This is a genomic window from Xylanibacter ruminicola Ga6B6 (genome assembly GCF_000687715.1).
Lineage (GTDB): Bacteria > Bacteroidota > Bacteroidia > Bacteroidales > Bacteroidaceae > Prevotella > Prevotella ruminicola_B.
In genome coordinates this window covers 1-115,343 of sequence record NZ_JHXD01000005.1, presented here as the reverse complement: position 1 = coordinate 115,343, position 115,343 = coordinate 1, and the positions used below count along the sequence as shown (strand labels likewise).

Here is a 115,343-nt window from a genome sequence, read left to right as displayed (position 1 = left end):
TGAACGACAGTGCTGCCGTTACCATGGGTACAGGTGTTTACACTACCAGTATCAAGCTTTCAAGCCAACAAGCCAAACAGCACTGGCAAATAGATTTAGGCGATGTACGCGAGAGTGCCCGTGTGTATATCAACAATCAGTTTATAGGTTGTGCCTGGGCCGTACCGTTTATTCTTGATTGCGGCAACACCCTGCACAAGGGCAAGAATGAGATACGTATCGAGGTCACTAACCTGCCGGCCAACCGCATTGCCGAGCTTGACAGAAAAGGCGTACAGTGGCGCAAATTCAACGAGATTAACGTGGTGGATATCAACTATAAGAACACCACCTACGCCGATTGGAAGCCCGTTCCAAGTGGACTGAATACAACCGTTAAACTGGTTCGTTAAGTCGCACATTACTTATAAAATAATGTACGTAAACGTTTCGTATTCGAAAACGTTTACGTGCTTTTTTACGCACTTTTTTACCATCGAATAGCCGATTTTTAATTTTTTTATACTATATTTGCACCAATTTAAGGACTAATCTCTGAGAAGTAATTGACTTACTATTATAATTAATAACTTAAACATCAAAGTATGAATCAAGCAATGAGAAGATTGTGCAAACTGTGTCTCTTAGCAGCATTCTTTGTACTGGCTCCCCCTGAGGTGCTGGCTCAAACGATTGCGAAAGGACAGGTGTTTGACTCAACTAACGAGCCCGTTATTGGCGCTACAGTTGTAGAAAAAGGTAGTCCTAAAAACGCTACGATTACCGACTACGACGGTAACTTTAACCTCACGCTGCAGAACAGTAAGCAGGTTGTAATTACCTACATCGGTATGAAATCCAAGACCGTTACCATCAGCGGTGCCCCCGTTAAGGTAACCATGGAAGACGACAACACCACCCTGAACGATGTGGTAGTAATTGGTTACGGTTCGGTTAAGAAGAAAGATCTTACCGGATCGGTAGCAACCGTTAACAGCGAAACCTTGCAGGCTGTACCTGTAGCCAATGCCTCAGAGGCCCTCACCGGTAAGATGGTGGGTGTACAGGTAACTACCACCGAAGGTTCGCCCGATGCCGAAGTAAAGATTCGTGTCCGTGGTGGTGGATCTATCACCCAAAGCAATGATCCCCTTTACATCGTAGATGGATTCCCCGTTGAGACCATCAGCGACATCCCCGCCAACGATATCGAGGACATCACCGTACTGAAGGATGCATCATCTACCGCCATCTATGGTAGCCGTGGTGCTAACGGTGTTATCCTGGTAACCACCAAGAGCGGTAAGGAGGGTAAGACCAAGGTGAGCTACAATGCTTACTACAGCTGGAAGAAGATTGCCAAGAAACAGGATGTGCTGAGCGCACGCGACTATGCTACCTGGCAGTACGAGCTGGCCTTGCTGAAGAATAATAACGATCCTGAGAAGATCTCGTCGTACACCGATTATTTCGGCAACTATCAGGATCTGGATATGTACGACAATATTACCACCAACGATTGGCAGGATCTGGTTTACGGCCGTACCGGTCACACCTTTAATCACAACATCAACATCAATGGCGGTACCGAGAATATCAAGTATGCATTCAGCTATGCCCACATGAATGATAAGGCCATCCAGATTGGTTCAAGCTTCAAGCGCGATAACTTCAGTCTGAAGTTGAACACCAAGCCCACCAAGACCACAACACTCGATTTCCAGGCACGTTATGCCGATACCGATATCCGTGGTGGTGGTGCTCAGGATGCTACCGGTGTGTACGACTCTGACCACCGTCTGCGCTATGCTGTTATCTACAGCCCATTCCCCATCAAGAACCTCGATCCATCAGCAGGTTCAGCCGATGATGACTTAGGTAACCTCTACAATCCTATCCAGGCTCAGTGGGACAACGACCAGAAGAAGGAGCGCAAGAACCTGAACATTGCAGGTGCTTTTGGATGGGAGATTTACAAAGACCTGAAGCTGCGTACCGAGTTTGGTTACGACGATTACAACAACTACGACCAGCGTTACTGGGGTCTTACCACCTATTATATTAAGAACGTACCAGCAGTTGACAACCAGAACATGCCAGCCATCCGCCTGACATCAACTAACCGTCACCGCTTCCGCAATACCAACACCATCAACTACGACTTCAAGAAGTTGATTAAGAACGAAGATCACAAGTTGAACCTGATGGTAGGTCATGAGTACGTAATTACCAAGCAGCGCATTAATACCGACGAAGTACACGGTTTCCCCACCGACTTTGATGCCGAGACCGCTTGGAAGCTCACCTCACAGGGTGTGCCCTACTCTATCGACGATGCTTACAGTGCTGATGATAAGCTGCTCTCTTTCTTCGGTCGTTTGAACTACAACCTGAAGGACCGCTACCTGCTCAGCGCTACATTCCGTGCCGATGCCAGCTCTAAGTTTGCTAAGGGCAACCGTTGGGGTTACTTCCCCTCTGCCGCTCTGGCATGGCGTATCTCTTCTGAGCCATTCATGGCCAGCACAGCTTCTTGGCTCGACGATTTGAAACTGCGTGTAAGCTACGGTACTGCTGGTAACAACAATATTCCTGTTGGTCAGCTTGTACAGACTTATAGCGCCAGCTCTACCGCTTGGGTAAACGGTATCTCTTCATACTGGGCACCATCAAAGACGATGGCTAACCCCGACCTGAAGTGGGAGACCACCATCACCCGTAACGTAGGTTTGGACTTCACCCTGTTCGGTGGCAAACTGAATGGTACCATCGAGGCCTATCTGAACACCACCAAGGACCTGCTTATCCAGTTCCCTGTAGGCGGTACAGGATACGACAACCAGTATCGTAACATGGGTAAGACCGAGAATAAGGGTCTTGAGTTCAGCTTTACCTGGCATGCCGTTAACCAGAAGAACTGGGGTATCGACATCAGCGGTAACATCGGCTTCAACAAGAATAAGGTTAAGAGCCTTGGTGTGATGGATGACTTTGGTTGGAACACCAACTGGGCTTCTACCGAGATTGGAAACGACTACTGGATTTCTGTAGGCGATCCTCTTGGTCAGGTTATCGGATTCCGTCTGGATGGCGCTGGCCGTTACGAGGTAAGCGACTTCGTTGGCTACGATGCTAAGCAGGGTTGGATTCTGAAGGATGGTGTAGCCGATGCTACTGCCGTAGTAGGTACTATCCGCCCAGGTTCGCTCAAGCTCAAGGATCTGGATGGTGATGGATTCGTAACTTACGAAAACGATGTTGAGGTTCTGGGCGATGTTAACCCAACAGCCTTCGGTGGATTCACCCTGAGCGGTCACGCTTACGGCTTTGATCTGAGCGCCGCCTTCAACTACAGCATTGGCAACAAGGTTTACAATGCTAATAAGATTGAGTACACCTCAACCTCAAAGTACCAGTATCGCAGTATGAGCACCGAGATGGCTGCTGGCAAGCGCTGGACCAACCTCGATCCTGAGACCGGTCTGCTCAGCAACGACCCAACCCGTCTGGCCGAGCTGAACGCCAACACCACTATGTGGAGCCCTTACATGAGCCGTATGGTACTTACCGACTGGGCTCTTGAGGATGCTTCATTCCTGCGTCTCAACACCCTGTCACTGGGTTACACTATTCCTGCTGCCCTCACCAAGCGTGCTGGCATTCAGAGCCTGCGCTTCTACGTAACAGCTTACAATGTATTCACCATCACTGGTTACAGCGGTTTCGATCCTGAGAGTGACTGCTATCGCCGTACAGCGCTTACACCAAGTGTTGACCACTCTGGTTATCCACGTAGCCGCCAGTTCGTTGTAGGACTCAATTTGAATTTCTAAAATGAAGGAGGACATGAACATGAAGAATAATATCAAATTAGCTATACTGTCAATGTCGCTGATGGGTCTGGCCTCGTGCGACATGGATGCCCCCAGCATCTCAACCCTCGACGAATCATCGGTATTCGCCACCTACTCGCTGGCCGAATCAGAGGTGATGTCGATCCACGTATCATTTGGCGAGACCAACTCATACCGTGGCCGTTTCCTGCCCTACTATGGTGTTAACACCGATGTAGAATGGGGTAACGCACCATCGTATGCCGACCGCGTAAGCGATAAGCAGAGTCTGTGGAACTATAGCACTCAGGCTGCTAACGGACAGATGAACACCGCCAACAATGCCTACGCAAAGTTCTACGAGGGTATCGAGCGTGCCAATCTGGCCATCAAGGGTATCCGCCAATATGGTAACATCGAGAACAACGCCGATATGCGCCACCTGTTAGGCGAGGCCCTCACCCTGCGTGCCGTTATCTATAACGACCTGCTGAAGGCTTGGGGCGACGTGCCTGCACGTTTCGAGCCTAACAACTCAGATAATATGTACCTGCCCCGTACCAACCGCGATGTGATTTACAAGCAGTTGCTGGCCGATCTGTTAGAGGCTGAGGACTATTGCTACTGGGCTAAGGAGAATGCTATCACCAAGACTACCGAGCGTGTAAACAAGGACTTTGTTAAGGCCCTGCGTGCCCGTCTGGCTCTCTATGCAGGTGGTTACGGTCTGCGTGGCGATGGCTATCGCCTGTCGAAGGATCCCGAATTGGCTCCTGAGAAGATGTACCAGATTGCCAAGCAGGAGTGCGAAGAGGTGATTGCCCATGGCAGCAGCAAACTGGGTTCGTTTAAAGAGAACTTCGTTAAGCTCTGTCAGGATAATGTAACAGCTGGTGGCGAAAGCCTTTGGGAGATTCCATTCTCTGCCGGTCGTGGCCGTGTGCTCTACACATGGGGTTTGAAGCATAACGCTAAGGACCAGTACACCCAGCAGTCGCAGGGTGGTATCAACCGCGCAGTTTCTACTCTGTACTACGATTATGATCCCGAGGATATCCGTCGCGACATCACCGTGGTACCTTACGAGTGGAGTAAGGACCTGAAGGATGGCAATGCGCACGTTGTGCTGAGCGGCTTGAACAAGATGTGCTTTGGTAAGCTGCGCTACGAGTGGATGAACCGTATTGTTACCAGTACCAACGATGATGGTGTAAACTGGCAGTACATGCGCTTGGCTGATGTTTACCTGATGGCTGCCGAGGCCGAGAACGAACTGGGTAACACCGCCGCTGCATGGAGCTATATGAAGCCTGTTCTGGACCGTGTACTCCCCGCTGCTAAGGTATCTGCCCTGCAGACCAAGTACACCGCCTCTCAGCAGGCATTCCGCGAGGGTATCTACGATCAGCGTGCACTCGAGTTTGCTGGCGAGGCTCTGCGTAAGGCCGACCTGGTTCGCTGGGGTATCATCGACCAGAAGATGGCCGAGGCCAAGGCTAAGCTCCAGGCTCTGCAGACACGTACTGGCGACTATGCAGGACTGCCCGACAAGGTTTATCTGAAGACTGTTGAGAACGAGAGCGAGATTGAAATCTACGGTCTGAACAAGGGCGAGAACGATGCCACTGTTATCAACGGTTTCGAAGGCGATTGGGAGAGCAAGAACTGGTTCGGCAGTGCCGACAAGCCAAGCCTTACCGACGATATCATCGACGGTCTCTACGTGGCTACTCCAAGTCTTAACTGCCTGTGGCCTATCTGGCAGAACTTCATAGACTCAAGCAACAACATGCTGAACAACGATGGTAACTACGGTCAGTTGTCTGATTGAAAATTGAACATTGAAAATTGAAGATTTTTTATGAAAAAAATATATTTAAAATCTATCGTATTTGGTCTGGCTACTGTGGCTTTAGCTTCATGTAGCGACGTTGCCGACGAGATTACGAGCATTGTGTATAACCGTAATTTCTCGCCCACCAGCGTAGAGGCCAAGGTGCGCAACCGCACCAATATCGAACTGAGCTGGAACCTTGGCGATGGCGTAACCAACTATAATGTTGAGGTTTATGCCAACGACAGCTTGACCTTTGCCGGTTCGCCCGTTCAGAGTTTCTCTGTAACACCCGATCAGGTGCCCGTGCTTATCACAGGTCTGGATGGCGAAACCCAGTACTCATTCCGTGTTCAGGCCACCGATGGCGATGCCACACGCGACTCAAAGTGGAGCGGTGTGTATGCCAAGACCGAGGCCGAGCAGCTGTTCAAGAACGTGAAGGAAGAGGATATCAAGGCTAAGGAAGTGACTCTGCGCTGGACAGCCGGCGAAGAGGCTGCCACCATCACCCTGACTCCCGGCAACATTGTTTATAACATTACAGCCGATGATATCAAGGCAGGTGCAGCTACCATCACCGGACTGACTCCTGAAACCGAATACACCGCTGTAATGGCACGTGCAAACGGTAAAACCCGTGGTAAGATTAGCTTCACCACAGGCGTATATCTCGAGGAGACCGACATCCTGGTTAAGGCAGGTTCGGATATCGCACAGGCCATCACCGACGCTCCTGAAGGCTATCGCCTCATTGTGGAGCCTGGCACATACGGTATCGCTACCGACGAGGCTGCATTTGGCGGTTCAGTAACGGTTAGCAAGAATCTCACCATCAAGGGTCTGCGCCAGAACGATCATCCTGTTATCCAAGGCCGTTTCAAGGTAGAAGCTTCGCTCACTATCGATCAGGTAACACTCGATGGTAAGGGCACCGATGGCGGTCAGGCATTCGATTTCACAGCTGCCAACACCATCGACCACTTCACTGTTAACAATAGCGAGGTTACCAACTACACCAAGGGATTCTACTATGTGAATAAGGCTGCTAAGATTAACAGCTTGGTTATTAACAACTGTCTCATCAGCAACATCGAGTGTGATGGTGGTGATATGTTCGACTGCCGTGCAGGTGCTATCCTGATGCTCAACATCACCAACAACACTATTTGGAACTCTTGTAAGGGTCGTGACCTGGTACGCTACGACGACAAGTCAGGCAACTTTGCCGGTGTAGCTCCTGTCATCACCATCGATCACAACACCATCGTAGGTGCTTGTAACGATGCAGGAAAGCGCATCCTCTATGTTCGCTTCAAGGGCAACAGTATCACATTCACCAACAACATCGTAACCGCCTCTGCCGGTAACTTCTCTAACCAGAAGAATACCGCCGAGCCTACATTCGAGAACAACTTCTACTCAGGAGCTGATGGTTACGTAACCGAAGGTGCCAACGCCAATGCCCTCTTCGTAGATAAGAGCGGAACCATTGCCGATCCTCAGTTCAAGGACGCCGCTAATGGCAACTTCACTGTAGGCAACGATGCCGTGAAGGATAACAAGGCTGGTGACCCACGCTGGTTCTAATCCACAAGTGATTACATAAAAAAAAGAGAGCTGTGCATGATGCACAGCTCTTTCTTTGTTTAGAACGTAAGACGTACAAATACGGGATAATGATCAGAAGGAAGGCGCTTTTGATGCTTCTGGAAATTAATCTCCTGAGGAGCATCGGCGCCTTTTACTGTATCTGTTTGTTGGGGTGCTTCCGACCAGTAGGTATTGGTTAACACGCCGTAACGCTGTACGGTAAAGGCAGGCGATACAAACACGTGATCAATACGACTGGCGGTCTTCAATTCCGGATCCCAACTGTTAAAGGTACCATTCTCAGCAAAGCGGAACTGAGCCTTCTCAAAACTGTCGTCCAATATGCCCGACTGTGTGAAGATACCATAAATCTCATTAGTCTGATCAACATTGAAATCACCTGTCAGCACCACGGGTTTGCCCTTAGCAATCTCTTTGATACGCTGCACCACCAGTTTGGCACCCTCGCGACGCGCTACCGTACCCACATGGTCCATGTGCAGATTAAAGTAATAGAACTTCAAACTGGTTCCCTTGAGCTTAAAATAGCCCCACGAGCAGATACGCACACAAGCTGCATCCCAACCTAAACCAGGCTTCTCGGGTGTTTCCGACAACCAGAAGTCGCCATGATCCAACAATTTGATTTTGTTACGGTCGTAAAAGATGTTTGAATGCTCACCGGCATGCTTGCCATCGTCGCGTCCTAAACCGATACAGTCGTAATCGGCCAGCTGCTTCAATAAGTCCTGACGCTGCGACTCCAAGACCTCCTGAGCACCGAAGATATCCGGATGCTCAAACAGTATCTGACCGCACAATACCGGCATGCGCTGCTGCCAGGCATTACCTGCTTTGGCATCGCTGTCATTCTGGTAACGAATGTTGTAACTGCCCACGTAAAGCTCCTGGGCCTGTGTAGTAATGCTGGCTGCCATCATCATGGCAACCAGCACAATTTTGCTAAATACTTTCATTAGTAGTGGTTATTATTCTGTTAATGTCTGTTTGATTCTACTTCTGCACGTTTAGCTCTGTAATAACGGTCCACGAAATCAATCTGCTCACGGTTGGGCACATTGATCAGCGATGCACCATTACTGAACTGCATAGTGGTTGGCTTGCTCTCGTCGAAGGTTGGCCAGTAAGGCAGCCCCTTGCCGTTAGGATTACCCGTCTTAGCAAAGTTCACCCAGTACTGCTGAATGATTTCGGCCACGGCACTCTCAGCAGGATATTTTTCGCCTTGCAACAGGAAGTGACCGTTCAGGTACATGATATCATCGGCATGAGCCACACCCTTACGACGTGGATCCTGCGAGAAGCTCATAGTTGAAGGCTGAGCCAGATAAGCCGCATAAGCCGCGCTCTTACCCGTTTTGGCCTGCAGACTTACCCATGCGTACGATGGCCATGCAAAGCCCATATCACGGAAGGCATCGCCAAAGCCGTGCCAAGCCTCGTCGTTGGTAGCACCAGGATAGAATTTCAATGCCTCGTCGGCCCAAGCACCAAAAATGCTCTTCAGTGTTTTCTGATAGTCCTCGGCAGTAATGTTACCTGGAGCAAACAGTGCACCCTCATCGCTGTTGGTCATCACGATTACAGGCACATCGTTATACTCGCCTCGCTCATACATACGATACTGGTCGTCGCAAATCACGTAGCTGTCAACACAAGGCCAGAAACCGGCAAAGCCCACGTTGCCATCGCACAGTGCCATGGCATCCATGGCGCGCAGCTGCTTCAGGTTCTTTTTCTTCAGATGCTTCATGAAGGCCACACCCTGCTGCTCGGCCCCCTTCTGCGAGGCATCAAGGCCTAACGAACGTGGCGCATCGCTCCAGGGCGCAAACGAACCACCGCTATGACTGATGCAACGGTGGAACAAGCCACGTGCCAAAGGCGATGCACACAGCATACTGCAACTGATGGCACCGGCACTCTCGCCAAAGATGGTTACCTGGTTAGGATCGCCACCAAACTGGGCAATGTTGCGCTGTACCCATTGCAGGGCATAAATCTGGTCTAACAGTCCGTAGTTGCCCGAATGGCCGTCTTTGCTTTCCTTAGTCAGTTCGGGATGGGCCATAAAGCCTAAGGCACCTGTACGGTACTCGATGCTCACGATCACTACACCACGCAGTGCCAGGTGCTTCCACAGGTCGCCACCATACCACTCGGTCTGGAAACTGCCACCGTGAATCCATACCATCACAGGCAGTTTGTCGTTTACGGTCTTAGCTGGTGTGGCAATACCCAGATACAGGCAGTCTTCGCTCATCATATCGGCCGTACGACCAGGACGTGTGGGCTGTGGAGGCATTTTTCCAAACTCATCGCACACGCGTACACCCTCCCAGGCCTTGGCAGGCTGTGGAGCGCGCCAACGCAGATTACCAACAGGAGGTGCTGCGTATGGGATGGCCTTATACACGGCCAGACCATCGTCCAGTACACCTTGTACATCACCAGTCTCTACATGTGTAGTCAGGAGCGCTTGCGCCTGCACAGCAGTGCTGGCTGCCATCGCAATGACAACCAGCAACAGTTTTCTAAGTAACACTTTCATCACTTGTTTAATTATTATTTTTTAGTTGTTGTACATTCATTTACCAGATACACAATACTCATATAAGGTATGCCTGTGTTCGATTCGAGACCGATCTCACAGGTACGACTGTTAGAGTAGCCCACCTCGATATGGTTAGCCTCAATCTGTGGGCGCAGCTTGCGCAATCCGTACTTATTCAGCTCTGGGAAGGTAAAGCCTCTGTCGCCAGCAAAGCCGCAACAGCCCACACCCTCGGGTAGGAACACGTTGTTTGAGCACAGCTTAGCCAAAGCTATCATATCCTTATCTACACCCATCTGTCGGGTAGAACACGTCAGGTGCAGTGCTATATGACGGTCGATAGGATGGAAATCCAATCGTGGTACCAGGAACTTCATAATAAACTCAGCAGGCTCGTAGAGGTGCATCTTATGCATCACCTTCTTCATACGGTGCAGACACGGACTCTGGGCGCACAGCACAGGATACTTACCCTCCTCGCTGGCTTTCCACAAAGCTGCCTCCAGTTCGGCACTCTTACGGTCGGCAATATCCAGCATACCCTTCGATTCCCATATCTGTCCGCAGCACATACGCTCCATACCCTCTGGGAAAATCACCTCGTAGCCGGCCTTAGCCATCAGCTGTATCACCTCATCCACCAGGTCGTGAATCTTGCCGCCATGCCTTGACTGTCCCATCGTCTGGTTAATACAGCTGGGGAAGTAAACCACCTTGAGGTCGGAATGCTGTTCCTCATGCTTAGGAACGCTTCTCTCGATGATAAACTGCGTCAGGTCGCTCTTCTTAGGCTGACGATGCTTCTTAGGCATAGCGGTAGTCCATAGTGGCAAACCCATCTTGTTCATCGTACGACATACGGTAGTCATCAGTGTCGGGCCGAGTGTGACGTGAGCAGCATGTGCCACATCAAGTACCACGCGCAGTCCGCTCTTAATGCCCGCCATATGCTTGGCTGCATAATCGCCTACCCAGTAGCCTAATGGACGTGTGTTCATATCCAACTGACGAATCAGGTGTGTCAGCTCACCCGTGTTAATCTTCATGGGGCATGAGGTTGAACACAAGCCATCGGTAGCACAGGTCTGATCACCGTAATACTTATATTGTCTCTGCAAGCGCTCCAAACGCTCGTCGTCCTCACCGGTCTTAGTCAGATGACGAATCTCGCGCTGTACGGCGATACGCATACGAGAGGACAGTGTAAGTCCGCACGACATACAGTTAACCTCGCAGAATCCGCACTCTATACACTTGTTGGCACGCTTGGCCTGTTCAATGGTTTCCTTGGCTGTACTCAGCTTGGGATCCATCAGATAGTGGCCACCATCAGGCACGCTCTTGAAGTCGTAATCCAATTCTGGCAGCGGCTTCAGACACTTGATAAAGCAGTCGGGATCGTCATTGAATATCACACCCTGATTCAACAGTCCGTTCGGGTCAAAGATTGCCTTCAGTTCCTTCATCACCTCGTAAGCCTTCTCGCCCCACTCGTACTTCACAAACGGTGCCATATTACGTCCTGTGCCGTGCTCGGCCTTCAAGCTGCCGTCGTATCCCTCAACCACCAGCTTGGCCACATCGCGCATCATCTCGGCATAACGGGCCACCTCATGCTCATCGGCAAAGCTCTGATTCAGAATAAAGTGGTAGTTACCCTCAAAGGCGTGACCATAGATACAAGCATCGTCGTAGCCATGATCGGCTATCAGTTTCTGTAACTTCACCGTAGCCTCAGGTAGACTCTCAATGGGGAATGCCACATCCTCAATCAGGCACGAGGTGCCTACCGGACGTGTACCGCCTACCGATGGGAATATACCGCTTCGGATGGCCCAGTACTTGCCATACACAGCAGGATCCTCGGTAAACTCAGCAGGAATATAGAGTTTGAATGCACCTAAGCACTCCTTAATCTTCTCAATCTTCATCAGCAGCTGATCGTGGGTAATACCCTTGGTCTCGGTCAGTATAGCCGTCAAGTTATGGTAATCGCCAGGCTGCACGCCCTCAATCTTACCGGCATCCACATCCTGCTTATACTGCAGATAAACGGGATCATCAACCGACGAGAGCGACTTATAGTCGAGCATCTCGGCACTCTTCACCATCAGGTTCTCGGCGCTCATCTCCAGGTCTTCGTCGCCAGCCTTCAGCTTCTTCATAGCCACCACAGCCTCGCAACTCTCCTTCATGGTCATAAAGTAAACCATGGCCGATGCCTTGAACGGATAGTCCTTCAGTGTTTTCATCGTTACCTCCGACAGGAAGGCCAGTGTGCCCTCGCTACCCACGATAGAGTGCGCAATGATATCAAACGGATCATCGTAAGCCACCAGTGGGCGCAGATTCAAACCCGTTACGTTCTTAATGCTGTATTTCTTGGTAATACGATCGGTCAATTCCTGATCGGCACGCACCTTGTCGCGCAGCGCCTCTATCTTAGAGATAAACGCAGGATGCTGTTTCTTGAAAGCTTCGCGACTCACTGGGTCGCCAGTATCCAGCACCGTACCATCAGTCAGGATGATACGAGCCGACAGCAGCATACGGTCGCTATTGGCATGCACGCCGCAGTTCATACCCGAGGCATTGTTTACCACGATACCACCTACCATGGCAGCACCGATAGATGCCGGATCGGGGGGGAACACACGTCCGTATGGCTTCAGTATCTGATTAACCCTCGCCCCCACTATACCAGGTTGCAGCTTGATGCTCTCGGCTGTATCCGAAAGCATATACTTCTCCCAATGCTTGCCAGCCACAATGAGCACGCTGTCGGTACAGCTCTGTCCCGAGAGCGATGTGCCAGCAGCACGGAAGGTAAAGGGCAGTTTATACTTATCGCACAACTGTACAATCTTTGATATCTCTTCCTCACCATCACTACGAAGCACTACCTTCGGAATCTGGCGATAAAAACTGGCGTCGGTACCCCAACCTAAGGTACGTAGCTCGTCGGTGTAAATGCGCTCGGCAGGCATGAATCGCCGAAGTTCTGATAAGAATTCGTTTAGCATAGGGCTCTTGGGTTTAGTTATACTCGATTTTTGTGAGCAAATATACAAAATTTTTCGATATCATCACACTTTTTCAATGTTTTTTTGACTCTTTTGATTTTTTCACAAAAAAAATCGTGGTACGTATCAAAAGTTTTCGTATATTTGTCGGCAGAACTTATATAAATATTCACTAACACTAAAATCCTATGTCAGCATTAGTATCCGCTATCCCTATTCTGTTACTCATTGTTTTAATGATGGGTTTCAAGGTATCTGGCTACAAGAGCGCTATCGTTACGCTGATTGTAACCGTTGTATTGGCACTGTTCGCAGCACCTGCCTTAGGCATTGTGCCCGAGAAGTATGCACAGGCAAGCATTGTTGGCATCACGCTATGGTCGGTAGTCGAGGGACTGCTCAAGGCCTGCTTCCCTATAATACTTATTATTATATGTGCGATTTTTAGTTATAACATCCTTTGCGAAACCAAGGAGATTGAGACGATTAAAACGCAGTTTATCCAGATGACCTCGGATAAAGGTCTGCTGGTACTGCTGCTTACATGGGGTCTTGGTGGTGTGCTCGAAGGTATGGCAGGCTTTGGTACGGCTGTGGCCATCCCGGCAGCCATCCTTATCGGCTTAGGTTTCAAACCTATGTTCTCGGCTGTTATCTGCTTGATAGCCAACACCGTAGCTGTAGGATTTGGTGCAGTAGGATTGCCCGCCACCACACTGGCCAACCAGGTTGCTGCCAGCGGTACCGCTACGCCTGAGGAGCTTTGCGAGGTTGCCACATTTATTATCCTGCAACTGTCGCTGATGTTCTACATCACCCCGTTCCTCATCCTGATGCTTACCGATAAGACCAAGATTCTCAAGAACATCAGCATTGCCCTGTTTGTAGGCACTTGCTCTATTCTCGTGCAGTTCTGCTGTGCCCACTTCATCGGCCCTGAGACACCTGCCATCCTTGGTTCGGTAGCCGCCATCGCCGCCATGCTTCTCTACAACAAGCTGTTTATCCACGACGAGAATCCTAACGACGAGGTAAAGGTAGAGAAGAAGAACTTCGGTCTTATTAAAACGCTCAAGGCCTGGAGTGTTTACGGATTGATAATCTTCTTCATCCTGATTAGCAGTAAGATTGTGCCTCCTGTTAACGAACTGTTGGGTAGCACACTGGTTACCAAGTTCGAACTGCCTGTCATCGGCAACACCTTCAAGTTTGGCTGGCTTTCTAATGCCGGACTGATGATTTTCCTTGGTGCCGTGATTGGTGGTCTGATTCAGGGCATGAGCATCGGCGCACTGCTGAAGCTGCTGGCCAAGACCACACTGAACCTGCAGAAGACGGTGGTTACCATCTGCTGTCTGGTAGCTATGGCTATGCTCATGAACAATGTTGGTATGACTAACGATATCGCTAAGGGTCTGGTAATGCTTACCGGCGTGGCCTTCCCATTCTTTGCACCACTCATCGGTTCTATCGGTACGTTTGTTACAGGTAGTGCCACCAACGCCAACATTCTGTTTGGTAAGCTACAGGCAACTGCCGCCAGCGACTTAGGCTTGGTTAACCAGGGCACCTTCTTTGGTGTGAGTGGTAGCGAGACCAACTGGCTTGCTGCAGCCAACTGTGCCGGTTCAGAAGGCGGTAAGCTGCTGTCGCCACAAAGTATCGCCATCGCAACCGCAGCATGTGATATGGAGGGGCAGGATGGCGATATTATGCGTAAGACCATGCCGTTCGCTATCTTCTGGATACTGATGAACGGTCTGATGGTATTCTTAGGCTTGCACGTTATTTAGCAGGCTGCAGGTACCAGCGTACCGTCCAGCTTAGATCAGCACCGGGAGCCAGGGTTGTGTAAGCACCTTGGCTCTCGAGTTCTATATAGGTCTTGCCACGGTTCACGTACACCTGAATCTCGGCCTCGCCAGGAGCAGGCTCATCAGCCTTCAGGTCGGCAAACTTCTTGGTCAGAACCAGACCGTTGTTCTCGTAGCTCAGCCAGCCTTTACCATCGGCATTAACCTTACGGTTCTGCTGGGCCTCGTCGGCAGCATAGCAAGCCACACCGTCTTTCTGTTCAAAGTTCATCAAGCCAGCAGGCCAGATGCTCTCCACAGGGGCATCAAACTTAATCACACCGGCATTAGGCACACGGGTAATCTCCCAGGGAGCCACTTTTCTTTCCTCGCCACTCTCGTTAATAATGCTGTAGGTAATCACAATGGCGCCATCCTTCTTATCGGTACTGAAGTCCTTGCGCACACGGTATTTCAACTTCTCCGATACCGGACTGGTCATCACCAGATGCCCATCCTTCTCTACCACCTCGTACACGCCTTTGTCGAGTTCGAATACGGGAGGCCAGTTCCACTCCTTCTGCGGACTTGTCCAGAAGGTACTACCGAAGCTTTCGGGCCACCTGAGCTGCGAAATAACTTCCTGATCCTGATACTTGAGCGACGTGATTTTAGCGCCCTTTTCGGGGGTGATGGTCATGGTTACGTCACCAATCTTCACCTCTTTGGTCTGAGCCATAGCTGCCGATGACATGAGCAGGGCTACGGCCGAAAGCATTACAATTCGTTTCATACTTATAGTTGATAATGATTTTTTTGATGTTAGACGTACGCCAAGGGCAAAAGTTAAGCCCCATTATAGTTCGTTAACGTTAGTTCTGCCGATAACCGCCCGAAAAAGCGTAACTTTGCACCCGATAAGCAGAAAGACTGGAAGATAAGATGGAGAGACTTTGGAATAGGAACTACTGCAAGGTGATGGCAGCCAACTTTACGTTGTTTTTCGCCTTTTACGTGCTTACACCGCTGTTGCCGCTCTACCTGAGCGAGCACTTCGGGGCCACAAAGGACGTGATAGGACTGGTGCTCTCGGGCTATACCATCACCGCTCTGCTGGTACGCCCGTTTAGCGGCTATGTAGTCGATTCGTTCCCGCGCAAAACGGTGCTCATGCTGTCGTTTGGCGTGTTCGCTATCTTCTTTGCCGGCTATCTGGCCGCCTCTACCCTGCTGCTGTTCACCATTATGCGCACACTGCATGGAGGTCCCTTCGGCGCCCTTACCGTAGCCAATTCTACCGTGGCCATCGATGTATTGCCCAGCAGCCGTCGTACCGAGGGTATCGGCTATTACGGCTTGAGTAACAATCTAGCTATGGCCATCGCGCCCACCATCGGCATTTTCATCTACCAGCTTACCAACAGCTTCGAGTTCCTGTTCTGGTTAGCCCTCATCGTGGCCACCACAGGCTGGCTGATTGATAGTACTGTAAAGCTTAAGCCTAGAGATTCTAGCCAGGCTAGAAGCTCTAGGCTCTCGCTCGACCGCTTCTTCCTTACACGTGGCTGGTTGTTGGGCCTGAATATGGTAGCTTTTGGCTTCAGCTTTGGTGTGCTTAGCAACTACCTGGCCATTTATGGTAAGGAGGTAATGGGCATTACCGGCGGCACAGGCACCTATTTTATGCTATGCTCGGTGGGTCTTATCCTTAGTCGCCTACAGGGCAGCAAAGCCCTCCGCGACGGTCGTGTAACCCATAATGCCGCCACCGGTATGGTCATCTCGTTAGTGGGCTACACTATATTTATATTCATGCCCACACTCTTTGTCAGCAATCATACTGCCATCATGATCGGTTATTATGGTTCCGCATTGTTGATTGGCTTGGGCAACGGTCATATGTGGCCTGCATTCCAGAATATGACCATCAATGTGGCCACCAACAAACAGCGTGGCACTGCCAACAGCACCATCCTTATCTCGTGGGATATCGGTATGGGATTAGGTATTCTGGCTGGTGGTATCGTAGCCGAGCTCATTAGCTATAGCGCAGCCTTCTGGACGGTAGTACTCGTTAACGGTACGGGTGTAGCCACGTATTTCCTGGCTACGCGCGCCTTCTTCCTGCGCCGTAACCTCAATCCTACCGTACGATAAAATCAATGATTAGCGTACCAGCCCCTTCTTCATGTCGCGCATCTTGCAAGGTATCCAAACCGTAACATGGGTACCCTTGCCTTTCTCCGACTTCAGATCGATGGTGCCATGCAGACTCTCAACAATCGACTTGCAGATAGATAAGCCCAGACCCGAACGCTGATTAAACAGTGCCAGCGAATCGCTACCCTGAATGAGTGTTGAGAAGTTCGACTGGAAGTCCTGAGGCTCACCGTCGCCTGTATCAATCACTTCTATCTTCAAGCCATTATCGGCATAATCATAATCGATGGTAATGGTACCCTCCTGGGTGTGCGTAAGCGCATTGTGCAACAGGTGTGTCATCAGCTGATACATCAGGTTGGTATCTACCATGCCCTTGGCGTGTGGCGACAATGGCGAACGTACAACTACTTGTACATTGGCACCTGCGTCGCGCTGAGCCTCACGGCGATACGACGCCATCAGCTCGGCCAGATTCACCTCTATCATGGTAAAAGTGGCCATATTACTATCAAAGCTCGACAGTTCGAGTAGCTGCGATATAAAATACAGCAACTGCTTACCATTCTGGTTAATGGTTGTCATCGCAGCATTCAGCTTCTTGGAATCAGATTCTTCAGTATCCAGCAGCTTCTGACTATCCGTAATAATAGCATTCAAAGGCGTACGCAAGGCATGACTCACATTAGCCATAAACACCGTTTTAATACGCTCGCTACGCTGTGCACGACCTATTTCATTTCTTAGGCGCACCTGATAATAATGCTGCACCAAAAAAAGACAGATTGCAAACAAAACCAGAACCAGAATAAAAATAATCGATTGCCAACTCATAATGCTGTATTTTAGGTTTTCGACTGCAAAGATAAGAAATAATCCGAAAAAAAAGAAGTAGTTAACATTTGTTAACCGCTTCTCCGATGTTTTATTATGCAATGTCTATCTGTCGCGATAGCTTTACCTTCTCTTCTACTATCTTAGGCAGCTCTACGGTAAGTACACCGTTCTCTACGCGTGCCTTGATATCCTCCTTCTTCACGTCGTCGGGCAGTATCAGTGTCTGCTCAAACTTCGAGTACGAGAACTCACGGCGCAGATAGCGCATGTTCTTATCCTCATCCTTGTGCTCCTGTTTCTGTTCCATCTTAATAATCAGGTTGCCCTCATCATTAATATGAACATTAAAATCCTCCTTCTTCATGCCCGGTGCTGCAAGCTCTACGGTGTAGGCCTTGTCGCTTTCTTTTACATTGATAGCTGGTGCTGTGCAATTTGCTTTCGGCATATACTCGGTGTCGAACAAATCTGCAAATACACTTGGAATCCAACTGTTAGTTCTCATTACTGGCATCATAATTTTTACCTCCTAATTCTATTTTTTTAAATTGTTAAACCATGTTGTTGAGCGCCTAGTGGCGTTCACAAGCCATGATTGCAAAACAGATACCAGAGGCAAATTATGCGTCAGATTGACAGAATCTCCTGACAGACTGTCAGTGCAGAAGCTACAGTAGGTACTTCCGAAATCACCACCGAGTGCTTGCCCTTACCCTCGCGGAAGTTGCACTTACGGGGATAGCGCGACACGTACTGCAGTATCTTACCAAAGGCCTCGCTCTGGAAGTAAGGACTATCGTCGCGACTCACAAAGTAGAAGAACATCTTCTGCTGCTTCAGCATGATTTTCTCGATACCCAGCTGCTTACCGGCCACACGTAGCGGTACCACCAGAATCAGCTCCTCGCTCACTGCAGGTATGGCACCAAAACGGTCAACCAAACGCTTGCGATAGGCATCCAGCTGCAACTCCAACTGGGTACTGTTGGCCAGGTTGTCAAGCTCACGATACAGCAGCATACGCTCTGAATCGCTCGGCACATACTGATCGGGGAAGTACATCTCGATATCGCTATCCAGCGCACAGTCATCCACCCAGGAGATATTACTAGTCTCACTAGCCAGGCTAGCCGGGCTAGTTTTTCCAGCGGCAGAGTCTGCCGCTGAAGCGGCCGATTCGGCCGAAGCTAGGAATTCGGGCTCTTCGTTTTTAAGCTCACTCATTGCTTGGCTCAATATCTTCTGGTACGTCTCGTAGCCCAAGTCGGCAATAAAGCCGCTCTGCTCCGAACCCAACAGGTTTCCGGCACCACGGATATCCAGATCCTGCATGGCGATATTAATACCCGAACCTAAGTCGGAGAAGTTCTCTAGGGCCTCCAATCGTCTGCGACTCTCCGGGTTCAATGCCGAGAGTGGTGGTGCCAGCAGATAGCAGAAGGCCTTGCGGTTGCCACGTCCCACACGTCCGCGCATCTGGTGCAGATCGCTCAGTCCGAAGTTATGGGCACCATTTATAATGATGGTATTGGCATTAGGTATGTCGATACCGTTCTCAACGATGGTGGTCGAGAGCAGTATGTCGTAATCGTAGTTCGAGAAGTCGAGGATAATCTTTTCCAATTCCTCTGGCTTCATCTGTCCGTGTCCGATACATATTCTCGCATCGGGCACGTACTTCTGTATAATCTCGGCAATATGCTGCAAATCGGATATGCGATTATTTACAAAGTACACCTGTCCGTTGCGGCTCATCTCGTAGTTCACTGCTTCGGCAATAATCTCCGGACTAAAGGTATGAATCTCGGTCTGTATCGGATAGCGGTTAGGTGGTGGCGTTTGTATCACACTCAGATCGCGTGCGCCCACCAGCGAGAACTGCAGCGTACGTGGTATAGGTGTGGCACTCATCGTGAGCGTATCTACCGATGTCTTCATCTGGCGCAGCTTTTCCTTGGTTGATACACCGAACTTCTGCTCCTCGTCGATAATCAGCAGTCCCAAGTCCTTAAACTTCACGCTCTTGCTGATCAGTCGGTGCGTGCCGATGATGATATCTATCTTACCCTCGGCCAGATCTTTCTGTATGCGATTGGTATCCTTAGTGGTACGCGCACGTGTCAGGTAATCCACCGTTACAGGCATGTCCTTCAGGCGGTTGCTGAACGTACGGAAGTGCTGATAAGCCAGCACCGTAGTAGGCACCAGCACAGCCACCTGCTTACCATCCACAGCGGCCTTAAAGGCTGCACGTACAGCCACCTCGGTCTTACCAAAGCCCACATCGCCGCACACCAGACGGTCCATGGGTCGTGCCTTCTCCATATCGGCCTTCACATCCTGCGTAGCCTTCAGCTGGTCGGGTGTATCCTCATACAGGAACGATGCCTCCAGCTCGTGCTGCATATACGAGTCGCGACTAAAGGCAAAGCCCTTTTCCTTCCTACGCTTGGCATACAGTTTTATCAGGTCGCGTGCTATCTCCTTAATGTGCTGCTTGGTGCGCTCCTTCAGGCGCTCCCACTGTCCCGTACCCAAAGTCGAGAGTCGTGGTGCCTCGCCATTATCCTGCGACTTGTATTTGGCCACCTTATACAGCGAGTGGATGCTCACGTAGATGGCATCGCCATGCTGATAGGTGAGCTTGATCATCTCCTGATAGCCATCGCCCTGCGGCATGCGTACCAGTCCGCCGAATCGTCCCACACCATGATCCACGTGTACCACGTAGTCGCCAATCTCAAACTGCTGTATCTCCTTCAGCGTCAGCGCCATCTTTCCGCTACGGGCCTTGTCGCTCTTCAGGTTGTACTTGTGGAAACGGTCAAATATCTGGTGGTCGGTAAAGAAGCACACCTTCAGGTCGTCGTCAATAAAACCCTCGTGCAGTGTCTTATCAACCGGTGTAAAACGTATCTGTGCATGCTCACCCTCGTTTTCGGCGCGCTGTGCAAAAATATCCTTCAAGCGCTCGTTCTGCTTGGCACTGTCGGCCAGTATATACACCTGGTAGCCCTTGTGCAGATAGTTGTCGAAAGCCTGAAACAGCATCTCGAAGTTCTTGTGGAACAGAGGCTGAATGGTGATGTTGAATCGGATGATGCTGCAGTCGGATATCGAGGCACGATGACCGAACTCTATCCTGCGGAAGCCCTCAGCCTGATGCATAAACTGTGGACCAGTTACCAGCGGCATATCCTCCTGGAAAGCGGCGTCGATAGCATCGCGCACATACAGATAGTCCTTGGTGGCAATGATGGTATCCTCGGGCAACAACGACAGGAACGGCTCCTGAGCAGCCTCGTCGGCCTCCAGTTCGGGCACTATCTCTACCCTGTCACGGGCATCAAGCGAGAGCTGATCCTCCACCTTGAAAGTACGAACGCTCTCTACATCGTCGCCAAAAAAGTCGATACGGTACGGGTACTCACAGCTGTAGCTGTACACGTCGAGGATAGAGCCACGCAACGCAAACTGTCCGGGCTCGTACACGTAATCCACTTCCTTAAAGCCCAGCTCGCGCAACTGTTTGGTAATATCGCCTACGGGCACCTCCTGCCCTTTCTCAATCACCACCGTACGGTCGTTCAGCGTTTGCTTAGGTACCACCATTTCGGCCAGCGCCTCAGGGTAAGTCACGATGAACACAGATTTATCGATCTGTGTCATCACCTCGGTACGAAGGATCTGTGAGGCCGAATCTAGCTGTCCGTACTTGATGGCACGACGGTAGCTGCTTGGGAAGAATAGCACCCTTCGGGTACCCAACAGCTGTGTCAGGTCGTGATAAAAGTAGCCCGCCTCCTCGGCATCCTGCAGTATAAACAGGATGGGCGACTTGCACTTAGCAGCCAGACTACCAAACAACATGGGTGCACTCGAGGCCAACAGCCCCTCTAGGAAAATACGTCGTGTTGTCGCATTTTCTATCTCATGAGCCAGCGCCGCCACCTGTGGCAACTTGGCATATACCTTTTCTAGTTCTTCTATCTTCATCGCGATTCGGTTGCAAAGTTACAAAAAATGAGCGAAATGCAAAAGGAAAGCTAACAAAAAAACACGGATTTTTCACATCCCTACTGCGTTAATTACTACTTAGGGCAGGCGTTTCCTGCTTGCAGTCATCATCTCTGATTGACACTGCAAAGATACTGCTTTTTCACCTAAATCCAAGGATTTATTCCTTTGGCAGTTAGCCAAAATGAGAGTCGTGCCGCTGGGGCATGGCTCTCTGTTGTTATAAAAAGTAGCTTTTCATGCATCGAAAAGCTACTTTTTGATAAGTGAGAGGTAAACTCCCGTTTGGCGAAAAGCTACTTTTCATTGGGCGAAAAGCTACTTTTCGTTGTGATGGTGCATCGGCGGGGAGCGGCTGACCATGCGAAGCATAGCGGCGGCCCGCGCGCAGGGTTTCAAACTCGGAGTGCGTGCCTTTACGGCGCACGCACTTTTCTTTTTTTTCTTTTTCTATATCTATTTCTATATCTTCGCCTGCGTACATATCTTTACGCGCATGTGAGTGTGGCGATTTAGTTTCGGTTTTGTTGCGACTTTCTTCCGATTTTGTTGTGGTTTTAAATCGATTTCCACTTATCTCAAACAGACCGAAATCCTCGATAATATGGCGAACAATTTTACGGGTAGTTTTGGCTTGGGCAGCAAAGGCCATCACCTTCGTTGACCGAGCCTACATTTACGACAATTCTGTAGACAACCAACTGCCTAAACTGCTTTATCGCACCACTGACGGACAGCCCTTTAAACGCTACACCGATGATATTCCCCTCTGGGCACAAACCATTATAGATTAAGCACTACCCTCTGCAAAACAAAATTATAACAATTGTTAAATATTGGCGGGGGGATACAAGATTTGGGGGCTTTTCTGATTATATAGGCAGAACTATAAATTCAGAAAGGCAATGAAAAGAGTAATTAAAAACATGATGAGACTAATGGTGGCATGTGTTTTTGCTGCCTGCAGTAGTAGCAACGATGAACTGATGCCTGGCGCACCTTTTATTTACGAAGAAAACCCCACAACGCTCGAAGGAACCTGGCATCTTGTTAAGGCCAACTACGGATGGGGAGGTATTAAGGAATATCCAGAAGGCGACATCGAAGTAGTATTCAACCCAAGCACTATGCTGGTAATAAACCATTCTGATTCGCAAGAGGAATCCCCTTTTATTGACGGTACGTACACTTATCAGATTCTTGAAGCCAAACATGACGGTGGAAGCAAACGACTGGCATTCAATGGTAAAGAGGATGGGCCCGCTTTTGGTCTTCACGATGGTATGCTGATTATAGATTATGGCATGGCCGCTGATGGGCCAGGATATTACTTCAAAAAGGTAATACCAACCTTTTCTACATTTGACAATTAAACAAAACAATAATAACCATACAAAAAACGGAGCAACCCTACCGAGAGAGGTGCTCCGCTATATTTTGTAAATATGTAATTACCACTTAGTGGTGAATAAGCGTGGGGTGATATTGAGTGATATCCAGGCCCAGTCCTGCCAAGCCTTGTGACTGCCGCCTTTTACTACGTTCATTGATTCTGTACCCTTAACAAACGAGTAACCTGCCTGCAGAGTAACATCCTTCATCAATTTGGTGGTAAGCTGCAGATCTAACTCGTGACCTAAACCACGTTTATCGAGACAATCAGATGCTGTTGCGAAATAGTGATAGTTCAGCATCATGCTGGTTTTGGTCGAAGCCTTGTAATCGACACCAGCCTGCAGATCACCCAGGCCAGTTTGAATACCACCAACAAATCCGTTGGCATAGAAATAGTCCATCAAACCATAGAAGAGGTGGTGTGAACCATAAAGAGGATTAAAGGCACGTGTACGGTCGCTGTGCTCCTTATTCAGCGTAACGTTGCCATACATATCTTTTGAACCGCTGATATAGCTCTCGCCCTCCAGGTAGTCCATACCTACTGACAACTTCCACTGTGAATCAATCTGATAAGCAGCCTTGAAACTTGCCATGCAGCTCGACACCTTCAGATCGTCGGCACTACGGCCCGTCTGATAGTAGAATGCGCCATGCAGATGCCATGCACCAGGCATGTAGTTGATATCAGAACCCAGGGTCTGCATATACTTTGTCTGGCCATGTCCTGGCTCACCCTGCTCGTAACCGGTGTTAAGTACCAGTAGCGATACGCCTAACGACTCTTTCTCAAAATCGTGATGGAACCATGCACCCTGCATAGCCTTATATGGCATATTGCCATGATAGTAATTACCACTGTTAGTATTGTTACGGTTAACAGCAGCAAACAGGTGCAGCTTGTTGTTATCCTTTTCGTAACCTACCTTCAAGGCATCATGCCAGTTGCCGTTTACATCCCAGTCGGAACTACCAAGAATACGCTCGTCGTCGTAAGCCAACTGCTGACGTCCGATCTTTACAAACCACTCCTTGGTAGGCATCAACTTAGCCCATGCCTCGTTCATAGTCATCCTTCCGTTGGCTGTGTTCATGCCGTCCTGTCCCCAGAGTCCGGTGTGCTGTGCCGACAGCTTCAGCTCCAACATACCACGTTCGTAATCCATCGACATGCGTGCACGCTCATTAATAAAAGTAGCAGGCAGCTGCGACTGATAGCGCGGATAACCCGCACCATTATTATACTCACCACGTGTACGTAACTGAGCATCAATTGTAAACTGGTTCTCATCCTGAGCCCATGCTGCTATCGCCAGTAATGACAGGCTCATTGCTAATAAATGTTTTTTCATACTACAATCTTTTACCTTATTTGCAAAACGAAATGCAAAAGTACTCAAATATTGCGAAACAAACAACTATTTAGATAAAAAAGCTGCGATTAATTTTGTATTTCGCTCGCTTATTCGTATATTTGCACCCGATTTAAATGAGAATATATGAAGCAAAGCGATAGTATAGTAATCATACCAACCTATAATGAGAAGGAGAATATCGAGAAGATTATTCGCGCGATATTCGGGTTGGAGAAGAGTTTCCATATACTGGTGATCGACGATGGATCGCCCGACGGTACAGCTGCCATTGTGCGTAGCTTGATGGCCAATGAGTTTGGCGGACAGCTGCACCTGATGGAGCGTAGCGGCAAACTGGGACTGGGCACGGCTTACATTGCCGGCTTTAAGTGGGCACTGGAGCGCGACTACGAATACATATTTGAGATGGACGCCGACTTTAGTCACGACCCCAACGACCTGCCACGCCTGTATGCAGCCTGCAAAGACGAGGGCTACGATGTAGCTATCGGCAGTCGCTACGTGAGCGGTGTGAACGTGGTTAACTGGCCTATCGGACGTGTGCTGATGAGCTACTTTGCATCGAAATACGTGCGCTTGGTAACGGGCTTTAACGTACACGACACCACAGCAGGATTTAAGTGCTACAAGCGCCGCGTGCTGCAGACCATCGAGCTGGATAAGATTCGCTTCAAGGGCTATGCCTTCCAGATAGAAATGAAGTACACTGCCTACAAGATTGGCTTTAAGATCAAGGAGGTAAGCGTGATATTCGTGAACCGACAGGAGGGTGTGAGCAAGATGAGCGGAGGCATATTCGGCGAGGCATTCTTTGGCGTGATGAAACTGCGCTGGGATGGCTGGACGAGACGATATCCTAAAATTGAGAATTGAAAATTGAAAATTCTTGCTTAGGCAAGCGTACTAAAGAAACGATTAGACAATTATGCTTAAGATACTATATAGAATCTACCAGTTTATTGTTTGTCTGCCGGGAATAGTGCTGATGACGATGATTACAGCACTCGAGGTGGGCATTGGTACCACCATAGGCAATGGCCACTTCTGGGGCTACATGCCTGGTCATATGTGGGGAAAAATCATCCTCAAGATGTTTCTGATACCGGTAAAGGTGGAGGGGCGCGAACATCTGGAAAAGAACCAGAGCTACGTGTTTGTGGCCAACCATCAGGGTTCGTTCGACATATTCCTGATTTACGGACATCTGAACCGCAACTTTAAGTGGATGATGAAACAGGCGCTGCGCAAGGTGCCATTCTTAGGCTATGCGTGCGAAAAAAGTCACCAGATATTTGTGGATAAGCGCGGCCCCAGCAAGATACGTAAGACCTACGACGATGCGCGCGAGATACTGAAGGAGGGTTACAGCGTAACGGTATTCCCAGAAGGTGCACGCTCGTTTACAGGCCACATGGGCGTATTCAGAAAGGGCGCCTTTGCACTGGCCGACGAACTGCAGTTGCCGGTAGTACCACTCACCATCAACGGATCGTTCGACATCCTGCCACGCATGAAGGGCTTTAACTTTGTGAACTGGCACCCGATGACACTGACCATACACGAACCTATCTACCCCGTAGGACAGGGTCCTGAGAACGTAGAGGCTACGCTGCGACAGGCGTACGACTCGGTGATGTCGGCACTCGACCCTAAATATCAGGGCTTTGTAGAGAATCCCGATCAATGATTATCATCCGATTTATCATCATCACGGTGCTATTTGTGATAGCACTTACTGCCGTTACCATCTGGGCCTATAAGCACCGACAGAAGCTGGTAATGGCCGGTGCAGCCGTGGTGTGGTATATAGCACTGTACGGCACGTTTATCGGCTTCCAGAAGCTGGAAGTGAACCATCAGACATATACATCGGCCGAACTGCCGAAGGCTTTCGACGGCTACAAGATAGTACTCTTTTCGGATGCGCACGTAGGCAGCTACACGGGGCGCAACGAGTGGCTGTTGCAAAGGGCGATTGACTCGATCAACGCACAGAAGCCCGACATGATTGTGTTTACTGGCGACCTGCAGAACATGGATCCGCAGGAGATAGCCGAACACCTGAGCACACTGAGCCAGCTGAAGGCTAACGACGGCGTGTACAGCGTGCTGGGCAATCACGACTACGATAAGTACTTGCTACAAAAGGATGGGCTAGACACGCAGCCTTGCCGAGAAACCATCGCTCTGGAGAAGCGCATGGGCTGGCACGTGCTGCAAAACGAGCACAGCTTCATCGTACGTGGCAACGACACGCTGACGATTGCGGGCATGGACAATGATGGCGACGGCAAGCGATTTCCACAGCGAGGCGACGTTAAAAAGGCGCTGCAAGGGGCTACACCATTTGTAATCATGCTGGAGCACGACCCGAGTGGATGGCGACGCAAGATACTGCCTGATGGACGCGCACAGCTGACCCTGAGCGGACATACGCACAACATGCAGTTTGCACTGTTTGGTTGGGCGCCGATGAAGTTGACGGGCAAAGAGATAAACGGCTGGTACGAGGAAGGTCGTCAATCGCTGTTTGTAACGGCAGGCTTAGGGGGATTGATTCCATTCCGCTTTGGTGCCACAGGAGAGATTGTGGTGCTTACATTACACATTTAGCCATTTACGGAGGACTTCGGCAGGGACGGCGCGGCGGCGGGCGTAATCCTGCAACTGATCTTCGCCGATTTTACCAATGGCAAAATAACGGGCTTTTGGATTGGATATCATCATGCCACTCACACTGGCATGGGGCTTCATGGCACCGCTCTCGGTTAAGCGGATGCCTATCTGTTTCATATCCAATATCTCATCCAATAGGAAATTCAAACTGGTATCGGGCAACGAAGGATAGCCCACAGCGGGACGAATGCCCTGAAACTTCTCGACGAGCATATCCTCTATACTCAGGTTCTCATCCTTGACATAGCCCCAATACTCCTTACGTACCTGTTCGTGCAGGCGCTCAGCAGCGGCCTCGGCCAAACGGTCGGCTAGCAGCTGGGTGAGCATCTTCTGATACACATCGCCATCAAAATCGGTCTCTAAGCCAATATCAACGGTGGTGGCGAACAAGCCAAGTTTGGATGCCTTGGGCGAAATAAAATCGGCTAAGCACATGAAGGGGGGATTGCCTTGCTGCTGGCGCAGACAGGGGATAGTAGCTACACGCACGGGGTGCTTAACGCCACAATCGGGGCACAGCTGGGTGCGGTAAATCTCAATATCATCATCCTGACTACGGGCATCGAACAGCTCGAACACGGCATGCACCTGATACTGGGCATCAAGCTCCTGCAGCTTGGCAAGGGCTTCGGCGTGCATACGCTGCTTCTCGGCCTCTTCCTTTACCTGCCAGGCAAAGTAGTAGTACACCCAGTTGATATAGGGCACCAGCTCGGATATGCGGTAGGTTATCTTCATCTAAATTGTACGGGTTGACCGATATAGTTGGTATCCACAACGCCATCCTTATAAACGGTGTGACCATTGCAAAGGGTTTGTTCCACACGCCACAGGAAGGTGTGGTTCTCCATCGGGCTCCAACCACACTTGCTCTGAATCACATCCTTGGTTAAGGTCCATGCGGCATTAGGACGCACAATCACGATGTCGGCCTGATAACCCTCACGCAGATAGCCACGGTTACGCACACCGAACAAATCGGCTGGGCGATGGCACATCAGCTCAACCAAACGCTCGATGGTGAGCACACCCTTATCAACCAGCTCTAACATGGTTACCAACGAGAACTGCAGCATAGGCATGCCACTGGCAGCCTTACAGCAACCGCCCTCTTTCTGTTCTAACAGGTGGGGAGCATGGTCGGTACCAATCACAGCGATACGTCCATCGGCCGCAGCCTGACGCAGTGCATCGCGATCGGCTGCCGACTTGATAGCTGGGTTGCACTTGATTCGGGTGCCTAAAGCGTTGTAATCGCGATCGCAGAAGTAGAGGTGCGAGGGCGTAACTTCGGCAGTTACGCCATCAGTCAACAGCTCTAACTCCTTAGCCGTAGTGAGGTGGGCAATGTGGAGCTGGGCATGGTGCTTCAGGGCCAGCTCTACAGCCAGTTTGGTGCTCTGATAGCAGGCCTCAACGCTACGAATCTCGGGGTGATGGGTTACCTTAGGGTCGTCGCCATACAGGCGCTTAGCCTCGGCCATATTGCGGTTAATAATGTCGGTATCCTCACAATGCACCATGATAGGCATCTGGGCGGTAGAGAAGATCTTTTCCAACGCCTCACGACGATCTACGAGCATGTTACCCGTTGAACTGCCCATGAAGAGTTTGATGCCGGGAATACGATGCACATCGAGCTGCGAAAACAGATCGACATTATTGTTGGAGGCACCGAAAAAGAAACTATAGTTGACGTGACTTTTCTGAGCTGCCAGCTTAAACTTCTCGTCGAGGGCCTCGAGCGTGGTAGTCTGCGGTACACAGTTAGGCATGTCGAAATAGGTGGTAACACCACCTGCAGCGGCTGCCCTACTCTCGCTATCGATATCGGCCTTGGCGGTTAAGCCTGGCTCACGAAAGTGCACATGATCATCAATCAGACCGGGAAGTACGAAACATCCCGAAGCATCAATCACTTCGTCGAATGATGCGTTCGGGACGGTGTTTCCTTCTACAATCTTAGTTATCTTAGAATCTTCGACGATGACAGAACCGTCGAATTTGTTGGCGTCGTTAACGAGCGTTCCGTGTAGAATCAGGCGTTTCATTGTTTACTTGAGCTTGAGCTGGAGTGGGTTGTACATCTTCAACAAGTCCGTTCTGACGAGCCTGAATCTCGTTGGCTACCTGGTAGTACTGCTTCACGTAAGGATCGGCCTTGAACTTCTTGGTAGCCTTGCTCATAATATCCTCGATCTGGGGAGTAAGGATAGGATACTGGTAGTTACCAGTAATCATCATAAACACACCAGGACCCAGTACATTATCAAAGTTATCGACAATGAAGTTGGTGACGAGTGAATCCTCCTGCATGGCGATACGATTGGCCTCGGCAGAGAGCTGACGGTTGATGACGTTCTCGTCGATACCCTCGAGCAGCATCTGACTCTGCTTGTGCGAGAGCTCGTTGAGCTCGTTGCCCAGCTGATCGTGACGCTTCATAAACTCGTAGAGCTTCTCGTTGAGTGGCGAACCACTAACGCTACGATTGGTATTATCGATATGTATCTCGATATCGCCCTGCTCAATCACAACAGGCATCATGAGTGGCTCATCGTCCATATACAGACTGGCCATCTTGATGGTGTCGAGCAAGCCGGCGAATTTAAATTTTCCATGTACCACATCGCACGAGTCGAGATTCTTCAACTCGTCGTTGACCATTGTTTTGAGGTAAAGCTTACTTCCATCGAGTGCCGACACAGAGGTAGAGCCCTGAATGTTGTATGATTCAGCACACGATGCGAAAGTTACTGCTGTTAGTAATGCGTAGAATATCTTGTTCATAACATATTGTTTTCGGCCGCGAAATTACAACTATATATTGAGGTATGAAAATAATTTTGCGCATTTTAAAACAAATGCGCAATCTTTTAATTATTTTTTTGCCTCTTTTTCGAGTTCACTACCAATTCGGTGCATAGAATAAAGCTGCAACAGAGCGGCAATCAGGAGCACTATTACCCATTTGTTATACACATATTCTATATAGGTAATATAGCTCAAACCTAAAAAATTGCCTTTGCTGGCAAACATCAGCAGGGCTGCCACCAGGAACAACACATCGCTGAGCAGCATCATGCGGCGCAGGCGACGGATGGTGAAGTTCTGGCCCTCGTAACGCTGCTGCATCTGCATAGAGCTGAAGCACAGAGCGCCGATGGCAAAAATATAAGGGGCACTGCCCCACCCTAATAATGTAGTACCAGCTCCAACAGCCATTAATATACCGCCAAACAGAAAGATGGCGGTTTGCAGTTTATTCAACTCTCTCATTAGTCTCTAACGGTTTTACATCGCGATCATCATCGCTCAATACAAATATATCTTCATCGTCGGCCTTCATAAAGTAGCGTTCGCGCGCTATCTTCTCGATGGCCTTGGGATTACGGTCTAACTCCTTGATCTGAGCCTGATCGCGGTTGAAATCAGCTTCGAACTGTTCCTTCTCCTCTGTGAGCTCGGCAATACGCTGACGGTTCTTGAAATGGCTCCACAAACTGTTGTCGTCGAGGAATCCTACCAGCAGCACACCTACAATACAAACCACGGCATACTTAAAGTAAACCGATCGCCACACCAGCAGTGCGTAAGCCTTAATACTCAACAAAACTTTCATAAGCTCATCAATTTGCCTGCAAAGTTACAAAAAAACTCTTAATTCTTAATTCTTAATTCTAAATAATTTTGTATCTTTGCACAAAAATTTATCATAAGCAATATGGAATATATCGTTTCGGCCAGAAAATACCGTCCGCTGAGCTTTGACACAGTGGTAGGTCAGGCGGCCCTCACTACTACACTGAAGAACGCAGTGAAGAGTGGGAAGCTGGCCCATGCCTATCTGTTCTGCGGACCGCGTGGTGTGGGTAAAACCACCTGCGCACGTATCTTTGCCAAGGCCATTAACTGCCAGCACCCTACGGCAGAGGGCGAGGCTTGTAATGAGTGTGAATCGTGCCAGAGCTTTAACGAGCAGCGATCGCTGAACATCTTTGAGCTCGACGCCGCATCGAACAACTCGGTTGAGCACATCAAGACCTTGATGGAGCAGACACGCATTCCACCGCAGTTGGGCAGATATAAGGTGTTTATCATCGACGAGGTGCACATGCTCTCAACAGCAGCCTTCAACGCCTTTCTGAAGACACTGGAGGAGCCACCCGCACATGTAATCTTTATTCTGGCCACCACCGAGAAGCATAAGATTCTGCCTACCATCCTGAGCCGTTGCCAGATATACGACTTTGAGCGTATGACCATACGCAACACCATCGACCACCTGAAGCATGTGGCCGAACAGGAAGGCATTACCTACGAGGAGCAGGCACTGGCAGTCATAGCCGAAAAGGCTGATGGCGGTATGCGCGACGCCCTCTCGATCTTCGACCAGGCAGCATCGTTCTGTCAGGGTAACATCACCTACGAAAAGGTGATTGAGGACCTGAACGTGCTGGACAGCGAGAACTACTTTAAGATTATCGACCTGGCCATAGACAATAAGGTGAGCGACATTATGGTGCTGCTGAACGGCGTGATAAACAAAGGCTTTGATGGCGGACTGCTGATTCAGGGTCTGGCTAAGCATGTGCGTAACGTGCTGATGGCACGCGACCCACAGACACTGCCACTGCTGGAGGTGAGCGACCAGATGCGCGCACGCTACGAGGAGCAGGCCAAGAAATGCCAGATAACATTCCTGTACGACGCGCTGAAGCTGATGAACCAGTGCGATATCAACTACCGCCAGTCGAGCAACAAGCGCCTGCTGGTAGAGCTCACACTGATTGAGATAGCCCAGATAACACAGCCAGCGGAGGATGGCGCGAGTGCGGGGCGCAAGCCCCGACGACTGAAATCCCTGTTTAAGAACATGATTCAGCAACAGAAGCCCAAGAACGCAGCCCCACAGGTAGCTGCGGCTAAAGTTGCTGTATCGGCTGCTGCAACCGTTACTGCAGGAGCAACTGGCGAACCCCAGACGGCTGGCACCACTGCCAGCGAAGCAAGCACTACTAGTAATGCCAAGCCCAAGCTATCGCTGGGCGGCATCGGATTTTCGTGGAAAAAACTGCGCCAGCAGGACAATGGTCCGCAGAAGGGCGGCATGCAGATCATCCCAGGATCGATTAACATGCCTACCGGACAGGATACCATCACCGATGCCCAGTTTACACAAACCGATCTGGAATTCCAGTGGATGGCCATGTGTAACCGTATGCCACAGAAGCTGAGCGGTATTGCTACCCGTATGAAGAACATGAACCCTGAGATAACAGAGTTCCCTACAGTTGAGGTGGTGGTGGACAACGAGCTCATCAAGCAAGAGATTGAGGATATCCAGAAGAGCATTGCCAAAACACTGCAGGTATATCTGCACAATAACCAGATACAGATAACTGTTCGTGTAGCCGAACAAACGGAACACGTGAAGATACTATCGCGACGCGAACAGTTTGAGCAGATGGCAGAAAAAAATGCTGCCGTAGCAAAGCTACAGCAGGCATTTGATTTAGAATTGGCTTGAGTTTTTCAACTCAAGCCTTTTTCTTTTCTATTACTCACCAAGAAGTTTCTTAAGCAGTGTCATGCACTCATCGCGATTTACGGGCTTTGAGAGGAAGCCGCAGCAGCCAGCCTTTTCGGCAGCTGTACGGTCGCTATCAAAAGCATTGGCAGTAAGTGCTACAACAGGCAGATCGGGATGCTTCTCCTTAATCAGGCGGGTGGCCTGCAATCCGTCCATGACAGGCATCTTAATGTCCATCAGTACCAGATCGTAGGCATTGGCATCTACCATCTCAACTGCAATCTGACCGTTCTTGGCACGCTCAAACTCAAAATCCTTCTTCAGCAGATACGTCATCAATACGTAATTGCTGTCATTGTCTTCAGCTACTAAAATCTTTTTCATGTGTCAAAAAGTTATTTGTTAGTGAGTTTATCTTTCCACATCTTACTCATATCCTCGAGTGTCTTACCCTTGGTCTCAGGCACAAGGCGCCATACAAACAGGGCTGCCACTACGCAGATAATACCATAGAGTCCGTAAGTGAACCAGTGACCAAAGTCGTCGCCCTCACTCAGGTGCATGTTGAACATGGGCACGAACGATGAGCTGACGATGAAGTTTGAAATCCACTGGAATGCCACAGCGATAGCTACAGCACCACCACGAATGGTGTTGGGGAAAATCTCGGCAATAAGCACCCAGGTGATGGGGCCCCACGAGAACATGAACGAAGCCGAATAAACCAACAGCGAAGCAGCTGTAAGCATCTCGAGTCCGGCATGTCCGAAGGTAACTGCCACACCAAAGGCACCAAGTGCCATACCCAACGAACCGCTAATCAACAAAGGCTTACGTCCCCACTTCTCGACGGTGAACACAGCCACCAGCGTGAACGTAATATTAATAATACCCATAAATACAGTAAGAATCATGGGGTTATCCATTCCCATATCGCCAAAGATACGTGGTGCATAGTAAAGCACAGCATTGATACCTACAGCCTGCTGGAATACAGAGAGCATGATACCCACAAAGATACAGAGCGCACCATAGGTGAGCAGCTTCTCGGTCTTAACAACCATGGTATCCTTGATATCCTGCAGAATCTGCTGAGCCTTAGCTGTACCGTTGATCTTAGCCAGAATACCCTCGGCCTTCTTATCCTCGCCAATAGAAACAAGGTAACGCGGAGTTTCGGGTACAAAGCAGATGAGCAGTGCAAACAAGCCTGCAGGTACAGCCTCGCTACCAAACATATAACGCCAACCGGTAGTAACAGTCCACTGTGCAGCAGGCGTAATCTCGGCAATCTGCTTACCGATATCCTCAACCAGTGGCTGCAGGTGGTCGCCCAGGATAAAGAAGTTAACGAAGTAAACTACCAGCTGACCGAAGATAATGGCGAACTGGTTCCAGCTTACAAGCATACCACGGATATTTGAAGGAGCAACCTCGCCAATGTACATAGGACAGATGGCCGAAGCCAGGCCTACACCGATACCACCGATAACACGGTAGAAATTGAACATCAGAGCCAGTGTGTAAGTGGGCTGTCCGTACTCGAAGAACAGGAACTCAGGGTCCATTGAACCGAGTGCTGAGATAAAGAACAGCAAGCCTGCAACGATAAGCGACTTTTTACGTCCCAGGTTAGTGGCCAGGAATCCAGAGATGGCAGAACCGATGATACAGCCAATGAGGGCCGAGGCAGAGGTAAAGCCATGCCAGCCGTCAGTGTAATCAAAATCCTGCGCTGTTTTGAAGAACGCCTGTAATCCCTTTTCTGCACCGGATATAACAGCAGTGTCGTATCCGAACAGCAGACCGCCAAGTACGGCGACCACCACAATTGAAATGAGGTAGGCCTTGCTACCTTGTTCTGTTTGTTGATTCATAACTAATTATTTGTTTTAAGTTTAATTGGCAAACTGAGTGTAAAGGTGGTTCCAGCCGCAGAAGTCTGATTGAGCACAAGCGTGCCACCTAACTTGGCCACGGTTTCGTGGCAGTAGGCCAGTCCCAGTCCTAATCCTTCCTTAAATTCATCTACCTTGGTAAAGCGGTTGAAGATGGTACCGATCTTATCAGACGGAATACCACAACCGGTATCCTCGACGGTGAAGTGGAAGTAGTTCTTGTCTTTACTGAGGGTAAGACGGATATAACCGTCGTCGGTAAACTTAACAGAGTTCTCCAGGATGTTACCCAACATCTGTAGCAAGCTGTCGCTGTTGGTAGTAAGCGTCTTGCTGTGCCCTTCGGCCAGATCTACCAGTTCCAGGCTCACACGGTCGGGATTAACTGGTGGCATGGCACTCAAGGCCTTGTGACAGATATCAAGGGCATCGGTTTCCTCTGCATCCTTCAGCAGGTCCTTAGTATGCTCGTTGGCCAAAGCCAGCATCTTGTTTACCAACGATGTAATCTGGCGGGTATTCTTACCGATGGTGTCGGCCAGACTCTGACGCTCTTCGGGCTCAAACTCGGCATTGGGCTCCATCAGCACCTGTGTGAAGCCATTGATGATATTGAGCGGGGTACGTATCTCGTGACTTACGCTACGGATAAACTCGGTTTTCATCTCATCGGCAGCAGCCACCTGCTTATAAGCACGCTTCAGTTCCTTGTTCTTGGTGAGCAGCATCTCCTGGAAACGGCGACGTCCATAGATTGACAAAGCCAGTGCAACAATCAGCATCAAGGCCAGCACCATGGCAATCACCAATACAATGTTCATGATACGGGCTGCTTTCTGCTTCTGGTTCAACAGGAACATCTCCTCTTCCTGATTCTGGATGTTCTCGGCAATAATCACACCTGTGATAGAGTCGCGGGTATGCATCAGCTCACGCTGCATCATGAAAGCCTTATCCGTTTCGCCTAAATAGGTATAGATATCGCAACTTACCATATAGCGCTCTTTCAGGTTGGGCAGGGTCTCAACCTCGGCTAAGGCTGCCTGTGTATTGCCATTGAGCAGCGTTTGATAGATACGGGCATAAGGCAGGAAGATGTCGCCCTGAGGATTGGTGTTCTTGGCATCCGACTGCTCGGCCAGGGTGATATACTTATGGAAATCGGCGTACCTGTGCTTTTTAAACATCACAATGGCCTTCATGGCATAGGCATCGGCCAGTCCACGCCAGTAGTCCTTCTGATCCTTATTGTGTGCCAGCTCCTCTAAGTCCTTATCAAGCCATCTCAGCGTTTCATCGCTATTGTTATTTAGCTGTATATGCGCCATACCCAAGTACAGGAAGCTCAGTCCGTCCTTCTCGTACTTAGTACCTTTAATCAGCTCGATGGCCTTCTCAAACTCTTTCAGGGCACCAGGAATATTACCACAGGCATTATACACATGACCTAACATCTTGGGCGCCAGATACTGCTCGTCCTTAGCCACATCATACCTACGTACCAAGTCGTCCTTCATGGTGTTGGCAATATGGTAGGCATCATGAATATTCATACGGTCGAGATTGTACATCACACCGCATACCCACGAGTCGTAATAGCCGGTATTGTCCTTACATTCTATACAATGAGCCTGATAAGCCCAGCACGCAGCATACACCTTATGTGAGTCGTCCTGAGAGCAGGCGCCCCACATCGCATCGCGCAGCTTTTTGTGCTTAGCTGTGTCGTTACAGAAATCTGTCTGAGACACCGCAGGCAACGTAACCAACAGTGTAACAATACAGAAGATATATTTAGCCCAATGGTTCAAAGTCATTCTAAATAGGTTTATTTGGAAAATCCTCCGCAAAAGTAACGTTTTTCTGCGAAATCGCCAAACTTTTTCGGGCATAAAATGTTATTTTTCGTATAAACTACACTAATATCAGAATTTTTATGTATTTTTGTGCCCGCTGACAACTAATTACAAAACGCGATATGAAACATTTATCAACAATCCTGCTGCTTGCAGCCAGTATGAGTGCTGGAGCGCAGACTCACGTTCTCGACGTGAACACCAAGAAACTAGGGGCACCCGTACAGCCCACTATGTACGGTATCTTTTTCGAGGATATCAACTATGCAGCTGATGGCGGACTGTATGCCGAGCTTGTGATGAACCGCTCGTTTGAGTACCCCAACCACTTTGCTGGATGGGATGTATCGGGCAACGTTACCATCAAGGACGACGGTCCCTTTGAGCGTAATCCTCACTACGTACGCATGGCGCCTACAGGTCATGGCGACAAGCACTCGATGATTGAGAATCGCGGATTCTTCGGCATGGGTGTCAAGGGCGGTCAGGAGTACCGTTTCTCAGTTTGGGCACGTGTACCCGATGGTGGTAAGGCCAAGCTGTGGATCGACCTGGTTGACAACGCCACAATGGGCGAAGACCAGAAGCTGTGTAACGCTGGCGTAGAGGTTAGCGGTAGCGAGTGGAAGAAGTACACAGCCACACTGAAGCCAAAGACCACCTTTGATAAAGCGCACCTGCGCGTATGGGCAGATAGTAAGGTAACTACCGATGTAGAGCATGTAAGCCTGTTCCCAACCGACACTTGGAAGGGTCGTGAGAACGGCATGCGTAAGGATCTGGCTCAGGCTCTGTTCGATATGCACCCAGGCGTATTCCGTTTCCCTGGAGGCTGTATTGTTGAGGGTACCGACCTAGCTACACGCTACCAGTGGAAGAACACTGTTGGTCCCGTTGAGAACCGACCACTGAACGAGAACCGCTGGCACTATACATTCACTAACCGTTACTTCCCTGATTACTATCAGAGTTACGGTCTGGGATTCTTTGAGTTCTTCCAGCTTTGCGAGGACTTTGGTTCAGAGGCACTGCCAGTCATCTCATGCGGACTCTCTTGTCAGTTCCAGAACCCTGATCCTACCAAGCCAGGTGTACACGTAGCACTCGAAGATCTGGAGCCATATATCCAGGATGCACTCGACCTGATTGAGTTCGCTAACGGTCCTGCCGACAGCAAATGGGGTAAGGTACGCGCCGAGATGGGCCATCCAGAGCCATTCAACCTGAAGTACCTGGGTGTAGGTAACGAGCAGTGGGACTACGACGAGGCACATGGCGGCTTTGGTCCTGTGTTCACTGCACGCCTGAAGAAGTTCAGCGATGCTATCCGTAAGAAGTATCCAAGCATCAAGCTCATCGGTACCACAGGTCCTAACTCTGAGGGTTGGGATTTCGACCTGCTGCAGCCTCGTATGAAGGAGCTGAAGGTAGACCTGTACGACGAGCACTACTATCGCAACGAGGAGTGGTTCCTGAGTCACGGACTGCGTTACGACTCATACGACCGAAAGGGTCCAAAGGTATTCGCTGGCGAGTATGCCTGTCATGGCAGCAACAAGCACAAGTGGAACCACTACTACACCTCACTGTTAGAGGCTGCCCACATGACTGGTATCGAGCGTAATGCCGACATCGTTCACATGGCTACCTATGCCCCACTCTTTGCACACGTTGAGGGTTGGCAGTGGCGTCCAGATGCCATCTGGTACGACAACCTGCGCATGTTCAAGTCGGTTAGCTACTATGTTCAGCAACTCTATGCCATCAACAAGGGTACCAACGTACTGAAGCTGACAATGGACAAGAAGCCAGTAGCAGGTCAGCCTGGTCAGGACGGTTTGTTTGCATCGAGCGTATGGGATGCTGCCACAGGAGAGGTGATTGTGAAGGTGGTTAACACTGGCGATCAGGCACAGCCCGTTAGCATTCAGCTGCAGGGCATCAAGGGCGCACGTACAGCCAATACCATCACACTCTGCCACGATGGTATGGACGACGAGAACACCCTGGATCAGCCTGAGAAGATCATCCCTCAGCCAGGCACATGTCAGGTAGAGGCAGGCAAGCAGGCAGCAGTTATCAACGACAATCTGCCAGCTAAGAGCTTCCGCATTTACAAGATTAAAAAGTAATCAAGTATATCGCTACATCATCAAGAGTCCCGCTTAACAGCGGGATTCTTTTTTATATATACGGGCGCGCGTTCAGTTAAATATTCTAAAATAGTCATGTTACATACAGAAAATTAGTAATAAAATATGTAATTTTGCAGGTTGAAAACATGTTATATCACTTTATGGAGAAAAAAGAAATCATCAGTATTTGCACTAAAGTAGTGGCTGGAATCTTTGTTACTATCGGCATTTTTGCTGTAGTTCCTATGATTATGCTGGCCATGGACATTATCGGTGTAAGAATGGCTCCAGAGGGAATGGAGCTGCCATTCACATTCAAGAAACTTGGACTTGACGCAATGGAAGCCAGTAACCCAGTTGTACTGACAACTTACGTTATCACCTTGGCTACAACATTGCTGGCTGCTATCTATGCCCTGCTGCACGCTATCGGCAGAGCTACATTCAACATTGCACCCATGAAGCGTATTGAGCAGATTGCAGTAGGCGCCATCTTCGTGGTATCACTCTGCGTATTGCTGCCTACTACCAAGCGTATTCTCGATGCTACCGAGAAGGCTCTGGCACCTCAGGACGAGGATCGCAACACCTATATGGGCACACAGATGGACGAGTTTAGCAAGAACTACCTGATTAAGAACGGTTGGACACTGGTTAAGCACGAGCACTGTAACGACAACTACGTACGTAAGGGCGAGTACTACACAGGCGATACCGAGCACGCATATCTGGACGCTTGGAACCCTGCAGGACAGCAGGTTTACCACGCAGAGAAGCGCATGCCAGTTGAGCCAGGTACATACCGCGTAATCTGTAGCGCACGTGCCGAGGGTAACGGCTGTTACATCTTTGCTACTACAACCAGCAAGAAGAGCGGACTGAAACTGGTTGAGGTTCCTCACTATGGCAACAGTGGTGGTGAACTGTGGGAGAATGCTCCTGAGGGTTCAGACATCAAGGAGGCCAACAATGGCGAGGGCTTTGGCTGGAGCAAGGTGGTAGTTACCATCGAGGTGAAGGACGATGATACACTGGTATTTGGTGTGACAACCGATAAGAGCTTCACTGGTAAAGCCTACAACTCAAAGTGGTTCTCAGCAGCCGACTTCGAGGTTGAGCGCCTGAACATGAACTAATGATTAAGAGTCCTGATGATAGGTTATCAAACCTTCTAAGGGACTCTTTAATATAGTACCCACATGATAGCCTAGTGTTTGCAGCACTAGGCTTAATTGTGTCTGATAGTACCAAGCAATACTGCCTACAAACGATACAGGCAGTTCAGGACGGCCGTAACGCGACAGATGCAGGTTTACAAAATCGCTGAAGGCGCTGTAAACCATCTCACGGATACCGTCATCGTCAAGATGACGATGGATAAACTCAGAGAACGAAGCCAGAAAACGATTAGGCTGTGGCTGACGGTAAACCTTATCAATAATATCCGACAATTTGAGTTTTGTTTCCTGTTCAAAAATCATACGCATACGTTGCGACAGAACACCTGTATAGATATCGTGAATCAAATGTTTACCTAACACAGCTCCACTACCCTCATCGCCAATAATATAACCCAGAGCGGGGGTATTATGAACAATCTTACGACCATCGTAAACACACGAGTTAGCACCTGTTCCAAGAATACATGCAACACCTGAAGTACGACCGCACAAAGCACGGGCTGCGCCTAACATATCGCTATGAGCCTCGATGGTTTGAGCCGCAGGAAATGCCTCACGCAACAAACCTGTTACACGTTCCTCAACCTCAGGACGCACACCACTACCATAAAAATATACATCAGTAATCTCTACACCACCCAACTGTGGAAGCAAGTCACGCACAAGCACCTGACGGAACTCGTCGTCTGACATATGGAATGGATTCAGACCCACGGTATGGGCCTCAACAGGTTGAATAGAGTTATCGGCATTAATACAAACCCAATCGGTCTTTGTACTGCCACTATCGGCTATCAGTTTCATAACTAAGTAATGTTAAAGCATTCATTTTGGTGCAAAAGTAACAAAAAATTTGGAGAACATGCAGAAAATAAAGAAAAAAAGAGTAATTTTGCAAGCAGAATAAAAAGAACTTTAGCTGATTATGAAAAGATTATTGGTATTTTGTATATTCGCATTAGCCATCGTTTCAGAGGCTGGCGCAGTACTGAAGGAGAAGGATCTGGAACAGACGTTGGGTATTCTTCGTACAGAACTAAAGCAATACAACAACGAACTGGACCGACGTTCGACAGCACGCAGGGATCGCGCCAAACGACTGATACAGCAGCTGATGGGCACCATGAAGCGAGCCGACCAGAACGCGCTGATGCTGTACTCGCAGCAGCAGGATAATGTGTTCGACCTGACTTATGCCTGTCATGAGGCCACACAGCAGTATCGCGACTTTCATAGACAGCAACTGCCTTTTACCAGTTTCCTGGAGAAAACCGAGGGTGAGATTGTCAGATACGACAGTCTGATAAACCATCTGCAAGGTATCCCTACACGCATTATGACCAAATATGGTACTAGCAATCGCGACTCTTGTCTGGTGCTGGCCCTGAGCATCCGCGAGAAACTGGAGGTGAATGCCAATATACTACGTCGAAACATCTATCTGTACACAAAAGCCGAAAACCGTTTGAGCGAACTGAACGAGTACGCTCAGAAACGCTATTCAGACATTCAGCAAAGCATTTTCATAAATGGAGGCGACAGCTACCCCACCCTGCTACAGAACTTAGGTCGCCGTTGGCAACAGATGACCGACAACATACAGAAAAAGTACAGCTTTAATGCCAATGCCAACTCGCAATGGAGTCCGCAGTGGATATTCGGTATGTTCCTTGGTATCGTGTTCTACGTCATCGTATCTATCATACTCAACCTACTGTTCTTCAAGTTCATACTCCCCAACAAGGTAAAGACCGAGGAGTTCAAGAAAAAACGCGCATGCATTATCATGGCTACCACTACGGTAACCTTTGCCATCATACAAGGACTGGTGATTAACAACTCTAACCAGAACTTCCTGATTATGGCCTCTGGCCTGTTGGTAGAATACTCGTGGCTGCTGGGCGTTGTATTGTTCTCGCTGTTGCTGCGTGTGAAAGGCGACCAGATAAAAAGCGCCTTCCGTATCTACGCACCATTGATTGCCGTTGGATTCGTGGTTATCGGATGTCGCATCATCCTGATTCCTAACGAGCTGGTAAACCTGGTACTACCTCCCATCCTGCTACTGTGTGCCATGTGGCAATGGTTGGTAATACGTCGCCACAATCAGAATATTCCACGTAGCGACATCTTCTACACCTACGTATCGCTCATCGTGTTCGTGGCTTCGGTAGTATGCTCGATGATAGGTTACACACTGTTTGCCGTACAGCTTATCATCTGGTGGATCATGCAGCTCACATGTATCCTTACCATCACCTGTATCAGTCGTTACCTGGAGATATACGCTAAGCGTAAACGTCTGACCGACAAGCCCATAACGCAGACATGGTGGTACTATCTGGTTGAGAAAGTTGCTATGCCCGTGCTAGGTGTACACTCCATCCTGCTGAGTATCTACTGGGCTGCCAAGGTGTTCAACCTCACGGATATGTGTGTGAGAATATTCATGTATCCTGTTATCGACACGCCTAACCTGCAGATATCGCTAGTAAAACTGATTATGGTGATTAACTCGTGGTTCCTGTTCCGTTACGTATCCAAGACAATTTTGGCATTCCTGAAGATGCACTACCAGATAAGCGATCCTTCGACAGCCGCCAGCAAGGAGGTGATGGGACGCAACGTGATACAGGTGCTGGTATGGGGCGCCTGGCTGATGTTCTCGCTATCGCTGCTTAATATCAGTATCTACTGGATGCTTGCTTTGGGAGGCGGCTTATCAACAGGTATCGGTTTCGCCTCGAAAGATATCATCGAGAATATCTACTATGGCGCCTCGCTGATGGCAGGACGCATAAAAGTGGGCGACTGGATTGATGTAGATGGTACCATGGGTAAAGTAGTATCAATCAGCTACACATCTACAGTGATAGAATCAATCCAGGGCGAGGTGATTACCTTCCAGAACGCTCAGCTGTTCACAAAGAACTACAAGAACCTGACGCGTAATCATGGTTATGTGCTCACTACCATCCCATTCGGTGTGGCCTACGGCTCGAATCTGAAAGAGGTGACCAACTTGGTTGAAGCGGCTGTAAACGCCATGCACAACCAGTATATCGACCCTGAGAAACAAGCTAAATGTGTGGCTACCGAAATGGCCGACTCGAGCGTGAACTTCAAGCTGGCTATCTGGGCCGAGGCTCCTAAGCGTACCTACGTGATCAGCGAGGTGCTGAAGTGCGTTTACGACACGCTGAACGAGCATCATATCTCGATTCCATTCCCACAGCACGATGTACACTTAATCAACGGGTAAAAAGTTGTAATTTCCGCATAATCCGCTGGCAAAACTAAAATTATTAATAAATAATTTGGCGGATTTAGAGAAAATGCGTATTTTTGCAGCATAAATTATGAGCAAAATGACAACTATCATAGCAGGACCTTGCGTTATCGAGTCGGCTGAACTGCTCGACACGGTAGCGCAGGAATTGGTGAGTATCAATAAAACACATGGTACCGACATCATCTTCAAAGCCTCGTTCGACAAGGCTAACCGTACATCGATTACCTCATTCCGTGGCCCAGGTATCGACCGTGGACTGCAGATGCTGGCAGATATCAAGTCGAAGTACGGATTGCGCATTCTGACAGATATACACGAGAGCTGGCAGGCTAAGCCCGTTGGCGAAGTTTGCGACGTGATTCAGATACCGGCATTTCTGTGTCGACAGACCGATTTGATTGTTGCTGCAGCCAAGACTGGTGCTGTAGTAAACATCAAGAAAGCCCAGTTCCTTTCGGGTAAGGACATGGTTTACCCTGTAGGCAAGGCCAAGGATGCTGGTGCCAAGGAGGTATGGCTTACTGAGCGTGGCAACATGATGGGCTATAACAACCTGGTGGTTGACTTCCGTAACATCCCCGACATGCTGGAGATTGTGCCAACGGTTATCATGGACTGTACACATAGTGTTCAGCGCCCTGGTGGCAGCGATGGCAAGACAGGTGGCGACCGTCGTTTTGTACCACAGATGGCATTGGCCGCAAAGGCTTTTGGTGCTACAGGTTACTTCTTCGAGGTACACCCTACTCCCGATCAAGGCCTCAGCGATGCCGCCAACATGTTAGAGCTCGCCAACTTCGAGCCCCTGGTAAAGAAGCTGATTGAAGATTAAAGGATTAAAATGAAGACTACAAGAGATATCGCAATACAATGTATTAAGGACGAGGCGGAGGCAGTGCTGAGTCTGATTCCACAGCTTGACGAGAACTTCGATAAGGCTGTAGAGCTGATTCTGAACTGCAAAGGCAAGGTGATTGTAACAGGCGTGGGCAAGAGCGGCCATATCGGTGCCAAGATCGCTGCCACCCTATCGAGCACAGGCACTCCATCGTTCTTTACTAACCCTTTGGACGTATTCCACGGCGACTTAGGTGTGATGACCCAGGACGACGTGGTTCTGGCTATATCAAACTCAGGCCAGACGGATGAACTGTTACGTTTCATCCCCATGGTGCTGCACATGCAGATACCTATCATCGGCATGAGTGGCAACCCCAAATCGTTGTTGGCCAAATACTCTACCTATCACCTGAACGTGCAGGTAGAGAAAGAGGCTTGTCCGTTGAATCTGGCTCCTACCAGCAGTACTACAGCCCAGTTAACAATGGGCGATGCGCTGGCCATAGCCTTGATGGAGAAGCGTAACTTCCAGCCACGCGACTTTGCTCAGTTCCACCCTGGTGGCGAGCTTGGTAAGCGTCTGCTGACAACAGCACAGGATGTGATGCGTACAGAGGATATGCCTGTATTGCCACCAGAGATGCATCTGGGCGAGGCCATCATCTTAGTGAGCAAGGCCAAGTTAGGTCTGGGCATCGCGATGGTAAACAACGAGATTGTTGGTCTGATTACCGATGGCGACATTCGTCGTGCTATGGAGAAATGGCAGGCCCAGTTCTTCGACCGTACCGTAAGCGACATTATGACACGTACCCCAAAGATGGTAAAACCTGAGACAAAGATAACAGAGATTCAACGAATCATGAACCAATACAAGGTACACTCAGTACTTGTTACCGATGGCGAGAACCACCTGTTAGGAGTGGTTGACCATTACTCGTGCATGATTTAGTGAAGAGTGAACAGTGAACGATATGAAGACTATAAAGAAAATACTAATCGCCTTAATGCTCATCATTCCGCTTGGAGTGGTGGCTGCCTATCTGTTTAAGACACTGGAAGCCCGCGATGGACTGACATCCAGTCAGGTAAACTGCATATTAAAGGACTCTCGAGGTTACATGTGGTTTGGTACCCCAGCAGGCTTGTACCGCTTCGACGGATATACCTTCCGCAACTTCCAGAGCGACTCACAGAACGGTAGCTCGCTGAGCGATAGCTATATCAACTCTATCCAGGAAACACTCGATGGCAACCTGCTCATCGAAACAGCCTCAGGCTACTGTATCTACCACCCACAGACAGAGAGCTTTGAGCGCGATATGAAGCAAGCCTTTGCACGTATGGGTATCGAGACCATCCCATCGGTAGTATATGTAGATAAGCACAAGAATCTTTGGGGAGCCATTCCTAACAAGGGTGTGGTATGTTATAACCAGCAGCAGCAAACACTGCACGAGTTTGGTTATACCGACGATGCGAAAGGTGTGCCACAAGGCGTAGTTTGCTCAATCAGCGAATGTAAGGAGGGCGCCCTGATTGTTTACGACGATGGTAAGATAGCCTGCTGTGATGTGATGCACCAGCAGAGCACTCTTTGGGTAAAAGAGGGAATCCCTGCACTGAGGGATCATCGAACAAAATCGCTGCGTGCCTACGCTGATGTGAATGATAACATCTGGTTGTACGGACAGGGTACTCTGGTGATGTACGACAAGCAGAAAGACTCTTGGGACTACACCATGGGCGAGAAGCTGGGTGTAACAGGTCTGGGGGTGGATCGTAACATCAACGGCATGGCAAGTAGTGCCGGTAGCATATGGGTTGGTAGCGACCAGTTAGGACTGATTCGCTTTGATCCCAAGACTTTCGAGTATCAGGAGGTTCAGCCTAAGAACATTAACGAGCAGCAATGGGTAAAAGACCATACCAGTATTCAGAGTCTGTATATGGACGATACTGGTTTGCTGTGGGTAGGAACCGAGAAATCGGGTGTGGCCTATACCGGTAAGTATATCTACCGCTTTGGCTCTGACCTGATGGGCGATGTAACTGCTATGGCACAACATCCCAATGGCACCATCTGGTACGGAACTAGCGACCGAGGTGTGATTGGTTTCGATGGCAAGTTGGCCAGTCTGAAGGTGTCGTGCATGAGCAACACACCCGATGGAAGTATATGGATTGGTTCGAAGCGTAACGGACTCACACGTATCAAGGATGGCGTATCAACCATCTATTCGGTATCGAAGGACAGTGTTCGTACCATTATCGACGACCATATCAATGCCCTGACATGCGATAAGATTGGTAACCTGTGGATAGCCACTAATGGTGGTCTGCAGGTGTATAACCCACGTATGAACTCGTTCTCAAGTTACACACGCGAGAACGGTAAGTTGAGCACCAACAGCATTACCAGCTTGTTCTACAAGCAGGATGCCAATGCCAACAACCTGTTAGTGGGTACTAGCGAGGGACTGATTATCCTGAACCTCTCGACAACCGAAAAGAAGGTTCTGACAGGTAACAGCACCAACCTGAAGAGCTTTACCAACAACTACATTACACAGATATTCCAGGATTCGCGTGGACTGATCTGGGTTGGTACTCGCGAGGGTCTGAACATACTGAACTTAGAAACGGATGAGCTCGACTATCTGACCGAGAAGCAGGGCTTATGCAATAATAACATCTGCGGTATTGCCGAGGACAAGAACCACTGCATCTGGGTAACCACAAGTCGTGGTGTGAGCCGCATTGTAATACAGCGTAACCACGAGGATGGTGTGAACAACTACGGTTTGTACAACTACAGCACAGCCGATGGTTTGCAGAGCAACGAGTTTAATACCGGTGCTATCCTTACCAAACAGGATGGCGATGTATTGCTGGGCGGACTGTATGGTGTGAACTGGGTACTGCACAGAGATGGTGCCGAGAAGGAGGACCTGCCACGTGTGATGCTCACCCAGCTGTTTATTGGCGAAGAAGAGATTATCACCGGTCATGAGTATCATGGCAAGGTAATACTTACTCAGGCCCTGAACGAAACCAGCCGTATCGATCTGGCTCACAACCAGAACACCTTCACTATCAAGTTTGCTGCTGGTAACTACAACCAGAGCGAGCGTCTTCAGTTTATGTACTGGATGGAAGGTCGCGACGAGGACTGGCACCATGGTGATGCTCTGTCGCATGGTGTAAATTTCAACAACCTGTCGGCTGGCAAATACTATCTGCACGTAAAAGCTATCAACGCCGAGGGCGCAGTAAGTAACCAGGAACGAGTGCTTGAAATCAATGTAGAGCGCCACTTCCTGCTGTCGTGGTGGATGATAACAGCCTATCTGATTGTGCTGGCAGTAATCATCTATTTCTGGCGCATAGGTTTCAATCAGCTTAAAGCCATCAAGCACCGTAAGGAGGCTGTGATTAAGGAACTGCAACTGCAGCGCGAGGAGATTAAGGCTGCGAGCGACGACTTGCGACAGCCTATGGCCCGTATGACATCTATCATCGGTAACCTGTCGGAGAAAGAGAAGACGCTTGAGGAGAAGGAGCAGCTGAATGCCTTGCACTCACAGATGCTGCAGATTATCACCCGAGTGGCTGATATGCAGATGAACCTGGAGCACCCAGAGGAACGCGCTAAGAATATGGTTCAGGACCGTCTGACCATCAACAGCAAGGGTGAGATTGAGTTGCCAGAGATTGCCAGCGACGTTCTGACATCAGAATCAACTCTCTCACGTGCTACTATCGACTCGCCTACCTCGAAGTTCACGGTTATCATGATTGATGACAACGAGGAGTTCCTGGAGTTTGCTGGTGCACGACTGAGATTTGTTTATAACTTCCACGTTTATAACGACATTGAGAAAGCTGCCGAGGATCTGGAGCAGATTAAGTGCGACCTGGTAGTTTGTAAGCAGGATATGTTTGGTATGACTGGTAGCGACCTCTGTAACCAGTTGAAGACCAACTACGCTACTCAGAACATGAAGTTTATCCTGATGACCGACAGCGTACTGACACCTCAGGATATGCGTTCGAAGAATATCACCCTGAGTGCCGATGACTATCTGGCCAAGCCATTCAACATGCAGGAGGCCACGATGCGATTCAACAAGGTACTGGGATTGGGTGCCGTACAGATGGACAGCAACCTGATTGAGGGTGCAGAGACCCGACGTCTGGAAGGACAAAGCAGCAGTATGACAACCGCTACCGAGACAATGGATGCTGGCGAGATAAGCGCCACCGCACTGGCTGAGGTCAGCGCCGACGACCCCATGAACAAGGTTGATACTGCAGTGGTTAAGAACCCACGCAGTCAGGTGGCAACCAACAACCTGCCTGAGGGTATCAAGGGCATCGACGACGAAGAGGAAGGTGGCGGTAACGACTTCTCGATGATGGATGCCATGGACCGTCAGCTGCTGAAGAACATTGAGCAATACGTATTACAGAATATGAGCCGCGGACAGATTAGTCTGGAAGAGATGGCCAATGCCATGGGAATGGGACGTGTACCTTTCTTCCACCGTGTACGCAGCCTTACAAGCAAAACACCAGCAGAGCTCGTCAGAGACATGCGACTGAAACACGCCTGCATTCTGCTGAAGCGCACAAATATTAACATGAGTGAGTTGGCGTCGAACATTGGATTTATGACTGCCGAGAACTTCATCAATATCTTCAAGGAAAAGTTCGGCATGACGCCACTCGAATACAGATTGAAACATCGTAAATGATATTAAGTAAACATCATCAGACAGGAATAGCCATCATGCTATTCCTGCTGATTTCTCTGATTGGAAAAGCTCAGACAAGCGACTCGCTGATAGTGAGCCAAATGAAAACTGTTGGTATTAACTTCTACCCACATAACGAGGTACAACTGATTATGTCGGGTAAGGATAAGTTCGACCTTTTGTTCGAGGATATCCGACAGGCCAAGAGCTGTGTACACCTTGAGTATTTTAATTTTCGCAACGACTCGATAGCCTCGCTGCTGTTCGACATACTGCGCGAGAAGCGCAAACAGGGTGTTGAGGTACGTGCGCTGTTCGACGGGTTTGGTAACGACTCGAACAACCAGCCACTGAAGAAGCACCACATCAAGAGTCTGCGTGCCGACAGCATCGACATCCACGAGTACGACCCTGTACGTTTTCCCTGGGTAAACCACATCTGGCCTCGTGATCACCGAAAGATAGTAGTGATCGACGGACGTATCGCCTATACGGGGGGTATGAACGTGGCCGATTATTACATTGTGGGCACCAAGCAGGTTGGCGAATGGCGCGATATGCATTGCCGCATTGAGGGACCTGTAGTTAACGAACTGCAGGACATCTTTGCCCGTATCTGGCAGAAGGTTACCAAGGAGCAGCTGAACGATTCAAAATACTATCAAGGTAAGGACAAAGGCGACAAGATGGTTGGTATCGCTAATCGCGAGCCAAACAAAACCAATAAGATCATGCGCCAGTTCTACATCTCGGCGCTGGACGACGCACAGGATTCCATCCAGATTATCAACCCCTACTTTACACTCACACCATCTGTGAAAAAGGCTATTCACCGTGCCATCAAGCGTGGTGTTAAGGTTGATATCCTTGTATCGGCCAAGAGCGATATTCCCTTAACGCCCGATGCCGTATTTTACAACGTACACAAGCTGATGAAGAAGGGGGCCAACATCTGGCTGTATCAGCCCGGATTCCACCACTCTAAGATTATGATGGTGGATGGTCGGTTCTGCACCGTGGGCAGTACCAATCTGGATGCACGCAGTTTGCGATACGACTACGAGGTGAATGCGCTGATTATTAACAAGCAGGTAACCAAGGAATTGCAGGATATGTTTATACGCGACACCAAGAAAAGCGTGCTGTTAACGCCCGACGAGTGGAACAAGTTCCGTACAGGCTGGCAGAAGTTCCGTGGCTGGTTTGCCCAATTATTTACCCCATTTATGTAAGCACTCATGAACAGAAACACCGTCATATCTATTGCAAAAGGTTTAGCCATCATCCTGATGGTGATAGCTCATGCCGAGGCTCCAGGCTGGCTGTGCCGATTCATCTTCGAGTTTCACATGCCGCTGTTCTTTATCACCGCAGGCTACTTCTTCTCGTTGAAGTACCTGAACGATGAAGCCACGTTTGTAAAAAAGCGCGTAAAGGGTCTTTATATCCCGTTTGTTAAGTGGAGCGTATTCTTCCTGCTTATCCATAATCTGATGTTCAAGATTGGTATCCTGAACGAGATGTATGGCAATGAGATGGGCGGTGTTACCCACCCTTACAGCTGGCACCAGATGCAGCAGAACCTATGGACTATCTTTACCTCGATGGCAGGATACGATGCATTCCTATGTGGTGCATTCTGGTTCTTCCGTGGGTTGTTTGTAGCCAGTATCTTATACCTTATTATATATAAGGTGCTCGACAGCACGATATCATCAGTACGTTACAAAAAGGCCATCCCCTACCTCATCTGCGCCATCATGCTGTTGCTATGCGGCTGGAAAACCTATGAGGGACTGAGGGTGCTGACGCTGATACAGGGCGGTTATCGCGATATGATGGGTTGTTTCTTCTTTGGATGTGGATTTATTTTCCGACAATATGCCGAGAGTTATCAGGCAGCTATCAAGCGCTACTATGCCATCTTCTGGACCACTATTGTGTTTGGCATCGTTGTGTATCTGTTCTCATACTACCTTACAGCCAACATGAACTGGCGCTCTACCTACACCCAGTTCTTGTCGCTGCCTGTACCAGCCATTCTGGGATTCCTGATGATGTACAACATCAGTATGCTGCTGGACAAGAAAGAAAACTGGCTGAAACGATTTCTGGTATATACAGGCGACCACACGCTGAATATCTTCATCTTCCACATTGTAGCCTACAAGGTGGTTAGCTTGATAAAGATATGGTACTACAGCTTGGATATACGTCAGATAGGTTGCCACATGGTGATACACCACAACTCGCAACATGATGCATTCTGGGTGCTCTACACCATTGCTGGTGTAGGCTTACCATTACTGGGCACATGGCTATCTGAAAAGTGGCAGACTAAGCGTTGTAAACGTCAACCAGATCTACCATCATCCTCATCTCACGCTCAGTAATACCTTTTTGCATGAGTAGTTCGTGCTCTTTGTAAATCATATCGCAAACAGCACTCCAACGATCCTCCTTGGGTTTGGAAACTGTAGCGACATGACGGAAACAGGCGGCGGCATCGTCGATATTACCTGTAAACCACAAATAGAACCCATAGTTGATGGTATCGATATCATTAGGTTCTTCCTGTTTATTCAGCTGATCGTACAGGCGCTCTGCCTGTTCGTACTTGCCGTTGCCAGTAAGTGCCCAAGCCAACACACGTACTACATCCAGATTATCGGCATCCTCGTAGTTCAAACGGAACAGAATCTGTTCGGCCTCATCAAAACGATACAGGTTGGTAAGACAGATGGCTTTGTTAAGCTGATATGATTTCTTATCGGCATTTATCTCCAGCAACTGGTAATAGGCATCAAGTGCTTTCTCGTAATCCATACGTTTAAACCAGATTCGGGCCAAGCCTAATAAGGCACGTTCGCTCTGAGGATTCAGCTCAAGGGCCTTGCGATAGCTATCCTCGGCTTTATCACCCAGATAGCCCTTCAGCATATAGTAATCGTAGTCATGATACTTCTCCTCAAACCAATTATCCATCAATCCTTTGGCATAATACTTATGGTTACGTTTAATCAGGAAAGCAACAACCTCCTTAAAATAAGCCTGTATATCGGTATTATCGAATGCTGTTCGGGTAATAAACATGCTCTGGAACGAATCCTTCTCAAACACGTTCTTAAACTCGTTACGAAGCGGATTAAGGCGGAAGAAACGGAACATGTCTTGCAGATAGATACGACGTATATAGGCAGGTGTGCTCATCTCTTCGCTTCCTAACTTCTGATACATCACGGCCTCGCCACGATCCAGCATCTGACGTACATTTTCGGGAATACCATTCAACACAGTCTCGAAGGCCAGCAAGAACGAGTACTTATCGCTATTGCAGAACGGACCAAACTCAAGAATGCCCGACAGGAACTTAACGTTGCCATACTTATCCCAAGTCTGTGCTACGCCTGGATGATCGGTAAAGAATGGTGTAAACCAGTTAGATATCTCGTTGAAGAACGGATATCGCTTCATCTGCGAGAAACCACCAAAGTACACATCACTACCCTGCTTCTGCATGTCGATCATACGGTGGAAGGTGTTCTCAAGCTTTTCAAACTCCTGCTCTTCGGCATCAGGGTGCAGAATATCATTCAGGATACTATCTTCGTCCTGTTCCTGTTCTTCTCTGTGCTGCATCTTCTGCTGATTTTTGAGCAGTTCAGGCATAATCTCCTTCTCGATGGTATTACGGTCCTCATCGGCACTCAGGCAATAGAAGAATTGCTCCTGCAGTTCAATCAGTTCCTTCATGCAGTCAGGGTTCTGTACGGTTTGCTCTACCAGCGTTCGCATCTCAGGGAAGAGGAATTCCTCTAACTCGTTATCGAGCGAGAACACCCAACCAAACAGGGCTCGCTGGCGCACATACTCATCGGCCGACTGCTGGTATACATGGATGAGCGTACGGAACTTAACCATATCGTAGCAGTTCATCGAGGCTAACGTGATGGCACTTACAATGAGCTGCTGGTCGGCAGAATCAACGGTGGGCGACAACAACAGCTGCTCGATGGCCTCACCCTGTCCGTCGGTCCATAAGTCGGCAGTCAGTATGTGGGCAAAAAGTTCGGTCATCAGCTGGGTGTGCTGCTGATACAGCGTTTTGCGGCGTTCCTTTACGGTGTGAGGAGGCTCCAGTTCCAGTAGGGCTACATCCGACACGAACTGCTCCAACTGCTCGCGAACCACCTGTACCGACCAGTCGCGCGGACTCAGATGCGCTTTCATAAAGAGCGATGCCATCAGGGGCGATTGAAGCACGCGGGCATTGGTCATCACGTTGGCATAAAGCACATACATACGGTGCAACAGCTTATGGTAAAGCTGTGGCAGCTCTGGGTCTTTGTATCCTTTGCGCCAATAGTCGATCATCATCTGATAATCGGTTTTGATGGCAAACAATCGGTCGGAATTTATCTGGTGCGGATGGGCAGCCAGATAATTCTCCATATCCTTGATAGCGCACATCAGGTCCTTTCCCTCGAGTGCACCCAATACGTTATTTAAAGTATCGTCTCTAAACATGTGTTACTTCTTCTTTTTTTCAAGCCAGTTCTTAGCGCGGTCGATGTCTTTTTGTCGTGGTGCCTGATAGGTAAACTTCAGCGAATCAGGCAAGGCATTGATGGCCTGAGGTGTTAAGCCGTAGTACTTCTTCAGAATCTCCTTGTAGTGTGTTACACCAAAGTGGTTAATCGAGTCGCAAGCCTGCTTGTAACCCTTCATAAACACCTCCATCTGATGCTGGCGGGTCTTATCGTCCATATTCTTGGTGCGGAACACAAGGGTGCCCATCTGTATATCCTCCTTACGGGTATCGAGCAGCACGTGGTGCTTCTTCAGCAAGGCCTGACTGGCCTGTGGCTCAGTAAGCAACATGGCATCCATCTCATTGTTCTCAAGCATTTTTAAGCGGACGTTCACATCGTTAATCTGTATGCGGAACACACGCTCTGGGGCCAACTTGGCACTATCCACAGCCAAATCGCCCAACAGGTCGGTAACCGAATAGCGGGTCATGGCCAGCATCTTATCGTCGAGATGCTTAAAGTTGGTGATACGCAACTGGCGCTGACTCAGCATCAGCCAATAGGCATTGGTAGCAGCAGCATATCGCAGGGGTGTGCCCTCCTTTATCATCTTCTCGGCACGTACCAAGTCGGTAATCGCACCTTCGGCACGACCACGAATCAGGGCTGTATCAATGTCCATCTGGGCGGTATATCGTTTCAGTCGGATGTCAACGGCTGTATCAAACATCTGGCGCTCTTTGGCCACGAACACAGGCAGACAATCCAATGTGGGCATGACGGCTATCTTAAGTGCAGCCGAATCCTCACGCCACAACTTCAAACGCTGCTCACGCGAGAGGCGTTTGGTTTCTTCGTACGACTGCCCGCAAGCTGCGAGCATAACGAGAGCTATGAATGCTAAAACTAATTTCTTCATAATCGAGTGCAAAGGTACTGATTTTTTGAAAAAAAGCTTCTTTTTTTTGCTTTTTTTATTACCTTTGCACACATTATGGCAAAAGATAAGATAGCATACGTTTGTTCCAACTGCGGACAGGAATCGCCAAAGTGGATTGGCAAGTGCCCTGCCTGCGGACAATGGAACACGTTTAAGGAAATTAAAGTAGCTCCAAGTTCTACCCCTAAAACGGCTGCTGCAAGGGGTGGTCTAAGCGCGGGCGCATCAGCCCAGTCGTCGGCATTGCATGCAGGTAAGGTACTCCGATTGCGCGACATCAGCTCGAAGGACGACCCACGTATCGACATGCATGATGCCGAACTGAACCGTGTGCTTGGTGGCGGATTGGTGCCTGGCAGTATCGTGCTGCTGGGTGGCGAGCCTGGTATCGGTAAATCTACCCTATCACTGCAAACAATGCTGAACATGCCCGAGAAGAAGATTCTATACGTGAGCGGTGAGGAAAGCGCCCATCAGCTAAAGATGCGTGCAGAGCGACTGGGGGGCAGCAATGATAATTTCCTGCTTCTTACTGAGAACTCGCTCGAAACTATCTTCGACCATATTAAAGAGGTGCAGCCCGAACTGATTGTCATCGACTCGATACAAACCATCTCTACCGAGGATGTTGAGTCGAGTGCAGGCTCTATCGCACAGGTGCGTGAGTGTGCCTCAGCCCTACTCCGTTTTGCCAAAACCAGCGGTGTACCTGTAATCCTGATTGGTCATATCACCAAAGAGGGCACCTTGGCCGGTCCTAAAATTCTGGAGCACATTGTAGATACAGTTATCCAGTTCGAGGGCGACCAGCACTATATGTACCGCATTCTGCGTAGCATCAAGAACCGCTTTGGTTCTACAGCCGAGCTGGGCATCTACGAGATGTTGCAGAACGGTTTGCGACAGGTATCGAACCCATCGGAGTTGCTGCTTACACAGGATCGCGACGGTCTTTCGGGCATCGCCATCACATCGGCCATCGAGGGCATTCGTCCGTTCTTGGTCGAGACGCAGGCCCTTGTTTCAACAGCCGCCTACGGTACCCCTCAGCGTTCGGCTACAGGCTTTGATCAGCGCCGACTGAACATGCTTCTGGCAGTGCTCGAAAAACGCGTGGGCTTTAAGCTGGCACAGAAGGATGTGTTTGTGAACATTGCTGGCGGACTGCGTGTTACCGACTTGGCGATGGACCTGAGTGTAATTGCAGCTGTGCTCTCATCCAATGTCGACACACCTATCGAGTCAGGTTGGTGTATGGCAGGCGAGGTTGGACTGAGTGGCGAGGTACGCCCCATCAACCGTATTGAGCAGCGAATAGCCGAGGCCGAGAAGCTCGGATTTACCGATATGATTATCCCAAAATACAACCTTCAGGGCTTCGATAAGAATAAATATTCAATCCGTTTGCACCCTGTAAGAAAGGTAGAAGAAGCGCTGCGTGCATTGTTTGGCTGATATTTGCAAACTCAGCCTTACATTATCAATAATTATACGCAAAAAAAGTATAAATTCTCAATTATCAATTGGCAATTATCAATTAAAAATTGTATCTTTGCAGTCGCATTTTAAAATGAAGTTTTTCACATTATTAAATATTTAAATTATGACTATCAACGAATTCAACTTTGCCGGTAAGAAGGCAATCGTACGTGTAGACTTCAACGTACCCCTCGATGAGAATGGTAAGATCACAGACGACACCCGTATCCGTGGTGCCCTGCCTACCCTGAAGAAGATTCTGGCTGATGGTGGTGCTACTATCATTATGAGCCACATGGGTAAGCCCAAAGGTAAGGTAGATGCTAAGAAGTCACTCGGTCAGATCCGCGAGGCTGTTGAGAAGGCTCTGGGTGTTCCCGTTGCTTTCGCTCCCGACTGCGCTAAGGCTGCTGATGCTGCTAAGGCTCTGAAGATGGGTGAGGCTCTGCTGCTTGAGAACCTTCGTTTCTATCCTGAGGAAGAGGGTAAGCCAGTAGGTATCGACAAGGCTGATCCTGCATACGACGAGGCTAAGAAGGCAATGAAGGCCAGCCAGAAGGAGTTTGCTAAGACTCTCGCTAGCTACGCTGACTGCTACGTAATGGATGCCTTCGGTACAGCTCACCGCAAGCACGCTTCTACTGCTGTTATCGCTGATTACTTCGACGCTGACAACAAGATGCTGGGTCTGCTGATGGAGAAGGAGGTTCAGGCTGTTGACGCCGTTCTCTCTAACATCAAGCGTCCTTTCGTTGCCATCATGGGTGGTTCTAAGGTATCTTCTAAGATCGGTATCATCGAGAACCTGCTCGGTAAGGTTGATAAGCTCATCCTCTGCGGTGGTATGACATACACATTCGCTAAGGCTCACAACGGTGAGATTGGTGATTCAATCGTTGAGCTCGACAAGCTGGACGTAGCTCTGGGTGTTGAGGAGCTGGCTAAGAAGAATGGTGTAGAGCTCGTTCTGGGTTCTGACTGCACCGCTACTAACGGTCTCGACTTCGGCACTATGAGTGTTAAGGAGGGTGCTCAGATCATCACTTGCCCAGCTAACCAGGTTCCTGCTGGTTTCGAGGGTGTTGACGCTGGTCCTGAGAGCCAGAAGGCATTTGCCGAGGCAATCAAGGGTGCTAAGACCATCCTGTGGAACGGTCCTGCTGGTGTATTCGAGTGCGACGCCTTCACCGCTGGTTCTCGTGCCATCGGCGACGCTATCGCTGAGGCTACCAAGAACGGTGCATTCTCACTGATCGGTGGTGGTGACTCTGTAGCTTGTGTAAACAAGTTCGGTCTTGCTGACCAGGTATCTTACATCTCTACTGGTGGTGGTGCTCTGCTCGAGGCCATCGAGGGTAAGGTTCTCCCTGGCGTAGCTGCTATCAAGGGTGAGTAAAAATCAGATACATTCCGATTTTTAAATACAATCAATGGCCGTTCTGCTTCACAGCAGGCGGCCATTATGCTTTTAACATTCCTTGGTCGGCAATGGTCAAGAAGATTACCAACACAGAGATGACCTGGTATGGCATCATCACTGGCAAAACTATCAAACTAAAAAGACAATGAATAAAAGATTTCTAATTATTACTATCCTTGCGGCTGGGCTGACCAACACCACCTGGGCCGACAAACAAGAGAAACTTGCATCGCCTAACGGCAAAATCGTAGCCAATATCAATATCGGCAAAGAGTTAACTTACAGCGCCTCGTTCAACGGCGAACAGATTCTGAAAGATTGCCCACTTAGCTTGCAAGTTGGCCAAGAATTATTGGGTGTAAACCCAAAGTTAAGCAACACAAAACGAACTAAGATTGATGAGCAGATACGTCCTGTAGTACCATTAAAACAGGCCGTAGTGCCCAACAAGGCCAATGCCTTGACACTCAACTTCAAGGGCTACAGCGTAGAGTTCCGAGCCTACGACAACGGTGTGGCCTATCGCTTTATTATAAATAAGAAAGGTATAGTAGATATCGTGAGCGAAGGTATCAACTACCATCTGCCCACAGCCTTCGAGGCTCACATCTCGAAGACTCGCAACTTCAACACCTCGTACGAACAGCCTTACACGCACATCAGCACAGCTCAGTATAAGGCCGACGACGAGATAACCTATCTGCCAGTACTGCTCGAGAGTCCCAAAGGCACCAAGGTTCTTATCTCCGAGAGCGATGTGCGCGACTATCCCCACACCTTCCTTAAAAGCACAGGCGCCAATGGTTTTACAGCCATTCATCCCAAATCGCCCGAAACGTGGGAGCCACGTGGCGACCGAGGTTGGACCATCACCAAAGAGCGCAACTGCATTGCCCGCACGAACGGACAGCGCACCCTACCCTGGCGTTTTGCCGTTATCGGCAGCGATGCCACGATAGCTGCCAACCAGATGGAACTGGTGCTTGGCGGCAAGTGCGAACTGCAGGATGTGTCGTGGATCAAACCCGGACAGGTTAACTGGGACTGGTGGAACCACTGGACCATCTGGGATGTGGATTTCGAGACAGGCATCAATAACGATACCTACAAGTACATCATCGATACAGCCTCGAAGTTTGGTGTAGAGTATATATTGCTCGACGAAGGCTGGAACAAACGGGTGGAAGATCCCTTTACCTACAGCGACCATATTGATGTGAAGGAGCTGGTAGAGTATGCTGCCCAGAAACATGTAGGTATCATCCTATGGCTGACGTGGCTCACCGTTGAGCAGCATCCCGACCTTATTAAGCATTACGCCGATATGGGCGTGAAGGGACTGAAGATCGACTTTATGGACCACAGCGACCAGTGGATGGTGAACTTCTACGAGCGAACAGCCCGCGAGTGTGCCAAGCATAAGCTGCTGGTTGATTTTCATGGTTCGTTCAAGCCTGCAGGTTTAGAGCAGCGCCTGCCAAACCTTATCTCGTACGAAGGTGTGCGCGGCTTGGAACAAGGCGGAGGTTGCCGACCTGAGAACAGCATCTGGCTGCCGTTTATGCGTAATGCCGTTGGTGCGATGGACTTCACGCCAGGTTCGATGCAGAACGCTCAGCCCGAGGATAATCACGGCACAGGCTCGTTACCGATGGGAGGAGGAACACGTGCCTATCAGATGGCCCTTTACGTGTGCTTTGAGAGCGGTTTGCAGATGCTGGCCGACAGTCCTACCCGCTATCTGCGCGAAGAGGCGTGTACCCGTTTCATAACCTCGGTACCCACCACATGGGACGAAACCCGCATATTGGCAGCCAAAGCAGGCGATTACTACGTAGTAGCCAAGCGCAAAGGTGCAAAATGGTTTATAGGTGCCATCACAGGCAGCAAGCCGCAGGATATCACCATCAGTCTCGACTTTCTGAATCGTCCTGCCATGCTCACCTCCTTCCGCGACGGACGCAATGCCCATCGCATTGCCGTAGATTACAAAAAGGAGACTCAGGAGGTGAATCCTGCCACCACGCTCACCCTCCATCTGGCACGCAACGGCGGCTGGTGCGGCTCGATAGAATAGCACTAACTAACAGTTTTAAGATTACATATCTAAAATTATCTCCGCCAAATTTGTTTTTTTCGGATATTCTTTTTAACTTTGTGCCCAAGAAAAAAACAATCTAATATTAATCCTATGAAAAAGAATATCCTAATAGCCGGTAGCCTATTGCTGACAGGCTGTGCCGACATAACAAACAATGTGGCAGAGAGTTTTAATAACAACCTGATTGCAGAAAACCGCTATCAGATGATTCTGGATGGCCTGCAGGTAACACTCATCATCACCCTTTGCGCCACGATTCTCGGCACACTATTAGGCGGACTGGTGTGTTGGATGCGCATGAACCGCCACAAATGGCTGCGACACATAGCCAGCGCGTATATCGACCTGATGCGAGGCACCCCCGTACTGGTGCTGCTCATGCTGATGTACTATGTACTAATGGCGCCAATAGATGCCACTGGCATCGTGGTAGCCATCGTGACCTTTGCCCTGAACACCGCAGCCTACATCAGCGAGATGCTGCGCACCTCCATCCAAGGCATTGACCGAGGACAGACGGAGGCTGGACTGGCATTGGGCTACACACAACGACAAACATTCATCAGAATCATACTGCCACAGGTAGTCAAGACTGTCATGCCCGTCTATCAGGGCGAGGTAATAAGTCTGCTGAAAGGCACAAGCATCGTGGGCTACATCGCTGTGAACGATATGACACGAGCATCCGACCTGATACGCTCACGCACCTTCGACGCCTTCTTCCCGCTCATCGTCACAGCCATCATCTACTTCCTGATAGCCTGGTTCATCGGCCAACTGCTCACTGCGCTGCTGCAACGACAGCGGGCCAAAGCCACAGCTGCAGCCGTCATGCTGACCCTGTCGGGGCTTGTGGCCTACGTGCCTTCGATACTAACAGATGCGCAGGCAACGACAGCAGACACAACCGACGCACCACCAGCCATCAAGGCACTATCTGGCAAGCGCGTAGGTGTCATCATCGGCAGTATCCAAGATATTGCAGTAAGCACGATGGCGCCCGATGCCGACATACTGCGCATGACCACCACCACCGACATGATGGCTGCCCTGGAGAACGGCAAGGTGGATGTGGCAGGCAGCGAGAGCCTCACACTGATATTCAACAAGGAACTGGCTGACAAGGTTGACTCCGTAGGAGCCGGACTTACACCGATTCCTATTGGCGCATGTTTCAACCAGAAAAATACTGAGCTGCAGCAAGACTTCAACAGTTTCCTGGCAGAAATCCGACGCGACGGCACCTATCAGAAAATATTCGACCGCTGGCAGAAATCCGACAATCCGTCGGCTATGGACATTCCACAGCAGCGCGGCACTGGGCGCACCGTGCGCATAGCCACCTATCCTGCCATGCCTCCCTTCAACTTTATCAACTCCGGCAAACCATCGGGCCTGGAAATCGACCTGCTGACAGAGTGGGCCAACCGCCGCAACTGGCAACTGGAATTCCTGGTAATGGACTTTGCCGCTCAGATACCCGCTGTACAGACAGGCAAGGCCGACATGGCCATGGGTGCCATCAGCATCACCGAAGAGCGACAAAAACAGGTACTCTTCTCCAATGGCTACATCGAGTCGCACATCGTGCTGATCACACGCAAAAATGAAGCATCAATTATCACGAATCCGTCATACTCTTCCAGCACAAAGCACCCCACGAGCCCCTGGCCGTGGATGGTAGCAATACTTGTCATTGCCGGTAGCGGGGGTTGGTTCATCGTTCGCCGCAAGCGCTACAGCCAGCGGCAGCCTACTACCAACGCACTGGAGCAGCCGAAGGATGAGAAGGAGGCCGTCATCAGCATCGCCCACATGAAGAAGAGCTATGGCACGTTTGATGTGCTGCGCGACATCAACCTTGATGTGCATCGGGGCGAAGTGATCTCTGTCATAGGGCCCTCCGGCACAGGTAAGAGCACCTTCCTGCGCTGCCTTAACCTCCTTGAGCAGCCTACTGGCGGGAGCATTCTCATAGGTGGAAAAGACATACTGGAACGCAATGCCGACGTGCCGCTATTACGGCGACGCATGGGTATGGTGTTCCAGTCGTTCAACTTGTTCAATGGCATGTCGGTGCTCGACAATATCTGTCTGGCGCCCATGCAACTGTTAGGAAAAACACGGGAGGAAGCCGAGAAACGCGCTCAGCAACTGCTTGAGATGGTAGGACTGGCCGAGCGTGCCACAGCCATGCCCGAGCAACTTTCCGGCGGACAGAAACAGCGTGTGGCCATAGCCCGCGCACTGGCCATGGAGCCGGAGATATTGCTCTTTGATGAGCCAACCTCAGCCCTCGACCCCACCATGGTGAGCGAGGTGCTGGGCGTAATGACCAAACTGGCACGTGAGGGGATGACGATGATTGTGGTGACACACGAGATGCGATTTGCCCGGCAGGTGAGTAGCCGTGTACTATTCTTTGCCGATGGCGTCATCTATGAGGATGGCACCCCCGACCAACTCTTCGACCATCCGCAGCGCGAACGCACCCGACAGTTCATCCAGCAGATACACGAAATGCACTTCCTCATCGAGACCAAGCAATTCGACTGGTATGCTATGACGGCCCAGATGGAGCAGTTCTGCCTGCATTATAATCTGCAGCGCCAGCAAATCTTTGCGGTGCTACACGTCATCGACGAGACACTGACCATCCTCGGCACTCACCCCAATACACGCCTGACGCTGGCTTATTCTGAACAGGAAGACACGTTACAGTTCATCGTCAATAGTCCTCATGCCGTCGATAGCAGCGTATTCAGCCAAGAAAGTGATGACATAGCTGTGACCATCCTGCGCAACTTCAGCCGCAACATCCATGTAGATGGCAACACCCTCCGCATCACCATCAAATAAGCACTTTTTGGCGGAAATACGCAATGATATGATCCAGTCCCTCGTCGAGCGACACCTTGGGCTCCCATCCTAATTCACGCTTGGCAAGTGTGATGTCGGGACGGCGCATCTTAGGATCGTCGCTTGGCAGCGGACGGAACACGATCTTACTCTTGCCGCCTATCTTCTGGATGACCTTGACACGCACCAGTTTCAGCGACGGCCGCAATGCCCATCGTATTGCCGTAGATTACAAAAAACAGGTGCAGCAAGTAACCCCATCCACCCAACTCAAGCTCCACTTAGTTCGCAACGGTGGCTGGTGCGGCTCGATAGAATAACTGGAAGGTAGGAAGTTAACTACATAACTACATAAAATCGTTCAAAACACCTGTATATATAGGCATTACATGAGCTTTACTAACTACATAAAAACTACATTCTAACTACATAAAACTACATAGCATGAATAGTAGCGTAAAAATTCTCTAGAGAATTTTTGCGCTACTTAGGCAGAGAAAAATAGTTAGTACGGCACTAAGCCGAAAATTCTCTAGAGAATTTCTAATCGACCAATAAGGAAAAAGATAGCGAATAAGTTAAAGAGTTTGTTTTAGTAAGGCAGGGCATTTCTTTTTGTGCATCGAAAAGTTACTTTTTGCATCTCGAAAAGCTACTTTTTGAGCAACGAAAAGCTACTTTTTGAGCAACGAAAAGCTACTTTTAGGGCAACGAAAAGCTACTTTTCGCAGGAATCATGTAGATTTTATGTAGTTTTATGTAGTTAGAATGTAGTTTTTATGTAGGTCGAAAAGTACAAAAATCCCTTTGTGTATGCGGGGTTTAAGCGATTTTATGTAGATATGTAGGTCAATTGACAAAAATAAATTTGCAAATTCAAGCAAAAGAGGATAGAAATACGGCGCACGAAACAGTTTTACTCAAACGTTTACATACGATTTTTGGGGGTGTGGTGATACAATGTTGGCAGAAAGTGTGTATCTTTGCACAAGCTTACAAAAAGCAGAGGCTGAAAAAGCTATACGACAAACTACAGATCGAATATATAATAGTTAAAAATTATGGGTGAAAAATTTGTTATCGGAAACCGACTGAAGGAAGAATGGATAGCGGTTCTGGATACAGACAAGAAGATACTGGAATTTACCAGCAATCTGGTTAAAGCCCAAGAGTATCAATTGGAAGAGGACGCCCAAATGAACCTCGCCGAAATCCAAAAATCAGGTTACTTCAGCGACCTGCAGATCTACATAAAGAATAACAACAGAGCGTACAGAATTGACGAGCGCGGCTGATTTATGATAGAGATGCGAAAAGTTAAAATCCCAGTAAGCACTACTGGGATTTTATTGTTTTATGCCCGAAACGTCTCACGTTTCATCTTAGCATCGAAAAGCCATTTGATAATTCTGGGATAACGTAAAGCCCAGCGAAGCAGCCGCCACCCGATAGGACTGAAAAAGAACTCGTACACCTTTTTCTGATGCTCCATCTTGCGGAACTCCTCCTTATTGGTTTCGCTAAACGAGCGGCCCTCAACAATAGCACGCTTGGCATTTGCCGCAGTTTTAAAGGCATCGTAAAGTCCCTCGCCCGTAAGCTTATTGGCAAATCCGCCGGCATCGCCAATCAATATCACATTATCGGCTGTATGGGGCACGGTATCAAGCTGGATATAGGCACCACAGATACGACCTACGGGCACACCAAACTTGGTAAGCGCCTGTTTGAAACCTGCCTTGTGACTGGGCATGTCGTCGTTGGTCTCAACCGAGGCATAGCCATACATGTCGCGCCCTACACTCGAGAACTTATAGAACACGCCTGGACGATAATTGGCCGAAAAGTGTACAAACACATCGTCGCTCTCCTTACCCTCATCGAACTGCTCAAGGAACATGGCACGCAGCTTGGAATCGCCATGAATCTGCTGACGAATCTGACTGTTTGAACCATCGGCTGCCACCAGATAACGACACGAAATCTGCTCGCCCGACTTAAGGGTAACAAGCACCTGTCCGTCGGCCTGCTGATCAAAGCGGGCAAACGAACCCTTCATCAGCTCGCCACCATGGTTGAGGTAATACTGCAACAATGAATAATCGAAATCCTTACGCCTGGTCATGCGGATGGGATATTCGGCCTGAAACTCGCAAACGGCATCGTTCTCGAACTGACAACGCATGCGGGTGATGGGGCGATAGTTATACTGTATGCCAGGCAGCAGCATATCCAACAGTCGCCAAGCCTTAACCGTAAGTCCACCACCGCAAACTTTATCACGGGGGAACGTGGCCTGATCAACTATCAAACATTCAACACCGGCCTGCTTTAACAGACTACCACAAACGGAGCCGGCAGGACCGGCTCCGATTATCAATACATCAATATGTCTTTTATTCTCCATAATTACTCTTTGTCCATCAGAATCTTCATCATCTGGATGGCCGAATACGGAATCGGGGTACCAGGACCGAAGATACAGGCCACACCTGCCTTGTAGAGGAAGTCGTAATCCTGAGCAGGAATAACACCTCCGGCAGTTACCATGATGTCCTCGCGGCCCAGCTTCTTCAGCTCCTCGATGAGCTGAGGAATGAGCGTCTTGTGACCAGCAGCGAGCGACGAGGCACCTACAATGTGCACATCGTTCTCAACAGCCATACGGGCAGCCTCCTCAGGAGTCTGGAACAGTGGTCCCATATCCACGTCGAAGCCACAGTCGGCATAACCTGTTGCCACTACCTTAGCACCACGGTCGTGACCGTCCTGACCCATCTTGGCAACGAAGATACGTGGACGGCGACCTTCCTTCTGAGCAAACTCGTCGGTAAGCTTCTTAGCCTCCTCGAATTCCTTATCATTCTTAGATTCTGAACTATACACGCCTGAAATTGTTCTGATTACTGCTTTATAACGGCCCACGATCTCTTCGCAGGCATCTGAAATCTCACCCAGAGTACAACGCAGCTGAGCAGCCTTTACAGCCAGGTCGAGCAGGTTGTTCTCGCTCTTGCGCCCTTCCTTAAAGTCGCGTACACACTCGGTGATAGCCTTGAGTGCAGCCTGACAAGCGGCCTCGTCGCGGGTAGAGCGAACCTCCTTCAAACTCTCCTCCTGCTGCTTGCGTACAGCAGTGTTATCAACCTCGAGGATATCGATAGGATCCTCGTGCTCCAAACGGTACTTGTTGGTACCAACGATGGTTTGCACGCCACTATCGATACGAGCCTGAGTACGAGCTGCAGCCTCCTCGATACGCATCTTAGGCAGACCTGTCTCGATGGCCTTGGCCATACCACCCAGTTTCTCAATCTCCTGGATATGCTCCCAAGCCTTGTGAACCAGCTCGTTGGTCAGCGTCTCAACATAGTAAGAGCCAGCCCATGGGTCGATCTGCTTGCACACCTTAGTCTCGTTCTGGATATAGATCTGGGTGTTACGAGCGATACGAGCCGAGAAGTCGGTAGGCAGAGCGATAGCCTCATCAAGCGCATTGGTATGCAGCGACTGAGTATGCCCCAGCACAGCAGCCATAGCCTCGATACAGGTACGACCTACGTTATTGAATGGGTCCTGCTCGGTGAGCGACCAACCTGATGTCTGTGAGTGGGTACGCAGGGCCAGCGACTTTGGATTCTTGGCACCGAAGCTCTTCACTATCTTAGCCCACAACAGTCGGCCAGCACGCATCTTGGCAATCTCCATAAAGTGGTTCATACCGATAGCCCAGAAGAAGCTGAGACGAGGTGCAAAAGCATCCACATCGATACCGGCATTCACACCTGTACGCAGGTAGTCCATACCATCGGCCAAGGTGTAAGCCAGCTCGATATCAGCTGTAGCACCAGCCTCCTGCATGTGATAACCAGAGATAGAGATGCTGTTGAACTTAGGCATCTTCTGCGAGGTATACTCGAAGATATCAGCAATAATCTTCATTGAGAATGCAGGGGGATAGATATAGGTGTTACGCACCATGAACTCCTTCAGGATATCGTTCTGGATGGTTCCAGCCATTTCTTCTAATTGAGCGCCCTGCTCCAGACCTGCTACGATGTAGAATGCCAGGATAGGCAGCACGGCACCGTTCATGGTCATAGAAACCGACATCTTATTCAAGGGGATACCGCTGAAGAGTACCTTCATGTTCTCCTCGTTACAGATTGATACACCAGCCTTACCCACATCGCCCACTACACGAGCGTTATCGGGGTCGTAACCACGGTGTGTAGGCAGGTCGAAAGCTACAGAAAGACCTTTCTGACCCGAAGCCAGGTTACGGCGATAGAAGGCATTCGACTCTTCGGCAGTAGAGAATCCGGCATACTGACGGATAGTCCAAGGCTTGAAGGGGTACATCATCGAATACGGACCACGCAGATAGGGAGGGATACCAGCTGTAAAGTCGAGGTGCTCCATACCCTCAAGGTCTTCCTTAGTATAAACAGGACGAACCTCGATGTGCTCTGGGGTCTTCCAGTTGGCCTCAATACCATTATCTTTAATCCACTTGGCACCATCCTGAGCCTTGATGCCTGCATAGATATCAATATCTTTAAACTGTTTACGCATAATTCAAGTCTCCTATTCTTTAAATACCAAGTTTCTGATTATATTCTTTCAAAGTCTCGAGCACGTTGCACTTTACATGTACAAAGTTCTCGATGCCAGCGGCCTTCAGGTCTTCCATGCAAGCAGGCGCACCAGCAACTACGAACATGGCGCGACCATCGAGGTACTTAAAGGCAGGGATAGCATACTCGGCATACTCATCGTCGCTCGAGCAGATAACCACGATATCGGCCTTAGCCTCCAAAGCGGCATCAACACCCTCTTCAACGGTCTTGAATCCAAGGTTATCAATCACCTTATAGCCAGCACAAGCCAGGAAGTTGCACGAGAACTGTGCACGAGCCTGACGCATGGCCAGATTACCGATGGTAAGCATAAAGGCTGTAGGCACCTTAGTTTCCTCGGTATGTATGCGGAGATTCTCGAAGTCGGCAGCCAAACGGGTGCTTTCGATACCCTTAAAGGCTACAGTCTCCTCGCCATGATGGTGCACGCCGCCACAACCGCAATGGTGCTTGTAAGCACGCTTGTTCTCGCTCTTCTCGGTGAAGTTCGGGAACTGGTTGGTACCCAGCAGGAACTCTTTACGCTTGGCAGCATCGCCATGACGCTTAACATTGGTGGCGTTGATATCGTCCTGAATGGTTCCAGCCTTGATGGCTGCGAGGAATCCACCCTCGTCTTCAACCTTCAGGAATATCTTCCAAGCCTCGGTAGCCAATGCATCAGTCAGATGCTCAATATAATACGAACCAGCTGATGGATCTACGATACGGTCGAAGTGACTCTCCTCCTTAATCAGCAGCTGCTGGTTGCGGGCGATACGCTCAGAGAAGTCGGTTGCCTCCTCGTAAGGTGCATCGAATGGTGTTACCATCATCGAGTGAACACTACCCAGGGCAGCACTCATAGCCTCGGTCTGCGAACGCAGCAGGTTTACATAGCTGTCGAACAGCGTCTGGTTATAAGTAGAGGTGGTGGCGTTGATAATCATCTTGCAAGCACAGTCGCACTTAGGCTCGTACTGCTTTACAATCTGAGCCCACAGCAAACGGGCGGCACGGAACTTGGCAATCTCCATGAAATAGTTCTCGCTGACACCCATATTAAACTTGATGCTCTTAGCTGCCAGATCCACATCCACACCAGCATCGGTCAACTGCTGCAGATACTCGTTACCCCAAGCCAAAGCATAACCCAGCTCCTGAACGATGTAGGCACCTGCATTGTTAAGTGCATCGCTATGAACGGTAATGCTGCGGAAGTTGGGATACTCCTTGAGCGACTCGGCCAGTTTAGGACCAAAGGCGAGCACAGGTGTTACATCCTTACCCGTCATCACAATCTTCTTCATGGGGTCCCATTCTATCGAGCCTACTATCTTTTCCTTGTCGTAACCCTTCTTGGTCCAATAAGTCTTCAGGATTTCAGCCAGTTCGAGCGAATGACGCTGACAGGTAGAGAAGTTAACCTCTACGCACTCGCAGTAAATGCCATCGAGCAATGTCTCGATAGTATCCAGCGAAACCAGCTTTCCAGGAATATGGAAACCTAATGAGTCGATACCCTTGTTCAGGATGTCGAGTGCCTTGGCGTTAGCGGCCTTAGGGTCGGCAGCCTCGATATTCTGGCGCACATACCACTCGTTCGAATCCTTTTTATTGCCACGTACAAATGGAAACTCGCCAGGCAGTGCATCGGGTGTTTTCAGGTTAGCCAGATCCTCACGGCGATAGAAGGGTTGTACGTTAAAACCTTCGTTTGTTCTCCATACCAAGCGTTTCTGGAAATCAGCACCTTTCAGGTCTACCTCGATCTTGTCGAGCCATTCCTGTTTGGTAGGGGCTGTGAACTCGGTAAAGAGTTTCTCTTTGTTTGCCATAGATTTGATACGTTTAATTATTATATAAGTAATGTTTTAAGTTTATTCTTAACAGTGGACAAAGATACAACATTTTTGCTCAAAACGGCATTTTGAAGTGTGAAAGAAATAAAAAAACACTATTTATACGAAAATTGATGCACAAAAATGATAAAGATGAGCATTTTTTAACTACCTTTGCAGTCGAATTTGAGATATTTTAAAGAATAGGTATTATTTAGAATTATTTATGGAATCATTTCAGTGGTTAAGTGACCTTTTTACGACGACAGACTCGGTAGCGCACATCACGCTACTCTACGCTATTGTGATAGCGATTGGTGTTTATTTAGGAAAAATTAAGTTTTTTGGTGTTTCACTGGGCGTAACCTTTGTGCTTTTTGCAGGTATTCTGGCCGGACACATCAGCTTTACTGCTCCAACTCCCATTCTTACATTCGTACAGGACTTCGGACTGATACTCTTTGTATTCATGATCGGTCTGCAGGTAGGTCCTGGATTCTTCGAAAGCTTTGGTACACAGGGTATTAAGCTTAACGCAATGGCTGCTACAGCTATCCTGCTTAACATCCTGGTAATGTTTGGCTGCTACTACATCTTCTTCGACACTAACAATACCAACAACCTGCCTATGATGGTTGGTACACTGTATGGTGCCGTAACTAACACCCCTGGACTTGGTGCTGCCAACGAGGCTCTCTCGACCGTATTCGGCGGCAACGCTCCACAGATTGCATCGGCCTATGCCTGTGCTTACCCACTTGGTGTGCTGGGTATTATCGGTGCTATTATATTAGTAAGGTATATCTGCAAGGTTAAGCTTGACAACGAAGAGAAGGACCTTGAGGCGCTGGACGAGACCAACGCTAACAAGAAGCCTTACAAGATGCACCTTGAGGTAACAAACAAATACTTGGAGGGAAAGACTCTGCTGCAGGTCCACGACTTCCTGAACCGCGACTTCGTAGTATCACGTCTGGTACACGAGGGCGAGCTGTTTATCCCTAACCGCGATACCATCTTCCACCTGGGCGACCAGATGCTGATTGTTTGTGCCGAGGCCGACCAGGAGGCTATCACCGCCTTTATCGGTCCTAAGCTCGACATCGACTTTGAGCAGCAGGATCAGCCTATGGTTTCAAAGCGTATCGTTATTACCAATCCTAAGGTTAACGGTAAGACACTGGCATCGCTGCACTTCTCGAGTGTACATGGTGTTAACGTAACCCGTGTAACCCGTCATGGTATGGACATCTTCGCATCTCCCACCCTGCCCCTGCAGGTAGGCGACCGCATCATGGTTGTTGGTCCTGAGGACGCTGTTGACAACGTAGCTGGCAAGATGGGTAACTCAATCCGTCGTTTGGATGCACCAAACATCGCCACTATCTTCGTGGGTATCTTTATCGGACTCATCTTCGGTATGTTCCCTGTAGCTATTCCTGGCATGCCCGTACCTGTTAAGTTAGGTTTGGCTGGTGGTCCACTTATCATCGCTATTCTGATTGGCCGTTATGGCTATAAGATACATCTGGTAACCTATACCACCACATCGGCTAACATGATGTTACGTGAGATTGGTTTGGTGCTCTTCCTGGCATCGGTAGGTATCAAGGCTGGAGCTGGGTTCTTTGAGACTGTGGTTCAGGGCGACGGACTGCTCTATGTGCTCACAGGTTTCCTCATCACCATCATCCCCATCCTGATTGTAGGCCCACTGGCACGTTGGAAGTTTGGCTTCAACTACTTCACGTTGGCTGGTATGATTGCTGGTACCTATACCGATCCCCCCGCACTGGCATATGCCAACAGCATCTGCTCTAAGGAAGCTCCTGCTCTGGGCTACTCAACGGTTTATCCGCTGGCTATGTTCCTCCGCATCTTCACAGCGCAGATTGTGGTATTGTTCTTCTGCGGCTGATCGCCGCAGTTAGGAACTAGAAAGACTAGATAATCTAGAAATTCTAGAAATAAATATAATAATACACCAACAAAATGAAGAAAACCAAAATCCTGCTCAGCGGCCTATTGTTGGCCAGCGCCACGGCGATGATGGCTCAAGGAGCCAAAAACATTCGCATTAACGAGGTGCTGACCAACAATACCGCCAGCATTCAGGATGATTACGGACAAAACCACGCATGGATAGAGTTGGAGAACACCTCGTTCACTACCTATAACGTGCGTGGTATGTATTTTACTACTGATCGTTCCGTACTCGATCCAAAGATGAGTGTGCCTGAACGCATCAAGCGCATGAGTGTTATCCCCAGTGGCGATCCTCGTACGCAGATAGGCGGGCATCAGCACCTGATCTTCTACTGTAACTCTAACCCTGCACAGAGTAAGTTGCACCTCTCGCTCAACGTTCCCTTGTCGGAGCCCCTTTGGTTGGGATTCTACAACGGAAATGCCACCGAACTTATCGACTCAGTAACCATCCCTGCTTTGGCTGCCGATCAGAGCTATGCTCGACAGAACGCCAAATCGTGGGCTGTTAAATCAGCTGAGAACGTAACACCTGGCATTGAGAACTTTATCAAGACCGATGAGACCAAGGACGCTTATCTGAAGCGCGAAGACCCACACGGATTCGGCATTACACTGCTGGCCATGGGTATCGTGTTCTTCTGTCTGGCAGTACTCTTCGTATTCTTCTGGGTATTCGGAATCATTATGCGTAATATCGAGATGGCCAAGAAGGTGGCAAACACCCAGCCCATCAAACCTATTACCAAAACTGTTGAGGTTACCCACGACCTGGCACATGCCACAGGTAATATTCTGCAGGATGGTTTGAAGACCAAGGGTATAGACAAGGAGGTTTACATAGCCGTTATATCTATGGCCCTGAAACAGTATCAGGATGATGTTCACGATGTTGAGAGTGGTATCATTACCATCAAGGCACGTGAAACAGGATGGACCGACGAAGGCAGTCAGATGACTCACTTCTCAAAGCCTGTTATCCCAACACAACATCATGCACCCAAAATTCCAACAACCCCAGAAATCCGTTGAACAATATGAATAAGTATCAGTATAAAGTACAAGGCGTTGATTACGACGTAGAGATAGAAGAAGTGGAGGGCAACGTTGCCAAAGTAGTAGTAAATGGCGTACGTTTTGACGTTGAGCTGAAGCAGCCCATCAACCCCACAAGTACACTCAAGAAGGTTCGCGTAGAAGCACCTAAAACAGTGGCTCGTCCTTCGGTAGCCCCTGCAGCTGCACCCGCAGCCGAAAAGCCTGCAGCCGCTGGCTCAGGTCAGGCCATTAAGGCACCTCTGCCTGGCACCATCATCGATGTGAAGGTGAACGTAGGCGACACTGTTAAGCAGGGCGACGTAGTGCTGGTGCTCGAAGCTATGAAGATGCAGAACAACATCGAGAGCGAGTACTCAGGCACCGTAACCTCTATCACCGTAAAAGCCGGTGAGAGCGTGATGGAAGGTTCTGTGCTCCTGACCATTGGATAGTTGACAATTGATAACTGAAAGTTGACAATTATGGATTTAGGACAGTTTATCATACAAAACTTTCATGAGTTCCTTACCTACACGGCCTTTGCCAATGCTACGGTAGGAAACCTGATCATGATTGCTGTGGGAGCCTTCTTTATCTGGCTTGCCATCAAAAAAGACTTTGAGCCACTGCTGCTCGTCCCCATCGGACTGGGCATCATTCTTGGCAATATCCCCTTTCGCGCTGATGCAGGACTTGAGATAGGACTTTACGAGGATAACTCTGTGCTTAACATCTTTTACCAAGGTGTGCGCCAGGGCTGGTATCCACCACTTATCTTCCTGGGCATTGGTGCCATGACCGACTTTACAGCCCTGTTGGCTAACCCCAAGTTAATGCTGATTGGTGCTGCTGCACAGTTTGGTATTTTTGGCGCCTATATGGTGGCCCTGGCTATGGGATTCGAGCCCTCGCAGGCTGCTGGTATCGCCATCATCGGTGGTGCCGATGGTCCTACCGCCATCTTCCTCAGCTCTAAACTGTCGCCAAACCTGATGGGAGCCATCGCCGTTTGTGCCTATAGCTACATGGCATTGGTACCTGTTATCCAGCCATTCATCATGCGCCTGCTTACCACCGATAAGGAGCGCGTTATCAAGATGAAACCAGGTCGCGAGGTATCACAGACAGAGCGCATTCTGTTCCCCATCATCGGTCTGCTGCTCACTACCTTTATCGTACCATCGGGCCTGCCCTTGCTGGGTATGCTGTTCTTTGGTAACCTGCTGAAGGAGAGTGGCAAGACCACCCGTTTGGCAAAGACTGCTGGTGCCGCACTCAACGATATCGTTGTAATGCTGTTAGGTTTAACCGTTGGTTGCTCAACACAGGCCAGCGAGTTCCTCACCTTCAACACCATCAAGATTTTTGCCCTTGGTGCTATGGCCTTTATGATTGCCACCGCATCGGGTGTTTGCTTTGTTAAGCTGATGAACATGTTCCTGCCCGAAGGCAAGAAACTGAACCCGCTGATTGGTAACGCAGGCGTAAGTGCCGTACCAATGGCAGCACGTATATCTAACAACCTCGGTCTGGAGTACGACCGTCACAACTTCCTGCTCATGCATGCCATGGGTCCTAACGTAGCTGGTGTGATTGGTTCGGCTGTAGCCGCTGGTGCATTATTAGGATTCTTATCATGAACAATAGACCCAAGATAGCTATCATCGACCCCAATACCCTCTCGGCGTTGGGGTTGAAGGCTATCCTTCAGAACGTCATGCCCATCATGACGGTTGACACATTCGGATCGTTATCAGAGCTTGAAGCCAACGAACCCGAGAGTTATTTCCACTACTTCACAGCCATGTCGGTAGTAGTGGAGAACATGGCATTCTTTACAGAGCATAAGCGCAAAACTATCGTGCTCACGCTGTCGCTCGACACCATGTCGCAGCTGTCAGATTTTAAATGTCTGTGTGTAAACGTGCCCGAACCCGAGTTGGTACGCTCGTTACTGATGCTGGAGCAGCACGCTCATGGCAAAGGCGAGCATCTGCCACCTATGCCAGCTATCTTGAGTCAGAAGATCCTGTCGGATCGCGAAATCGAAGTGATGTCGCTGATTGTACAGGGATATATCAATAAGGAAATTGCCGACAAGCTGAATATCGGCTTGGCAACGGTGATTACCCATCGCAAAAACATCATGGACAAACTGGGCATGAAGAGTGTTTCGGCGCTTACTATCTATGCCGTGATGCATGGCTATGTTGACATCAACAAAATTTAGCGCAAAGGTTTTCGTGGTTTTTTAGGAATTTAGTAACCTCAAATTTGGAAGTATCGCAAAATTCGCCTATCTTTGCACTCGCAAATAATAACAATTAAAACAATATTTAGAAATGAAACCACTAAACAAACAGTTTGCTCCTAAGAGCGTTATGCCTGAAAAGGTTATTCAGTTTGGCGAAGGAAACTTCCTCCGTGCATTTGTTGATTGGATTATCTGGAACATGGACCAGAAGACTGACTTCAACGGTTCGGTTGTTGTTGTTCAGCCTATCGAGAAAGGTATGGTTGACTGGCTGAATGCTCAGGACTGTCTGTACCATGTAAATCTGCAGGGTCGCGAGAACGGCAAGCCCGTTAACACCCTGGAGCGTATTGATGTGATTAGTCGTGCTTTGAACCCATATACCCAGAATGCCGCTTTCATGGCTCTGGCCGATCAGCCTGAGATTCGTTTCGTTATCTCGAACACTACCGAGGCTGGTATTGCTTTCGATCCCTCATGCAAACTCGAAGATGCACCTGCAAGCAGCTACCCAGGTAAGCTGGTTCAGCTGTTGTACCGTCGTTATCAGACTTTCAACGGCGACAAGACCAAGGGACTGATTATCTTCCCCTGCGAGCTGATTTTCCTGAACGGCCACGTACTCAAGGATTGCATCTATAAGTATATCGAGCTGTGGAACCTTGGCGACGACTTTAAGCAGTGGTTTGAGGAGGCTTGTGGCGTATATGCTACCCTCGTTGACCGTATCGTACCAGGCTTCCCACGCAAGGAGATTGCTGAGATTCAGGAGAAGATTTCGTATCGCGACAACCTGGTAGTACAGGCCGAGAACTTCCACCTGTGGGTAATCGAGGCACCTAAAGAGGTTGCCGAGGAGTTCCCCGCTGATAAGGCTGGCTTGCACGTACTCTTCGTACCATCAGAGGAACCCTACCACAAGCGTAAAGTTACCCTGCTGAATGGCCCTCACACCGTATTGAGCCCTGTAGCATTCCTGAGTGGTGTTAACATCGTACGCGATGCCTGCAACCACGAGGTAATCAGCAAATATATCCACAAAGTTCAGTTTGAAGAGCTGATGCAGACACTCGACCTGCCTATGGACGAGCTCGAGAAGTTTGCTGGCGACGTGCTGGAGCGTTTCGACAACCCATACGTTGACCACCAGGTAACCAGCATCATGCTGAACTCATTCCCCAAGTTCCAGGCTCGCGACCTGCCCGGTGTAAAGACATTCCTGGAGCGTAAGGGCGAGCTGCCTAAGGGATTGGTATTCGGTCTGGCTGCTATCATCACCTACTATAAGGGTGGTAAGCGCGAGGATGGCGTTGAGATTGTACCAAACGACGACCAGAAGATTATGGACCTGCTGAAGGAGCTCTGGGCAACAGGCGACACACAGAAGGTTACCGATGGTGTACTGGGCGCCGAGTTCATCTGGCAGGAGGATCTGAACAAGATTCCTGGTCTGAATGCTATGGTGAAGCAGGATCTCGACCTCATTAAGAGTGTAGGCATGCTCGAGGCCGTTAAGAGTATTCTTTAATAATGAATGAGTGATTCAATAGAGATAAAAGGGGCACGCGTTAATAATCTCAAGAATATTGACGTAAAAATTCCCCGAAACCAATTTGTTGTGATTGCCGGAGTCAGTGGCTCCGGCAAATCATCTTTGGCCTTCGACACATTGTATGCCGAAGGCCAACGCCGTTATGTAGAGAGTTTGTCGAGCTATGCCCGACAGTTCCTTGGAAGAATGAACAAACCTGAGTGTGATTTCATCCGCGGCATACCGCCTGCCATCGCTATCGAGCAGAAGGTTATATCAAGGAATCCACGAAGCACTGTGGGCACCAGCACAGAAATTTACGAGTATCTACGCCTGCTGTTTGCCCGCATAGGTCATACCTATTCGCCCATCAGTGGTTGCGAGGTGAAGAAGCACTCTACCGAGGATGTGGTACAGAAGATGCTGGAGTTCTCGAAAGGCACCCGATTCGTAGTGATGGCCCCCATCCATCTGCGCGAAGGGCGATCGATGGAGCAACAGCTTAAGACCTACCAGTTGGAAGGTTATGCCCGCATCTACGTAAACAATGATTTCCAACGAATAGATGATTATCTGGCAGCTGGTAAGTTCGACGACGAGAATATATATCTGGTCATCGACCGCATGAGTGTGGACGACACCAAGGATGTGATTGCCCGTTTGGTCGACTCAGCCGAGACTGCTTTCTACGAAGGTCATGGTGAGTTGCGCTTGCTATTCCCACCTACCATCTTCTACGATTTCTCGATGAAGTTCGAGGCTGATGGTATGACCTTTGAAGAGCCTACCGACCAGATGTTCTCGTTCAACTCGCCAGCAGGTGCCTGTCCTGAGTGTCAGGGCTTTGGACGTATTGTTGGTATCGACGAGAAATTAGTCATCCCCAACACCACCCTGTCTGTTTACGATGGTTGTGTGGTTTGTTGGCATGGCGAGAAAATGAAAGAGTGGCTCGACTGGTTCTGCCGCCACGCGGCCAAGGATGATTTCCCCATCTTTGAGCCATACATGAACCTGACTCAGAAACAGAAGGATTGGCTGTGGCACGGACTACCCTCGGATAAAGGCAAGAAGGAACGTCCATGTATCGATGCCTTCTTCGAGATGGTTCAGGAGAATCAGTACAAAATACAATACCGTGTGATGCTGGCACGCTACCGTGGCAAGACCACTTGTCCCAAGTGTCATGGCACACGTTTAAAGCCCGAGGCCGATTACGTGAAGATTGGCGGACGCAGCATTACCGACCTGGTGCAAATGCCGGTAGTAAAGGTAAAGGAGTGGTTTGAGCGCTTGGAGCTCGACCAGCACGATGCCGAGATTGGAAAGCGTCTGTTAACAGAAATCAAGAGTCGCCTGCAATTCCTGCTTGATGTGGGGCTGGGTTACCTTACCCTCAACCGTCTGTCTAACTCGCTCTCGGGTGGTGAGAGTCAGCGTATCAACCTGTGTACATCGCTGGGTAGTTCGCTGGTTGGCTCATTGTATATCCTCGACGAGCCCAGTATTGGCTTGCACTCGAGAGATACCGACCGTTTGATTCACGTACTGAAGGAGCTGCAATCGTTAGGAAATACGGTGGTTGTAGTAGAGCACGACGAGGATATCATGCGTGCTGCCGATCACCTGATAGATATTGGTCCTGATGCAGGACGCCTGGGTGGTGAGGTTGTGTTTGATGGCGATGCCAAAGAGGTAAACAAAGCCTCGCTCACCAAGTGGCCAAAGAGCTACACAGTAAAATACCTGTTGCACCAGGAAGAGATTCCTGTGCCCCCATCGCGTCGTCCTTGGAACAGATTCATCACCATCAAAGGTGCTCGTATGAACAACCTGAAAGGTATCGATGTAAAGATACCTCTTAACGTGATGACTGTGGTAACAGGCGTATCAGGCTCAGGAAAGTCGAGCCTCATCAAAGGCATCTTGTATCCTGCCATGCGACGACGCATTGGCGAGGCTTGCGACGCACCAGGCGAATACCTGGGACTGGATGGTGACTTAGAGGCTATCAAGCATATTGAGTTTGTAGATCAGAACCCCATAGGCAAGAGTACACGCTCTAACCCTGCTACATATGTAAAGGCTTACGATGCTATTCGCGAGCTGTATGCCCAGCAACCACTGGCCAAACAAATGGGCTTTACGCCACAATACTTCTCGTTCAATACCGATGGTGGACGTTGCGAGGAGTGTAAGGGTGCAGGTACCATCACGGTAGAGATGCAGTTTATGGCCGACTTAGTACTGGAGTGCGAGGCGTGTCATGGTCATCGCTTTAAGAAAGAGATTTTGGATGTAAACTATCGTGGCAAGAGTGTTGATGATGTACTGAATATGACTATCTCAGAGGCCATCACATTCTTTGAAGAGGGTGGCGAGAACGTCATCGTTAAGCGTTTGAAGACGCTCGAGGATGTGGGCTTAGGCTACATCAAACTGGGCCAGAACTCATCGTCGCTCTCTGGTGGTGAGAACCAGCGTGTAAAACTGGCCTACTTTATCGGACAGGAGAAACAGGAGCCCACGCTCTTTATCTTCGACGAGCCTACCACTGGTCTGCATTTCCACGATATACAGCGCCTGCTGAAAGCCTTCGAGGCCCTGATAGCACGAGGCCATACCATTCTGATTATTGAGCACAACATGGAGGTCATCAAATGTGCCGACCATGTGATAGACTTAGGACCAGATGGCGGCGATAAGGGTGGTAACCTAGTGATAGCAGGAACGCCCGAACAAGTGGTGACATGCAAAGAGAGTCTGACAGGTAAATACCTGAAAGAAAAACTGGAATAAAAAAGAGTAACAACTTTGAGATACGATCAACTATTCACCAAAACACTACTGGCCGCCATACTTACGAGTATGGTCATGAGTGTATCAGCGAGCAACAAACGTGATTCGCTGAATATCTTGAATCGTATCTACAATTACCAGCAGGCCAATACAGCAGCCATCGACAGCCTCGAGGATCAGGTGTACGCCAAGTTCCGATACCATGTGGATAAGCGCAATGCCATACTGTGGCTCATCCCCTCGATGTATGTGATGGCCAAGGATGAGAGAGATTATATCCGTGAGTCGTACAGCAAAGTAGTATTTGCAAATGCGCACGATTACGACATCACCAACCAGTTGCTATCAGGCACCATCCGTCGTAACCGTAAGGCACTCCCTACCCTGCTCGACTACATGACGCCCAACATCTACGATATCGACTTGTACGATGGGCACATGCTCTCACCCTTCAACAAATGCAATCGCAGGTATTACCGTTTTACCCAGAAGCTTCAGCACGACGGCACCACTCGTCTGGAATTCCGTCCGAAGATATACAACACGCAGTTGCTGAATGGTTATGCCATCGTTGACACCAACACCGGGCGTATTATCCGAACACTGCTGAATGGCGAGTATGATATGCTCACCTTCCGCACAGAGATTACGCAAGGCGAAGAAGGCGGGCGCTCTATCATGCCTGCCAAATGCACCACAGCAGCTACGTTCCGGTTCATGGGCAACAGGATTTCGGCTCTGTTCGATGCCAACTATAACTGCGACAAGACGCTACCCGATTCTGTAGAAAGGATGGATAGCAGGGATCTGATGGATGAGGTTCGTCCCATACCACTTACAGAAACCGACAAGCAGATATACGAGACCTACGATCAGAAAAACCGTCAGGACTCGATGGCACAAGACACGCTGCCCAAGAAACAGCGACTCTGGAAGAAGATTTTCTGGGACACCATTGGCGAGAACCTGGTTACACCTATCAAGGCAGAATCGGAGGAAGCCAACTTCAGTATGTCGCCTATCATCAACCCGATGTACGTAAGTTACAGTCATTCCCGTGGTGTGCGTTATAAGATGCGCTTCCGTTCGCAGTACAACTTCTCGGCTCACCGTTATCTAACGCTCAACCCCACGTTTGGTTACACCTTCAAGGAGCACCAGTTCTACTTTACGGCACCACTCCGTATGACGTACAACCCAAAACGTAACGGATATACCGAGGTTGTGTTTGGTAATGGCAACCGTATCAGTACATCTACGGTAATGGATGTGATTAATGCTGCCCATCAGGACACCATCAACTTCGATAATACGGATATGGACAAGTTCAAGGACCAGCATTTCAGCATCATCAACAATATCATGGTGTTCGACTGGTTGGATATCGAAACAGGTTTCATATACCATCGCCGTTCGGCTGTTAACAAAGAGTTGATGAAGTGTTACGACATGCCAACAGAATATCGAAGCTTTGCACCAAGCATCGGCCTGAAGTTCTCGCCTTGGCTGAATCGTGGCCCCGTTCTCTCGGTAGATTACGAGCGAGGCGTGAAGGGTGTTAACAAGTCGGATTTGGAATACGAGCGTTGGGAGTTTGATGCCCAGTGGAAGAAGAAGATTCCGGGCTTGCGATTGCTTAACATGCGCGCTGGTGCAGGTTTCTATACCAACAAGAAGGACAACCTGTTTGTGGACTTCGCTAACTTCCGCGACGAGAATCTGCCCGAAGGATGGGACGACGACTGGAGCGGAAACTTCCAACTGCTACGCAGTCGTGTGTACAACCTGTCAGATTATTATCTGCGTGGTAACGTGTCGTACGAATCACCCATGTTGGTGGCCACATGGATTCCCTACTTGGGAAAATATATTGAGAAAGAGCGCTTCTATCTGAGCGGCGTATTACTACAGGATTCGCGCCCCTACTACGAATTAGGCTATGGCTTTACCAACAGGTATATCTCGGTTGGTGCCTTTGCCAGTTTCCGTAACACCCACTTCGATCGTATTGGTGTAGAGGTGGAATTTGAACTATTCAGAAGATGGTAAACGAAACACAGAAATCACTCACCGTATATAAAGCCAGTGCTGGAAGTGGTAAGACTTTCACCCTGGCCACCGAATATATCCGTCTGCTGGTAGAGAATCCGCAGAGCTATCGCAACATCCTGGCAGTAACCTTTACCAACAAGGCTACCGAGGAGATGAAGATGCGTATTCTCAGTCAGCTGTATGGCATCTGGAAACAGTTGCCGGAATCAGACAACTATCTGCAGAACATTCAAACAAAGACTGGTCTTAAGCCAGAGGTCATCAGCGAGCGAGCCGGGTTGGCACTTAATAACCTGACCCACAACTACAACTATTTCCGTGTGGAGACCATCGACACGTTCTTTCAGAGTGTGCTACGCAATATGGCACGCGAACTCGACCTGACCACCAACCTGCGTATTGGATTGAACGATTATCAGGTGGAAGAGTTGGCTGTCGACCAGCTGATTGAAGATCTGACTACAACAGATGTGATGCTGCAATGGATTCTGAAGTACATCATGGAGAATATCTCTGATGACAAGTCATGGAACGTGATTGCACAGATTAAGAAGTTTGGTCAGAACATCTTTAAGGACTATTATAAAGAGGTGAGCCTCACCCTCGAACAGAAGATGGGCGAGGAAGGATTCTTCGAGAACTATACCACCACCCTGCGCGAGCTGAAGAAGGCAGCCGAGGGCTATATGAAAGAGATTGGCGAATCGTTCTTCGACACCCTCGAAGGAGAAGGCTTGAGTGCAGACGATCTGTCGAGTAAGCAGCGAGGTATTGCCAGTTTCTTCAATAAGCTCCGTAAGGGCACCTTCGATCCAAGCATTATCACAGCAACGGTGAATAATCATTTGGAGAATATCGAGAAGTGGTGCCCCAAGACCCACCCACAGCGCGATGCCGTGCTGAATGTGGTTGAGGCTTCGCTGCAACAGATACTGAAATGTGCTGTAGAGGCTCAAGAAAAGCAATGGAAAATATTCCAGTCGGCCAATCTCACCTTGCGTCATCTCAACCAGCTGCGCCTGCTAAGCAGCATTGAGAAAAAGGTACGCGAGATTAACGAGACAGATAACCGCTTTTTGCTGAGCGACACCCAGCAACTGCTCCACTCGCTCATTGATGGCAGCGACTCGCCTTTTATCTTCGAAAAGATAGGAACCCAACTCAAGCACGTGATGATTGATGAGTTCCAGGACACCTCTACCATCCAGTGGCAGAACTTCAAGGTGCTGCTTTCAGAAACCATGAGTCATGACGATGGCAGCAATCTGATTGTGGGCGATGTAAAACAGAGTATCTATCGCTGGCGCTCAGGCGACTGGCGCTTGCTGAATGGTATCGAGCAGCAGTTTAATGCCATGCTCATGGAGATTAAATCGCTCTCAACCAACTACCGTTCTACGCGTAACGTCATCGATTTCAACAACCAGTTCTTTACCCATGCTGCCAACTTAGAATATGCAGCACTCGAGGAGTTGAACTGCGATGAGCGCGACCAGCTAAAGAAGGCCTATGCCGACGTAACCCAGCAGGTTCCAGAGAGCAAGCCACAAGAAGGCAAGATTACCATAGAACTGTTGCCTAATGAAGAGTACCAGGAAGAGGTGCTGGCACACATGACTGAAAACGTGAGCGAACTCATCGGCCAAGGCGTTAGTCAAAAGGATATCGCCATCCTGGTGCGCTATAACTTCCATATACCCATTATTGCTCAGTATTTTCTGGAGCATCTGCCCTCAGTAAGCATTGTGAGCGATGAGGCGTTCCGCTTAGATGCATCGAGTGCTGTATGCCTGATGATTCAGGCACTGCAACTTCTGCTAACACCCGACGACCAACTTACCAAGGCAGCCATTGTTAAAACCTGGCTCTGCACCGTTCAGGGCAAGGAACTGAGTGATAACGAATTTATGATAGCAGGTGCCAACCTCGATGCCTACCTGCCCGAGGCTTATATTGCCCACTTTGATGAGCTATTAACCTTACCACTCTACGAGCTGGCTGAGAAGATTTATACAATCTTCGAGTTACACCGCTTAGAGGGGCAAGGTGCCTACCTGTGTGCCTTCTATGACCAGTTGGCCAACTATGTCAACGAGAATACTACAGATATCCAGGCATTCCTGACTGAATGGGAAGAGTCGCTTTGCAAGAAGACTATCCAGAGCGATGAAACCAATGGTATCCGTCTGATCTCTATCCACAAATCAAAGGGTTTGGAGTTCGACCACGTCATAATCCCCTTCTGCGACTGGCCATTGGAGAAAACAACTGATAACATCATCTGGTGCCAACCTAACGAGGCACCTTTCAACGATCTGCCCATTGTGCCTATCGACTATAGTCAGAAGGCAATGTTAGGCACCATCTACGAAGGTGATTACCTGCACGAGCACCTGCAGAACATGGTTGATAACCTGAATCTGCTGTACGTGGCCTTTACTCGTGCCGCTAAGAGTTTGTTTGTGATTGGTAAGCGTGGCGTTAAGAACTCACGTTCGGCCTTGATAGAACTCTGTCTGCCTTTAGTGGCTGGCGATATGCCTGATGCCCAGTTGGAGGGTATGGAGAACAATGACGCAGCGATTGTATTCTCGATGGGTTCGTTCACTGTTGGCGAGACTGAGCAGAAAGAAAAAGAACCCAGCAAGAACCCCTTCCTGCAGAAGTCAGAGGCCGTGCATGTGGCCATCCGCAACTTCGAAAGTAAGGTAAACTTCCGTCAGAGTAATCGTAGTCGCGACTTTATCGAGGGCGACGAACTGGATCAGCAACACCGCTATATCCAAGCTGGTAGCGTATTGCACGAAATCTTCTCTACCATCCAGACAGAGAAGGATATTCCAGAAGCCCTGCAGCGTTTGCAATTCGAGGGTATTCTGTACGACGAGGAGATGACTGCCGAGAAGATTACCACCATGCTGCGTAAACGTCTGGCCGACCCACGTGTAGCCTCGTGGTTCTCGTCGCGTTGGACGCTCTTTAACGAGTGTACCATTCTCTCTGTTGAAGATGGCGAGGTTAAGGAGCATCGCCCCGACCGTGTGATGACAGATGGCAACGAGTGGATTGTGGTCGACTTTAAATTCGGCCATCCAAACCCAGAATACCATGACCAGGTACGTCGTTATATGGACCTTTTGCAGTCGATGGGACACCAAAACATCAAAGGCTACCTGTGGTACGTTTACAGTAATAAGATAGAAGAAGTATGAAGAGTTTCCTTGAACATGTAGCAGAAGACCTGCTTTCCAGATATGGCACCAATCTATCACGAGTAGCTGTGGTGTTCCCTAACAAGCGTGCATCATTGTTCCTTAACGAGCACCTGGCACGCTTGGCGCAGAAGCCCCTGTGGAGCCCTGCTTATATTACCATCAGCGATTTGTTCCGCTCGCACTCTAAACTACAGGTGGCCGACCCTATCCTGCTGGTATGCGAACTACATCGTGTGTTTACCGCTTGTACAGGTATCGACGAGACGCTCGATCATTTTTATGGTTGGGGACAGCTGTTGCTTTCCGACTTCGACGATTTGGATAAGAATATGGCGCCTGCCGATAAGGTGCTGGCTAACCTGCGCGACATACACGAGCTCGACGACACCTCGTATCTCACCCCTGAGCAGCGTGAGATGATCAAGCGCTTTTTCAGCAATTTTTCTGAGGAGCATAACACCGAACTGAAAGAGCGATTCCTACGCCTGTGGAGCCATATTGGCGAGATTTATCATGCTTACAACCAGCAGTTGGCCGAGAAGCAACTGGCCTACGAGGGCGCCCTCTATCGCCAGGTGGCAACGGACGAAACGTTAGAATTTGAATACGATACTTATGTATTTATCGGCTTCAACCTGTTGCAGAAGGTTGAGCAAACACTCTTCAGCCGATTGGAAAAACAGGGCAAAGCCATTTTCTATCAGGATACAGATGAGGTGCCACCATGCCATATCAACCTGATTTCGGCCCCTACTGAGAATATCCAGGCCCGTTACATCAGCGAATGGTTGGATGCCGATCGCATTAACGATGGTCGCAAAACAGCCATTGTGCTTTGCAACGAGGGCTTGCTGCAAACGGTTATCCATTGTCTGCCTGAGAATGTTGATAAAATCAATATCACCACAGGTTATCCACTAGGACAAACATCTATAGCATCGCTCATCAACACACTAATCAACATGCAGGTGCATGGTTACTCGCTGCGCAAGCAGACCTTTGCACGTAGATGGGTTGAAAGTATCAAGCGCCATCCTTACGCCACACTGATGCCCGACGATTTTGCCAGCCAACGCTATACTGATATCCAGCCCTTACTGCACTGGCTCATCAGTCTTACGCAAACCATCGCTACCTCAAAGAGTCCTATTATCGACTCGCCACTCGATACAGAGAGTCTTTTCCGCATGTACACCTTGCTTAACAGATTAAGCGGTTTGGTGGATAGTGGCGTACTGAAGGTGGATGTGATAACACTACAACGTCTGATTGTACAGCTAATATCAACCACTTCTATCCCCTTCCATGGCGAACCTGCCGAAGGAATTCAGGTGATGGGTGTGCTCGAAACGCGAAACCTCGACTTCGATCATGTGCTACTGCTCTCATGCAACGAGGGTAACATGCCACGTGGCGTTAACGATACTTCGTTTATCCCCTACGCCTTGCGTAAGGCCTACGGACTGACCACCATCGATTACAAGGTATCTATCTATGAGCATTATTTCCATCGTTTGCTGCAACGTGCAAAAGATGTAACCATTCTTTATAACAATGCCACCAGCGATGGTAAAACAGCCGAGATGTCGCGCTTTATGCTGCAACTGATGGTTGAGAACAAGATCCCAATTACGTTCCAGACACTGAAAGCAGGACAGACACCCCAGCTCCATGCCCCTCAGGCTATAAACAAGACACCTGAGGTGATGAGTCAGCTACAGCGCCGTTTTGCTAAAGATGCAGGCGGCATCAGTCCTACTGCCATCAACACCTATCTGCGCTGCCAACTGCGATTCTTCTATCGTTATGTGTGCGAGCTGAAAGAGCCCGACAACACAGAGGACGATTTGATTGACAACCGTTTGTTTGGTAACATCTTCCACAAAGCCGCACAATTGGTGTACCAGTATCTGGTAGCAACCAAAGCCACCATCACTACAATGGCTATCGACGATCTGCTGAAGGAAGAGGTAACCATAGAACGAGTGGTTGATGAGGCCATCAAGCAGGAGTTCTTCCATATCCACGATGCCTCACACCCACTGCCCCCACTCGATGGTTTGCAGCTTATTAATCGCGAGGTAATTATCAAGTACCTGCGCCAGCTGTTAGAGTGCGATCGCCGTTTGGCGCCATTCAGCATCCTGGGGCTCGAAAAGCCTGTTAACATCACCCTGAACAATCAGTATATTGCTGGTATCATCGACCGTTTGGATAGTATTACCGATCCTGAAACAGGACTGGAACGTATCCGTGTGGTAGATTATAAGACTGGTTCACGCCAGATGAAGGCCATGCCCGATGTGGCAGCCATCTTCTCACAGGAGGCCATCAAGGACCATAGCGATTACTTCCTGCAAACCCTGCTCTACGCCCATATCGTGCGTAACAAGACGCCACAGATGGTGTCGCCATGCCTGCTGTTTATTCAGCATGCAGGTAGCGAGGATTACGACCCAACCTTGAAGATTGGTAAGGAAGCCATCACTGATATAGCAGATTATTCGGATGAGTTTATAACGCTGTTACGCCAACAGCTGGACGATATCTATAACGCCCAGATGGCTTTTGTGCCAACTGACGACCAGCATCGTTGCGAAACATGCCCTTACGCAGCATTGTGCCGAGGGTAATTATCTGTTTTTGTTATTTGTAAACCAGTTGTGGGTAAAATGGTACATAGCCAAAGCAGCTATTACCAGCACCAAGGCAGCTATCAGCGCGGCTGTAACGTTGCCTTGGAAGATAGCCACACCTGCGCCTACACCCCATGCGATACCACTCTCCCAGCCTAACAGGAAGGTGCTCTGCGAGGTGCCACGTTGACAATGGCGACTCAGTTTGATAAAGAACAGCAGGAAGCGCGAACCTATCAAACCAACACCCATACCAATAAACAGCGGGGCTGCATACATCACGATAGGCAAATGGCGTGTGATCATCATCAGCAGGGCCACACCCATCAGTATCAGACCTGTTACCACCTCGCTCTTCAGCTCAGCATTCTTGAATACAAAGCGCTGCGACAAGATGGCCACAGCAAAGCCCACCATCATCATCGAGTAGAACTGCTCTATCATCACTACTGATAGGATAATGCCCACTGCCAAGGTTACCAGCTGCAGGTTTACAAACAGGGGGAATCCATGAGGCAGGAAGAAACGATCCAAACTAACAGTAGGGATATCGTCCTGAGGCGCACGGAAGGGGAAGTTTACCAGCAACACCAGTACCACCACAGCCATAGCACAAGCCATGGTTGCCAACAGCACATAGTGGAAGCCAGCAATGCGCCCAATAAGCAAACCTGCCATAGGACCCATACTCAGGGCAAACCTCGAGAACCAGGCAGCCGAGTGGTTAGCCTCAGTACGCTGGAACGACTCGCTGGTATCGATAATCAGCGTACTCGTCAGCACCATCTGGGCCAGTCCGAACACAGCACCTTGTGCAAAGCGATGCACAAAAACCACCATAGGGTCGGCCACACGCATGTGCAAACCATCTATATAATACAGGGCTGTAATCAATAGTGCTTCAATCAGCACGGCAAATATGCACACTAAGTTTCTACGATAGTGCTGAACCATATAAGATATGAATGCACCAAGTGCAAACAGTCCTACTCCTAATGCAGCCATAGCAATACCTGCATCCTGAGCCGAGAACTGCTGGGCATCCATCAGCCAGCGGGGCATAGTAGGTACGAGCATATAGACCGTCATTGCCAACAAGAAGTTGGCGATGGCCATCAACCAAAAGTCTTTATGCCACAACCTGATATGTACGGGCGTACTCTGTGAATTCATTCTGGTTTTAATGATTCTTTTATTATTTCGGCTGCAAAATTAGTGATTTTTTATGAGAAATTTGCTATTTTCGAGATTTTAGTGTAATTTTGCGCAAAAATAAGTGCAAAAGTATGACAAACCAACTCAAATACATACTCATTTTCGTTATTCTCACCGTTTTTACGGGTTGCAGAAATGATGACGAAGGCAAACTGACTTTCGAGATGATCGAGTCGGAAAAAACCATACGTCTGTCAAACGAAGAGTTATCGCCCGTGTGCAGTGTAAGCTTAAAACTGCCCTGCGCCACCAAAGAGAGTGGCGAGGTGGGACAGAAGATTAACGAGGCTGTGGTATATCGCCTCTTTAATCAGGCCGACATGGGCATGCAAGGTGCCATGGACCAGTTTGCCGAGGCCTACACCATGAGTTATAAAACCAACATGCTGCCCCTCTACAATGCCGATCGTGCCGATACCACCAAGCGTTCGTGGTACGAGTTCCATTACATTATCAATGCCACTACCGAACAAACCTCGAAGCGCACATTGGCCTATCTGGCCACTATCGACTATAGCGAGGGCCATGCCAACAGCATCCACCAGCTTATCCCCCTTAATTTCAATACAGAAACAGCTAAAGAAATCAGGATGAAGGATGTGTTTGTGGATGGCTACGAAACCCAGTTGCCCCCCGTGTTGCTGAAGGCACTCATGGAGAAGACAGAGACACAGGATCTTGAACAGTTGAAGGAGAAAGGCTATCTGGATCAGGTAGAAATGTACGTACCCGAGAACTTTATTGTGAGCGATAATACCATCACTTTTATTTTCAACCCCTCCGAGATTGCCTCGTTGGAGTTAGGCACTATCGAGTTGGTACTTACCTATGACCAGCTTAAGAAATTTGTAAAACCCGCATTTATCAAATCAGTACAATGACAGCAGAGATTATTCAGAAATATTTCCCAGAGCTGAGCGACGAACAGCGCCGGCAGTTCGATGCCCTTGATGCCCTTTATCGTGATTGGAACACCAAGATTAACGTGATATCACGTAAGGATATCGACCAGCTTTACGAGCACCACGTGCTCCACTCACTGGCCATCGCCAAGATAATTAACTTCCGTCCAGGTACACGCATCCTGGATTTTGGTACAGGAGGCGGCTTTCCTGGTGTGCCCCTGAGCATTCTGTTTCCAGAGTGCCAGTTCAAGCTGATTGATGGCACAGGCAAGAAGATTCGTGTGGCCCAGGAGGTATGCAATGCCATTGGCTTGAAGAACTGCCAGCCAACCCATCTGCGTGGCGAGGACGAAAAGGATAAGTACGACTTTATTGTGAGTCGTGCCGTGATGCCCCTCCCCGACCTGGTAAAGCTGATGCGCAAGAACATCTCGAAGACTCAGCAGAATGCCCTGCCTAATGGCGTTATATGCCTGAAGGGTGGTGATTTGCAGGCCGAGTTGCAGCCCTATCATAAGATTGTAGAAGCCACAGAGATCTCGCAGTTCTTCAGCGAAGAGTGGTTTAAGGAAAAATACGTTATCTATCTGCCCCTATAATGCTACACGTAAAAACCTTCAGCTTTAATCTCCTGCAGGAGAATACCTACGTGGTTTATGACGACACCAACGAGTGTGTGATTATAGACTGTGGTGCCTACTATCAGGAGGAGCGCGATGCGTTGGTAAACTTTATCAACGAGCATCAGCTAAAGCCCGTACACCTGCTTTGCACTCATGGTCATTTCGACCATAACTTTGGCATCAACACCGTGTTTGACACGTGGGGACTGAAGCCTGAGATTTCTGCCGACGATGAGTGGCTGATTACAGATATCCCTGGCCAGTTCCAGGCGATGGCAGGCATCAAGCTCAACTTGTCATACCCTGAGCCAGGCCATTACTTTGCCAACGACGAGGTGATACGCTTTGGCACCCACCAGTTTAAGCTGCTGCGTACTCCAGGCCACACACCAGGTGGTGTTAGCTTCTGGTGTGAAGAAGAGAAGGTGGTGTTTACAGGCGATACCCTGTTCCGTATGAGCATAGGCCGCACCGATTTTGAGCGTGGCAGCTATGCCGATATCATGCACAGTCTGCAGCATGTGCTTGCAACGCTGCCTGCCGATACCACGGTTTATACAGGCCACGGTCCACAATCCACCATTGGCGACGAACAGCAATACAATCCTTATATGAACGCATAAAAAAAGAGTTGGTATTTAAACCAACTCTTTTGCTCTTTCTAATGCTATATTGATGTGCGAGCAAATGTTGTTCTCGCCTAACATCTTATCAAATCCGGCCTTATGGAGTACAGCCTGCACTGTTGGGTTCACACCCGAGAGTACTACCTGTATGCCATCATTCTGACTCATGGTACACAAGTTTGTCAGGTTGTGGATACCAGTAGAATCAACGAAAGGCACCTTACGCATACGGATAATTCGAACCTTGGGTCGCTGACCACGCAAGCTGGCCATAATCTCCTCGAACTTGTTACCTGCTCCAAAGAAGTAAGGACCGTTAATCTCATATACCTCTACACCCTCAGGAATAGTCAGGTGCTCCAGGTTACCCATCTGGAAGTCGCTCTGCTCCTCCTCTGGGTCGATCTCATCGCTGATAACCTTCACATCGGTAGTCTCTGCCATACGACGCATGAACAGCAAGCAAGCGCAGATCAGACCAACCTCGATAGCGATGGTAAGGTCGAAGATAACGGTAAGCAGGAAGGTTACACACAGCACAATCACATCGCTCTTGGGGTTCTTCATGATCGAAGCAAACGAGCGCCAGCCACTCATGTTGTAACTCACGATTACCAGCACACCAGCCAGACAGGCCATAGGAATATACTGTGCCAGTGGCATGAGGAACAGGAAGATGAGCAACAGCACGGCTGCATGTACGATACCAGCCACAGGCGTACGTCCACCGTTATTAATATTGGTCATGGTACGTGCAATGGCACCTGTAGCGGGGATACCGCCAAATATAGGACTGGCCAGGTTAGCCACACCCTGTGCAATCAATTCGGTATTAGAGTCGTGGCGATCGCCAATCACACCGTCAGCCACAGTGGCTGAAAGCAAAGATTCTATGGCACCCAAAATGGCGATGGTGATAGCTGGCGACACCAGACCCTTAATCACATCCCACGACAAAGCGGGCATTTCAGCATCAGGCAACTGGTTCGAAATACTGAATCTGTCGCCAATGGTTTCTATACTCATTACGCCTGCATACTGCTTGAGCAGCAGAGCGGCTACAGTCATGACGATAATAGCAATCAGCGATCCTGGCAGCTTCTTCAGCAGGCTGTTGTACTTAGCTACCATAGGCCATGTGGCAATCACAGCTACCGAGCCGATACCCACAGCTGTGCTCCACCAGTCGATGGTACCAAAGTCGCCAATGTAAGCGCCCCACTTCTCGATAAAGTCGCTGGGCACGCTCTCCATGGTTAAACCAAACAAGTCCTTAATCTGTGTGGTAAAGATGGTGAGTGCGATACCGCTGGTAAAACCTACCACAATGGGGTAAGGTATGTATTTGATGATGGTTCCCAGATGCAGCACACCAAACAGAATCAGGAATACACCAGCCATCAGTGTGGCAATGGTCAGTCCCTCGAAACCGTACTGCTGAATAATACCATAGATAATAATGATAAACGCACCAGTAGGACCACCAATCTGTACCTTCGAACCACCCAACAGCGAGATAATCAGTCCAGCTACGATGGCGGTGATGATACCCTTCTCAGGGGTTACACCTGATGCAATACCAAAAGCGATGGCCAGAGGCAGTGCTACGATACCTACGATGATACCGGCCAGCAGGTCGGTGGTAAACTGTTGTTTGTTGTAGTGCCGAAGTGTCGACAAAAGTTTCGGCTTGAATGCAAATGTTGTCATCATCTTCTATTAATCTCTATTAATCTCTTGTTATCTTGAAAAAACGCGTGCAAAAGTATAAAAAAAACAAAAAAGTAGCAACGTTTGCGCTAACATAATGCAAAAAAATGTATTTTTGTTGCCACATATCAAGTCATTTTTATTGTTTTACTTAAAAATTCAAAGCATTATGAAAAAAGTACTTATCGCAGTTGTGGCCTGCTTGGCCATGGGTTTCGCATCTTGTGGAAACAAAACTCAGGCTCCTGCCGAAGCCGCCGATTCAACTGTAGTAGCCGAGCAGAATGTAGATGAGGCTGTAAGCGCCATCACCGCTGCCCTCACAGAGCAGATTGAGGCCAAGGATGCCAACAAGCTCCAGGAGACACTGGCCTCTGTACAGGAACAGGTAAAAGAGTTCGTTACCAAGAATCCTGAGCTCGCCAAGGAGTATGTAACCAAGGTTCAGGAGTTCCTGAAGGCCAATGCCGAGCAGATCAAGGCTTTTGCTGGCGACAATGCCGCTGTAGCTGCTGCTGTTGAAACACTCACTGTTACACCTGCCGAGACATTCGTTAATGGTCTTACAAGTGCTGTAGGTGGTGTTCAGGAGGCTGGTCAGGCTGCTGTAGATCAGACCGTTGATGCTGCCAATGCTGCAGTCGAGGATGCCAAGAAGGCTGGTCAGGATGCTGTTGACAACACCAAGAAGGCCGCTGAGGATGCCGCTAACGCAGCTAAGGAAGATGCCAAGAAGAAGGCTAACGATGCCATCGACGAAGGCGCCAATAAGCTGAAGAAGGGTCTGGGACTTTAATCCCAAACACACTTACTTCAATGTTAACTCTACTGGGCAGTGATCGCTGCCCAGTATTTGTGTATGTATCCGGGCATCGTCCATGCGCTCACGCAGACGGTCGCTAATCACAAAATAGTCGATACGCCAGCCAGCGTTCTTCTGTCGCGCCTGGAAACGATAGCTCCACCACGAGTAGGTTACCTGCTCAGGGTACTTATAGCGGAACGAATCAGTAAAACCACTGGCCAACAGGGTTGAGAACTGCTCACGCTCCTGATCGGTAAAGCCGGCATTCATACGGTTGGTCTTGGGGTTCTTCAGGTCAATCTCCTGGTGCGCCACATTCAGGTCGCCACACAGTATCACAGGCTTCTTGGCATCGAGGCCCTTCAGATAGGCACGGAAGTCGTTCTCCCATGTCATACGATAGTCAAGGCGCTTCAGTCCGTCCTGCGAGTTTGGTGTGTAGCAGGTTACCAGGTAAAAATCCTCCATCTCCAAAGTAATCACACGGCCCTCGTGGTCGTGCTCATCAATCCCTATGCCATAGGTCACGTTCAGTGGGTGGTGCTTGGTAAAGATAGCCGTACCACTGTAGCCTTTCTTATCCGCATAGTTCCAATAGCTCTCGTAGCCCTCAAAGGCCAAGTCGAGCTGACCAGCCTGCATTTTTGTTTCCTGCAGACAGAAGAAGTCAGCATCCAACTCACGGAAAGTGTCGCTAAACCCCTTTCCTTCACACGCCCTCAGGCCGTTCACATTCCAACTTATCAGTTTCATATCTATTTTTAAATTCTTTTTTCATATAAACATACGCCAGGGCTACCAACACAAACATGCCCACCAGCACATAGGCCATCAGCTTGAGCACGTACATAAGGCCCAGCATATCAATCTGTCGGCAGGGCACCACCGTTACCATGGTCCAGTCGGTGTACTTCAGCGGTGTATAGAAGAAGTAGCTCTCCTCGCCATTAAACAGATAGCGCTCCTGTGTTTCGTCGCTACTCTGCTCTCCTGCCTTCATCTTGCGTTCCAGCAGGGTTTTCTTACCACTCTTGCTACCCCTTACGTGGTGGAAGAACTGGCCCTCCAATAGCTTTTCTGCCTTGGGGTGCGTGATAAACTTACCATCGTAGTTGATGATGAAACTCTGCGATTTCAGTCCCATCACCTTGGCAGCAAAATTGTTCTGGGCATTATAGGTACTGTCTGTCTCGTCCAGCTTCCCTGTCAGCCATTCCAGCGATATGTCGGCTCCTAACACAGCCACAGGCTTGCCCTCAGCATCGTGTATGGGCACCATATAGGCCACCAGTGTGGTTGAGTTGTCGTAGCCATCGTAGAAGGGATCACTCCACTCACAGGTGTCGCCCTCAATCACGTTTCTGAACCAGCGATCGTTCAGGTAGTCAAAATCCTGATCGCCCTTCAAATCCGTCAGTATCTCATCGCGATTCTCAGGGTTACGCCAGGCAAAGGGACAGAATTTCTCGCCCTTCTCCGGATAGTAATTCTTTATAAAGTTCATGCCACAACTATGCACACGATTACCATTACGCACAATACGTGTCATAGCGTCGATTTGGGTCTCAGGTTTGTCGAGCGATTGCTCAATGTAATACACATGGTTCGAAACCTGTACATACACATCCGACAGCACACGGCGCGTGTACTCATAGTTGATGAGCATACGCATATGAAAGTTCTCTGCATACTGTTTGGTGATACCGTTCAGCGTGTAGTGATAAGAAACAAACCCCACGCACACAGTAATTACCAAGCCCCACAACAAGAGTCGGATAGCAATTCTGGCAGCTAACGATTTAATTCTTCCTTTCATAAGCCCAAACTTTTTGAATCTTTTTGACTGCAAGAGAGCTCGCTATAGGGTTAGCAAGCTCTCTTAATGGTATAGCAAAGCCGATTTATGCTTCGGCCTTTGTCTCAGCTTTCTTGGCTGCTGGCTTTTTTGCAGCAGGCTTCTTGGCGGCCTTTGGCTTGGCTTCAGCCTTCTTGGCAGCGGCCTTCTTGGCAGGCTTTTCACCACCCTCCAGCTTCTCAATCTTGGCCTTTAATCGGGTAATCTCCTTATCCTTCATCTCAATCTCATCACCCTGGTTCTTAATGGTGGTGAGCAAGCCCTCGAGCTCGTCGTTATCGATATCGAGTGGATAAAGGGCATTAACACGATTGATAAAGTCGCCCAGGATGTTCATATAGTTGGTGAAAGCATCGAATGGTCCGCTGTAGATACCACGATCCAGTCCTACGTTAGAAGGCTTGGTGGTCATGAAGCGGAAGTTGTTCGATGCCTGCAGATAATCCCAGTCCTGATTGATACGTGGATCGTTGGCGATACGCAGACGATCGGCCACACTGTACAGCTTGTTGAAAGCCTCACGCTGCATGGCATTACCCAACCAGCTGCTAACGTCGCGCTCCTCATCGACCCATGAGAGGGTATCGGGCACATCCAGCTGACTCACGCTCTTGCAAGCCTTACAGATTTCTGTAGGTGTAGAGAAGGTGATACCCTTGGCCTTGGCCTGTGCAGGCAGTGCCTTCAGGAAGTCGAGGATGTTAGAGCTGAGTGGCTGGGCGATACCCAGTGCCGAGAGCTCCATGAAGATATTTACAATCTGCTCCTCTTCGGGCAGACGGGCGATACGATCGATATAGCCATCGGCAAACAGTGGATAGCCATCCCACTCTGAATTGCTGAATCGCAACGAGATATCATCACTCAGTTCGATATCGCGCAGCAACAGCTTCAGGTTGGGTGCCAGGTTGCAGTGGTAAACATAGTGTGGACTCTTCCATCCCAACACGTGCTTAGCACCCTCTGTGAGCATACCCTTGAAGCCCATCGAGGCTACCTGGGCGCCGATATCATCGCTATAGATGAGTGATGAGTTACGCAATACGGTAGGCTTCTTGCCAAACAGCTCCTCGATCTTAGCACACTGCTTCTTTACATCCACAGCAAAGCTATCGGGGTTAGCCAGCGACGACAAGCCGTGGCTGTAAGGTTCGGCCAGGAACTCTACACAGCCTGTCTCGTTCATAGCCTGCAGCTTTTCGAGCACCTGTGGGGCGTGCATCTCCAACTGTTCGATACCAGTACCGCTCAGTGAGAAAGCCACCTTAAAGTACTTGCCATGCTCGTTAATCATATCGTGCAGGGCATTGAGTGCGGGCATATAGCTGCGCTCGGCAATGTCGCTGATGCTACGTTCGTTCTCGTAGTCATCATAGTAATAATGATCGGTACCGATATCAAAGAAACGGTAACGCTTCAGATGAATAATCTGATGTATCTCGAAATATAAACAAATTGTTTTCATAATTTACAATTTTACAATTTACTATTTACCATTTATTGTACAATTAAAATTTATTCCCAGCCTAAGGTGCGGAGGTAGAGGGTACGGATCCATTTGCCCACCTTCTCCCAAGTAATCTGGTCTACCTCCTTCTTACCCTCATCCTTCAGGTAGTTAAAGAGCGACTCGTTATGACAGATGGAATAGATGGCATCGGCCAGCGCGTGGATGTCCCAGTAGTCGACCTTGATACAGTTATCAAGAATCTCGGCACATCCACTCTGCTTTGAGATGATGCTTGGGGTTCCGCACTGCATGGCCTCCAAGGGCGAGATACCGAATGGTTCGCTCACCGAAGGCATGACGTACACATCAGAGTTCTTCAGGCACTCGTACACCTGCTTGCCACGCATAAAGCCTGGGAAGTGGAATCTGTCGGCAATGCCACGCTCGGCAGCCAGATGGATCATAGCGTCCATCATATCGCCTGAGCCTGCCATACAGAAACGCACGTTGCGGGTACGATGCAGCACCATGGTAGCGGCCTCTACAAAGTACTCAGGTCCCTTCTGCATGGTGATACGACCTAAGAAGGTAACCACCTTTTCCTTGCCAGTATGGTCGGGACGTGGAATATCCTGATACTCCTGTGGCAATGGGTACACAGCATTGTGAACGGTAAAGCACTTGCGTGGGTCCTGATGATACTGGTTGATAACCGTCTGACGGGTTAATTCGGATACACACATGATACAATCGGCCCAGTCCATACCATTCTTCTCGATGCTGTAAACGGTAGGATTAACCTTACCACGCGAGCGATCGAAGTCGGTAGCATGAACATGGATACACAGAGGTTTGCCACTTACCTGCTTGGCATGGATACCAGCGGGGAAGGTGAGCCAGTCGTGAGCGTGGATAATATCAAACTCCTCAGTGCGGGCCACCTGTCCGGCAATGATCGAGTAGTTATTAATCTCCTCGTGCAGGTTGCCAGGATAACCACCGGCAAACTCCATCGCACCAAGGTCGTTCACGTTCATATAGTTAAAGTCGGCGTAGATATGCTCGCGCAACTTAAAATAGTAATCGGGATCCATGATATTGCCCACGCGCTGCTTCACGTAGTCGTAATCTACATCGCGCCACGCAATGGGCACAGCGTTCATGGCAACGATACGGCAGGCATGCTGACTCTCATCGCCAAAGGGGTGAGGCAAGCACAGCACCGTCTCAATATCGCCCTGAGCCTTCAAGCCCTCAGAGATACCATAGTTAGCGGTGGCCAATCCACCGAATACGTGAGGAGGATACTCCCATCCAAACATTAATACCTTCATAGCAGTTCCTCCTTACTTTTGATATGAATACTTTTCCATCAACTTGAGCGTGCGCAGAATCTCGGCCACGTTCATAGCAAACGACATGGCACCACGACCATGGAATGGCGGGTTACCGTCGAAAAGTTCAGAGATGGTACCAATGGCATGATAGTCCATTTCGTCTTCATAGCCCACCATCTGTCGCTCCACAAAGCTCAGGCGTGAGCGCTTGTACAGCTTCAGACAGGCCTCCATATAGAAACCACCCAGCCAAGGCCATGCGGTACCCTGATGGTAAGCATAGTCGCGCTGGGTCTGCGGACCCACATAGATAGGATTATAACCACCACTCTTTGGTGAGAGCGAACGCAATCCCTTCGGCGTCAGCAGCTCGCGGGTACAGATATCCACCACGCTCTTCATCTGCTGCTGGTTCAGTGGCGAGTAGTCGAGGGCTACAGCGAAAATCATGTTCGGACGTACGCTCCAGTCCATCATCGTGCCATCCACATAGTCCAGCAGATAGCCATACTCGTTTACAAAGGTTTCTACGAACGAATCCTTCACCTTGGCAGCCAGTTCCTCAATCTTCTCAGCGCCCTTCACATCGCCCTTCTCGCTGGCCATCGAGGCACAGAATTTCAGGGCGTTATACCACAGGGCGTTAAACTCTACAATATAGCCTGAACGTGGCACCACGGGTTTGCCGTTGGCAGTAGAGTTCATCCACGTCACAGCCTTATCCTTTCCGTTCGAGTAGAGCAATCCGTTATCATCCAGTCGCAGGTTGGGGTGCTTACCGTCCAGAATGTACTTCACAATCTTGTGCAACAGCTTGCCGTACATCTCAAAGCACTTGTCGCGGCCCACCTCCTTGGCGTACTGCTGCATGGCCCATACGGCCCACAGGGGCACATCGGGCTGCTCCATCTCGTATATCTTTCCACTCAGTGGCTGCTCGTCCATAAAGGCACGCAGGTCGCGCTCGGCTGTCATCATCACCTTCTCAAAGTAGTCGATCTCGCCGATAGCGAGGGTGAGTCCTGGCAGGGCGATAAACGTATCGCGGGCACGGCACTTGAACCAGGGATAACCAGCCAGCAGATAGCGGTCGTGGTTCTTCTCCTTGCGGTGGAACTGGTGTGCAGCTGTAACCAGACAGTGGTAGAAGTTGTCGCGAGGCACGCGATCGGCCACCTCGTTGTCGAACAGCTTCTTCATAGCCGTTGGCTTGATAGCCGAGGTAGAGGCTGCAAAGATAATGCTCTCGCCCTTCTTGATAGGCAGCTCGAAATAACCAGGCACGTAAAGATCCTCGTTCGAAGCGTAACCACGCTCCTGCTCCTTAGGATACTCTATGCCTCGATACCAGTCGGGCTGGAAGATAAACTCGTTCTTCTTCGAGAACTGCATGTACAGGTCGGGATAGCCGGCATACATACAGGTCTTGATACCATTTTCAACTTCGCTGTACTCTCTGCTGGCAGTAGCGTTCTCGTGTGTAAACTGGCGCACGCTGCGGAAAGCAAGGAATGGACGGAAACGTAGTGTAGTAGCTGAGTGTGCATCCACCAAAGTGTAACGAATTAAGATGCGATCCTCATAGTGTTGGAAGATAACTTCCTTTTGCAAAATCACTCCGCCAACGCGATAGGTAGTAGTAGGTACCTTTGTAGCGTCGAACTCGCGGATGTATTTGTGTCCATTAGGACTAAAATTGTTGCCCTGATACTTGTGCAGGCCGAGGTTAAACTCGGCGCCATGCTGGATAACCGTGCAGTCGAGCGACGAAAGCAACACGTGGTTTTCGTCATCCAACTCAGGCACGGGCACTACCAGCAATCCGTGGTACTTTCGCGTATTACAGTCCACCAGTGTAGAGCTGCTATAGGCGCCCGAACGATTGGTTCGGAGGAACTCACGGACCAGACTTTCCTGCAGGTTAGTCATCACGGCCTTTTCTAAACGTAGGTAGCTCATAGTTCCTGTCTAAAGGTATTTATTAGTGAATATTCAAGTTTGATTTTCCAAAGGTAGGCATTTTTATGCAGAGTTCAAAGAAATCAAAATAATATTTAACATTTATTTATAATTAAAGAAAAAAGGTGCGCAATCGTTGCGCACCCTTATTCTTATTCTGGTATCAAGAAATTTACAACTTCTTGTTCAACCGTAATTCTGTACGAGCCCACAGGCGTTTTCATCATGCGCCCATCAATGCCCACGATGGCTTTCTTGGCATACTCCACCTCAATCTCCTTGGTACGGTAAGGATGCACGCTGCGATGGTTCAGGAACCGGCCTGCCACCAACAGCCACAAACCCTCAATCAGCTGCACCACCTCGGGGTGGTAAACCACGCTCACATCCAGCATGCCGTTATAGGGCACTGCATTAGGTGTTTGTCCGTAGCCGGGGCCCGAACCTATGCACACCGTCATCACCTTGCGCTCTATCACCTCGCTGTTAATCTTCAGCTTCATTTTGTACTCCATGCGGTGGAACAGCATCACAAACAAACTTACCAGGAACGATAAGGTTTGCGATCCGAACAAACGGCGCGTCTGGCGACGCAGGTTCATAATGTCGGCAGTCAATCCGATGTTAATACAATTCAAGAAATAGCGGTGACATTTGTCGCCTTTCTTGTTGGTATAGCGAATGCAGCCCAGGTCGATCTTGCGCACACGGCGCTTGATAAGCCAATCGATGGTTTGCTCTATCTTATCATCATCGAAATCCCAGAACTTGGCAAAGTCGTTCAGCACGCCATTGGGTATCACGCCCAAGGCAATCTCGTCGCGTACGGCTTTCTCTTCCATCATCAGGCAGTTCACGGCATCGTTCAGGGCCGAGTCGCCACCCACAATCACAATGGTTTTGTAGCCGTTCTGTATCATCATTTTCACCAATCGTTCCACACTGTCGGCTGTCTCACTCTGTACAAAGTCGTACAGCACGTGGCGCTCGTCCAGCGCCTTCTGTATTCTTTCCCAACGTTTGTTCGAGTTAAAGATACCTGTTTTAGGGCAATACAGAATGCCCCATCTTGTACTTTCTACTGCCATAGTTCTATTATTTTATTCACTTTTTCGTCCATGGGGAGGGTGGCATCAATCCAGTGGATGGTAAAGCCACGACGCTCCATGCCGCGGAACCACGTCATCTGTCGCTTGGCAAACTGATGAATGGCTATCTCAAGCTTGCTGAACATCTCATCGTACGTGAGCTGTCCTGTAATATATTCTGTCAAGAATTTATACTCTAATCCGTAGTAAATCAAATCCTCAGGAGCAATGCCTTCGTCGAGTAAACGGCGCACTTCGTCGACCATTCCATTTTCCAAACGGGCCTTAAATCTGCGGGTAATCTTCTCACGTCGCAGCTCTCTGTCGATGTCGATACCGATGATGAGCGAATCCACAGGTGGCAGCTCGCGGCGGGGCACTGGGTTCTCGAGATTATACGTTTCAATCTCGATGGCACGGATGGCACGCTGGCACGAATCCACATCTGTTTTGTTATGCATGTTCGAGCCCGTTCTGGCCTTCAGCTCCTGCAGCATCTGGGTAAGCTCTGGTAGTGTCTTACCCTCCAGACTGTCGCGCAGCGCCTGGTTCTGAGGCACAGGCGATAGTTTGTAGCCCTTCAGCACAGCCTCGATATAAAGGCCCGTGCCACCACACAGTACGGGTGTTTTGCCCCTACCCTGTATATCCTGGTAGGCATCGTAAAAGTCCTGTTGGTATTGAAACAAATTGTATTTGGTACCTGGTTCGCAGATATCTATCAGGTGATAAGGCACCTCGCCGTAGTCGGCAAGGTCCTTACCCGTTCCGATATCCATGCGACGATAAACCTGGCGTGAGTCGGCCGAGATAATCTCACCCCCGATCTTGGCAGCCAGGTGGGCCGCCACGGGTGTTTTACCCGAGGCAGTTGGTCCCAATATCGTTATCATTCTATTCATTAGCACATTATTATATATTCGATTTAGATGCGAAGCCGACCTTCAGGTCATCCGCCGTCAACTCCGTCAGCTGGTCCTTGCTCAGGTTGCTCATACCACCCAGACGGTTGGCCTGGGCCTGTATGCTCTTCTCAAACACGTTGCGGGCATAACGGGCATTACCAAAGTTGCGGTCCTTGTGGGCCACGGCATATTCAAAGCGCTCCTTCAGGTACTGCTCGGCATCGGCCGAGAGGGTGTACTGGTTCTTCTTCATGTACATCTTGAATATCTGAGCCAGCTCGCCGCCATTGTAGTCGGGGAAGTCGATATAGCGATTAAAGCGCGACTGCAGTCCGGGGTTCGAGTCGATAAAGCGCTGCATCTCGTTCTTGTAACCAGCCACGATCACCACCAGGCGGTCGCGATAGTCCTCCATACGCTTCAGGATGGTAGATATGGCCTCCTGTCCGTAGTCGTTGCCATTGCCATTCTCAGGCACCAGCGAGTAGGCCTCGTCGATAAACAGCACACCGTCCAGCGCCTTCATAATCACACTGTCGGTCTTTGGTCCTGTCTGTCCCACGTACTGGGCACACAAGCCTGCACGATCCGTCTCCACGGTATGTCCACGCTTCAGCACACCCAGGTCCTTGTAGATACGGCCCACGATACGTGCCACGGTGGTCTTACCCGTACCAGGCGATCCGTAGAACACCAGGTGATAGCTTACCTTAGCCGTTTTCAGTCCCTTTGCCTCGCGCTGCTTCTGCAGCTTTACAAAGTTGGCCAGCGATCGCACCTCATCCTTCACGCTTCCCAATCCTATCAGCTCGTCAAGCTCCTGGTAGGGGTCGCCCTCCAGGGGCTCGTTTACGATCACGCTGTCACGTTTCTCTACCTGTTCCGTCTGGGCCGTCGGGTTCTCATCCTTGTTCTCCTCTTCCTCATCGGGCACGAAAATGCAGATGAGGGCTACCAGAACGAAACAGATGATGCTCACGCAGCCACACCCCTTCAGGAACTTATTCGAAAACTCTTTAAAATCCATATATTACTTGGTTGCAGCCTTAGCGGCCAGTTCCTTCAACTTGTCCTTACCCTTAAAGGCGAATACCCATACCAGGAACCCTGCGATAACCAGCAAGGTAATGCCCAGCAGCGGACGGTAGAACAGCCAAGCCAGGGCAATCACTATCAGGCTCCATACCACACCTAGGATGGTGCATACCAGACCTACGCCCCAGCCAAAGATGCCGGCAATGAATGGCACCACCTTCAGGATGATCTCCAGGAATCCGAAGATGCCCTTCAGTCCGCCAATCACCATCAGGATACCCACGATACGCAAGGCCCACTTCAAGAAGTTGTTACCCTCCTGCTCGGCCTCGATAATCTCGTCGCCACTCTTCTTGCCCATCACCAGTGTCTGGAATCGCTTACCGTTCTTAGCCTTAAAAGGCTTAAAGGTCTCGCCATCCACCACAGCCATCACCGTTACCTTGGCAGGCACCACTTTTTCGAAGGTCACGCGCACATCACCCACCTCAGGACTTCCTGGCACACGTCCAAAATACAGCACGTTACCAGCCTGGTGTACATAGGCCAGATCCTTCTTATTCTGGGCAGCTTCCATGGCTTTGTTTATCGAGTCGTTCACAGCCTGTATCGAGTCCAGCTGGGCCTTTACCGAATCAGGCAACAGGGCCTTGATCGAATCGGGGATGGCAGTAGGTTGCTGGGCTTCGGGTGCAGGCTGATTGTTCTTCTGCACACCATAGAATCGCTCGTAGGCGGTCTGGGTGTTCTTATCCAGCTGCTTCAGCAGATCCTCGGCGATGGCCAGGTCGAGTGCCTCGCGCGAAGAGATGGCGTGAATCAGACTCTCGTTCAGCTTGTAGGCACCCCACTCTACGTTCTCGGCATACTGCTGGTCGTCCTCAACGGTAGTCAGCACCATGTTCTTTTTCTGGTAAGCGGGATCCTTAAACTCGGCACTCTCAACGGGGCGGCTCACCCACTCTTTAGTATAGGTATAGGTGGTGGTAGTTACCTCTTTGCCACCCAACTTGTCTTCGCTCTTTTCCTTCGCATGCTCTACCCACTGGTAGTACTCTACGCTACGTCGCATGGCAATGGCTGTGGCGCCTACGCCAAAATCCTTATCAATCAACGAATCCTGCGTGGTGGCCAGTGCCGTACCACAAATCAGCTCGCCCTCCAGCGAGGCATCTTTCTTGGCGGGGTTAGGCATCTCTACATAGGCACTCCCTGCCTCTTCCAGCATTTTTTCTGTCTTCACGGCACGTCCTTCGTTCCACCAAAGTAATGCAGTACCCAGACAGAACAGCACAATGCCGCCGCCAATTGCCTTAAACGAATTTCCAACGCGGGTTCCATATCCCGTTGTTCTTACTTCTTGATAAGCCATAATAATAAATAATAGGTTATTGGTTATTGTTTAAAAATTCTTCTGCTGCCCTGATAGCTCACATGGCCCTGGTGCTCCAGATAGTCCATAATCAGCTGCGCTGTAATCTTACCGATACCCTTACCTGGGTCCTTGCGGTTAGTAGAACTGATGGCCACCGTATAGCTGTTGGTAATCACCTTGTAGGTCTTCTTCAGGTTCAGCTTCTTACCGTCCTCACCATACAGCACCACCTTTTTCAGTTCTTTGGTTGCTGGGTCAACGGTGTATTCTACCTTCATACCACCTACGTAGGGGAATCCCTGGTTATCGTTGTCGTAGCACTTCTTCATCATATCTATCAGCTCCTTACCTGTAAGCTGCAGTTCGATAGCCTCGTTCTGGAATGGGTCCAGTCGCAGGGCATCAGCCACGGTAAAGCCACCCACGGGCTTGGTTTCGTAGCGCACACCACCCGGATTCTGGAAACTCAGGTCGGCCTTACCCTCATGTATGTAGGCATCGCACATCATATTTCCTAATTCCTCGTAGCACTCAAATGGCGTATCCACCTGTGCCAGCACACGGTAGAAGGCAGGGTTCTGCGAGAAATAATCTACCAGCCCCCTAATCACCTTGTTCTCGTTCTTACCACCGCGAATGGCGATGTTCTCGGCCTGGCGATCCACCACCTTGCCATCCTCAAGCGTCAGTGTGGTATGGGTGACACAAGCCAGACGGTTCTTGTTCTGGGTGATAAACAAGCCATTGTGCATCTCGCCACCCTTCAGCTGGGTGTGACTGTGCCCGCCTACGATGATATCCACCCAAGGCAGGTCCTTCGACACCCTTACATCGCTCTCAAAGCCCAGGTGTGAGAGGAACAGCACCACATCGCACTCCTTACGCAGGAACCGGTACTGCTGCAAAGTCTCCAGGGGATCGGTAAACTTAATATCCGTGGTGTTCTTGGGGTGACTCTCGGGGATACCCATCGTACCCAGCGCCACAGCGCCTACGATGCCCACCTTGATACCGCCGCAATCAAACACCTGATAAGGCTTTACGTGCATGTTCCACTTGGCATCGGGCTGCACATTGGCACACAGCGTGGGAAAAGCCGACATGCTGATGAGCTTAGCCAAACCCTCCTGTCCTGAGTCGAACTCGTGGTTGCCCAGTGTGGTAGCATTAAAACCTATGATATTCATCAGCGCCACCATCGGATAGGCAGGTATCTCGTACATATCGTTCAGGGGTTCGCCCGAACGGTTATCGCCGGCACTCAGCACCAGCAGGTTGGGATACAGGGCACGCAACGAGTCGGCCACGAATCCTACGCGTGGCATGCACTCTATAGCCGCATGCATATCGTTAGCACTCAGTATGTGTAGCTCTTTCTTTTCGCCGGCCCGAACACCCAGTCCTGCCAGCAGTATCAGCGATGCCAAAACAAGTTTTTTCATCATTGCTCCTTAAATGTTAGTCTGATTTGTGTAAAAGCACTTGCGGGCGCATCCAGATCTACCTCATGCCCCCACACGTCGCGTACTTCTAACTGTTCCAAAAACTTCAAACTCATCCGTCTTCTGGTCAGGTAAGTAACCAGAGCATGGCGAATCTCTGCGCCCTCAAACAACTCGATGGTTGTGCGATTTACTTTCAGTTTCATTTTCGCTATACGTTCCTTAATTATTAAATCGTTTCATGTATCATCTCACGCCGCCGCCTCCGCCGCCGCCCGAGAAGCCGCCTCCGCCGCCTCCCCACGACGAGTGTCCGCCACCACCGCTTGCACGGTGTTCGCGTGCTGCCTTGGCAGCCACAGCACTCGATGTACTACGCTGCAGGGTACTGTAAATCAGTGGCAGCGTCATGTTGTCGGCCATGGTACTGGCCACACGGTCCATATCAAAGTAGGCAGGGTTCACCTGCTTCATCTCCTTAATCACCTTATCGGCTATGCCAAACAGCGTGGCATAAATCATATAATCCTTCCACAGCTTCACCTCCTTCAGTTCGCGTTCGTCAAGCAGTGTAAATTCCTTCAAGAATTTTCGCAATCCAAACACCTCGTTCACGTCCTTATCGTATGGTGAATATTTCGACAGATCCTTCTTGGCATGCAAGGTAGTGATAAACTGGTCGATAGCACTCTGGTGGGTTCTACTCCTCATATACGATTTCAGTTCCCAAGGTTCCAGTATCCTGTCGCTGCCTGCTGCGTCCTTAAACATCTTGTACAGCTGGCGCATCAGTACAGGCTGCTTGTCAATATCCTTATAGTCGTGCATCACAAAGTTAGGCTCCATCTTACCCTTCGAGTTAGGCTTTGTCTCAATGGTAATAATACCCATACTGATCAGTTTCAGGATACAAGCCGACATCAGGTTATTATAATCGCTGTTAAAATATTTATAAGCATTCAGTATCTTGTTTGCCTCCTGCAAATCGCCGTTCAGCGGCACGCCACGATACCACATCAAGCCCTTGTTCAGCTGGCGCTTGGCTCGCCATACACGGTACATCTGCCACACAGCACCACCTATAACCACCAAGGCTGCACCGCCGTAAAACAGGATAAACAGCACCCACTCAAACGGGCTCATATCATCCTCGTCGTCCTCATCGTACACGTAGTCGCTGCCCTCAAAGGCCTCCTCTTTCTTGTTCTCAAAGGTATCGTTCTCCCATACGGCAGGCTCAAACATGCTCTTGGGAAATTTCACCATCAGGTACAAGCCAGCCTCGCTGCTCATGGGCTTGGTGGTCTCGGCCATCACAAAGCCATCCTGCATCCATATCTCGCCCTCGAACTTAAAGCCCCACACGCCGCACGAGTCCTCGTTAATCACCATCGTGCTGTCGGCCGTGGTAATAGCCACGCGGGCATGCTCGGGTTTTGGCGATACAGCGGTATCCAGGAACACGTGGCGGATGGCACACGCATCGGGATAGCCGCGCACCAGTCCAGTCATCACATAGGTGGTGGTGTACGTGCGCTCGCCCTCGGCACCCAATCCCCAGCACAACTCAAAGCCACGCTTGGTGGTAACAATACCACATTTATACTGTTTCCAACTGCGACTCTGGTTCACGTCCCAATCCGTATATACATAACGGGCGCCCGTTTCGTCGGTCACTGTCAGGTTCTTCACAATGCTTGGTCCCATGTTCGCCAAGCCGATATAGCACTCTGTACCCTCACTGTCAATGGTCATCTGTCGTGTTTCAGTAATCAGGGCATCGCCATTCCTGTCGAGCACCACCCGTATGTCCAGGTCGTGCAACTGCGGACGGGCCAATACCTGTATCACCCCAAGCAGTAAAAGTACAATTGTCAATTTCGCTTTCATTACAAGGTGCAAATTTAAAAAATAGTGCCGAAAGTTGGTCCTTTCAGCACTATCATTTAACACTATTTCCTTTAAACTATGTTAATTGCCATTAATAAATAATATTTTTGTGTATCTTTGCACGCAAAAACAGTACAATCATGGATATTAAGGAATTACTAAACCAGACCGACCATTTTGCAGCCAACGCTGGTTGCAAGATTGTGGAGGTAAACGATCAGCACGCTGTAGCAGAGATGACCGTAACCTCCATGCACCTGAATGGTGGCCATGTGTGCCAGGGTGGCGCTCTGTTTACTTTAGCCGACCTTGCCATCGCTGCCTTGATGAACCAGCACGGCGAGCTCACCTTCGGCATCTCCAACAACATCATGTTTGTGGCCAGCGCCATCGAGGGCGACCATCTTAGGGCCGAAGCCACCTTCGTAGCCGATCACCATAAGATTCCATCCGTACAGGTTAGCGTCACCAACCAGGACGGCAAACTCATCTGCCATGTCACCGGCATGGGCTACCGCAAATCCAAGCCCCTCCCGAAAGAATAAACACGCATTCTTTCTACGTTTGTATAAAAGCGATCTTACGTCTGTTTTCTTTCGGCCGCACCGCAAAGTGCAGCCAGATGGCGCCGTAGCGGTTCTTTTCAATCAGTAGCTCGTCGAAGTCCTGATGGCTCTCCTTGGCATAGTTGATAAGGATGGCGGCATAGCAGATGGCCTGCTCCATACCACTGGTGCGGATATCCGCCGCACACCCCGTTAAGTGATTACTGGTGGGCGCTCCCCCAACCTTTTTATTCAACTGCGGACTGCGATAACCAGAGTTGATGATAATCGGATGCCCTACCCTTTCTCGCAATACCTCTAGCCAAACACACAATCGCTTTAGGTTAGCAATTGCCTCATGACTTGGGATATTATAAACCTCAGGATACTTGCTCCTGGTGAACTCCCCGAGCACAAAATGCTCGGAGAGGTTTGCTTTACTGTTCAGCTGTACTATAGGTTCCATACTCTTAATTTTTACATTCTTACATTTTTCATTTTTTACATTGTTCATTTTAACTAATGAACCAATGAACTAATGTACCACTCTTAGAATACAAGCACGGCTTTTTTCTTGTAGCGATGCTTGCACGCACCATTCTCAACATATTCACCACACTTCACCACGGCGCCATCTTTTAGCAAACGCTTTACGCGAGTTCGAGCCGAACTAATGCAAAGGTGTAAGCTATTCGCCACATCGTCGATCGAGAATTCCTCAGGTAATCTATTAAAGTCCTCGATGGTTCGTTGACGGTGGCGACGATTGGTTGATGCATCACGCAGCTTATCGTCGAAATACTTCTCAGCTAAAGAACCGAAGTAGTGGCGCTGACAGGCAAACTGGATGTTTACGATTAACTCAGCCAACTGGTCGTCGATCTCGTCCGTCTCAAACTCACCACACCAGTAGTCACCCTCTTGGTGCAGCTCACCCCAGTGGCGCATCACTATAAAGGGTACCGAGTAGTTAATGCCGTGGTAGGCGCAGCGCTTCAGCAGCATCTCATCGGCCTTACTCTCATTATCCTTGGCGTCGGCCATGCGGCGGGCCGTCCAGTCGTACATGGTGCGAACAATGCGCTTGATGCTTAGCTCGCCCTTGGTCTTGTCCAACTTCTTGGCCCACTCCAGCAGGCGGTTATCGCTGTCCTCATCCACCTCCTCGTCCAGATCCATCATTTCAAAGTGCGTGCTGGGCAGAGGGATGCAGGTTAATCGCGTAGCCAATCCAGAACCGAAGTTCTGTTCGTTCACCTTCTTTTTCAAGGCGATGGGCGTGCCGGTATAAACGTAGTTCCAAGTCACGTTAAAATCCTGCATGATAGAATCCATGTTCGAGTACGCCTGACCATCCTCCTCGTTGTGGAAAGCTTTCAGCTCCAGGTTCTGCTTGTCAATCCAGCTGCCACCCTTCTGCACACTCAGCGTGTTATCCAGCTCGGTATCAAACGTCAACATGTGCAGCTGCATGTCCGTGCCATCCACGTTTTCTACGGCGTTAACCATATCCTGGATAAACTGGGCGTTACTGGTTCGCGAGGGGTGTACACGCACCACTACCTTAGGCTTCTTGGGCTTCTCTTTGTTGGCGCCCTTGGTTTTCATCTCCTCGCGGTAGCGGTTAATCGTATCCTTACCCGCCTTATCGGCAGCCACGATGGGCGCAGCCAGGAACTCGTACAAGCGGGTGGCAAAACTCTTACCACTGGCAGGATCGCCGATAATCAGGGCCGAGGCATTCAGTCGGCGCAGCTTCGAGGGGCGGTGGTAGAAGCGGTACGTGCAGCGTGTCATCAGCGTCATCATCAGGGCGCCTGATACTACCAGGGCTGCAGGGTACTGGTTGCGCTTCAGCCCCTTGCAGGCATCCTGCAGTGCAGGATAGTAAGGGAATAGCGCCTCAATCTTCTCGCCCCAATCCCATAGCCACTGCTCAATCTCTTCCTCACCTATGGTGGCGGCGTCTGTCGTTTCGCCCTGCGTAATCTGTTTCCATGTTTGGCCGCACGCTTGGCTAATTGCCTCTTGCATAGCTTTCGAAGGGCATTGGGTAAGGTACTTCTTTTCGCGGTCGGCCATGCGTTCTGCTGCCGATGCCACCGTCTGTGCCACATTCTCGTCGCGCTCCTCGATAATCTCCTGCACCCACGATTGTCGTTCAAGTATCCGCTGCACCAGTTTTCTGTCGCCATCAAACAGTACCAGCAGGTCGCTTGCCAGTTTAAGACTCTCGTTGTGTCTATTCGAATCGGCTGCGCAGGGCAGCTTTGCGCCATAGCGCTTATCAATAATACACTGTATATCATAATCTCGCCACTTTATTTCCACTTCATGATCATCCACCTCCCTACTCTGGTCAGCGCACAGTTGGCCATCTTGGTGGGCCACAGCAGCAGTTTCAGGGTTACTACTGCTGTCAGCGCCATCGCCAGCAGGAAATTTGTAATGTAAGGGTTGCGTCTTTTTGGCGCGATAATCAGCTGTGTATTTCTTGTCAAATTCTTCGTCATAATAATCAAATATTGAGTCATCAATGTATAAAATATCCTCCTCTAAGGGAGCAAAAGAGTTTCTAGTGGCATCAATGCACGATGCATCGGGTGTATAGCCACCAAGGGCATTTACAAACCAAATCTGGTTATCTGCCAGGTTTCCAATCTTGGCATTGCCGGCAAACACAATGCGCACACCTTTCTTCGAGCTGGTAATATGTACCATCTTGGTGAGAGCCATCAGTGCCTCGTTCTGCTGCAGCTTCTCCCACACTTCCATGGGATTATCCACATGATCAATATCCAGCATCACCAGTCCGTTCAGATGGCAGCCAGCCAATCTACGATGTCTGAAAGGTGTTCCTTTAGCCGTTACATTCGCATCAAATTCGCGACAACTGAAGATAAAGGCTGTCAGGTTATCCTTCAGTTCCTGGGCATAGGCCAACAACTTCTCTTCGTTGCTTTTAGCCATAAACTTCTGCTTGGCAGCCTCCTTTTTCATGCTGCATTTCTTAGTCAGAAACTTCTGGTAATCCTCATTCTTCAACCATTTATTAATGGCAGCCTCATCCTGATTGGCCACTGCCTGCAGTATGCTTCTTCGGCTTTCAATCTTCCATCTGGTAGAGCTCTTTTTTATCTCTTTCCAGAAGTTCTCTCGGCTGCACTGAGCAGCCTGAGAGAAGTGCGTATTTTCTTGATAACAAAAACTCATTCAACCTCCTTTTTTATTCGTTATTACTATCTTCGTGGGCAAGCATATTGTCGATTGTTGCCTTAAGCTTGTCGCCATCAACTTTGTGACCACCAAAAAAGAAATCATAACCTATCTGCATGTGGTCGTGCTTTACCCATCGCCATGAATCACCATAGAATAATTTATCAAAATCTTCTATCAGCTTCTGTGCCTCCTTGCCAGTAGTCATAGGCAACGCAAGTTTCAGGTAATTATTGCTCTGCATAATGCCAATCATGGCTATTACCAGGCCTTCAGCATCTGGCTCAACATTGTCAATTATCAGTCTAAAGATGTCGCGTGCCAACAGGTCACCTTTACGGGCAGTCAGCATAATCTGCTTATCTTTCTTACGACGATAGAAACTCCAATGACAATAAAAGTCAATTACCTTGTATCCAAGTTTCTTTACTTCTTTATACAGTTTCTTTTCCATATATTCCAATTTTTAAGTTAAACTCTATCTACAATCTCTCGATCCATCAGATGACTGCTGGCCACTCGGTTTTCACGTTCCATGGCAGCAATCATACGTGCTGTACCAATGGATTTCTTCAGCGAGATGTAGTACTTCACTCTCTTAGGGCTCTCTTTCAGCCAGCCGTGTTCCAGGATAGCTATTACCTTATCCTTTAAGCGTTTCTTACGCTTATAGTGGTTAAAGTCGATACGCTTGGCCTGCTCGTTATAGTGCAATGAACCCTGCACAAACTTTCCTTCCATGATGCTTTTAAGCACCTCTTCACTAATTTCAACGTATTTTCGCATAATTCTTAAGTTTTTAGTGAGTCGTTGGGCCCATTGACTCGGTTAGTAACTAATCTATAATGATCTCTTTAGTTATGATGTGGCGTACTACACCTTGAGCACTTCCGGCTTTGCTCATGCCGCAGCTTATCTGCCACTTGCTGCATTTAAAACGTTGCTGTACTTTCAGTCCCATCAGCTTGCAGGTGCGTATCCCTTCAAAGTCAATCACCTTATGCTCGCACGATGCGCAGCAGCACTTAATTTCTATACCGTAAAGGTTCTTCATCTTCATACTTCTGTTTTAATTCTCTATTCTCACGCCTCAGCTGTGCTATCAGTTTTTTCTGCTCCTTTATTTGGGCATTCAGCGCGTCAACCTCCTTCTGCAGGCGCTTGGGCAGGCTACCGTCGCGTGCCGCATCCATCAGGCGATCAATCTCACGATGATTCATCGTATGCAATCGTTCCAAACCCAATCTTACAGAAAAACCAGCCAGCAAGCCTTCAGCCGTATAATACATAAATTCATCTTTGCCAATCGCCAGCGAATAGCCATTCGTATGGGTTGTTACATCAATCATCAAGCTCTTCATTTGTATATTTTTTTAGCATTCATCATCTTCTTCTGGTTGTTTTCTCTCAATACCATGCTCTAAGGCTATCAGCGTGTAGCAGCAGTCAAGCACATAATCTACCGATGGGCACCCCGTGGTGCGTACCACATGGCAGAGTGCGAAAAACAGGATGTCTTCGGCCATCTCTCGCTGCATCTCCCTACAGAAGCCTAACAGCTGCCAGCGCAGCATTTCCAGCAGTTCTGCACTCACCTCATCTCCAACCTGCTCCATGATTTTTTCAGCACTACGAGCCACACCATAGTCGCCGCTCAAGTCCCTGCTCACCACATGGTCAATCTCTGCGTAGCTTTCTACATAAAGTACTCTTTGTTTCATTTTCTCTTCACTTTTTTAATTTTACATTTATAAACTATTTTTGCATCGTCGCCAGGAGGTTTATTTCCTTTTGACGATGCAAATGTAGGCATAAAAAAGTGCGTCAAACGGCGATTCCGTCATATCAACTTTTTTCCGTCTTTTTTTCCACAAATTAGATTAATCTTCCACATTTTTTCCACAAATCCACTCTTTTATTACCTCCCAGAACGTATCACAAAGTGTGCGGTGTGGGTTATAATCCATTTCATAGTACATCTCGTCGTCATCCTCAATCTTAAAATCGCGACGCAGATTCTTAAACTCATTACCACTAATGGCAATCCTTGCAGGCCAGCCGCTTGGTGTAGCCTTCTTGGCCATACCAAGAAAATCGCATTGGGTAAGACTGGCATCCAGGCGATCGTGGATCACGAAATAGATGCCTTGCCACTGATTCTTAAAGCGGAACAGCTTGGGATAGTTGGCACGAAGCTCGTCCAGACAAGCACGCAACAGACTGGTACGCTCATCAGACGTCATGAAGCGATATTTCTTGCGAATCTGGTCCTCTACGCTACTGCGATATTTGGTTGATGGCTTAGCGCTATCCTCGTCCATATTGGGCACAGGATATTTGCGCACCTGATAGTACTCACGAATCTCGTTAGCCTTATTAATAAGGTACACGAGCCCATGCGCACACCCATGCGCCAATAGCGAACACACGTAATGTTCGGCCAGTGCGTAACTACCCGCACTCATAGCCATGTTTACCAACTGATCCTCGCGAATCCTTACACCATCATGCCAGATGTACTCTGACTCTTGTTCTTTTCTCATATTTCTGTTCTGAAAAAAGAGCTTGGTTTCAGCGCTTACTCCCTCACTCGGGAATTAATAATATGTTATAATTTTAAGTGGGGGCAAATTTATGTGTTTTTGAACAAAAAAAAGAGACCAATTCCGAATTTCGGAAGTGGCCTCATCATAAATTCAAGAAATTCGAAAAATTCGAAAAATTCGAAAAATTCGGAGTTCTCTGGTCAAGCTGCAAGTGCATATACCTCCAGTTGCTGACAGAGGTTTAAGAAATCAACATCATTATCGTATTTCTGATATCTCGCACCACGGTATGTGCAATACGAAGCACTGTCGCGCCCTTTCCCGTTACCGAATTCTGCAACAAACACTTGGTACGGAATAGGTTCGTTCAGCATCTTCAGTTTTATAAGAGCACGCTGGCCCATCATCACCGCCTGCGCACTCATCTTTCCATCCGTAAACTTATGCAGTATCTGCATTACGGCATCCACATCAGTAGCTACTATATAGTCACGATACTTCTTTACATGCACAATCTTCAGCTTCTTGATCTTCTTCATTTTCTTCAACTTCTGCTCCAACAGTTTCTTGCATGCGGGTGCTAATTCTTCAAAGCCCACTCCTAAAAAAGGGTTCTTGGTATCCTGATGTTTGCCATAGAGAAACGATTCAAAGCAGTTCCTTGAAACCATGTTCATTGCCTCGTCGTAGTCCATATCCCAAGGTTCAAGATCCATCTTCACCCCCTTCTCCACCAGTATCTTGTTAAAGGCTATTTTCACCACCTTCAACAGTGTGCGTGCATCCTTGAATGCCGGTTTATAGTCGAGCAAAGCCAGATATGGCACCTTTACCCTGTCGCTTACCTGAATACATATCTGTGCATAGTCATCAGGCGTTGTAAAACGACCCACGCTTATCATTATTTCACCTGCCTTGGGCACTATCGAGTATTTTCGAGTATATTTCTCGTTCGTTTCAGGATCTCTGAAATCATACAAACGCTTTTTACGATAGTCATTTTCAGTAGCCTGTTCTACCAGTTTCATAAGTTTTACTTGTGCAGGTCCGCCAAACAACGTACCCTCAGAGCTGTTGAGTTGGAGCTTGTACAACTTTAGGCTCCATTTTGTTTTCCTCATTTTGGTTGCTGTGTATTTGATGTAATTAATTTAATAAGTATAACTTCCTGCCACCCTCTCAGGTGCCACAAATATATGTAAACTAACTCGCTTTGGAGAGTGCTTACAACTAGCTTTCTTTTTCTGGGCTATTCTTATCCAGCAAGCCCTTTACAGCTTTATCAAAATCACTCTCAAGCATACGCATCTCACGTTCGCGATAGATTTCAAATTCACGTTCAGCTTTTTCGATAGCCTCCTGATGAGATACAGTACCAGCACCCTCAAGGATGTTTTTACGCAGGCGTAATATCTGGTCATCGAGAGCAGCAATCCAGTCGGCCATTGTCATAGGATTTTGCTCTAAGGCCTGGAACTCAGCATAATCCAGGAACTGAGATGTAAGAAGATTCAAACGCTGCAGTTCAATCTCTGTAAGATAGTTCTTGGCTATCTTTACATCGTCGCGAGTAACATAGTTACCTTTAAAGTTAGTCATACCAACAAAAGGTTTCTCGTTGTCAACACGTTCAAAAATCAACTCTGCTGCGGTATGCTCATGTACAGCATAGTGCATCTTATTCTGAACGGTAGCAAAAAACTGCTTAGTTAGCTTTGCACGAGGATCATAATCGGTAGAGGTGGCATAAATATCTGTTACCTGCTGATAAAAGTTTCGCTCACTACTACGGATATCACGAATGCGCTGCAGCAACTCCTTGAAATAGCGATTACCACCCTGTTTCAGTCGTTCATCGTCCATTACAAAGCCCTTCTGGATAAATTCATGCAACAAACGAGTTGCCCAACGACGGAAACGTACTGCTATAGGCGATTGAACACGATATCCAAGGGCTATGATAACATCGAGATTGTAATGCAGTACCTGATAGTTTTTGCCATCAGCAGCAGTTGTTCGGAATTTCCGAACTACTGAATCTTTGTCCAACTCCTTATCGGCAAAGATGTTAGCGAGATGTTCACTAATGTTTGATTTGCTCGACTGATAAATTTCTACCAATTGAGCCTGCGTCAACCACACATCTTCGTCGGAGAACAGAGTATTTACACTCAGCTTTCCCTTCTCATCCTTATATAGAATTATTTTATTTTCTTTTTCTGCCATAATGGTTTATCGTATCTGCTTGCAAAGATAGCACAAATATTTGTAAGCACCAAAGGTTTTTAGTAAAAAATACCGCTCCACGATGGTACATTAGTTCATTAGTTCATTTCCAATTCTAAGAGACACAAGCAGGAGGGCGAGAGAGGGTAACGGGGAGGTGGAGACTATATTTATTCTATGTTATATATTAAATTTATATATATTATAATATATATAAATTATATAAAGCAATAAGAGCCCACAGATGCACTACTAAACTTTACAAAATGAACTAATGAACTAATGTACCATTCCAGCCCGCCAGCAGGGCATTTTATGTAGTACGGCAGAATCTGGTGGATTGTTAACGAGATTTTTGTAAAATCTGCCGAACTATCTCTTAGATGGTAAGGCAGTATTAATAAGATAGTATATATAGGAGGAGGCGACTTATAGACTATTTCTTTACATTTTAACATTTCAAGAAAAAATCGAGAAAAGTCGAAAAAAGGCTATTTTTGCGTCGATTTTTTATGTACCTTTGCATCGTCAAAAAGAAACAAAGTGCACACGTGGATTGAGACACACAGAGAGTAATTAACAAGAGTATTAACCATTAAAATTATTAGAGTATGGCGAAGATTTTTTATGAAGTACGACAGAACAAGAACCAGAAGTCGCAAGTTTTTGGCAAGTGGTTTGCCCACAGCAAGAGTGTTGAAA

The 115,343-nt window shown here is 49.1% G+C and carries 87 protein-coding genes and 3 pseudogenes (1 of these 90 running past the window's edge); 42 read left to right on the top strand and 48 right to left on the bottom strand.

Going from position 1 to position 115,343, the window contains the following annotated elements:
• The 4 genes from T500_RS0105190 to T500_RS15225 form a co-directional block, all read left to right on the top strand.
• Positions 1 to 392, top strand: the end of a protein-coding gene (locus tag T500_RS0105190; RefSeq protein WP_028907232.1) for a glycosyl hydrolase. The gene continues 2,023 nt to the left of window position 1, outside the view; only the last 392 of its 2,415 coding nucleotides appear in the window; its start codon lies beyond the left edge, outside the window; its stop codon occupies positions 390 to 392.
• A gap of 192 nt (positions 393 to 584) precedes the next feature.
• Positions 585 to 3,812: a SusC/RagA family TonB-linked outer membrane protein gene (locus T500_RS0105185; RefSeq protein WP_028907231.1), complete on the top strand. Its 3,228-nt coding sequence runs from the start codon at positions 585 to 587 to the stop codon at positions 3,810 to 3,812.
• Positions 3,813 to 3,831: 19 nt separating this feature from the next.
• Entirely contained in the window at positions 3,832 to 5,643 is a 1,812-nt protein-coding gene (locus T500_RS0105180) for a RagB/SusD family nutrient uptake outer membrane protein (protein WP_028907230.1), read from the top strand.
• Between the two features lie 30 nt (positions 5,644 to 5,673).
• The gene (locus T500_RS15225; protein ID WP_051611886.1) at positions 5,674 to 7,236 is read left to right on the top strand and encodes a DUF4957 domain-containing protein; all 1,563 of its coding nucleotides are present in this window, start codon (positions 5,674 to 5,676) and stop codon (positions 7,234 to 7,236) included.
• A gap of 59 nt (positions 7,237 to 7,295) precedes the next feature.
• On the opposite strand, the gene T500_RS0105170 is transcribed toward T500_RS15225, so the two are convergent.
• Genes T500_RS0105170 through T500_RS0105160 form a run of 3 tightly spaced genes read right to left on the bottom strand, consistent with a single transcriptional unit; the run spans position 7,296 to position 12,837 of the window.
• Positions 7,296 to 8,216, bottom strand: coding sequence for an endonuclease/exonuclease/phosphatase family protein (locus T500_RS0105170; protein WP_230580854.1), 921 nt, complete (start codon positions 8,214 to 8,216; stop codon positions 7,296 to 7,298).
• 20 nt (positions 8,217 to 8,236) lie between these two features.
• Positions 8,237 to 9,811, bottom strand: coding sequence for a carboxylesterase/lipase family protein (locus T500_RS0105165; protein ID WP_028907228.1), 1,575 nt, complete (start codon positions 9,809 to 9,811; stop codon positions 8,237 to 8,239).
• A gap of 14 nt (positions 9,812 to 9,825) precedes the next feature.
• On the bottom strand, positions 9,826 to 12,837 hold the full coding sequence (locus tag T500_RS0105160) for an FAD-binding and (Fe-S)-binding domain-containing protein (protein ID WP_036908552.1): 3,012 nt from the start codon (positions 12,835 to 12,837) through the stop codon (positions 9,826 to 9,828).
• A 188-nt stretch (positions 12,838 to 13,025) separates the two neighbouring features.
• On the opposite strand from T500_RS0105160, the gene T500_RS0105155 reads away from it, so the two are divergent.
• A complete protein-coding gene (locus T500_RS0105155) occupies positions 13,026 to 14,630 on the top strand; it encodes an L-lactate permease (RefSeq protein ID WP_028907226.1) in 1,605 nt (534 codons plus the stop codon).
• Here T500_RS0105155 and T500_RS0105150 read toward each other — a convergent pair.
• Positions 14,623 to 15,423 carry a hypothetical protein gene (locus T500_RS0105150; protein WP_155267441.1) on the bottom strand — a complete coding sequence of 267 codons (801 nt, stop codon included), beginning with the start codon at positions 15,421 to 15,423 and terminating at the stop codon, positions 14,623 to 14,625. The genes T500_RS0105155 and T500_RS0105150 overlap by 8 nt on opposite strands.
• 149 nt (positions 15,424 to 15,572) lie before the next feature.
• On the opposite strand from T500_RS0105150, the gene T500_RS0105145 reads away from it, so the two are divergent.
• Positions 15,573 to 16,787, top strand: coding sequence for an MFS transporter (locus tag T500_RS0105145; RefSeq protein WP_051611885.1), 1,215 nt, complete (start codon positions 15,573 to 15,575; stop codon positions 16,785 to 16,787).
• Between the two features lie 9 nt (positions 16,788 to 16,796).
• On the opposite strand, the gene T500_RS0105140 is transcribed toward T500_RS0105145, so the two are convergent.
• The 4 genes from T500_RS0105140 to T500_RS15220 all read right to left on the bottom strand — a co-directional run bounded on the left by T500_RS0105140 (position 16,797) and on the right by T500_RS15220 (position 22,296).
• Positions 16,797 to 17,543 (bottom strand): sensor histidine kinase, encoded by a 747-nt coding sequence (locus T500_RS0105140; RefSeq protein ID WP_196243471.1) that lies wholly within the window; start codon positions 17,541 to 17,543, stop codon positions 16,797 to 16,799.
• Between the two features lie 175 nt (positions 17,544 to 17,718).
• Entirely contained in the window at positions 17,719 to 18,144 is a 426-nt protein-coding gene (locus T500_RS0105135) for an Hsp20/alpha crystallin family protein (protein WP_028907222.1), read from the bottom strand.
• A 110-nt stretch (positions 18,145 to 18,254) separates the two neighbouring features.
• A complete protein-coding gene (gene mfd / locus T500_RS0105130) occupies positions 18,255 to 21,623 on the bottom strand; it encodes a transcription-repair coupling factor (protein WP_028907221.1) in 3,369 nt (1,122 codons plus the stop codon).
• A 241-nt stretch (positions 21,624 to 21,864) separates the two neighbouring features.
• Positions 21,865 to 22,296 carry a hypothetical protein gene (locus tag T500_RS15220; protein ID WP_036908530.1) on the bottom strand — a complete coding sequence of 144 codons (432 nt, stop codon included), beginning with the start codon at positions 22,294 to 22,296 and terminating at the stop codon, positions 21,865 to 21,867.
• Here T500_RS15220 and T500_RS16870 point away from each other — a divergent pair.
• Complete coding sequence (locus tag T500_RS16870; protein ID WP_155267440.1) at positions 22,274 to 22,438, top strand: hypothetical protein; 165 nt, start codon at positions 22,274 to 22,276, stop codon at positions 22,436 to 22,438. The two genes, T500_RS15220 and T500_RS16870, sit on opposite strands and share 23 nt — an antisense overlap.
• A gap of 111 nt (positions 22,439 to 22,549) precedes the next feature.
• Complete coding sequence (locus T500_RS0105115; RefSeq protein WP_155267439.1) at positions 22,550 to 23,017, top strand: hypothetical protein; 468 nt, start codon at positions 22,550 to 22,552, stop codon at positions 23,015 to 23,017.
• Between the two features lie 78 nt (positions 23,018 to 23,095).
• Here the strand turns inward: T500_RS0105115 and T500_RS0105110 are convergent, their stop codons facing one another.
• Entirely contained in the window at positions 23,096 to 24,391 is a 1,296-nt protein-coding gene (locus T500_RS0105110) for an alginate export family protein (RefSeq protein WP_028907219.1), read from the bottom strand.
• Between the two features lie 147 nt (positions 24,392 to 24,538).
• Here T500_RS0105110 and T500_RS0105105 point away from each other — a divergent pair, with 147 nt between their 5' ends.
• From T500_RS0105105 to T500_RS15215, 3 genes are read left to right on the top strand one after another with little or no spacing between them, the layout of a single operon-like run.
• Positions 24,539 to 25,288 (top strand): polyprenol monophosphomannose synthase, encoded by a 750-nt coding sequence (locus tag T500_RS0105105; protein ID WP_028907218.1) that lies wholly within the window; start codon positions 24,539 to 24,541, stop codon positions 25,286 to 25,288.
• A 52-nt stretch (positions 25,289 to 25,340) separates the two neighbouring features.
• On the top strand, positions 25,341 to 26,102 hold the full coding sequence (locus tag T500_RS0105100; protein ID WP_028907217.1) for a lysophospholipid acyltransferase family protein: 762 nt from the start codon (positions 25,341 to 25,343) through the stop codon (positions 26,100 to 26,102).
• Positions 26,099 to 27,028, top strand: coding sequence for a metallophosphoesterase (locus T500_RS15215; RefSeq protein WP_051611884.1), 930 nt, complete (start codon positions 26,099 to 26,101; stop codon positions 27,026 to 27,028). The genes T500_RS0105100 and T500_RS15215 overlap by 4 nt, the downstream gene beginning before the upstream one ends.
• Here the strand turns inward: T500_RS15215 and T500_RS0105090 are convergent.
• The 5 genes from T500_RS0105090 to T500_RS0105070 form a co-directional block, all read right to left on the bottom strand.
• Positions 27,017 to 27,832: a vitamin B12 dependent-methionine synthase activation domain-containing protein gene (locus tag T500_RS0105090; protein WP_028907216.1), complete on the bottom strand. Its 816-nt coding sequence runs from the start codon at positions 27,830 to 27,832 to the stop codon at positions 27,017 to 27,019. The two genes, T500_RS15215 and T500_RS0105090, sit on opposite strands and share 12 nt — an antisense overlap.
• Complete coding sequence (locus tag T500_RS0105085; RefSeq protein WP_028907215.1) at positions 27,829 to 29,145, bottom strand: dihydroorotase; 1,317 nt, start codon at positions 29,143 to 29,145, stop codon at positions 27,829 to 27,831. The genes T500_RS0105090 and T500_RS0105085 overlap by 4 nt, the downstream gene beginning before the upstream one ends.
• A complete protein-coding gene (locus T500_RS15210) occupies positions 29,111 to 29,884 on the bottom strand; it encodes a DUF4369 domain-containing protein (RefSeq protein WP_036908527.1) in 774 nt (257 codons plus the stop codon). The genes T500_RS0105085 and T500_RS15210 overlap by 35 nt, the downstream gene beginning before the upstream one ends.
• 90 nt (positions 29,885 to 29,974) lie before the next feature.
• Complete coding sequence (locus T500_RS0105075) at positions 29,975 to 30,373, bottom strand: hypothetical protein (protein ID WP_028907214.1); 399 nt, start codon at positions 30,371 to 30,373, stop codon at positions 29,975 to 29,977.
• Positions 30,357 to 30,716 carry an FtsB family cell division protein gene (locus T500_RS0105070; RefSeq protein WP_051611883.1) on the bottom strand — a complete coding sequence of 120 codons (360 nt, stop codon included), beginning with the start codon at positions 30,714 to 30,716 and terminating at the stop codon, positions 30,357 to 30,359. Before T500_RS0105070 ends, T500_RS0105075 begins: the two co-directional genes overlap by 17 nt.
• 102 nt (positions 30,717 to 30,818) lie before the next feature.
• Between T500_RS0105070 and T500_RS0105065 the strand changes: the two genes are divergently transcribed.
• Positions 30,819 to 32,624, top strand: coding sequence for a DNA polymerase III subunit gamma/tau (locus T500_RS0105065; protein ID WP_028907212.1), 1,806 nt, complete (start codon positions 30,819 to 30,821; stop codon positions 32,622 to 32,624).
• 30 nt (positions 32,625 to 32,654) lie between these two features.
• Here the strand turns inward: T500_RS0105065 and T500_RS0105060 are convergent, their stop codons facing one another.
• The 3 genes from T500_RS0105060 to T500_RS0105050 are packed head-to-tail and all read right to left on the bottom strand — an operon-like array spanning position 32,655 to position 36,342.
• Complete coding sequence (locus T500_RS0105060) at positions 32,655 to 33,011, bottom strand: response regulator (protein ID WP_028907211.1); 357 nt, start codon at positions 33,009 to 33,011, stop codon at positions 32,655 to 32,657.
• A gap of 11 nt (positions 33,012 to 33,022) precedes the next feature.
• Positions 33,023 to 34,504 (bottom strand): D-xylose transporter XylE, encoded by a 1,482-nt coding sequence (gene xylE / locus T500_RS0105055; protein ID WP_028907210.1) that lies wholly within the window; start codon positions 34,502 to 34,504, stop codon positions 33,023 to 33,025.
• A 2-nt stretch (positions 34,505 to 34,506) separates the two neighbouring features.
• Positions 34,507 to 36,342, bottom strand: coding sequence for a sensor histidine kinase (locus tag T500_RS0105050; RefSeq protein WP_028907209.1), 1,836 nt, complete (start codon positions 36,340 to 36,342; stop codon positions 34,507 to 34,509).
• Between the two features lie 161 nt (positions 36,343 to 36,503).
• On the opposite strand from T500_RS0105050, the gene T500_RS0105045 reads away from it, so the two are divergent.
• Both T500_RS0105045 and T500_RS0105040 read left to right on the top strand, forming a co-directional pair.
• Entirely contained in the window at positions 36,504 to 38,513 is a 2,010-nt protein-coding gene (locus T500_RS0105045) for an alpha-L-arabinofuranosidase C-terminal domain-containing protein (RefSeq protein ID WP_028907208.1), read from the top strand.
• Between the two features lie 164 nt (positions 38,514 to 38,677).
• Entirely contained in the window at positions 38,678 to 39,652 is a 975-nt protein-coding gene (locus T500_RS0105040) for a hypothetical protein (RefSeq protein WP_028907207.1), read from the top strand.
• A gap of 3 nt (positions 39,653 to 39,655) precedes the next feature.
• Here T500_RS0105040 and T500_RS0105035 read toward each other — a convergent pair whose 3' ends face one another.
• Positions 39,656 to 40,501, bottom strand: coding sequence for a hypothetical protein (locus tag T500_RS0105035; protein WP_028907206.1), 846 nt, complete (start codon positions 40,499 to 40,501; stop codon positions 39,656 to 39,658).
• A 121-nt stretch (positions 40,502 to 40,622) separates the two neighbouring features.
• On the opposite strand from T500_RS0105035, the gene T500_RS0105030 reads away from it, so the two are divergent.
• The 6 genes from T500_RS0105030 to T500_RS16310 all read left to right on the top strand — a co-directional run bounded on the left by T500_RS0105030 (position 40,623) and on the right by T500_RS16310 (position 50,979).
• Complete coding sequence (locus T500_RS0105030) at positions 40,623 to 42,959, top strand: mechanosensitive ion channel domain-containing protein (RefSeq protein WP_051611882.1); 2,337 nt, start codon at positions 40,623 to 40,625, stop codon at positions 42,957 to 42,959.
• A 97-nt stretch (positions 42,960 to 43,056) separates the two neighbouring features.
• A complete protein-coding gene (kdsA, locus tag T500_RS16865; RefSeq protein ID WP_028907204.1) occupies positions 43,057 to 43,821 on the top strand; it encodes a 3-deoxy-8-phosphooctulonate synthase in 765 nt (254 codons plus the stop codon).
• 9 nt (positions 43,822 to 43,830) lie between these two features.
• The gene (locus T500_RS16860; protein WP_028907203.1) at positions 43,831 to 44,781 is read left to right on the top strand and encodes an SIS domain-containing protein; all 951 of its coding nucleotides are present in this window, start codon (positions 43,831 to 43,833) and stop codon (positions 44,779 to 44,781) included.
• A 22-nt stretch (positions 44,782 to 44,803) separates the two neighbouring features.
• Positions 44,804 to 48,586 (top strand): AraC family transcriptional regulator, encoded by a 3,783-nt coding sequence (locus T500_RS0105015; RefSeq protein ID WP_080694800.1) that lies wholly within the window; start codon positions 44,804 to 44,806, stop codon positions 48,584 to 48,586.
• A complete protein-coding gene (locus T500_RS0105010; protein WP_028907201.1) occupies positions 48,583 to 49,818 on the top strand; it encodes a phospholipase D-like domain-containing protein in 1,236 nt (411 codons plus the stop codon). Before T500_RS0105015 ends, T500_RS0105010 begins: the two co-directional genes overlap by 4 nt.
• 6 nt (positions 49,819 to 49,824) lie before the next feature.
• The gene (locus tag T500_RS16310) at positions 49,825 to 50,979 is read left to right on the top strand and encodes an acyltransferase family protein (protein ID WP_051611881.1); all 1,155 of its coding nucleotides are present in this window, start codon (positions 49,825 to 49,827) and stop codon (positions 50,977 to 50,979) included.
• On the opposite strand, the gene T500_RS0105000 is transcribed toward T500_RS16310, so the two are convergent.
• Both T500_RS0105000 and T500_RS0104995 read right to left on the bottom strand, forming a co-directional pair.
• A complete protein-coding gene (locus tag T500_RS0105000; RefSeq protein ID WP_155267438.1) occupies positions 50,924 to 53,113 on the bottom strand; it encodes a tetratricopeptide repeat protein in 2,190 nt (729 codons plus the stop codon). The genes T500_RS16310 and T500_RS0105000 overlap by 56 nt on opposite strands.
• A gap of 3 nt (positions 53,114 to 53,116) precedes the next feature.
• Positions 53,117 to 54,037: an ABC transporter substrate-binding protein gene (locus tag T500_RS0104995; RefSeq protein WP_028907199.1), complete on the bottom strand. Its 921-nt coding sequence runs from the start codon at positions 54,035 to 54,037 to the stop codon at positions 53,117 to 53,119.
• A gap of 75 nt (positions 54,038 to 54,112) precedes the next feature.
• Between T500_RS0104995 and radA the strand changes: the two genes are divergently transcribed.
• The 5 genes and pseudogenes from radA to T500_RS17475 form a co-directional block, all read left to right on the top strand.
• Entirely contained in the window at positions 54,113 to 55,513 is a 1,401-nt protein-coding gene (gene radA, locus T500_RS0104990; protein WP_028907198.1) for a DNA repair protein RadA, read from the top strand.
• A gap of 148 nt (positions 55,514 to 55,661) precedes the next feature.
• Positions 55,662 to 56,933, top strand: coding sequence for a phosphoglycerate kinase (locus T500_RS0104985; RefSeq protein ID WP_028907197.1), 1,272 nt, complete (start codon positions 55,662 to 55,664; stop codon positions 56,931 to 56,933).
• A 169-nt stretch (positions 56,934 to 57,102) separates the two neighbouring features.
• Positions 57,103 to 59,034, top strand: a complete 1,932-nt coding sequence (locus T500_RS0104975; protein WP_028907196.1) for a glycoside hydrolase family 97 protein — start codon at positions 57,103 to 57,105, stop codon at positions 59,032 to 59,034.
• A gap of 114 nt (positions 59,035 to 59,148) precedes the next feature.
• A pseudogene (locus T500_RS17480) lies at positions 59,149 to 60,828 on the top strand (ABC transporter permease subunit); the annotation flags it as partial.
• Between the two features lie 45 nt (positions 60,829 to 60,873).
• Positions 60,874 to 61,572: pseudogene (locus T500_RS17475) on the top strand (amino acid ABC transporter ATP-binding protein); the annotation flags it as partial.
• A gap of 337 nt (positions 61,573 to 61,909) precedes the next feature.
• On the opposite strand, the pseudogene T500_RS17135 reads toward T500_RS17475, so the two are convergent.
• Positions 61,910 to 62,095: pseudogene (locus T500_RS17135) on the bottom strand (SDR family NAD-dependent epimerase/dehydratase); the annotation flags it as partial.
• Between T500_RS17135 and T500_RS16855 the strand changes: the two are divergent.
• Positions 62,010 to 62,237, top strand: coding sequence for a glycoside hydrolase family 97 C-terminal domain-containing protein (locus tag T500_RS16855; protein WP_155267446.1), 228 nt, complete (start codon positions 62,010 to 62,012; stop codon positions 62,235 to 62,237). The pseudogene T500_RS17135 and the gene T500_RS16855 overlap by 86 nt on opposite strands.
• Positions 62,238 to 62,978: 741 nt before the next feature.
• Positions 62,979 to 63,212 carry a hypothetical protein gene (locus tag T500_RS0104955; protein WP_028907192.1) on the top strand — a complete coding sequence of 78 codons (234 nt, stop codon included), beginning with the start codon at positions 62,979 to 62,981 and terminating at the stop codon, positions 63,210 to 63,212.
• Positions 63,213 to 63,271: 59 nt separating this feature from the next.
• Here the strand turns inward: T500_RS0104955 and T500_RS0104950 are convergent, their stop codons facing one another.
• The 3 genes from T500_RS0104950 to mutA are packed head-to-tail and all read right to left on the bottom strand — an operon-like array spanning position 63,272 to position 68,374.
• On the bottom strand, positions 63,272 to 64,324 hold the full coding sequence (locus T500_RS0104950) for an NAD(P)/FAD-dependent oxidoreductase (protein WP_028907191.1): 1,053 nt from the start codon (positions 64,322 to 64,324) through the stop codon (positions 63,272 to 63,274).
• Between the two features lie 2 nt (positions 64,325 to 64,326).
• Positions 64,327 to 66,492, bottom strand: a complete 2,166-nt coding sequence (scpA, locus tag T500_RS0104945) for a methylmalonyl-CoA mutase (RefSeq protein WP_028907190.1) — start codon at positions 66,490 to 66,492, stop codon at positions 64,327 to 64,329.
• A 19-nt stretch (positions 66,493 to 66,511) separates the two neighbouring features.
• On the bottom strand, positions 66,512 to 68,374 hold the full coding sequence (gene mutA, locus T500_RS0104940; RefSeq protein WP_028907189.1) for a methylmalonyl-CoA mutase small subunit: 1,863 nt from the start codon (positions 68,372 to 68,374) through the stop codon (positions 66,512 to 66,514).
• 229 nt (positions 68,375 to 68,603) lie between these two features.
• On the opposite strand from mutA, the gene T500_RS0104935 reads away from it, so the two are divergent.
• The 10 genes from T500_RS0104935 (at position 68,604) to T500_RS0104890 (ending at position 85,885) form a co-directional block, all read left to right on the top strand.
• Positions 68,604 to 70,295, top strand: coding sequence for a putative transporter (locus T500_RS0104935; RefSeq protein ID WP_028907188.1), 1,692 nt, complete (start codon positions 68,604 to 68,606; stop codon positions 70,293 to 70,295).
• A gap of 74 nt (positions 70,296 to 70,369) precedes the next feature.
• Positions 70,370 to 71,395, top strand: coding sequence for an OadG family protein (locus tag T500_RS0104930; RefSeq protein WP_028907187.1), 1,026 nt, complete (start codon positions 70,370 to 70,372; stop codon positions 71,393 to 71,395).
• A 5-nt stretch (positions 71,396 to 71,400) separates the two neighbouring features.
• Positions 71,401 to 71,853 (top strand): biotin/lipoyl-containing protein, encoded by a 453-nt coding sequence (locus T500_RS0104925; protein ID WP_013063260.1) that lies wholly within the window; start codon positions 71,401 to 71,403, stop codon positions 71,851 to 71,853.
• A gap of 30 nt (positions 71,854 to 71,883) precedes the next feature.
• Complete coding sequence (locus T500_RS0104920) at positions 71,884 to 73,041, top strand: sodium ion-translocating decarboxylase subunit beta (RefSeq protein ID WP_028907186.1); 1,158 nt, start codon at positions 71,884 to 71,886, stop codon at positions 73,039 to 73,041.
• On the top strand, positions 73,038 to 73,631 hold the full coding sequence (locus T500_RS0104915; RefSeq protein WP_028907185.1) for a response regulator transcription factor: 594 nt from the start codon (positions 73,038 to 73,040) through the stop codon (positions 73,629 to 73,631). The genes T500_RS0104920 and T500_RS0104915 overlap by 4 nt, the downstream gene beginning before the upstream one ends.
• A 112-nt stretch (positions 73,632 to 73,743) precedes the next feature.
• The gene (locus tag T500_RS0104910) at positions 73,744 to 75,183 is read left to right on the top strand and encodes a tagaturonate reductase (protein WP_028907184.1); all 1,440 of its coding nucleotides are present in this window, start codon (positions 73,744 to 73,746) and stop codon (positions 75,181 to 75,183) included.
• Between the two features lie 6 nt (positions 75,184 to 75,189).
• A complete protein-coding gene (uvrA, locus tag T500_RS0104905) occupies positions 75,190 to 77,985 on the top strand; it encodes an excinuclease ABC subunit UvrA (RefSeq protein WP_028907183.1) in 2,796 nt (931 codons plus the stop codon).
• 75 nt (positions 77,986 to 78,060) lie between these two features.
• Complete coding sequence (locus T500_RS15200; protein ID WP_196243470.1) at positions 78,061 to 80,034, top strand: DUF5686 family protein; 1,974 nt, start codon at positions 78,061 to 78,063, stop codon at positions 80,032 to 80,034.
• A complete protein-coding gene (locus T500_RS0104895) occupies positions 80,028 to 83,249 on the top strand; it encodes a UvrD-helicase domain-containing protein (protein WP_028907182.1) in 3,222 nt (1,073 codons plus the stop codon). Before T500_RS15200 ends, T500_RS0104895 begins: the two co-directional genes overlap by 7 nt.
• The gene (locus T500_RS0104890; protein ID WP_028907181.1) at positions 83,246 to 85,885 is read left to right on the top strand and encodes a PD-(D/E)XK nuclease family protein; all 2,640 of its coding nucleotides are present in this window, start codon (positions 83,246 to 83,248) and stop codon (positions 85,883 to 85,885) included. Before T500_RS0104895 ends, T500_RS0104890 begins: the two co-directional genes overlap by 4 nt.
• On the opposite strand, the gene T500_RS0104885 is transcribed toward T500_RS0104890, so the two are convergent.
• Complete coding sequence (locus T500_RS0104885) at positions 85,886 to 87,061, bottom strand: MFS transporter (RefSeq protein ID WP_028907180.1); 1,176 nt, start codon at positions 87,059 to 87,061, stop codon at positions 85,886 to 85,888. It abuts the gene before it with no gap.
• A 113-nt stretch (positions 87,062 to 87,174) separates the two neighbouring features.
• Between T500_RS0104885 and T500_RS0104880 the strand changes: the two genes are divergently transcribed.
• From T500_RS0104880 to T500_RS0104870, 3 genes are read left to right on the top strand one after another with little or no spacing between them, the layout of a single operon-like run.
• Positions 87,175 to 87,984 (top strand): RsiV family protein, encoded by an 810-nt coding sequence (locus T500_RS0104880; RefSeq protein WP_028907179.1) that lies wholly within the window; start codon positions 87,175 to 87,177, stop codon positions 87,982 to 87,984.
• Positions 87,981 to 88,607 (top strand): 16S rRNA (guanine(527)-N(7))-methyltransferase RsmG, encoded by a 627-nt coding sequence (rsmG, locus tag T500_RS0104875; protein WP_028907178.1) that lies wholly within the window; start codon positions 87,981 to 87,983, stop codon positions 88,605 to 88,607. Before T500_RS0104880 ends, rsmG begins: the two co-directional genes overlap by 4 nt.
• On the top strand, positions 88,607 to 89,254 hold the full coding sequence (locus T500_RS0104870; protein WP_028907177.1) for an MBL fold metallo-hydrolase: 648 nt from the start codon (positions 88,607 to 88,609) through the stop codon (positions 89,252 to 89,254). The genes rsmG and T500_RS0104870 overlap by 1 nt, the downstream gene beginning before the upstream one ends.
• A gap of 15 nt (positions 89,255 to 89,269) precedes the next feature.
• Here T500_RS0104870 and T500_RS0104865 read toward each other — a convergent pair whose 3' ends face one another.
• Entirely contained in the window at positions 89,270 to 90,967 is a 1,698-nt protein-coding gene (locus tag T500_RS0104865) for a SulP family inorganic anion transporter (protein WP_028907176.1), read from the bottom strand.
• Positions 90,968 to 91,136: 169 nt separating this feature from the next.
• Here T500_RS0104865 and T500_RS16305 point away from each other — a divergent pair, with 169 nt between their 5' ends.
• Positions 91,137 to 91,763, top strand: a complete 627-nt coding sequence (locus T500_RS16305) for a hypothetical protein (RefSeq protein WP_051611879.1) — start codon at positions 91,137 to 91,139, stop codon at positions 91,761 to 91,763.
• 12 nt (positions 91,764 to 91,775) lie between these two features.
• Here the strand turns inward: T500_RS16305 and T500_RS0104855 are convergent, their stop codons facing one another.
• From T500_RS0104855 to T500_RS0104800, 12 genes are all read right to left on the bottom strand, one after another.
• Entirely contained in the window at positions 91,776 to 92,525 is a 750-nt protein-coding gene (locus T500_RS0104855) for an exodeoxyribonuclease III (RefSeq protein ID WP_028907175.1), read from the bottom strand.
• Positions 92,482 to 93,588, bottom strand: coding sequence for a cache domain-containing protein (locus tag T500_RS0104850; RefSeq protein ID WP_028907174.1), 1,107 nt, complete (start codon positions 93,586 to 93,588; stop codon positions 92,482 to 92,484). The genes T500_RS0104855 and T500_RS0104850 overlap by 44 nt, the downstream gene beginning before the upstream one ends.
• An 85-nt stretch (positions 93,589 to 93,673) precedes the next feature.
• Positions 93,674 to 95,092, bottom strand: coding sequence for a glycoside hydrolase family 57 protein (locus tag T500_RS0104845; RefSeq protein ID WP_028907173.1), 1,419 nt, complete (start codon positions 95,090 to 95,092; stop codon positions 93,674 to 93,676).
• 50 nt (positions 95,093 to 95,142) lie between these two features.
• Positions 95,143 to 96,411, bottom strand: a complete 1,269-nt coding sequence (locus T500_RS0104840; protein ID WP_028907172.1) for a glycosyltransferase family 4 protein — start codon at positions 96,409 to 96,411, stop codon at positions 95,143 to 95,145.
• 12 nt (positions 96,412 to 96,423) lie between these two features.
• The gene (locus T500_RS0104835) at positions 96,424 to 98,373 is read right to left on the bottom strand and encodes a glycogen debranching enzyme N-terminal domain-containing protein (protein WP_028907171.1); all 1,950 of its coding nucleotides are present in this window, start codon (positions 98,371 to 98,373) and stop codon (positions 96,424 to 96,426) included.
• Positions 98,374 to 98,525: 152 nt separating this feature from the next.
• Positions 98,526 to 99,461 (bottom strand): diacylglycerol/lipid kinase family protein, encoded by a 936-nt coding sequence (locus tag T500_RS0104830; RefSeq protein ID WP_028907170.1) that lies wholly within the window; start codon positions 99,459 to 99,461, stop codon positions 98,526 to 98,528.
• Positions 99,452 to 100,354, bottom strand: coding sequence for a tRNA (adenosine(37)-N6)-dimethylallyltransferase MiaA (gene miaA / locus T500_RS0104825; RefSeq protein WP_036908540.1), 903 nt, complete (start codon positions 100,352 to 100,354; stop codon positions 99,452 to 99,454). Before miaA ends, T500_RS0104830 begins: the two co-directional genes overlap by 10 nt.
• 19 nt (positions 100,355 to 100,373) lie before the next feature.
• Positions 100,374 to 101,393, bottom strand: coding sequence for an AAA family ATPase (locus T500_RS15190; RefSeq protein WP_051611877.1), 1,020 nt, complete (start codon positions 101,391 to 101,393; stop codon positions 100,374 to 100,376).
• Positions 101,394 to 101,396: 3 nt separating this feature from the next.
• Positions 101,397 to 102,773, bottom strand: coding sequence for a TMEM43 family protein (locus T500_RS0104815; protein WP_028907168.1), 1,377 nt, complete (start codon positions 102,771 to 102,773; stop codon positions 101,397 to 101,399).
• A 23-nt stretch (positions 102,774 to 102,796) separates the two neighbouring features.
• A complete protein-coding gene (locus tag T500_RS0104810; RefSeq protein ID WP_196243469.1) occupies positions 102,797 to 104,218 on the bottom strand; it encodes a bifunctional metallophosphatase/5'-nucleotidase in 1,422 nt (473 codons plus the stop codon).
• A complete protein-coding gene (locus tag T500_RS0104805) occupies positions 104,218 to 104,424 on the bottom strand; it encodes a hypothetical protein (RefSeq protein WP_028907166.1) in 207 nt (68 codons plus the stop codon). Before T500_RS0104805 ends, T500_RS0104810 begins: the two co-directional genes overlap by 1 nt.
• Before the next feature lie 40 nt (positions 104,425 to 104,464).
• Positions 104,465 to 106,108, bottom strand: a complete 1,644-nt coding sequence (locus T500_RS0104800; RefSeq protein WP_028907165.1) for a DUF2207 family protein — start codon at positions 106,106 to 106,108, stop codon at positions 104,465 to 104,467.
• Between the two features lie 140 nt (positions 106,109 to 106,248).
• On the opposite strand from T500_RS0104800, the gene T500_RS0104795 reads away from it, so the two are divergent.
• A complete protein-coding gene (locus T500_RS0104795; protein ID WP_028907164.1) occupies positions 106,249 to 106,653 on the top strand; it encodes a PaaI family thioesterase in 405 nt (134 codons plus the stop codon).
• A 13-nt stretch (positions 106,654 to 106,666) separates the two neighbouring features.
• Here T500_RS0104795 and T500_RS0104790 read toward each other — a convergent pair whose 3' ends face one another.
• From T500_RS0104790 to T500_RS0104745, 10 genes are all read right to left on the bottom strand, one after another.
• Positions 106,667 to 107,119: a YcbK family protein gene (locus T500_RS0104790; protein WP_036908536.1), complete on the bottom strand. Its 453-nt coding sequence runs from the start codon at positions 107,117 to 107,119 to the stop codon at positions 106,667 to 106,669.
• An 83-nt stretch (positions 107,120 to 107,202) separates the two neighbouring features.
• Positions 107,203 to 109,866, bottom strand: a complete 2,664-nt coding sequence (locus T500_RS0104785; RefSeq protein WP_028907162.1) for a BT4734/BF3469 family protein — start codon at positions 109,864 to 109,866, stop codon at positions 107,203 to 107,205.
• Positions 109,867 to 109,879: 13 nt separating this feature from the next.
• Positions 109,880 to 110,323, bottom strand: coding sequence for a hypothetical protein (locus T500_RS0104780; RefSeq protein WP_028907161.1), 444 nt, complete (start codon positions 110,321 to 110,323; stop codon positions 109,880 to 109,882).
• Positions 110,324 to 110,340: 17 nt separating this feature from the next.
• Positions 110,341 to 110,655: a hypothetical protein gene (locus T500_RS0104775; protein ID WP_155267436.1), complete on the bottom strand. Its 315-nt coding sequence runs from the start codon at positions 110,653 to 110,655 to the stop codon at positions 110,341 to 110,343.
• Between the two features lie 49 nt (positions 110,656 to 110,704).
• The gene (locus T500_RS16850) at positions 110,705 to 110,929 is read right to left on the bottom strand and encodes a hypothetical protein (RefSeq protein ID WP_155267435.1); all 225 of its coding nucleotides are present in this window, start codon (positions 110,927 to 110,929) and stop codon (positions 110,705 to 110,707) included.
• The gene (locus tag T500_RS0104765; RefSeq protein ID WP_028907159.1) at positions 110,895 to 111,230 is read right to left on the bottom strand and encodes a hypothetical protein; all 336 of its coding nucleotides are present in this window, start codon (positions 111,228 to 111,230) and stop codon (positions 110,895 to 110,897) included. Before T500_RS0104765 ends, T500_RS16850 begins: the two co-directional genes overlap by 35 nt.
• Positions 111,231 to 111,242: 12 nt before the next feature.
• Positions 111,243 to 111,590 (bottom strand): hypothetical protein, encoded by a 348-nt coding sequence (locus tag T500_RS0104760; protein WP_028907158.1) that lies wholly within the window; start codon positions 111,588 to 111,590, stop codon positions 111,243 to 111,245.
• A 159-nt stretch (positions 111,591 to 111,749) separates the two neighbouring features.
• Positions 111,750 to 112,412 carry a hypothetical protein gene (locus tag T500_RS0104755; protein ID WP_028907157.1) on the bottom strand — a complete coding sequence of 221 codons (663 nt, stop codon included), beginning with the start codon at positions 112,410 to 112,412 and terminating at the stop codon, positions 111,750 to 111,752.
• A gap of 203 nt (positions 112,413 to 112,615) precedes the next feature.
• A complete protein-coding gene (locus tag T500_RS0104750; protein ID WP_155267434.1) occupies positions 112,616 to 113,536 on the bottom strand; it encodes a hypothetical protein in 921 nt (306 codons plus the stop codon).
• A 109-nt stretch (positions 113,537 to 113,645) separates the two neighbouring features.
• Positions 113,646 to 114,641: a virulence RhuM family protein gene (locus tag T500_RS0104745; protein ID WP_028907155.1), complete on the bottom strand. Its 996-nt coding sequence runs from the start codon at positions 114,639 to 114,641 to the stop codon at positions 113,646 to 113,648.
• Between the last annotated feature and the right edge of the window lie 702 nt (positions 114,642 to 115,343).

Coding starts and splice junctions, on each gene's coding strand:
- T500_RS0105185 (WP_028907231.1), top strand. CDS start 585: ATGAATCAAGCAATGAGAAGATTGTGCAAACTGTGTCTCTTAGCAGCA.
- T500_RS0105180 (WP_028907230.1), top strand. CDS start 3,832: ATGAAGAATAATATCAAATTAGCTATACTGTCAATGTCGCTGATGGGT.
- T500_RS15225 (WP_051611886.1), top strand. CDS start 5,674: ATGAAAAAAATATATTTAAAATCTATCGTATTTGGTCTGGCTACTGTG.
- T500_RS0105170 (WP_230580854.1), bottom strand. CDS start 8,216: ATGAAAGTATTTAGCAAAATTGTGCTGGTTGCCATGATGATGGCAGCC.
- T500_RS0105165 (WP_028907228.1), bottom strand. CDS start 9,811: ATGAAAGTGTTACTTAGAAAACTGTTGCTGGTTGTCATTGCGATGGCA.
- T500_RS0105160 (WP_036908552.1), bottom strand. CDS start 12,837: ATGCTAAACGAATTCTTATCAGAACTTCGGCGATTCATGCCTGCCGAG.
- T500_RS0105155 (WP_028907226.1), top strand. CDS start 13,026: ATGTCAGCATTAGTATCCGCTATCCCTATTCTGTTACTCATTGTTTTA.
- T500_RS0105150 (WP_155267441.1), bottom strand. CDS start 15,423: ATGAAACGAATTGTAATGCTTTCGGCCGTAGCCCTGCTCATGTCATCG.
- T500_RS0105145 (WP_051611885.1), top strand. CDS start 15,573: ATGGAGAGACTTTGGAATAGGAACTACTGCAAGGTGATGGCAGCCAAC.
- T500_RS0105135 (WP_028907222.1), bottom strand. CDS start 18,144: ATGATGCCAGTAATGAGAACTAACAGTTGGATTCCAAGTGTATTTGCA.
- mfd (WP_028907221.1), bottom strand. CDS start 21,623: ATGAAGATAGAAGAACTAGAAAAGGTATATGCCAAGTTGCCACAGGTG.
- T500_RS15220 (WP_036908530.1), bottom strand. CDS start 22,296: ATGGCCTTTGCTGCCCAAGCCAAAACTACCCGTAAAATTGTTCGCCAT.
- T500_RS0105115 (WP_155267439.1), top strand. CDS start 22,550: ATGAAAAGAGTAATTAAAAACATGATGAGACTAATGGTGGCATGTGTT.
- T500_RS0105110 (WP_028907219.1), bottom strand. CDS start 24,391: ATGAAAAAACATTTATTAGCAATGAGCCTGTCATTACTGGCGATAGCA.
- T500_RS0105105 (WP_028907218.1), top strand. CDS start 24,539: ATGAAGCAAAGCGATAGTATAGTAATCATACCAACCTATAATGAGAAG.
- T500_RS0105100 (WP_028907217.1), top strand. CDS start 25,341: ATGCTTAAGATACTATATAGAATCTACCAGTTTATTGTTTGTCTGCCG.
- T500_RS15215 (WP_051611884.1), top strand. CDS start 26,099: ATGATTATCATCCGATTTATCATCATCACGGTGCTATTTGTGATAGCA.
- T500_RS0105090 (WP_028907216.1), bottom strand. CDS start 27,832: ATGAAGATAACCTACCGCATATCCGAGCTGGTGCCCTATATCAACTGG.
- T500_RS0105085 (WP_028907215.1), bottom strand. CDS start 29,145: ATGAAACGCCTGATTCTACACGGAACGCTCGTTAACGACGCCAACAAA.
- T500_RS15210 (WP_036908527.1), bottom strand. CDS start 29,884: ATGAACAAGATATTCTACGCATTACTAACAGCAGTAACTTTCGCATCG.
- T500_RS0105075 (WP_028907214.1), bottom strand. CDS start 30,373: ATGAGAGAGTTGAATAAACTGCAAACCGCCATCTTTCTGTTTGGCGGT.
- T500_RS0105070 (WP_051611883.1), bottom strand. CDS start 30,716: ATGAAAGTTTTGTTGAGTATTAAGGCTTACGCACTGCTGGTGTGGCGA.
- T500_RS0105065 (WP_028907212.1), top strand. CDS start 30,819: ATGGAATATATCGTTTCGGCCAGAAAATACCGTCCGCTGAGCTTTGAC.
- T500_RS0105060 (WP_028907211.1), bottom strand. CDS start 33,011: ATGAAAAAGATTTTAGTAGCTGAAGACAATGACAGCAATTACGTATTG.
- xylE (WP_028907210.1), bottom strand. CDS start 34,504: ATGAATCAACAAACAGAACAAGGTAGCAAGGCCTACCTCATTTCAATT.
- T500_RS0105050 (WP_028907209.1), bottom strand. CDS start 36,342: ATGACTTTGAACCATTGGGCTAAATATATCTTCTGTATTGTTACACTG.
- T500_RS0105045 (WP_028907208.1), top strand. CDS start 36,504: ATGAAACATTTATCAACAATCCTGCTGCTTGCAGCCAGTATGAGTGCT.
- T500_RS0105040 (WP_028907207.1), top strand. CDS start 38,678: ATGGAGAAAAAAGAAATCATCAGTATTTGCACTAAAGTAGTGGCTGGA.
- T500_RS0105035 (WP_028907206.1), bottom strand. CDS start 40,501: ATGAAACTGATAGCCGATAGTGGCAGTACAAAGACCGATTGGGTTTGT.
- T500_RS0105030 (WP_051611882.1), top strand. CDS start 40,623: ATGAAAAGATTATTGGTATTTTGTATATTCGCATTAGCCATCGTTTCA.
- kdsA (WP_028907204.1), top strand. CDS start 43,057: ATGAGCAAAATGACAACTATCATAGCAGGACCTTGCGTTATCGAGTCG.
- T500_RS16860 (WP_028907203.1), top strand. CDS start 43,831: ATGAAGACTACAAGAGATATCGCAATACAATGTATTAAGGACGAGGCG.
- T500_RS0105015 (WP_080694800.1), top strand. CDS start 44,804: ATGAAGACTATAAAGAAAATACTAATCGCCTTAATGCTCATCATTCCG.
- T500_RS0105010 (WP_028907201.1), top strand. CDS start 48,583: ATGATATTAAGTAAACATCATCAGACAGGAATAGCCATCATGCTATTC.
- T500_RS16310 (WP_051611881.1), top strand. CDS start 49,825: ATGAACAGAAACACCGTCATATCTATTGCAAAAGGTTTAGCCATCATC.
- T500_RS0105000 (WP_155267438.1), bottom strand. CDS start 53,113: ATGTTTAGAGACGATACTTTAAATAACGTATTGGGTGCACTCGAGGGA.
- T500_RS0104995 (WP_028907199.1), bottom strand. CDS start 54,037: ATGAAGAAATTAGTTTTAGCATTCATAGCTCTCGTTATGCTCGCAGCT.
- radA (WP_028907198.1), top strand. CDS start 54,113: ATGGCAAAAGATAAGATAGCATACGTTTGTTCCAACTGCGGACAGGAA.
- T500_RS0104985 (WP_028907197.1), top strand. CDS start 55,662: ATGACTATCAACGAATTCAACTTTGCCGGTAAGAAGGCAATCGTACGT.
- T500_RS0104975 (WP_028907196.1), top strand. CDS start 57,103: ATGAATAAAAGATTTCTAATTATTACTATCCTTGCGGCTGGGCTGACC.
- T500_RS16855 (WP_155267446.1), top strand. CDS start 62,010: ATGTCGGGACGGCGCATCTTAGGATCGTCGCTTGGCAGCGGACGGAAC.
- T500_RS0104955 (WP_028907192.1), top strand. CDS start 62,979: ATGGGTGAAAAATTTGTTATCGGAAACCGACTGAAGGAAGAATGGATA.
- T500_RS0104950 (WP_028907191.1), bottom strand. CDS start 64,324: ATGGAGAATAAAAGACATATTGATGTATTGATAATCGGAGCCGGTCCT.
- scpA (WP_028907190.1), bottom strand. CDS start 66,492: ATGCGTAAACAGTTTAAAGATATTGATATCTATGCAGGCATCAAGGCT.
- mutA (WP_028907189.1), bottom strand. CDS start 68,374: ATGGCAAACAAAGAGAAACTCTTTACCGAGTTCACAGCCCCTACCAAA.
- T500_RS0104935 (WP_028907188.1), top strand. CDS start 68,604: ATGGAATCATTTCAGTGGTTAAGTGACCTTTTTACGACGACAGACTCG.
- T500_RS0104930 (WP_028907187.1), top strand. CDS start 70,370: ATGAAGAAAACCAAAATCCTGCTCAGCGGCCTATTGTTGGCCAGCGCC.
- T500_RS0104925 (WP_013063260.1), top strand. CDS start 71,401: ATGAATAAGTATCAGTATAAAGTACAAGGCGTTGATTACGACGTAGAG.
- T500_RS0104920 (WP_028907186.1), top strand. CDS start 71,884: ATGGATTTAGGACAGTTTATCATACAAAACTTTCATGAGTTCCTTACC.
- T500_RS0104915 (WP_028907185.1), top strand. CDS start 73,038: ATGAACAATAGACCCAAGATAGCTATCATCGACCCCAATACCCTCTCG.
- T500_RS0104910 (WP_028907184.1), top strand. CDS start 73,744: ATGAAACCACTAAACAAACAGTTTGCTCCTAAGAGCGTTATGCCTGAA.
- uvrA (WP_028907183.1), top strand. CDS start 75,190: ATGAGTGATTCAATAGAGATAAAAGGGGCACGCGTTAATAATCTCAAG.
- T500_RS15200 (WP_196243470.1), top strand. CDS start 78,061: ATGAGTGTATCAGCGAGCAACAAACGTGATTCGCTGAATATCTTGAAT.
- T500_RS0104895 (WP_028907182.1), top strand. CDS start 80,028: ATGGTAAACGAAACACAGAAATCACTCACCGTATATAAAGCCAGTGCT.
- T500_RS0104890 (WP_028907181.1), top strand. CDS start 83,246: ATGAAGAGTTTCCTTGAACATGTAGCAGAAGACCTGCTTTCCAGATAT.
- T500_RS0104885 (WP_028907180.1), bottom strand. CDS start 87,061: ATGAATTCACAGAGTACGCCCGTACATATCAGGTTGTGGCATAAAGAC.
- T500_RS0104880 (WP_028907179.1), top strand. CDS start 87,175: ATGACAAACCAACTCAAATACATACTCATTTTCGTTATTCTCACCGTT.
- rsmG (WP_028907178.1), top strand. CDS start 87,981: ATGACAGCAGAGATTATTCAGAAATATTTCCCAGAGCTGAGCGACGAA.
- T500_RS0104870 (WP_028907177.1), top strand. CDS start 88,607: ATGCTACACGTAAAAACCTTCAGCTTTAATCTCCTGCAGGAGAATACC.
- T500_RS0104865 (WP_028907176.1), bottom strand. CDS start 90,967: ATGACAACATTTGCATTCAAGCCGAAACTTTTGTCGACACTTCGGCAC.
- T500_RS16305 (WP_051611879.1), top strand. CDS start 91,137: ATGAAAAAAGTACTTATCGCAGTTGTGGCCTGCTTGGCCATGGGTTTC.
- T500_RS0104855 (WP_028907175.1), bottom strand. CDS start 92,525: ATGAAACTGATAAGTTGGAATGTGAACGGCCTGAGGGCGTGTGAAGGA.
- T500_RS0104850 (WP_028907174.1), bottom strand. CDS start 93,588: ATGAAAGGAAGAATTAAATCGTTAGCTGCCAGAATTGCTATCCGACTC.
- T500_RS0104845 (WP_028907173.1), bottom strand. CDS start 95,092: ATGAAAACAATTTGTTTATATTTCGAGATACATCAGATTATTCATCTG.
- T500_RS0104840 (WP_028907172.1), bottom strand. CDS start 96,411: ATGAAGGTATTAATGTTTGGATGGGAGTATCCTCCTCACGTATTCGGT.
- T500_RS0104835 (WP_028907171.1), bottom strand. CDS start 98,373: ATGAGCTACCTACGTTTAGAAAAGGCCGTGATGACTAACCTGCAGGAA.
- T500_RS0104830 (WP_028907170.1), bottom strand. CDS start 99,461: ATGGCAGTAGAAAGTACAAGATGGGGCATTCTGTATTGCCCTAAAACA.
- miaA (WP_036908540.1), bottom strand. CDS start 100,354: ATGATAACGATATTGGGACCAACTGCCTCGGGTAAAACACCCGTGGCG.
- T500_RS15190 (WP_051611877.1), bottom strand. CDS start 101,393: ATGGATTTTAAAGAGTTTTCGAATAAGTTCCTGAAGGGGTGTGGCTGC.
- T500_RS0104815 (WP_028907168.1), bottom strand. CDS start 102,773: ATGGCTTATCAAGAAGTAAGAACAACGGGATATGGAACCCGCGTTGGA.
- T500_RS0104810 (WP_196243469.1), bottom strand. CDS start 104,218: ATGAAAAAACTTGTTTTGGCATCGCTGATACTGCTGGCAGGACTGGGT.
- T500_RS0104805 (WP_028907166.1), bottom strand. CDS start 104,424: ATGAAACTGAAAGTAAATCGCACAACCATCGAGTTGTTTGAGGGCGCA.
- T500_RS0104800 (WP_028907165.1), bottom strand. CDS start 106,108: ATGAAAGCGAAATTGACAATTGTACTTTTACTGCTTGGGGTGATACAG.
- T500_RS0104795 (WP_028907164.1), top strand. CDS start 106,249: ATGGATATTAAGGAATTACTAAACCAGACCGACCATTTTGCAGCCAAC.
- T500_RS0104790 (WP_036908536.1), bottom strand. CDS start 107,119: ATGGAACCTATAGTACAGCTGAACAGTAAAGCAAACCTCTCCGAGCAT.
- T500_RS0104785 (WP_028907162.1), bottom strand. CDS start 109,866: ATGAGTTTTTGTTATCAAGAAAATACGCACTTCTCTCAGGCTGCTCAG.
- T500_RS0104780 (WP_028907161.1), bottom strand. CDS start 110,323: ATGGAAAAGAAACTGTATAAAGAAGTAAAGAAACTTGGATACAAGGTA.
- T500_RS0104775 (WP_155267436.1), bottom strand. CDS start 110,655: ATGCGAAAATACGTTGAAATTAGTGAAGAGGTGCTTAAAAGCATCATG.
- T500_RS16850 (WP_155267435.1), bottom strand. CDS start 110,929: ATGAAGATGAAGAACCTTTACGGTATAGAAATTAAGTGCTGCTGCGCA.
- T500_RS0104765 (WP_028907159.1), bottom strand. CDS start 111,230: ATGAAGAGCTTGATGATTGATGTAACAACCCATACGAATGGCTATTCG.
- T500_RS0104760 (WP_028907158.1), bottom strand. CDS start 111,590: ATGAAACAAAGAGTACTTTATGTAGAAAGCTACGCAGAGATTGACCAT.
- T500_RS0104755 (WP_028907157.1), bottom strand. CDS start 112,412: ATGAGAAAAGAACAAGAGTCAGAGTACATCTGGCATGATGGTGTAAGG.
- T500_RS0104750 (WP_155267434.1), bottom strand. CDS start 113,536: ATGAGGAAAACAAAATGGAGCCTAAAGTTGTACAAGCTCCAACTCAAC.
- T500_RS0104745 (WP_028907155.1), bottom strand. CDS start 114,641: ATGGCAGAAAAAGAAAATAAAATAATTCTATATAAGGATGAGAAGGGA.